At 70.8% G+C, this 112,155-nt stretch carries 104 protein-coding genes, 2 tRNA genes and 1 pseudogene; 48 read left to right on the top strand and 59 right to left on the bottom strand.

What is annotated here, in order from left to right; all coding sequences use genetic code 11:
• Window positions 1-202: 202 nt before the first annotated feature.
• From rho to AB0959_RS36665, 7 genes are all read right to left on the bottom strand, one after another.
• A complete protein-coding gene (gene rho / locus AB0959_RS36695) occupies window positions 203-2,278 on the bottom strand; it encodes a transcription termination factor Rho (RefSeq protein ID WP_366831085.1) in 2,076 nt (691 codons plus the stop codon).
• Between the two features lie 407 nt (window positions 2,279-2,685).
• Window positions 2,686-3,615 (bottom strand): homoserine kinase, encoded by a 930-nt coding sequence (thrB, locus tag AB0959_RS36690; RefSeq protein WP_366831084.1) that lies wholly within the window; start codon window positions 3,613-3,615, stop codon window positions 2,686-2,688.
• 471 nt (window positions 3,616-4,086) lie between these two features.
• Window positions 4,087-5,145 carry a threonine synthase gene (gene thrC, locus AB0959_RS36685; protein ID WP_366831083.1) on the bottom strand — a complete coding sequence of 353 codons (1,059 nt, stop codon included), beginning with the start codon at window positions 5,143-5,145 and terminating at the stop codon, window positions 4,087-4,089.
• Between the two features lie 6 nt (window positions 5,146-5,151).
• Window positions 5,152-6,444: a homoserine dehydrogenase gene (locus AB0959_RS36680; protein WP_366831082.1), complete on the bottom strand. Its 1,293-nt coding sequence runs from the start codon at window positions 6,442-6,444 to the stop codon at window positions 5,152-5,154.
• 296 nt (window positions 6,445-6,740) lie between these two features.
• A complete protein-coding gene (gene lysA / locus AB0959_RS36675) occupies window positions 6,741-8,132 on the bottom strand; it encodes a diaminopimelate decarboxylase (protein WP_366831081.1) in 1,392 nt (463 codons plus the stop codon).
• Window positions 8,133-8,155: 23 nt separating this feature from the next.
• Complete coding sequence (nrtL, locus tag AB0959_RS36670; protein ID WP_366831080.1) at window positions 8,156-9,298, bottom strand: ArgS-related anticodon-binding protein NrtL; 1,143 nt, start codon at window positions 9,296-9,298, stop codon at window positions 8,156-8,158.
• 214 nt (window positions 9,299-9,512) lie between these two features.
• Complete coding sequence (locus tag AB0959_RS36665) at window positions 9,513-10,007, bottom strand: response regulator (RefSeq protein ID WP_366831079.1); 495 nt, start codon at window positions 10,005-10,007, stop codon at window positions 9,513-9,515.
• A gap of 176 nt (window positions 10,008-10,183) precedes the next feature.
• Here AB0959_RS36665 and AB0959_RS36660 point away from each other — a divergent pair.
• From AB0959_RS36660 to AB0959_RS36640, 5 genes are all read left to right on the top strand, one after another.
• A tRNA-Arg gene (locus AB0959_RS36660) sits at window positions 10,184-10,255 on the top strand.
• A 211-nt stretch (window positions 10,256-10,466) separates the two neighbouring features.
• Complete coding sequence (locus tag AB0959_RS36655) at window positions 10,467-11,315, top strand: hypothetical protein (protein WP_366831078.1); 849 nt, start codon at window positions 10,467-10,469, stop codon at window positions 11,313-11,315.
• Between the two features lie 391 nt (window positions 11,316-11,706).
• Window positions 11,707-12,255, top strand: a complete 549-nt coding sequence (locus tag AB0959_RS36650; protein ID WP_366831077.1) for a hypothetical protein — start codon at window positions 11,707-11,709, stop codon at window positions 12,253-12,255.
• A 203-nt stretch (window positions 12,256-12,458) separates the two neighbouring features.
• Window positions 12,459-12,529 (top strand) — tRNA-Gly (locus tag AB0959_RS36645).
• Window positions 12,530-12,535: 6 nt separating this feature from the next.
• Window positions 12,536-12,760, top strand: a complete 225-nt coding sequence (locus AB0959_RS36640) for a hypothetical protein (RefSeq protein ID WP_366831076.1) — start codon at window positions 12,536-12,538, stop codon at window positions 12,758-12,760.
• A gap of 251 nt (window positions 12,761-13,011) precedes the next feature.
• On the opposite strand, the gene AB0959_RS36635 is transcribed toward AB0959_RS36640, so the two are convergent.
• Entirely contained in the window at window positions 13,012-13,668 is a 657-nt protein-coding gene (locus AB0959_RS36635) for a maleylpyruvate isomerase N-terminal domain-containing protein (protein ID WP_366831075.1), read from the bottom strand.
• A 241-nt stretch (window positions 13,669-13,909) separates the two neighbouring features.
• Between AB0959_RS36635 and AB0959_RS36630 the strand changes: the two genes are divergently transcribed.
• A complete protein-coding gene (locus AB0959_RS36630; protein ID WP_366831074.1) occupies window positions 13,910-15,145 on the top strand; it encodes a SpoIIE family protein phosphatase in 1,236 nt (411 codons plus the stop codon).
• A 150-nt stretch (window positions 15,146-15,295) separates the two neighbouring features.
• On the opposite strand, the gene argG is transcribed toward AB0959_RS36630, so the two are convergent.
• Both argG and AB0959_RS36620 read right to left on the bottom strand, forming a co-directional pair.
• Complete coding sequence (gene argG / locus AB0959_RS36625; protein WP_366831073.1) at window positions 15,296-16,741, bottom strand: argininosuccinate synthase; 1,446 nt, start codon at window positions 16,739-16,741, stop codon at window positions 15,296-15,298.
• A 206-nt stretch (window positions 16,742-16,947) separates the two neighbouring features.
• Window positions 16,948-18,735 (bottom strand): FAD-binding dehydrogenase, encoded by a 1,788-nt coding sequence (locus AB0959_RS36620; RefSeq protein ID WP_366831072.1) that lies wholly within the window; start codon window positions 18,733-18,735, stop codon window positions 16,948-16,950.
• 266 nt (window positions 18,736-19,001) lie between these two features.
• On the opposite strand from AB0959_RS36620, the gene AB0959_RS36615 reads away from it, so the two are divergent.
• On the top strand, window positions 19,002-20,195 hold the full coding sequence (locus tag AB0959_RS36615; RefSeq protein WP_366831071.1) for a helix-turn-helix domain-containing protein: 1,194 nt from the start codon (window positions 19,002-19,004) through the stop codon (window positions 20,193-20,195).
• 285 nt (window positions 20,196-20,480) lie between these two features.
• Window positions 20,481-20,891, top strand: coding sequence for a VOC family protein (locus AB0959_RS36610; RefSeq protein WP_366831070.1), 411 nt, complete (start codon window positions 20,481-20,483; stop codon window positions 20,889-20,891).
• Between the two features lie 56 nt (window positions 20,892-20,947).
• On the opposite strand, the gene AB0959_RS36605 is transcribed toward AB0959_RS36610, so the two are convergent.
• Window positions 20,948-21,712 (bottom strand): MBL fold metallo-hydrolase, encoded by a 765-nt coding sequence (locus AB0959_RS36605; protein ID WP_366831069.1) that lies wholly within the window; start codon window positions 21,710-21,712, stop codon window positions 20,948-20,950.
• A gap of 128 nt (window positions 21,713-21,840) precedes the next feature.
• On the opposite strand from AB0959_RS36605, the gene AB0959_RS36600 reads away from it, so the two are divergent.
• From AB0959_RS36600 to AB0959_RS36590, 3 genes are all read left to right on the top strand, one after another.
• Window positions 21,841-22,452, top strand: a complete 612-nt coding sequence (locus AB0959_RS36600; protein WP_366831068.1) for an ABATE domain-containing protein — start codon at window positions 21,841-21,843, stop codon at window positions 22,450-22,452.
• Between the two features lie 454 nt (window positions 22,453-22,906).
• Complete coding sequence (locus tag AB0959_RS36595) at window positions 22,907-23,683, top strand: DUF3152 domain-containing protein (protein WP_366831090.1); 777 nt, start codon at window positions 22,907-22,909, stop codon at window positions 23,681-23,683.
• A gap of 110 nt (window positions 23,684-23,793) precedes the next feature.
• Entirely contained in the window at window positions 23,794-24,408 is a 615-nt protein-coding gene (locus tag AB0959_RS36590; RefSeq protein WP_366831067.1) for a helix-turn-helix domain-containing protein, read from the top strand.
• 149 nt (window positions 24,409-24,557) lie between these two features.
• Here the strand turns inward: AB0959_RS36590 and AB0959_RS36585 are convergent, their stop codons facing one another.
• The 5 genes and pseudogenes from AB0959_RS36585 to AB0959_RS36565 all read right to left on the bottom strand — a co-directional run.
• Window positions 24,558-25,166, bottom strand: coding sequence for a sigma-70 family RNA polymerase sigma factor (locus tag AB0959_RS36585; protein ID WP_366831066.1), 609 nt, complete (start codon window positions 25,164-25,166; stop codon window positions 24,558-24,560).
• 250 nt (window positions 25,167-25,416) lie between these two features.
• Entirely contained in the window at window positions 25,417-26,187 is a 771-nt protein-coding gene (locus AB0959_RS36580; RefSeq protein ID WP_366831065.1) for a hypothetical protein, read from the bottom strand.
• Window positions 26,188-26,393: 206 nt separating this feature from the next.
• Complete coding sequence (locus AB0959_RS36575) at window positions 26,394-27,158, bottom strand: YcnI family protein (RefSeq protein WP_366831064.1); 765 nt, start codon at window positions 27,156-27,158, stop codon at window positions 26,394-26,396.
• 37 nt (window positions 27,159-27,195) lie between these two features.
• Complete coding sequence (locus AB0959_RS36570; protein ID WP_366831063.1) at window positions 27,196-27,912, bottom strand: hypothetical protein; 717 nt, start codon at window positions 27,910-27,912, stop codon at window positions 27,196-27,198.
• A gap of 67 nt (window positions 27,913-27,979) precedes the next feature.
• Window positions 27,980-28,270: pseudogene (locus tag AB0959_RS36565) on the bottom strand (DUF6010 family protein); the annotation flags it as partial.
• A gap of 168 nt (window positions 28,271-28,438) precedes the next feature.
• Here AB0959_RS36565 and AB0959_RS36560 point away from each other — a divergent pair.
• The gene (locus AB0959_RS36560) at window positions 28,439-29,419 is read left to right on the top strand and encodes an alpha/beta hydrolase (protein ID WP_366831062.1); all 981 of its coding nucleotides are present in this window, start codon (window positions 28,439-28,441) and stop codon (window positions 29,417-29,419) included.
• Window positions 29,420-29,428: 9 nt separating this feature from the next.
• On the opposite strand, the gene AB0959_RS36555 is transcribed toward AB0959_RS36560, so the two are convergent.
• The 3 genes from AB0959_RS36555 to AB0959_RS36545 all read right to left on the bottom strand — a co-directional run bounded on the left by AB0959_RS36555 (window position 29,429) and on the right by AB0959_RS36545 (window position 32,036).
• A complete protein-coding gene (locus tag AB0959_RS36555) occupies window positions 29,429-30,391 on the bottom strand; it encodes an SDR family NAD(P)-dependent oxidoreductase (RefSeq protein ID WP_366831061.1) in 963 nt (320 codons plus the stop codon).
• Window positions 30,392-30,869: 478 nt separating this feature from the next.
• Complete coding sequence (locus AB0959_RS36550) at window positions 30,870-31,403, bottom strand: MarR family transcriptional regulator (RefSeq protein WP_366831060.1); 534 nt, start codon at window positions 31,401-31,403, stop codon at window positions 30,870-30,872.
• A gap of 117 nt (window positions 31,404-31,520) precedes the next feature.
• Window positions 31,521-32,036, bottom strand: a complete 516-nt coding sequence (locus AB0959_RS36545) for a YceI family protein (RefSeq protein ID WP_366831059.1) — start codon at window positions 32,034-32,036, stop codon at window positions 31,521-31,523.
• Window positions 32,037-32,154: 118 nt separating this feature from the next.
• On the opposite strand from AB0959_RS36545, the gene AB0959_RS36540 reads away from it, so the two are divergent.
• A complete protein-coding gene (locus AB0959_RS36540; protein ID WP_366831058.1) occupies window positions 32,155-32,655 on the top strand; it encodes a MarR family winged helix-turn-helix transcriptional regulator in 501 nt (166 codons plus the stop codon).
• Window positions 32,656-32,764: 109 nt separating this feature from the next.
• Here AB0959_RS36540 and AB0959_RS36535 read toward each other — a convergent pair whose 3' ends face one another.
• Together AB0959_RS36535 and AB0959_RS36530 are read right to left on the bottom strand one after the other, a co-directional pair.
• Complete coding sequence (locus tag AB0959_RS36535; RefSeq protein WP_366831057.1) at window positions 32,765-33,559, bottom strand: maleylpyruvate isomerase family mycothiol-dependent enzyme; 795 nt, start codon at window positions 33,557-33,559, stop codon at window positions 32,765-32,767.
• 205 nt (window positions 33,560-33,764) lie between these two features.
• Window positions 33,765-34,646: a class III extradiol ring-cleavage dioxygenase gene (locus AB0959_RS36530; protein ID WP_366831056.1), complete on the bottom strand. Its 882-nt coding sequence runs from the start codon at window positions 34,644-34,646 to the stop codon at window positions 33,765-33,767.
• Window positions 34,647-34,872: 226 nt separating this feature from the next.
• On the opposite strand from AB0959_RS36530, the gene AB0959_RS36525 reads away from it, so the two are divergent.
• From AB0959_RS36525 to AB0959_RS36510, 4 genes are all read left to right on the top strand, one after another.
• Entirely contained in the window at window positions 34,873-36,639 is a 1,767-nt protein-coding gene (locus AB0959_RS36525; protein ID WP_366831055.1) for a beta-ketoacyl-[acyl-carrier-protein] synthase family protein, read from the top strand.
• Window positions 36,640-36,836: 197 nt separating this feature from the next.
• Complete coding sequence (locus AB0959_RS36520) at window positions 36,837-37,430, top strand: TetR/AcrR family transcriptional regulator (RefSeq protein ID WP_366831054.1); 594 nt, start codon at window positions 36,837-36,839, stop codon at window positions 37,428-37,430.
• 83 nt (window positions 37,431-37,513) lie between these two features.
• Window positions 37,514-38,203, top strand: coding sequence for a type 1 glutamine amidotransferase domain-containing protein (locus AB0959_RS36515; protein ID WP_366831053.1), 690 nt, complete (start codon window positions 37,514-37,516; stop codon window positions 38,201-38,203).
• Complete coding sequence (locus AB0959_RS36510) at window positions 38,200-38,505, top strand: DUF1330 domain-containing protein (RefSeq protein ID WP_366831052.1); 306 nt, start codon at window positions 38,200-38,202, stop codon at window positions 38,503-38,505. Before AB0959_RS36515 ends, AB0959_RS36510 begins: the two co-directional genes overlap by 4 nt.
• Window positions 38,506-38,770: 265 nt before the next feature.
• Here AB0959_RS36510 and AB0959_RS36505 read toward each other — a convergent pair whose 3' ends face one another.
• Window positions 38,771-39,787, bottom strand: coding sequence for a Ku protein (locus AB0959_RS36505; protein WP_366831051.1), 1,017 nt, complete (start codon window positions 39,785-39,787; stop codon window positions 38,771-38,773).
• Window positions 39,788-39,896: 109 nt separating this feature from the next.
• Between AB0959_RS36505 and ligD the strand changes: the two genes are divergently transcribed.
• A complete protein-coding gene (gene ligD / locus AB0959_RS36500) occupies window positions 39,897-40,778 on the top strand; it encodes a non-homologous end-joining DNA ligase (protein ID WP_366831050.1) in 882 nt (293 codons plus the stop codon).
• 297 nt (window positions 40,779-41,075) lie between these two features.
• Here the strand turns inward: ligD and AB0959_RS36495 are convergent, their stop codons facing one another.
• Entirely contained in the window at window positions 41,076-41,879 is an 804-nt protein-coding gene (locus AB0959_RS36495) for a nuclease-related domain-containing protein (protein ID WP_366831049.1), read from the bottom strand.
• A gap of 87 nt (window positions 41,880-41,966) precedes the next feature.
• Between AB0959_RS36495 and AB0959_RS36490 the strand changes: the two genes are divergently transcribed.
• The 11 genes from AB0959_RS36490 to AB0959_RS36440 all read left to right on the top strand — a co-directional run bounded on the left by AB0959_RS36490 (window position 41,967) and on the right by AB0959_RS36440 (window position 51,971).
• A complete protein-coding gene (locus AB0959_RS36490) occupies window positions 41,967-42,485 on the top strand; it encodes a dual specificity protein phosphatase (protein WP_366831048.1) in 519 nt (172 codons plus the stop codon).
• A 99-nt stretch (window positions 42,486-42,584) separates the two neighbouring features.
• A complete protein-coding gene (locus AB0959_RS36485; protein ID WP_366831047.1) occupies window positions 42,585-43,145 on the top strand; it encodes an RNA polymerase sigma factor in 561 nt (186 codons plus the stop codon).
• Window positions 43,142-43,960: a zf-HC2 domain-containing protein gene (locus AB0959_RS36480; RefSeq protein ID WP_366831046.1), complete on the top strand. Its 819-nt coding sequence runs from the start codon at window positions 43,142-43,144 to the stop codon at window positions 43,958-43,960. The genes AB0959_RS36485 and AB0959_RS36480 overlap by 4 nt, the downstream gene beginning before the upstream one ends.
• A 20-nt stretch (window positions 43,961-43,980) precedes the next feature.
• The gene (locus tag AB0959_RS36475; protein ID WP_366831089.1) at window positions 43,981-44,787 is read left to right on the top strand and encodes an ABC transporter ATP-binding protein; all 807 of its coding nucleotides are present in this window, start codon (window positions 43,981-43,983) and stop codon (window positions 44,785-44,787) included.
• Complete coding sequence (locus tag AB0959_RS36470; protein ID WP_366831045.1) at window positions 44,784-46,181, top strand: hypothetical protein; 1,398 nt, start codon at window positions 44,784-44,786, stop codon at window positions 46,179-46,181. Before AB0959_RS36475 ends, AB0959_RS36470 begins: the two co-directional genes overlap by 4 nt.
• Window positions 46,178-46,768, top strand: a complete 591-nt coding sequence (locus AB0959_RS36465; protein ID WP_366831044.1) for a hypothetical protein — start codon at window positions 46,178-46,180, stop codon at window positions 46,766-46,768. Before AB0959_RS36470 ends, AB0959_RS36465 begins: the two co-directional genes overlap by 4 nt.
• A 189-nt stretch (window positions 46,769-46,957) precedes the next feature.
• Complete coding sequence (locus AB0959_RS36460; RefSeq protein WP_366831043.1) at window positions 46,958-47,320, top strand: SH3 domain-containing protein; 363 nt, start codon at window positions 46,958-46,960, stop codon at window positions 47,318-47,320.
• A gap of 90 nt (window positions 47,321-47,410) precedes the next feature.
• Complete coding sequence (locus AB0959_RS36455; protein WP_366831042.1) at window positions 47,411-48,778, top strand: FtsW/RodA/SpoVE family cell cycle protein; 1,368 nt, start codon at window positions 47,411-47,413, stop codon at window positions 48,776-48,778.
• A gap of 28 nt (window positions 48,779-48,806) precedes the next feature.
• Window positions 48,807-50,285 (top strand): penicillin-binding transpeptidase domain-containing protein, encoded by a 1,479-nt coding sequence (locus AB0959_RS36450; protein ID WP_366831041.1) that lies wholly within the window; start codon window positions 48,807-48,809, stop codon window positions 50,283-50,285.
• Between the two features lie 93 nt (window positions 50,286-50,378).
• Window positions 50,379-50,912, top strand: coding sequence for a DUF3291 domain-containing protein (locus AB0959_RS36445; RefSeq protein WP_366831040.1), 534 nt, complete (start codon window positions 50,379-50,381; stop codon window positions 50,910-50,912).
• Window positions 50,913-51,041: 129 nt separating this feature from the next.
• Window positions 51,042-51,971, top strand: coding sequence for a diiron oxygenase (locus tag AB0959_RS36440; RefSeq protein ID WP_366831039.1), 930 nt, complete (start codon window positions 51,042-51,044; stop codon window positions 51,969-51,971).
• Here AB0959_RS36440 and AB0959_RS36435 read toward each other — a convergent pair.
• A complete protein-coding gene (locus AB0959_RS36435; protein ID WP_366831038.1) occupies window positions 51,960-54,803 on the bottom strand; it encodes a BTAD domain-containing putative transcriptional regulator in 2,844 nt (947 codons plus the stop codon). The genes AB0959_RS36440 and AB0959_RS36435 overlap by 12 nt on opposite strands.
• Before the next feature lie 212 nt (window positions 54,804-55,015).
• On the opposite strand from AB0959_RS36435, the gene AB0959_RS36430 reads away from it, so the two are divergent.
• The 3 genes from AB0959_RS36430 to AB0959_RS36420 all read left to right on the top strand — a co-directional run bounded on the left by AB0959_RS36430 (window position 55,016) and on the right by AB0959_RS36420 (window position 57,354).
• On the top strand, window positions 55,016-55,741 hold the full coding sequence (locus tag AB0959_RS36430; protein ID WP_366831037.1) for a TetR/AcrR family transcriptional regulator: 726 nt from the start codon (window positions 55,016-55,018) through the stop codon (window positions 55,739-55,741).
• A gap of 10 nt (window positions 55,742-55,751) precedes the next feature.
• On the top strand, window positions 55,752-56,063 hold the full coding sequence (locus AB0959_RS36425; protein WP_366831036.1) for a hypothetical protein: 312 nt from the start codon (window positions 55,752-55,754) through the stop codon (window positions 56,061-56,063).
• A 103-nt stretch (window positions 56,064-56,166) separates the two neighbouring features.
• Window positions 56,167-57,354 carry an NlpC/P60 family protein gene (locus tag AB0959_RS36420; protein ID WP_366831035.1) on the top strand — a complete coding sequence of 396 codons (1,188 nt, stop codon included), beginning with the start codon at window positions 56,167-56,169 and terminating at the stop codon, window positions 57,352-57,354.
• On the opposite strand, the gene AB0959_RS36415 is transcribed toward AB0959_RS36420, so the two are convergent.
• The 5 genes from AB0959_RS36415 to AB0959_RS36395 all read right to left on the bottom strand — a co-directional run bounded on the left by AB0959_RS36415 (window position 57,300) and on the right by AB0959_RS36395 (window position 63,152).
• A complete protein-coding gene (locus tag AB0959_RS36415) occupies window positions 57,300-58,580 on the bottom strand; it encodes a styrene monooxygenase/indole monooxygenase family protein (RefSeq protein ID WP_366831034.1) in 1,281 nt (426 codons plus the stop codon). The genes AB0959_RS36420 and AB0959_RS36415 overlap by 55 nt on opposite strands.
• A 28-nt stretch (window positions 58,581-58,608) precedes the next feature.
• Window positions 58,609-59,184, bottom strand: coding sequence for an ATP/GTP-binding protein (locus AB0959_RS36410; protein WP_366831088.1), 576 nt, complete (start codon window positions 59,182-59,184; stop codon window positions 58,609-58,611).
• Window positions 59,185-59,299: 115 nt separating this feature from the next.
• Entirely contained in the window at window positions 59,300-59,704 is a 405-nt protein-coding gene (locus AB0959_RS36405) for a DUF742 domain-containing protein (protein WP_366831033.1), read from the bottom strand.
• Window positions 59,701-60,204 (bottom strand): roadblock/LC7 domain-containing protein, encoded by a 504-nt coding sequence (locus AB0959_RS36400; RefSeq protein WP_366831032.1) that lies wholly within the window; start codon window positions 60,202-60,204, stop codon window positions 59,701-59,703. The genes AB0959_RS36405 and AB0959_RS36400 overlap by 4 nt, the downstream gene beginning before the upstream one ends.
• A complete protein-coding gene (locus AB0959_RS36395) occupies window positions 60,201-63,152 on the bottom strand; it encodes a nitrate- and nitrite sensing domain-containing protein (RefSeq protein WP_366831031.1) in 2,952 nt (983 codons plus the stop codon). The genes AB0959_RS36400 and AB0959_RS36395 overlap by 4 nt, the downstream gene beginning before the upstream one ends.
• Window positions 63,153-63,508: 356 nt before the next feature.
• Here AB0959_RS36395 and AB0959_RS36390 point away from each other — a divergent pair, with 356 nt between their 5' ends.
• Window positions 63,509-64,294 carry a protein phosphatase 2C domain-containing protein gene (locus AB0959_RS36390; protein ID WP_366831030.1) on the top strand — a complete coding sequence of 262 codons (786 nt, stop codon included), beginning with the start codon at window positions 63,509-63,511 and terminating at the stop codon, window positions 64,292-64,294.
• Window positions 64,295-64,327: 33 nt separating this feature from the next.
• On the opposite strand, the gene AB0959_RS36385 is transcribed toward AB0959_RS36390, so the two are convergent.
• The 3 genes from AB0959_RS36385 to AB0959_RS36375 form a co-directional block, all read right to left on the bottom strand.
• On the bottom strand, window positions 64,328-64,819 hold the full coding sequence (locus tag AB0959_RS36385) for a MarR family transcriptional regulator (RefSeq protein WP_366831029.1): 492 nt from the start codon (window positions 64,817-64,819) through the stop codon (window positions 64,328-64,330).
• Window positions 64,820-65,307: 488 nt separating this feature from the next.
• Entirely contained in the window at window positions 65,308-66,264 is a 957-nt protein-coding gene (gene meaB, locus AB0959_RS36380) for a methylmalonyl Co-A mutase-associated GTPase MeaB (protein ID WP_366831028.1), read from the bottom strand.
• An 82-nt stretch (window positions 66,265-66,346) separates the two neighbouring features.
• On the bottom strand, window positions 66,347-67,549 hold the full coding sequence (locus tag AB0959_RS36375) for an acetyl-CoA C-acetyltransferase (RefSeq protein ID WP_366831027.1): 1,203 nt from the start codon (window positions 67,547-67,549) through the stop codon (window positions 66,347-66,349).
• Between the two features lie 148 nt (window positions 67,550-67,697).
• On the opposite strand from AB0959_RS36375, the gene mce reads away from it, so the two are divergent.
• The 7 genes from mce to AB0959_RS36340 all read left to right on the top strand — a co-directional run bounded on the left by mce (window position 67,698) and on the right by AB0959_RS36340 (window position 77,755).
• The gene (gene mce / locus AB0959_RS36370) at window positions 67,698-68,138 is read left to right on the top strand and encodes a methylmalonyl-CoA epimerase (RefSeq protein ID WP_366831026.1); all 441 of its coding nucleotides are present in this window, start codon (window positions 67,698-67,700) and stop codon (window positions 68,136-68,138) included.
• A 406-nt stretch (window positions 68,139-68,544) separates the two neighbouring features.
• A complete protein-coding gene (gene scy, locus AB0959_RS36365; RefSeq protein WP_366831025.1) occupies window positions 68,545-72,393 on the top strand; it encodes a polarized growth protein Scy in 3,849 nt (1,282 codons plus the stop codon).
• A gap of 192 nt (window positions 72,394-72,585) precedes the next feature.
• The gene (locus AB0959_RS36360; protein WP_366831024.1) at window positions 72,586-73,521 is read left to right on the top strand and encodes a cellulose-binding protein; all 936 of its coding nucleotides are present in this window, start codon (window positions 72,586-72,588) and stop codon (window positions 73,519-73,521) included.
• 95 nt (window positions 73,522-73,616) lie between these two features.
• The gene (locus tag AB0959_RS36355; protein ID WP_366831023.1) at window positions 73,617-74,603 is read left to right on the top strand and encodes an ATP-binding cassette domain-containing protein; all 987 of its coding nucleotides are present in this window, start codon (window positions 73,617-73,619) and stop codon (window positions 74,601-74,603) included.
• Between the two features lie 2 nt (window positions 74,604-74,605).
• Complete coding sequence (locus tag AB0959_RS36350) at window positions 74,606-75,376, top strand: ABC transporter permease (RefSeq protein ID WP_366831022.1); 771 nt, start codon at window positions 74,606-74,608, stop codon at window positions 75,374-75,376.
• A 328-nt stretch (window positions 75,377-75,704) separates the two neighbouring features.
• A complete protein-coding gene (locus tag AB0959_RS36345) occupies window positions 75,705-76,919 on the top strand; it encodes an ABC transporter ATP-binding protein (RefSeq protein WP_366831021.1) in 1,215 nt (404 codons plus the stop codon).
• Complete coding sequence (locus AB0959_RS36340) at window positions 76,916-77,755, top strand: ABC transporter permease (protein ID WP_366831020.1); 840 nt, start codon at window positions 76,916-76,918, stop codon at window positions 77,753-77,755. Before AB0959_RS36345 ends, AB0959_RS36340 begins: the two co-directional genes overlap by 4 nt.
• Before the next feature lie 27 nt (window positions 77,756-77,782).
• Here the strand turns inward: AB0959_RS36340 and AB0959_RS36335 are convergent, their stop codons facing one another.
• Entirely contained in the window at window positions 77,783-78,115 is a 333-nt protein-coding gene (locus AB0959_RS36335) for an ATP/GTP-binding protein (protein WP_366831019.1), read from the bottom strand.
• 224 nt (window positions 78,116-78,339) lie between these two features.
• Here AB0959_RS36335 and AB0959_RS36330 point away from each other — a divergent pair, with 224 nt between their 5' ends.
• The gene (locus AB0959_RS36330) at window positions 78,340-79,368 is read left to right on the top strand and encodes an LLM class flavin-dependent oxidoreductase (RefSeq protein WP_366831018.1); all 1,029 of its coding nucleotides are present in this window, start codon (window positions 78,340-78,342) and stop codon (window positions 79,366-79,368) included.
• 99 nt (window positions 79,369-79,467) lie between these two features.
• Here the strand turns inward: AB0959_RS36330 and AB0959_RS36325 are convergent, their stop codons facing one another.
• Window positions 79,468-79,860 carry an SCO5389 family protein gene (locus AB0959_RS36325; protein ID WP_366831017.1) on the bottom strand — a complete coding sequence of 131 codons (393 nt, stop codon included), beginning with the start codon at window positions 79,858-79,860 and terminating at the stop codon, window positions 79,468-79,470.
• A 324-nt stretch (window positions 79,861-80,184) separates the two neighbouring features.
• Between AB0959_RS36325 and nucS the strand changes: the two genes are divergently transcribed.
• Window positions 80,185-80,856: an endonuclease NucS gene (nucS, locus tag AB0959_RS36320; protein WP_366831016.1), complete on the top strand. Its 672-nt coding sequence runs from the start codon at window positions 80,185-80,187 to the stop codon at window positions 80,854-80,856.
• Window positions 80,857-80,911: 55 nt separating this feature from the next.
• Here nucS and AB0959_RS36315 read toward each other — a convergent pair whose 3' ends face one another.
• From AB0959_RS36315 to AB0959_RS36300, 4 genes are all read right to left on the bottom strand, one after another.
• Complete coding sequence (locus AB0959_RS36315) at window positions 80,912-83,443, bottom strand: ATP-binding protein (RefSeq protein ID WP_366831015.1); 2,532 nt, start codon at window positions 83,441-83,443, stop codon at window positions 80,912-80,914.
• Between the two features lie 342 nt (window positions 83,444-83,785).
• On the bottom strand, window positions 83,786-84,109 hold the full coding sequence (locus AB0959_RS36310) for an STAS domain-containing protein (RefSeq protein ID WP_366831014.1): 324 nt from the start codon (window positions 84,107-84,109) through the stop codon (window positions 83,786-83,788).
• A 159-nt stretch (window positions 84,110-84,268) separates the two neighbouring features.
• Window positions 84,269-85,117 (bottom strand): 3-hydroxyacyl-CoA dehydrogenase family protein, encoded by an 849-nt coding sequence (locus AB0959_RS36305; protein WP_366831013.1) that lies wholly within the window; start codon window positions 85,115-85,117, stop codon window positions 84,269-84,271.
• 139 nt (window positions 85,118-85,256) lie between these two features.
• Complete coding sequence (locus AB0959_RS36300) at window positions 85,257-85,898, bottom strand: TetR/AcrR family transcriptional regulator (protein ID WP_366831012.1); 642 nt, start codon at window positions 85,896-85,898, stop codon at window positions 85,257-85,259.
• Window positions 85,899-85,987: 89 nt separating this feature from the next.
• On the opposite strand from AB0959_RS36300, the gene AB0959_RS36295 reads away from it, so the two are divergent.
• The 3 genes from AB0959_RS36295 to AB0959_RS36285 are packed head-to-tail and all read left to right on the top strand — an operon-like array spanning window position 85,988 to window position 88,132.
• Window positions 85,988-86,770: an ATP-binding cassette domain-containing protein gene (locus AB0959_RS36295; protein WP_366831011.1), complete on the top strand. Its 783-nt coding sequence runs from the start codon at window positions 85,988-85,990 to the stop codon at window positions 86,768-86,770.
• A 25-nt stretch (window positions 86,771-86,795) separates the two neighbouring features.
• Window positions 86,796-87,545 carry an ABC transporter permease gene (locus AB0959_RS36290; protein WP_366831010.1) on the top strand — a complete coding sequence of 250 codons (750 nt, stop codon included), beginning with the start codon at window positions 86,796-86,798 and terminating at the stop codon, window positions 87,543-87,545.
• Window positions 87,546-87,559: 14 nt separating this feature from the next.
• Window positions 87,560-88,132, top strand: a complete 573-nt coding sequence (locus tag AB0959_RS36285; RefSeq protein ID WP_366831009.1) for a cob(I)yrinic acid a,c-diamide adenosyltransferase — start codon at window positions 87,560-87,562, stop codon at window positions 88,130-88,132.
• 5 nt (window positions 88,133-88,137) lie between these two features.
• On the opposite strand, the gene AB0959_RS36280 is transcribed toward AB0959_RS36285, so the two are convergent.
• Together AB0959_RS36280 and AB0959_RS36275 are read right to left on the bottom strand one after the other, a co-directional pair.
• On the bottom strand, window positions 88,138-88,341 hold the full coding sequence (locus AB0959_RS36280; protein WP_366831008.1) for a DUF5708 family protein: 204 nt from the start codon (window positions 88,339-88,341) through the stop codon (window positions 88,138-88,140).
• Window positions 88,338-88,952, bottom strand: a complete 615-nt coding sequence (locus AB0959_RS36275) for a hypothetical protein (protein WP_366831007.1) — start codon at window positions 88,950-88,952, stop codon at window positions 88,338-88,340. The genes AB0959_RS36280 and AB0959_RS36275 overlap by 4 nt, the downstream gene beginning before the upstream one ends.
• 152 nt (window positions 88,953-89,104) lie before the next feature.
• On the opposite strand from AB0959_RS36275, the gene AB0959_RS36270 reads away from it, so the two are divergent.
• The 3 genes from AB0959_RS36270 to AB0959_RS36260 all read left to right on the top strand — a co-directional run bounded on the left by AB0959_RS36270 (window position 89,105) and on the right by AB0959_RS36260 (window position 92,910).
• Complete coding sequence (locus AB0959_RS36270; RefSeq protein ID WP_366831006.1) at window positions 89,105-90,283, top strand: histidine kinase; 1,179 nt, start codon at window positions 89,105-89,107, stop codon at window positions 90,281-90,283.
• A gap of 19 nt (window positions 90,284-90,302) precedes the next feature.
• On the top strand, window positions 90,303-90,944 hold the full coding sequence (locus AB0959_RS36265) for a response regulator transcription factor (RefSeq protein ID WP_366831005.1): 642 nt from the start codon (window positions 90,303-90,305) through the stop codon (window positions 90,942-90,944).
• 139 nt (window positions 90,945-91,083) lie between these two features.
• Window positions 91,084-92,910 carry a glycoside hydrolase family 18 chitinase gene (locus AB0959_RS36260; RefSeq protein ID WP_366831004.1) on the top strand — a complete coding sequence of 609 codons (1,827 nt, stop codon included), beginning with the start codon at window positions 91,084-91,086 and terminating at the stop codon, window positions 92,908-92,910.
• 97 nt (window positions 92,911-93,007) lie between these two features.
• On the opposite strand, the gene AB0959_RS36255 is transcribed toward AB0959_RS36260, so the two are convergent.
• The 19 genes from AB0959_RS36255 to AB0959_RS36165 all read right to left on the bottom strand — a co-directional run bounded on the left by AB0959_RS36255 (window position 93,008) and on the right by AB0959_RS36165 (window position 111,954).
• Window positions 93,008-93,463 (bottom strand): DUF2550 domain-containing protein, encoded by a 456-nt coding sequence (locus AB0959_RS36255; protein WP_366831003.1) that lies wholly within the window; start codon window positions 93,461-93,463, stop codon window positions 93,008-93,010.
• Window positions 93,464-93,597: 134 nt separating this feature from the next.
• Window positions 93,598-93,972 carry a F0F1 ATP synthase subunit epsilon gene (locus AB0959_RS36250; RefSeq protein ID WP_366831002.1) on the bottom strand — a complete coding sequence of 125 codons (375 nt, stop codon included), beginning with the start codon at window positions 93,970-93,972 and terminating at the stop codon, window positions 93,598-93,600.
• Between the two features lie 216 nt (window positions 93,973-94,188).
• Complete coding sequence (atpD, locus tag AB0959_RS36245) at window positions 94,189-95,625, bottom strand: F0F1 ATP synthase subunit beta (protein WP_366831001.1); 1,437 nt, start codon at window positions 95,623-95,625, stop codon at window positions 94,189-94,191.
• On the bottom strand, window positions 95,625-96,542 hold the full coding sequence (locus AB0959_RS36240; RefSeq protein ID WP_366831000.1) for a F0F1 ATP synthase subunit gamma: 918 nt from the start codon (window positions 96,540-96,542) through the stop codon (window positions 95,625-95,627). Before AB0959_RS36240 ends, atpD begins: the two co-directional genes overlap by 1 nt.
• A 21-nt stretch (window positions 96,543-96,563) precedes the next feature.
• A complete protein-coding gene (gene atpA / locus AB0959_RS36235) occupies window positions 96,564-98,153 on the bottom strand; it encodes a F0F1 ATP synthase subunit alpha (protein WP_366830999.1) in 1,590 nt (529 codons plus the stop codon).
• A gap of 130 nt (window positions 98,154-98,283) precedes the next feature.
• Window positions 98,284-99,099: a F0F1 ATP synthase subunit delta gene (locus AB0959_RS36230; protein WP_366830998.1), complete on the bottom strand. Its 816-nt coding sequence runs from the start codon at window positions 99,097-99,099 to the stop codon at window positions 98,284-98,286.
• Window positions 99,096-99,644 carry a F0F1 ATP synthase subunit B gene (locus AB0959_RS36225; RefSeq protein WP_366830997.1) on the bottom strand — a complete coding sequence of 183 codons (549 nt, stop codon included), beginning with the start codon at window positions 99,642-99,644 and terminating at the stop codon, window positions 99,096-99,098. The genes AB0959_RS36230 and AB0959_RS36225 overlap by 4 nt, the downstream gene beginning before the upstream one ends.
• Window positions 99,645-99,686: 42 nt before the next feature.
• On the bottom strand, window positions 99,687-99,923 hold the full coding sequence (locus AB0959_RS36220) for a F0F1 ATP synthase subunit C (protein WP_351098992.1): 237 nt from the start codon (window positions 99,921-99,923) through the stop codon (window positions 99,687-99,689).
• 72 nt (window positions 99,924-99,995) lie between these two features.
• Complete coding sequence (gene atpB, locus AB0959_RS36215) at window positions 99,996-100,766, bottom strand: F0F1 ATP synthase subunit A (RefSeq protein WP_366831087.1); 771 nt, start codon at window positions 100,764-100,766, stop codon at window positions 99,996-99,998.
• A gap of 273 nt (window positions 100,767-101,039) precedes the next feature.
• A complete protein-coding gene (locus AB0959_RS36210; RefSeq protein WP_366830996.1) occupies window positions 101,040-101,477 on the bottom strand; it encodes a hypothetical protein in 438 nt (145 codons plus the stop codon).
• 300 nt (window positions 101,478-101,777) lie between these two features.
• Window positions 101,778-103,148: an MraY family glycosyltransferase gene (locus AB0959_RS36205; RefSeq protein WP_366830995.1), complete on the bottom strand. Its 1,371-nt coding sequence runs from the start codon at window positions 103,146-103,148 to the stop codon at window positions 101,778-101,780.
• 186 nt (window positions 103,149-103,334) lie between these two features.
• Window positions 103,335-104,573, bottom strand: a complete 1,239-nt coding sequence (gene glyA / locus AB0959_RS36200) for a serine hydroxymethyltransferase (protein WP_366830994.1) — start codon at window positions 104,571-104,573, stop codon at window positions 103,335-103,337.
• Between the two features lie 235 nt (window positions 104,574-104,808).
• Entirely contained in the window at window positions 104,809-105,480 is a 672-nt protein-coding gene (locus AB0959_RS36195) for a protein-tyrosine-phosphatase (protein WP_366830993.1), read from the bottom strand.
• On the bottom strand, window positions 105,477-106,124 hold the full coding sequence (locus AB0959_RS36190) for an L-threonylcarbamoyladenylate synthase (protein WP_366830992.1): 648 nt from the start codon (window positions 106,122-106,124) through the stop codon (window positions 105,477-105,479). Before AB0959_RS36190 ends, AB0959_RS36195 begins: the two co-directional genes overlap by 4 nt.
• A 50-nt stretch (window positions 106,125-106,174) precedes the next feature.
• Entirely contained in the window at window positions 106,175-107,020 is an 846-nt protein-coding gene (prmC, locus tag AB0959_RS36185; protein ID WP_366830991.1) for a peptide chain release factor N(5)-glutamine methyltransferase, read from the bottom strand.
• A gap of 31 nt (window positions 107,021-107,051) precedes the next feature.
• Entirely contained in the window at window positions 107,052-108,125 is a 1,074-nt protein-coding gene (gene prfA, locus AB0959_RS36180; protein ID WP_366830990.1) for a peptide chain release factor 1, read from the bottom strand.
• Window positions 108,126-108,292: 167 nt separating this feature from the next.
• Window positions 108,293-108,514, bottom strand: a complete 222-nt coding sequence (gene rpmE, locus AB0959_RS36175; protein ID WP_366830989.1) for a 50S ribosomal protein L31 — start codon at window positions 108,512-108,514, stop codon at window positions 108,293-108,295.
• A gap of 305 nt (window positions 108,515-108,819) precedes the next feature.
• Window positions 108,820-109,962, bottom strand: coding sequence for an LCP family protein (locus AB0959_RS36170; protein WP_366830988.1), 1,143 nt, complete (start codon window positions 109,960-109,962; stop codon window positions 108,820-108,822).
• Between the two features lie 210 nt (window positions 109,963-110,172).
• Window positions 110,173-111,954 (bottom strand): trypsin-like serine protease, encoded by a 1,782-nt coding sequence (locus AB0959_RS36165; RefSeq protein WP_366831086.1) that lies wholly within the window; start codon window positions 111,952-111,954, stop codon window positions 110,173-110,175.
• Between the last annotated feature and the right edge of the window lie 201 nt (window positions 111,955-112,155).

The raw sequence follows: 112,155 nt of genomic DNA, 5'->3' as shown, positions 1-112,155 counted from the left end.
TTTTCTACCCCCTCCCCAAAACCCCCGGGGGGCCCCCCCTGGGGCGGGGGGCCCCCCCAGTGCTTTTAAGGGGCGCGGGGCTGTGTCAGATATGCGGCTCCTCCCCCACTCTCGGCTTCGCTCGAGCGGGGGGACCCCCATCGTGGGCGCGATCAACCACGACGAACCCGCAGCCGACAACCAACCGCGAGCTCAACGGCGACTAGTCACCGTTACCAGGCATAGGCGTCGTCTTCTGAATCTGAAGCAGGAACTCCGCGTTCGACTTCGTCTGCTTCATCTTGTCGAGCAGCAGCTCGATCGCCTGCTGCTGGTCGAGCGCGTGCAGCACCCTCCGCAGCTTCCAGACGATCGCGAGCTCCTCGTTGCCGAGCAGGATCTCTTCCTTACGCGTACCGGACGCGTCGACGTCCACCGCCGGGAAGATGCGCTTGTCGGCGAGCTTCCGGTCGAGCTTGAGCTCGGCGTTACCCGTGCCCTTGAACTCCTCGAAGATCACCTCGTCCATGCGGGACCCGGTGTCCACCAGGGCGGTGGCGAGGATGGTGAGCGAGCCACCGTCCTCGATGTTCCGCGCGGCACCGAAGAAGCGCTTCGGCGGGTACAGCGCGGTGGAGTCCACACCACCGGACAGGATGCGGCCGGAGGCGGGCGCGGCCAGGTTGTACGCACGGCCCAGACGGGTGATGGAGTCGAGCAGCACCACCACGTCGTGCCCGAGCTCCACGAGCCGCTTGGCGCGCTCGATGGCGAGCTCGGCGACCGTGGTGTGGTCCTCGGCCGGGCGGTCGAAGGTCGAGGAGATGACCTCGCCCTTGACCGACCGCTGCATGTCGGTGACCTCTTCCGGACGCTCGTCGACGAGGACGACCATCAGGTGGCACTCGGGGTTGTTGTGCGTGATGGCGTTGGCGATCGCCTGCATGATCATGGTCTTGCCGGTCTTCGGCGGGGCCACGATCAGACCGCGCTGGCCCTTACCGATCGGCGCGACGAGGTCGATGATGCGGGTGGTCAGCACGCCCGGGTCCGTCTCCAGGCGGAGGCGGTCCTGCGGGTACAGCGGCGTCAGCTTGTTGAACTCCGGGCGGCCACGGCCGTGTTCGGGGGCCATGCCGTTGACGGAGTCCAGACGGACCAGCGCGTTGAACTTCTCGCGGCGCTCGCCCTCCTTCGGCTGACGGACCGCGCCGGTGACGTGGTCGCCCTTGCGCAGGCCGTTCTTGCGGACCTGGGCGAGGGAGACGTAGACGTCGTTCGGGCCCGGCAGGTAGCCCGAGGTGCGGATGAAGGCGTAGTTGTCGAGGATGTCCAGGATGCCCGCGACGGGGATCAGGACGTCGTCATCGGTGAGCTGCGGCTCGGCGGCGATGTCGTCGCGGCCGCGGCGGCCACGGCGGTCGCGGTAACGCCCGCGACGGCCACGACGGCCACCGTCGAAGTCGTCGTCGTCCTGCTGCTGCTGACGGTCCTGGCGGTCCTGACGGCCGCCACCCTGCTGACCCTGCTGGCCCTGCTGGCCCTGCTGGCCCTGCTGGCCCTGCTGCTGGCCACGCTGCTGCTGGCCGCCCTGCTGGTCGTCGCCCTTGCCACGGCCACGGTCCCGGTCCCCCCGGTCCCGGCCGCGCTCGCGGCGGTCACGGCGGCCCTGACGGCCCTCGCCGCCCTGGTCACCGGCGTCGGAGCGGGCCTCGCCCTGCGGCTGGGCCTGCGCCGGGGCCGGGGTCTCGGCCTTGGGCTCGCTCTTGGCCTCGGCGGTGACCGTCTCGGGGCTGCCGGCCTCGGCGGTGGCCCGACGGCGGCGGCCCCCGGTGGGCGCGTCCTCGCTCGACGGCTGCGGCTGGCCGGGAATCTCGATCTGCTGCTGGGCCACGGCCTTCTCGGCGGGCGCCTCGGCCTTCGCGGCGGCCTTCTTGTCCGCCTTCTTCTCGGCGGGAGCCTCGGCCTTCGCGGCGGGGGCGTCCTCACCCGTGCGCGCCTTCGAGGTGGCGCGGCGCTTCGGCTTGGTCTCGGCGGTGGCGTCGGCCTTCGCCGGGGCACCCCCGGCCGCCTGCGCCTCCTTGATGACCTCGATCAGCTGGCTCTTGCGCATACGCGCGGTGCCCCTGATACCGAGGCCGGATGCGACCTGCTGCAGCTCGGCCAGCACCATGCCCTCGAGGCCGGTACCGCGGCGCCGCCGGGAGCCGGCACCGCTGGCAGGCGCGGAGGCGTCCGTGGCGGGCGCGGCAGCGGTCTCCTCGACACGTGCGCCCATCAGATCGGTGGTGTCGCTCACGAAGGGTCCTTCCCTGGAGCGGACGTCGGCCTGTCTGGCTCGGCGACCGTTTGTGCTGTCCGGCTTCGGTCCTTGTTGTGTGGACCGTGCCGGGGCGGTGGTCCGCCAAAGGCGGCGGAGGTGATTTCTGTGATTCGGCGCTTCCCCGAGCCGTGGCACTGAGTGTCTGTGTCACGCGGCTCGGTCACGCCGATTCCGGAGCGTGCTCGACAGATCGCTCAGCGCCTGCGTACGACGTACTGCGTGACGTACGAGACACGGTGCGATTTGGGAGGCTCCCGGAAGAAAGGTTGTCCCGGACGGGGACACGAAGCACCTCGCCATGGTGGGGTCGGGTGCAGACTTGAGGTTAACACTACCGGATCCAACAAACATTCCCCCTCTCGAAATCCGGCAACCGCGCGCCTTTAATCAACACCGGAGGTGGCGAGCGGCAGCACGCTCGCCCCCTGGGCGTCGAGTTCCAGCCGGTTGGCGGCCCAGCCCGCGCCGGCCAGATGAGCCACCTTGTCGGCGCTGTCGCCGTCGACCAGCGCGAGGACCGTGGGTCCGGCGCCGGAGATCACCGCGGGGACTCCGTCGGCCCGCAGTCGCTCCACCAGGGCGGCGCTGTCCGGCATGGCCGGGGCGCGGTACTCCTGGTGCAGCCGGTCCTCGGTGGCGGGCAGCAGCAGCTCGGGGCGCCTGGTCAGAGCCTCGACGAGCAGCGCGGCACGGCCCGCGTTGACGGCGGCGTCGACGTGCGGGACGGTGCGCGGGAGCAGTCCGCGGGCCGTCTCCGTCAGTACCGGCTTCCCCGGTACGAAAACCACCGGAACGATGGAATCGGCGGGCTCCATCCTGATGGCCCGCGCGGCTCCGCCCTCCATCCAGGAGAGCGTGAAGCCGCCCAGCAGACACGCCGCGACATTGTCGGGGTGGCCCTCGATCTCGGTGGCCAGTTCGAGCAGCGCGGTGTCGTCGAGCCGGGAGTCGCCGCCTATGGTCACGGCGCGCGCGGCGACGATGCCGGCGCAGATGGCGGCGGAGGAGGAGCCCAGGCCGCGGCCGTGCGGGATGCGGTTGGCGCAGACGATTTCGAGGCCGCGGGGCTGTCCCCCGAGCAGGTCGAAGGCGGTACGAAGGGATCGGACGAGAAGGTGACTCTCATCACGCGGGAGTGTCTCGCCACCCTCACCCGCGATGTCGATGTGCAAGCCGGAGTCGGCCACCCGGACGACCACGTCGTCGTAGAGACCCAGCGACAGGCCGAGGGCGTCGAAGCCCGGACCGAGGTTGGCGCTGGTGGCGGGGACGCGCACCCGGACGGCGGCGGCGCGGAACGCTGGACCGGCCATCGCTCGATGACTCTCCTTGAGCTGCGAGATTGTCGAATGACGTTCGATTGACATTCGATGCGTACGAAGACCCCTCAGGCCGCTGCCGACGGGATCCGGGGATCACTGTCGACGACGCGACACCGCGGCATATGCGGCGGGCGGGTTCGGTACAGCCTATCGAAGGAAGGTTCTGTGGCGACATAGGGCGCACAGGAGGCGCACGATGCGTGTCGTAAGCCCCCCGTGCCCCCCGTGTCGGGTGCCATGCGGGGTTATCCCCCAGGCGGGCCCTCCTTACGCCGGAACGCGGTGCCCCGCACGCCTTTGCGCGGCGCATGGGCGCGGTGCGCGGTGGTGCGGGAGGGTGAGGTGGCGCCCCGTAAGGGGCGCGGGGCTGTGCCGATATGCGGCTCCGCCGCGGGGCGCGACCAGCCCCCACCGACCCGCAGGTTCATCACTTCCGTACTGTCCCGGCTCCCAGCGGAGCGCTCAGGCAAGGCCGAGTCGCTCGGCCGCCGTGGCCGCGTCCACCGGGACGGTGACCGGCTGGGGGGCGCCGGCGACGGCCCAGTCGGGGTCCTTGAGGCCGTTGCCGGTGACCGTGCACACGATGGTCTGCCCGGGGTCGACCTTGCCCTGCTCGGCGGCCTTCAGCAGACCGGCCACGGACGCGGCGGAGGCGGGCTCGACGAAGACACCCTCCTGCGCGGCCAACAGCCGGTAGGCGCGCAGGATCTCACGGTCCGTCACCTCGTCGATGAAACCGCCCGACTCGTCCCTCGCCGCCAGCGCGTACTGCCAGGACGCGGGGTTGCCGATACGGATCGCGGTGGCGATGGTCGACGGGTCCTTCACGACCTCGCCGCGCACGATCGGGGCGGAGCCGGAGGCCTGGAAACCCCACATCCGGGGAGTCCGCGCCGCGATCCCGTCGGCCGCGTACTCCTTGTAGCCCTTCCAATAGGCCGTGATGTTGCCCGCGTTGCCCACCGGCAGGACGTGGATGTCGGGGGCGTTGCCCAGCATGTCCACGATCTCGAAGGAGGCCGTCTTCTGGCCCTCGATACGTACCGGGTTGACCGAATTGACCAGCGCGACGGGGTAGTTGTCGGACAGCTCACGCGCGAGGGTGAGGCAGTCGTCGAAGTTGCCGTCGACCTGGAGGATCTTCGCGCCGTGCACGAGGGCCTGGCCCATCTTGCCGAGCGCGATCTTGCCCTGCGGCACGAGCACGGCGGACACCATCTGGGCCCGTACGGCGTACGCGGCGGCGGAGGCGGAGGTGTTGCCGGTCGACGCGCAGATGACGGCCTTCGCACCCTCCTCCTTGGCCCGGGTGATGGCCATCGTCATCCCGCGGTCCTTGAAGGAACCGGTCGGGTTCGCGCCCTCCACCTTGAGGTGAACGTCACAGCCCGTGCGCTCGGAGAGCAGCTGCGCGGGCACGAGGGGCGTACCGCCCTCGCGGAGCGTCACGACCTGCGTGGTGTCCGAGACCGGCAGCCTGTCCCGGTACTCCTCGATGATTCCGCGCCACTGGTGGGTCATTGCTCGTTACTCTCCTTCAACCCGCATGATGCTGGCGACACCCCGCACGGTGTCGAGGTTGCGCAGCGCCTCGACGGTCCCGCCCAGGGCGGCGTCGGACGCTCGGTGGGTGACGACGACGAGAGAGGCCTCGCCGTCCTTGCCCTGCTGGCGAACCGTATCGATCGACACGCCGTGCTCAGCGAAAACGGTGGCGACCTGGGCGAGAACACCCGGTTTGTCGGCGACGTCGAGGCTGATGTGGTAGCGCGTGACGACCTCACCCATGCCCGAGACGGGCAGGGCCGCGTACGCGGACTCACCGGGCCCGGTCGCCCCGTTCAGCCGGTTGCGGCAGACGGCGACCAGGTCACCCAGGACCGCGGAGGCCGTCGGGGCACCGCCCGCGCCCGGCCCGTAGAACATCAGCTGCCCGGAGGCGTCCGACTCGACGAACACGGCGTTGTACGCGCCGCGCACGGAGGCGAGCGGGTGGGTCAGCGGAATCATGGCCGGGTGGACGCGCGCGGTCACGGAGGCACCGTCCTCGGCCCGCTCACAGATGGCGAGCAGCTTGATGGTGCAGCCCATCTCCTTGGCGGAGGCGAAGTCGGAGGCGGTGACCTCGGTCATGCCCTCGCGGTACACGTCGTCGAGCCGTACCCGCGTGTGGAAGGCGATCCCGGCGAGGATGGCGGCCTTGGCGGCGGCGTCGAACCCCTCGACGTCGGCGGTGGGATCGGCCTCGGCGTACCCGAGCGCGGTGGCCTCGTCGAGGGCCTCCTGGTAGCCCGCCCCCGTGCTGTCCATCTTGTCGAGGATGAAGTTCGTCGTCCCGTTGACGATCCCGAGCACCCGGTTGACCTTGTCGCCGGCGAGCGACTCGCGCAGCGGGCGGATCAGCGGGATGGCACCGGCGACGGCGGCCTCGTAGTAGAGGTCCGCGTCGTGGTCCTCGGCGGCGGCGTGCAGGGCGGCGCCGTCCTGGGCGAGCAGCGCCTTGTTGGCGGACACGACGGAGGCGCCGTACTCGAAGGCGGTGGTGATGAGGGAGCGCGCGGGCTCGATCCCTCCGATGACCTCGACGACGACGTCGATGTCCCCGCGTTTGACGAGGGCGGTGGCGTCGGTGGTGACGAGTTCGGCGGGGATGCCCTCGCGCACCCTGGAGGGCCGCCGTACGGCCACGCCCGCGAGCTCGACCGGGGCACCGATCCGGGCGGCGAGGTCGTCGGCGTGCGTCGTCATGATGCGCGCCACCTCTGAGCCGACAACCCCACAGCCCAGCAGCGCCACCTTCAGCGGACGCGTACGCATCATCCGACCTCGTTTCCTCACATACCGAATACGGTGGGACCAGTCTCACTCACCGGACGGGAGTTTCTGCCCTCCGTCCGGATCGTGAGATATCTATTTCACCTTCTTGACCGGGGAAGACAGGAGATCTTCCGCCGACGTGTGTGGGGCGTTCAGGCTTTGCTCAGGCTTTCATACCGGCATTCATGTGGGAGTTCATATGGACGTTCATAGTGGCGCTCGTATGGGCGCTAACGCGGCCGGGGTGCACCCCGGGCCCCGGGGTGCACCCGGGGGCGGTGCCGGGATACGGCCTGGGCTCAGCCGACGTCGAGGCGCAGGAGGTCCTCTTCCGTCTCACGGCGGACGATCACCCGGGCCTCGCCCTCGTTGACGGCGACGACGGGCGGGCGGAGCGCGTGGTTGTAGTTGCTGGCCATGGAGCGGCAGTACGCGCCCGTGGCGGGCACGGCGACGAGGTCACCGGGTGCCAGGTCGGCGGGCAGGAACGCGTCCTTCACGATGATGTCCCCGCTCTCGCAGTGCTTGCCGACGACGCGGGCGAGCATGGGCTCGGCGTCGCTGGCCCGGGAGACCAGGGCGACGCTGTACTCGGCGTCGTACAGCGCGGTCCGGATGTTGTCGGACATGCCGCCGTCGACGGAGACGTACGTGCGGAGCCCGTCGAGCGGCTTGATGGTGCCGACCTCGTAGAGGGTGAAGGCGGTCGGCCCGACGATCGCGCGCCCGGGCTCGACGGAGATGCGGGGGGTACGCAGGCGGGCTCCCTCGCACTCACGGTTGACGATCTCGGTGAGCGCCTTGGCGATCTCGTGCGGCTCGCGGGGATCGTCGTCACTCGTGTACGCGATACCGAGCCCGCCACCGAGGTCGATCTCGGGAAGCTCGACGCCGTGCTCGTCACGGACGTCCTTCAGCAGCCCGACAACCCGGTGGGCGGCGACCTCGAAGCCCGACGTGTCGAAGATCTGGGACCCGATGTGGCTGTGGATGCCGATGAGTTCGAGCCCGTCGAGCTGCAGGGCACGCCGTACGGCCTCGGCGGCCTGCCCGCCGGCCAGCGGGATCCCGAACTTCTGGTCCTCGTGGGCGGTGGCGATGAACTCGTGCGTGTGCGCCTCCACTCCGACGGTGACGCGGATCTGCACCCGCTGCCGCTTCCCGAGCTCCTGGGCGATGTGCGCGACCCGCACGATCTCCTGGAAGGAGTCGAGCACGATCCGCCCGACGCCGGCCTCGATGGCCGTACGGATCTCGGCCGTGGACTTGTTGTTGCCGTGGAAGGCGATGCGGTCGGCGGGCATGCCGGCGGAGAGGGCGGTGGTGAGCTCACCGCCGGAGCACACGTCCAGGTTGAGCCCTTCCTCGTGCAGCCAGCGCACGATGGCGCGCGAGAGGAAGGCCTTTCCCGCGTAGAAGACATCGGCGTCGTGCCCGAAGGCGGTGCGCCAGGCGCGCGCCCGGGCCCGGAAGTCGGCCTCGTCGACGAAGTAGGCGGGCGTGCCGAACTCCTCGGCCAGCGCCTTCACATCGACCCCGCCCACCGTGACGACGCCGTCGGCGCCGCGGCTGACGGTCTGGGCCCACACCTTGGGGTCGAGTGTGTTGAGGTCGGCGGGCGGGGCGGAGTAGTGGCCCTCGGGGAGGACGTCGGCGTGACGGGGCCCTGCGGGGTGTGCGGAACGACTCATGTTCTTGGCTGGCTCTCTATCGGCTAGAGGTGTTCGGGTGCGTCGATGCCGAGCAGGGACAGGCCACCGGCCAGCACCGTCCCGGCGGCTTCGGCGAGGGCCAGCCGGGCACGGTGGGCGGCCGAGGGTTTCTCCTCGCCGCGCGGGAGCACCGTGTGCTGAAAGACGAGCAGGGCGTCGGCGACGGTGACGAGGTGCCGGGCCAGGCGGTCGGGGGCGCGGTGCGTGGCGGCGTGGGTGAGGGCGTGGGGGTATTCGGCGAGGGCGGTGACGAGGGGGGTGGTGGCGTCGGAGGTCTCCGGCCGGGTGGCGGACGGACTGTCCTGTGGCGCGTCGTGCGGCGCGTCGTGCTGAACACCTCGCCGAACATCTCGTACGTCACCGGGGGTGCTGGTGAAGCCGAGGGCGGCGGCGTTGCGCTGGAGGGCCCGGACGCGGCTGTGGGCGTAACGGACCCGGAAGAGCGGGTTGCTCGCGCGCTGCACGAGGAGGTCGGCGGTGACTCGAGGCCGGTCGTGGGCGGCGGGGTACAGCAGCGCCCAGCGAGCGGCGTCGGGCCCGAGCGGTGCGGGGTCCTCCGGTGCCGGTACGGGCCTGAGGTTCACGGGTTCGGCGTGCTCGACCTCGACGCGGCCGCCCTGACTGGCGATGATCCGCACGAGGGCGTCGGCGACGACTTCGGCGCGGATGTCGTACGGGATGCGGAGCTCGACGACTTCTCCGCAGAGGTCGTCGGTGTGGCCGTAGGGGACCGGTGGGGTTGCCGGTGAGGCGTCCTGCGGGGCTCCGTGCGGGGCTTGCTGCGGGGCTCCGTGCGGGGCTTGCTGCTGGACTCCCTGGTGAGGCCGGCCCTGGATGCTGCGGACCAGCGCCGTGGTGGCGGCACCGTCGAGATGGATGTTGAGGAAACCGGGCCCGGTGATCTCGACGTCGGCGACGCCCTCCGTGCGGCTGATGTGGGGACGCAGGATTTCGGCCACCTGCCGCGGCGGCCGACCGGCGGGCCGGGCCAACTGCAACGCGATGTTCGTCGCGTAGTCCCCCCGCCCACCGGGCCCCGGCGGCGTCACCACGGCCCGTTCCGGCACCGCCACGCTCAGCTCCCCCTCATCCACAGCACGACGCACCGCGCGCAGCACGGTACGGGAGAGCTCGACGGGGGTCACGGGACAAGCGTATGGGAGGAGGGGGGTGGGTAGGCGAGCTGGTTTGGCGGAGGGTCCGGGATGTGGACGGGAGGGGGTGAAGGGAAGCGCGACCGAGGGGCGCCACCAAACCACCGGACCGCACCGAAGCACCGGACCGCACCACAGCACCGGATCTGACTGGATCGGACCGCGCCGCCCGACCGCCGGACGGCACCGGATCCCACCGAACTACCTACTCGGCTCGCGGCCCACCGACGGATGTGGTCGTGCCGGTGCCCGTGCCACCACCGAGGCGGAACCGGGAGTCGCCCTCGCACCCTCCACCGACCTCCTCCACCTGCTGACCGCGCGCGCCCCGCTCGATCAACTCCTTGACGAGTCCCACGAGTTCAACGGGCTCGAACGGCTTGGCGAGAAAGGCGTCGACACCGACCTCGAGCCCGGTCTCGACCTCGTACTGGCTGCAAGCACTGACGATGGCGATGGGCAGATTCCGGGTGCGGGGGTCGTTGCGGAGCCCGGCGGCGGTACGAAGACCGTCGAGCCGGGGCATGACGACGTCGAGGGTGATCACATCCGGCCGAACCTGGTGCACCACATCCAGACACTCGGCACCATCGGCCGCGGTCACCACCTCGAGCCCCTCGAGCTCCAGATTGACCCTGATCAGCTGCCGGATGACCTTGTTGTCGTCCACAACAAGCACCCGGCCGGACGCGCCTGGCACAACTCGAGAGTAGGTCGACACCCACCGCCGCGTCCGGGTTTTCCCCACTTCCACCCCGTCCGTGCGCCCTCCCCCAGGTCAGCCCCACCCTCACTCCCCCGGAAACCCGTTCATGACCTTCCCTTCGAAGCTGGTAGGGTTCTACCCGTCGCCGCGCATACCGCGCCACCGACACCGCCCCCGTAGCTCAGGGGATAGAGCAACGGCCTCCGGAGCCGTGTGCGCAGGTTCGAATCCTGCCGGGGGCACTTCGCCTCAACCAGCACGATGATGTGGTTGACCGGCGCAGATGCCTAACTCAAAGAGCGGGCCCCAGTCTCACTGGGTCCCGTTCTTTCTCGTTGTTGCGCACTGCTCGCGTGTGGCGTGTGGCATGTGGCGTGTGGGGACACGACCGCGCCTTGCGCAGCTGGGCCTCACAGTCGGGCTGCGTCTCTGGGTTGCGGCACCATGACGGGCATGGATCTTCAGGGGATAGGTGCGATCTCCGCAGCCGTAGTGGCGCTGATGTCGATACCCACCACAGTGCTCGTAGGCCGATGGCAGATGAAAGCCGCGTTGGGCGCGGCAGAGGCCACCAATAAGACGGGCTTGGCTCAAGCCGAATCTACCTACCGTGCAGCACTGGACGCTGTCCACGCCGAGACACACGCCGCTCATAGGCAGTGGCGTCATGGCATCCAGCGGGAGGCTTACGCTTCCTTTCTACTTGCAGCGCACCGAGTAGTGGAGGTGGGCGAGCGATTTGTCGCGGACAACGCGGAAGAACTTCCGCCGGAGAGCATCGGAGCCGGGAAGAAGGCTGTTGACGATGCTCTCGCGGCGCTCAGGGCGGCTCAAACAATCATCGAACTGGAGGGTCCCGACGACGTAGCTGCGCCTGCCGCAGGGATGACCAATGCTGCTAAGTCGATGGCGATGTACCTAGGTGAGCAGGCCACCTTCGAGAGAGCGCTGGGAAAGCTCCACAGAATGCTGGATGATCAGCAACCGCTCGTGACTGCCTCCGCTGAAAGGCTCATACAGGCGCTTTCTCATCTGCGCCGTCTCCGCTCGGCGGCCCCTCTCGATTCCGCCGACCTGGACGAACACGAGACTCGAGAGACCCGAGCCGCCGAGCGATCCTGCCGTGAGGCCGAGAGCGCCTTGCCGCCCAACGCCCTCGACTCCCAAGAGTTCGAGGCACTCATAGAGGGGCACTCGCCCCGTCCCCCAATGCTAAGCAGCAGGTACTTCGATGCTGCTGGTAAATTCGATGACGACGAAGTGATTTTCGTCCGAGCCGCGAAATTGGAACTGCACAACTGAGCTCCCTATGGCAGCTCTGCAACGGCAGATACAACCATTCAGCGGAGTGCGCGAATCGACGCAGCACAACCTCCTAGACCGAGGTAGCAGTAGCCATATGGCGAGCCGAGGCATCCGTATCTGATCCAGATGCGAAGCATCCGCGCACCACAAGCGCACCAGATCGAGCGGGGAACAGGGGGGAATCACGGTGAAAGCAGCCGGGCGGGATGAGGCCGCGTTGCGGTCAGACGCCCGGTCAACAGCCGAACCGATCCCAAATGATCGCAGCTTCCCAAGCTGATGGCCTTCACGCTGCCGGCCACAGGTCCGCCGGGCACGGCATCTCGGCAGTTGCACCCACCGTGTCATCTCACGCGTGTCCAGTCACCTCTGAGGGCACAATGCCGCCATGGGCGCAGGGGAGATCGCTTTTGTGGGGGCGGTGGCGGGCATCGTGGCGTCAATCGTCGGCGCTGGCGGAGCGGTGGTGGCCGCTCGATTGACCGGTAGGTACCAGTCACGAAGCCAGCATGCCCACTGGCGACGCCAAGTGCGCCGCGACGCTTATGCCGCCTTCCTCGACTCCATTGCCCGGTTCAACGAGTGGAGACGTTCCTACCGCGAGCGGACCTTGCTCGGCGAGGCCATGCCCGAGGGATCAGCTGACAGACTCCGCGAGCTCATCCGGAGCATCGAAAGAGCACTGTTCATCGTTGAGTTGGAAGGGCCCCCAGAAGTGGCGGCGCGAGCCGACACCGTCATGCGCTCGATCGCTGACTGGCAAGCCTCTGTCATTGTCTCTGAGCTCCGTGCTGCACGAGGCGCCCCGCCGCGGGACGATGTCCCAAGTAGCGCCGCCATGCACCACCAGGTCAATCAGTCTGTGGCGAGCTTCAAGGCCGAGGCTCGTGCCGCCCTGGATGCTCCCGACACGGCTGACCGCGCATCCAGGATTTGAAGGCTCTGCTTTTCGGAGATCTTCTGAGTCGCGTGGCGGCCAGCCATCAGGGAGGCGCAGCAAGGCACCGACAACCCGATCAGCCAGCGCACCATCGTGGCTGGCTGCCGTGGGCCGAGGTTCGTGCCAGATGCAGGGGTCAGTCACGGTCAAAGATGGTGCACTTTGGATAAGTTGCAAGCGCCTGACCAGGTAGCGAGGCACGAGGCCAGCGGCACAGCCCTCCAGCCGCTCTCCCAAAGGGGGTGTCGCAGGTTCGAATCCTGCCCACCCAGCGCACATGACCGCCACCGGCACCCCGGCCCCGGCCCCGGCCCCGGCCCCGGCAATCCACACGATCGCCTACACTCTCGACGTCCTGGTACCGATCGTCGACCTCGGACAGCAGAAGGCATGGATGCCCAGCGGCAACGCCCTGTACTGCTCTTGGCTGCTCTCCGGCACTGGCTGGATACTGACCACGGCCCTGGCGGCAGGACTCAGCGGGGTACTCAAACGGAACTAACGACACCCCGGAGCAGGGCTGGAGACTTCATCAGCCTCCCTGCCCGTAGTTCGCATCGAGGGGTGTCAGGCAACCACGCCCCGCGGACCATCTATGGACGGGCTATCGCCCATCCAGCGGTCAAAGGTCTGTGACCTGCTCATACGTCTGGGACAGAAGCGGCCTCCTGAGCCGTGCCAGGAGGACGATCTCGGCCTCGATCCAAGGGGGCCCAGGGCCTGGCCCTCGTCGGACAGGTCCATGACGGCAGCTCAGCCGAGGATCAGCGGGAGTTTCGCGGTCAGGTCGCCCAGGGCGGTCCTCTCCGCCTCGGTCGGTGTGCGGCGGCCGGTGCCGATCAGTAGGGCTTCCTTGTCGGGGAGCGATCGTGGGAACGCCGTGCCTGCGAGCTTTTCCAGCATGTCGCGGGAGCGGGCGAGGGTCTCCGGGGGTGGGTCCGCCGTGTCCGGGAGGTGGGCGGTCAGGTCCAGGTGGTGCAGGGTCCATTCCATGACGTACGCGGAGAGGTAGTCGGCCACGGTGATCACCTCGTCGCGCGTGCCGACCCGGAGGTTCGGGTCGGCGAGTGCGGCGGCGCGGCCGGCGGCGGAGCCGACGTCGTCCAGGTGGAACTTGAGCAGCCAGGGCTCCTCGTACGCGGCCGCCAGCCGCACGGTCAGCGCGTCGAGCGGGTCGTCGCCGGTCGGCGGGGTGTCGGTGACGTCCCAGTAGGTCAGGGCGTCGCGTGTCGGTTCCTTGTCGGTGGGGGTGACGAGGGTGATCAGGACGTCCTGGGCGTCGATGATCAGGTGGCACACCAGGTCCCGTACGAGCCAGCCGGTGCAGCCGGAGGGGCGGGTGAAGTCCTCGTCCGGGAGTTCGGCGACCGCCGTGCGTAACGCCGTCCAGGCGTGTGAGAAGAGGTCCACGTCCGCAAGCTAGCAATCGTGTGATCGCCGCGGCGACCGATTTCGCCGGCGCCACGGACGGGGCACGGGGCACGGGGCACGGGGCGTCCTTGCGTGGGGACCTGACCGTCGGCCGGTCCTCTCGTACCCCGGCTGGTGCGGTGGGCGGGCCGCGTGGCGTGTTCGCTCCTATCGTGGAACAGCACAGTCATGCTCGGCCGTGGAACAGCACGGTGATGCTCGGCGCGGAGGCAGGCGGGTCATGAGCCAACCGCAGATCGACTATGCGGCGGTCTTCCGGGGCCTGCCCGGCATGGTCGCGCTGCTCACCCCTGACCTGGTCTACGCCGACGCCAACGACGACTTCGTGCGGCTGGCCGGGCGCACCCGGGAGCAGTTGCTGGGCCACTACATCTTCGACGTCTTCCCCGAGAACCCCAACGAACCCGCCGCGGCCGGCATGCGCGAGACCGAGGCCTCGATGCTGCGCGTGGCGGCCACCGGCGAGCGCGACACGATGGCGCTGCTCCGCTACGACATCGAGGATCCCGCTCGGCCCGGCCATTGGGACGAGCACTACTGGAGCCCGGTCAACGCGCCCGTCCGCGGCCCCGACGGGCGGGTGGAGCTGATCGTGCACCGGGTGGAGGAGGTCACCGAGCTCATCCGCGCGTTCGGCCGGCGGGGCGGCGACCGGCAGGCGCGCGTGCTGGAGGCCGAGCTGTACACGCGGGCCCGGGAACTGCAGGAGGTCAACGAACGGCTGCGCAGGGCGCACGCCCACGAGCGCGAGGTCGCCCTCGCCCTACAGGCGGCGATGCTGCCGCCGCCTGGCGCGACCGGGCCGGTGGCGCACGGGGCGGCCGTGCGCTACCGGCCCGCCGTCGATTCCCTGAACGTGTGCGGCGACTGGTACGACCTGGTCGACCTGCCTGGTGAGAGCCTCGCGGTCGCCGTCGGTGACGTGGTCGGCAACGGGCTGGCGGCCGCCGGCGCCATGGGGCAGCTGCGCAGTGCGCTGAGTGCGGCCTGCCGCGTCGCCGCGGGTCCGGCCCAGGCCCTGGACGCGCTCGGCCTGTACGCCCGCTCCGTCGACGGCGCCGAGTCGACGACGGCGGCGACGACGTTCGTCGACTGGGACGAGCAGTCGATCACCTACAGTTGCGCCGGTCACCCTCCGCCCGCCCTGCTCCGGCCCGACGGCTCCGTGGTCTTCCTCGACCAGGCCACCGACCCGCCTCTCGGCGCCCGGCCCGAACACGTCCCTCGCCCCCAGGCCCGTACGTCCTTCACCGAGGGCTCCACCCTGGTCCTGTACACGGACGGACTGATCGAGCGCCGCACCGAGGACATCGACAAGGGGCTGGACCGCCTCGCCGACTCTCTCGCCCGTCACCGGCGTTCCGATCCCGAGGTCCTGGCCGATGCTCTCCTGGCCGATCTCCTGCCGCCCACCGGCACCACGGACGACACCGCCCTCATCGTCCTCCGGCTGTGAAGACCAGAGGTCCAGAGGGTTGGAGGGTCAGAGGTCCAGAGGGTCAGAGGTCCAGGGGGTCGGGAAACGGGAAGGACCGGCTCGGTGCCTTATGGCGTCGAGCCGGTCCTTCGCCGTGGTGCCGTGGTGTGTCGCCGCCGGGCGGGGCCGTCAGTCCGTGCCGGACTCCATCGCGGCGCGGTCCAGCAGCGCGTCCTCCTCGGAGACCTCGCCGCGGGAGGCGATGGCCTCGGCGCCGCCCTCCGGGAGGGTGCCGATCAGGCCGGTCGCGGCCGCCTGGGCGGCACCGATGGCGGGGCTGCCGGTGCCGATCAGGCCGAGGCCGGCGTACTGCTCCAGCTTGGCGCGCGAGTCGGCGATGTCGAGGTTGCGCATGGTGAGCTGGCCGATCCGGTCCACCGGGCCGAACGCGGAGTCCTCGGTGCGCTCCATGGACAGCTTGTCCGGGTGGTAGCTGAACGCCGGGCCCGTGGTGTCGAGGAGCGAGTAGTCCTCGCCGCGCCGCAGCCGCAGCGTGACCTCGCCGGTGACGGCCGAGCCGACCCAGCGCTGCAGCGACTCGCGGATCATCAGCGCCTGCGGGTCCAGCCAGCGGCCCTCGTACATCAGCCGGCCGAGGCGCCGTCCCTCGTTGTGGTACTGGGCGAGGGTGTCCTCGTTGTGGATCGCGTTGACCAGGCGCTCGTACGCCGCGTGCAGCAGGGCCATGCCGGGGGCCTCGTAGATGCCGCGGCTCTTGGCCTCGATGATCCGGTTCTCGATCTGGTCCGACATGCCGAGGCCGTGGCGGCCGCCGATGGCGTTGGCCTCCATGACCAGGTCGACGGGGGACTCGAACTCCTTGCCGTTGATCGTCACCGGGCGGCCCTGGTCGAAGCCGACCGTCACGTCCTCGGTGAGGATCTCGACCTCGGGGTCCCAGAACCGCACGCCCATGATGGGCTCGACGGTCTCGACACCGGTGTCCAGGTGCTCCAGGGTCTTGGCCTCGTGGGTGGCGCCCCAGATGTTGGCGTCGGTGGAGTACGCCTTCTCCGTGCTGTCGCGGTAGGGCAGCTTGTGGGCGAGCAGCCACTCCGACATTTCCTTGCGGCCGCCGAGCTCGGTCACGAAGTTCGCGTCGAGCCAGGGCTTGTAGATCCTGAGGTGCGGGTTGGCGAGCAGGCCGTAGCGGTAGAACCGCTCGATGTCGTTGCCCTTGAAGGTCGAGCCGTCGCCCCAGATCTGGACGTTGTCCTCCAGCATCGCCCGGACCAGGAGCGTGCCGGTGACGGCACGGCCGAGGGGGGTCGTGTTGAAGTACGCGCGTCCGCCCGAGCGGATGTGGAACGCCCCGCAGGTGAGCGCGGCCAGGCCCTCCTCGACGAGCGCGGCGCGGCAGTCGACCAGCCGCGCGATCTCGGCACCGTAGGTCTGCGCACGGCCGGGCACCGAGGCGATGTCGGGCTCGTCGTACTGGCCGATGTCGGCGGTGTAGGTGCACGGGACGGCACCCTTGTCCCGCATCCACGCGACCGCGACGGAGGTGTCGAGGCCGCCCGAGAAGGCGATGCCGACGCGCTCGCCGGCGGGGAGGGAGGTGAGGACCTTGGACATGGGAAGAGTATGCATGCTTTCGCATGATCATGCAAAGCCCTCAGGTCACCTTCCCTGCGTTCGGCGTTCAGGTCGCCGTCGCCCCGGCGTTCAGGACTCCGGCCGCCTGGGCTTTCGGGTCGCCACCGCCTTGGCTTTCAGGTCGCCACCACCTGGGCTTGCAGGTCGCCACCACGTTGGTTTTCAGGTCGTCGTTGTTTCGGCTTTCAGGTCGCCGTCGCCTCCGCTGCCGCCCGTCCCGCCTGGCGGCCGGAGAACAGGCAGCCGCCGAGGAAGGTGCCCTCCAGGGAGCGGTATCCGTGGACGCCGCCTCCGCCGAAGCCCGCGACCTCGCCGGCCGCGTACAGGCCGGGGATCACCTTGCCGGCGTCGTTCAGGACGCGGCCCGAGAGGTCGGTCTGGAGGCCGCCGAGGGTCTTGCGGGTGAGGATGTTGAGGCGTACGGCGATGAGCGGCCCCGCGCTCGAGTCCATGATCTTGTGGGCCGAGGCCGTGCGGCTGAGCGTGTCGCCGGGGTAGGCGAGGGCGTTGCGGATGCCCATGACCTGGACGTCCTTGGTGTAGGGGTTGTCGATCTCCCGGTCGCGGGCGTCGATCTGACGTTTGAGGTCGTCCAGCTTGATCAGGTTGTCGCCGGTCAGCTTGTTCATGCCCCTGACGAGTTCCGAGAGGGTCGTCCCGACCACGAAGTCCACGCCGTTCTTCTTGAACTTCTCGATCGGCTCGGGGGTCTGCCAGATACGAGAGAGCAGTTGCCAGACGTTCTTGTTGGTGAGGTCCGGGTTCTGCTCGGAGCCGGAGAGCGCGAACTCCTTGGCCATGATCTTCTGGGTGGTGACGAACCACGAGTAGTCGTAGCCGGTGTCGGTGATCGACTTGAGGGTGTGGAGGGTGTCGTAACCGGGGATGTCGGGCGTGCCGAAGCGCTTGCCGGTCGCGTCGAACCACATGGACGACGGGCCGGGCAGGATGCGGATGCCATGGCCGGGCCAGATCGGGTCGTAGTTCCTGAGTCCCTCGGTGTAGTGCCACATGCGGTCCGGGTTGACGATCCGCCCGCCCGCCTTCTCGGTGATCGCCAGCATGCGGCCGTCCACGTGTGCCGGGACCCCGGTGATCATGGACTTGGGCGGGGTGCCGAGGCGGGCGGGCCAGTTCTGCCGTACGAGGTCGTGGTTGGCGCCGATGCCCCCGGAGGTGACGATCACGACCGGTGCGCGAAGTTCGAACTCGCCGACGACCGTACGGGAACTGGGCTTGCCGCGCTGGGCGTTGCTCGGTTCCAGGATCGCGCCGCGTACGCCGGTGACGGCGCCGCCCGTCGTGACGATGTCGTCCACGCGGTGCCGGAACTTGAAGGTCACCTTCCCGTCCTCGACGGCGGCCCGCACCTTCTTCTCGAACGGCTCGACGACCGCCGGGCCGGTGCCCCAGGTGACGTGGAAGCGGGGCACCGAGTTGCCGTGGCCGTCCGCGAGGCCGCCGCCGCGCTCGGCCCAGCCGACGATCGGGAACCACTGCATCCCGAGGCCCGCGAGCCAGTCGTGCTTCTCCTCCGAGGCGAAGTCGACATACGCCTCGGCCCACTTGCGGGCCCAGTGGTCCTGGCCCGACGGGTCGTCGATACCGCGGTCGAAGCCGGCCGTGCCCAACCAGTCCTGCCAGGCCAGGTCCTTGGAGTCCTTGATGCCCATCAGCCGCTGTTCGGGGGAGTCGACGAAGAACAGGCCGCCGAAGGACCAGAACGCCTGACCGCCGAGGCTCGCCTCCGGTTCCTGGTCGAGCAGCAGCACCTTGCGTCCCGCCGCGGCCAGTTCGGCCGTGGCGACGAGTCCGGCGAGCCCGCCGCCGACGACGATCGCGTCGGCGTCCTGCGACTCGGCCGCGAACGCCGGTACGGTCTGTGACGCGAGGGCGGCTCCGGCGAGCACGCCGCCCGCCGCGGTCAGGGCGCCGCGGCGGCTGATCAGGGCAGGCGATGCTGCGTTCTCCATGGGCTGCCTTCCGGGAGAGGTGCGCAGGGTGCGGACAACTGGGCTGCGGGACAACCGGGTTGAGGCACAAGCAGGTCGAGGAACAACCGGGTTGCGGGACAAACGGGTTGCGGGCAAGGGGAGGGTGTCGTTCCGACCGCCACCCTGTTACCGTCGGTAGCCGCCAAGGAAAGCAGGCCGCCGCGACGGTGCGGTAGTTGCCGGGCGTCAACGCGGGGATCTTTCGTTGTGGCCCGGCGACATTGCCCGGAGCGGGGAAGGGGCTCATGACGGTCGTTCACGAACGCGAGCCGGTCGCCGGGATCCTGCGGGCCATGGCCGCCGACAGGGACGTGTGCGGCGAACTGGTCGACGCGGCGAGAACCCACTCCCCCGAGGTGGCCCGGCTCACCGAGGCGGAGACCCACTCGCATGCCGCCGCCCTGATCCGCGCGGCCGGCACCTGGTTCGCCACCTTCGGCCGGGTCGAGGAACAGGACTTCGCCGCCGCCCTGCTGCTCGGTGCCGACCGGGCGGGCCAGGGCGTCCCGATGACCGCGGTGGTGCGCGGTGTCCAGGCGGCGCTCACCCGCGCGGTGGAGATCACCCTGGACCGCTGCCGGTCTGCCGGAGTGCCCGACAGCACGCTGCTGACCGTGGTCCTCCGTCTGAAGGAGTACGGCGACGCGGTCGAACGCCACGTCATCAACGGATACCGCGCCGCCGAGCGGGGCAGAACACCGCACGGCGTGAGCGAGAACCGGACGAGGCTGCTGCGGCAACTGCTGGTCGGCGGTGTCGTCCCGTCCGCCGAGGAACTGGCCAGGGCCGGGCTGCGCCCGGACGGCACGCACCACTGTCTGGTCTCGGACGTCGGCGACCCCGCCCGCTCACGCCTCCTCGCGCGCCGGCTGTCGGCACGCCGCGGGGTGTCCGGGCTGGTGGAGGGGCGTCTGGTGGCGCTGTGCCCCCGGATCCCCAGGGGCGAGGAGATCGGCGAGAGCGCCCTCGTCGTCGCCTCGCCCGCAGCTCCGCTCGACGGGCTGCGCCCGCTGTACCGGCTCTGTGTACGGGCCGTCGGTATCGGTGGGCGACAGGAACGGCGGGGCCTGTACGAGCTCACCGACTTCGCCGCCGAGATCGCCCTGGCGGACCAGCCACTGCTCGGCTCCCTGCTGGGCGAGCGGCTGCTGGACGGCCTGGACCGGTCCGACGGGTTCCACCGCCAACTCGCGCTCACCGCCCGGGTGTTCCTCGACAACGGCCGTCGGCTGGATCAGACCGCGGCGGCCCTGTTCACGCACCCGAACACCGTCCGCTACCGGCTCGGCCGGCTCCAGCAGCTCACGGGCGAGTCACTGGCCGACCCCTCCCCGGAGTACCGCTCCGGACCGCTGAGCACGCTGCACTGGTGGTGGGCCCTGACCACGTGGCTTCGCGCGGACGCGGACTCCCTCTCGGGGCGCCAGGAGTCCTCGTGACCTGGGTGTCGGGTGGCGTGAGTCGCGGATGGCGTGAGTCGTGCATGGCGTGAGTCGTGCATGGCGTGAGTCGTGCATGGCGTGAGTCGTGCATGGCGTGAGTCGCGGATGGCGTGAGTCGCGGATGGTGTGGCTCCGGTGACGGGTGTGCCGTGGCTCCGGGGGCGGGCGGGCCTTGCCGTGGCTCCGGTGAATGGGCCCTGCCGTGACTTCGGTGAACGGGCCGTTGTCAGTGGTCGGCGCTAGCCTCGGAAATCCGAGGTTTACCCCGTACAGGAGGTATTCATGGCCACGCGACTCAACCCGTATCTCAGCTTCGCGGGAGACGCCCGCCAGGCGCTGGAGTTCTACAAGGAGGTCTTCGGCGGCGACCTGGCGCTGAACACGTACGGCCAGTTCGGCCAGGCGGACACCCCGGACGCCGACAAGATCATGCACGGCATGCTGGAGACCCCGAGCGGCCTCACCCTGATGGGTGCCGACACCCCGACCGGAGACCACAACCCGGGCAACAACTTCTCGATCAGCCTCAGCGGCGACGACGACGCCGAGCTGCGCGGGTACTGGGAGAAGCTGTCCGCCGGCGGCTCCGTGGCCGTCCCGCTGGACAAGCAGATGTGGGGTGACGTCTTCGGCATGTGCACGGACCGCTTCGGCATTCCGTGGATGGTCAACATCACCCAGTCGTCCGGCTGACCGCCGTCGCTTTCACCCTGCCGGCGGCCGGATTCCTTACCGAACGAGTGGGCGTATCAGGCCTGCAGGATGTGCGAGAGTCCGGCCGTCTCGAACGCTTTGACGACGTCGTCCCGGCCCTCCAGGAAGTGCTCCCAGCTGTCCATGTGCGCGGCGACCACGCGCCGGGCGCCGAGTATCCTCGCCGCCTCGACCGCCATCGCACTGTTGATCGTGATCAGTTCACCACCGACCCTGGGCGACCTGACCGCTCCGATGAACAGCACCGCGGTGTCCACCGGGCCGAAGCGGTCGGCCGTCCGCTGAACGGCGTCCAGGGAGGCGTTGTCACCGCTGACGTAGACGGTCGGCAGGTCGTCGGCACTCAGAACGAAGCCCGCGACATCGCCCATGACCCGCTGTGCGAGGCCGTCGGGGCCGTGCAGTGCCGGTACGGCGGTGACGGTGACGCTGCCACCGTCGGGGCGGTGCAGCGTGGCGGACTCCCAGTCCGCGAGCCCTCGGGCGTTGCCGCCCAGCCGTCCGGCACCACTGGGGGTCGTGAAGGTGACGGGGACCGACGACAACAGCTCCCTGCCGGAGTGGTCGAGGTTGTCAGCGTGCTGGTCGTGCGAGAGCAGGACGGCGTCGACGGGCCCCAGGTCGGCGGGACCCACCAGGGCGGGAGCGGTCTTGACCAGGGAGAAGTCCTCGGTGATCGGGTACTCGCCGGGCTCGTCGAAGGTGGGGTCCGTCAGCAGACGCAACCCTCCGTACTCCAGGAGCACGGTCGGGCCGCCCAGCAGGCGGGCGGGGATCTGCTCGTGGGCGGCAGTCGTCACGAAGGCTCACACCTCTCACGGATGGAGATCTCACGGACAGAGATCTCACGGATGGAGTCTCACGGATAGCGAGTTGCTCATCCGTGAGGGACGGTAGTCGCTTCTCACGGATGGGTGCAAGCCATACCATGAGAGTCATGCAGGAGAGCACGATCGACGACCCGACTCCGCCACCGGCGCCCGGAGCCGAGCGGCACCCCGCCCTCGACTTCGCCAACAGCGCGATCGCCCTGCCCGGCGGCCAGTTCATCGACCTCCTCGGCACGCCCGCCGCCACGAACCAGTGGCTCTTCCAGCGCGGGCTCGCACCGGCCGACGCGGGACTGCGGGACATGTGCGCATCCCAACTGCGTTCACTGCGCGAGCAGATCCGCGCCCTGCTCGCCTCCCACGTCGACGGCCACCCCGCTCCCGCCGACGCCCTGAACGCCCTCAACAGCGCGATGACCAAGGCCCCCGCCGCGGCCCTGTTGCACTGGGACCCCACCCGCGGCCTCCACCGCGCCGCTTCCCATCCGGTCACCCAGATCCTCGATCACGCCCTGGCCGCGCTGGCCACGGACGCGGCCGACCTCCTCACCGGCCCCGACGCCGAGCGTCTCACCGCCTGCCCCTCGGCCCCCTGCACCCGCTACCTCCTGCGCCACGGCCGCCGCCACTGGTGCTCGACCCGCTGCGGTGACCGCGCCCGAGCCGCCCGTGCGTACGCCCGCCGCACGCGAGGGCAGCAGCCCGGCTGACTCCGCCTCCCGGCCGAGCAACTCCTCCCGCCCGACCGTCCGACAGGACCGCTCCCCCACCCCGCCACACCGGCCATCCGGCAGGGCCGCCTCCCCTCCACACCAGCCCTCCGACAGGGCCGCCTCCTCTCCACACCAGCCCTCCGACAGGGCCGCCTCCCCGCCATACCTCCCGGCAGGGCAGCCACCTGTGAGAAGCCGCACACGGCCGTCGCCCGCGCCGCTCCCAGGAAGCGCCACGCCCGCACTGATCTTCCGTTATCGTTTCGTGATCAGTTCAGCCACATCCGATCACACGCTCATCACACTCTGAAAGAACATGACCGCGCATAAAGCCAAACCTTCCAACTCCCGTCGCCGTCGGAGCGGTCGGGCGCAAGCCACCGGGCGACGAGGTCAACGAGGGATTCGAGGCGGCCGAGGCAAGGGGCCCTGGCTGGGAGGCCTGGCGGTGGTGGCCGTTCTCGGGGCCGCCGGATTCGCCGCCGTGGGGTGGACGTCGGGAGACAAGGGAGAGTTACCGGACGAGGCCGCGTCCACCACGCGGGCCAGGCCCACGTCCGCCCCGTCCCGGACCACGCCGAGCCCCACTGCTCCCAAGAGCCCCTCGGGCACGCCGAGTTCCGCCGCAAAGCCCGGCACGTCGGCCCCCTCCCGCATCGACATCCCCTCCAGCGGGCCGGGAACGTACACCTCGGCCTCCGGCGGAAGTGCCAAGGTGGGCAAGGGCAGAACCCTGCGCTACCGGGTCGACGTCGAGGACGGCATAGAGCTGTCCACCGAGGACGTCGCCGAGGAGGTGGAACGCATCCTGGCCGACCCACGCGGCTGGACGACGGACGGCCGGTCGGCGTTCCAGCGGGTCTCCGGTGGCGCCACCGACTTCGTCGTCCGGGTCGCGACACCCGGCACCGTCGACGCCGTCTGCGGGAAGTCCGGGCTGGACACCGGCGGTGAGTACAACTGCAGCGCCGGAGACGACGTCATGGTCAACCTCAAGCGCTGGCAGTTGGCAACACCCGTGTACGCGAAGGACGTCACGGCCTATCGCGCGCTCATCATCAACCACGAGCTCGGTCACTACCTCGGCCACGGCCATACCGGGTGCCCCGGCAAGGGCAAACCGGCGCCCGCGATGATGCAGCAGATCAAGGGCATGAACGGCTGCGTTCCCAACGTCTGGCCGTACGACGAGAAGGGGCAGTTCATCACCGGGCCCGCCGTTTCCTGAGCGGAGCCCACCAGGGGCGCTCCACGCGCCACTTGCCCCTCAGCTCGCCCTTTGCCGCTCAGGCGGGTCGCGCCTGCCGGGTTCTGTCCGTGGGCGGCTGCGGGTCCGGCGTGGCTGATCGCGCAGTTCCCCGCGCCCCTCAAGACCTCACTCCTCGGGCCGAGATCGCCGACGCCGCCCGCAGACTCTTCGTCGGCCAGGGGTGGGCGAGGACGACCGTACGCGCCGTGGCACAGGAGGCGGGCGTCTCCGTGCCCACGGTCTACGCCGCGTACGGCAACAAGACGGGGCTGGCCCGGGCTCTGGCCGACGCCGCCGACCTGACGGCCGACGCGTCCCGCATGCTCGCCGAGTTGGAGGCCCCGACGACGGACCCCCGGCGACAGCTCGCGGCCATGGCCGGCTACGACCGCCGCCTGTTCGAGCGCGCGGGTGACATCATCACGCTGATCCGCGAAGCGGGCCGTACCGAGCCGGAGTTGGCGTCGGCCTACCGCGACGGCCGCGAGCGGGGGGACGAGACCCGGGTACGGGTGTTCTCCTCCTGGCCGGCGGGCGTCCTCCGGGAGGGCCTGGACGTACCATCCGCTGTCGACGTGTACGCCGCCCTCTGCAACATCGACGTCTACGCCACGCTCACCACGGAACGCGGCTGGTCGCCCGAGCGGGTTGAGGGGTGGTGGAGCGGGGCGCTGGCCCGCGAGCTCCTGGGGTCTGGGGCCTGAGGTGTGGGGCCTGAGGTGTGGGGCGTGGGGCCTGGGGGCCTGAGGCCTGGAGGCCCTGGGGCCTGAGTCGGCCCGTCCGCGCGGGGCCGGCCCTGGTGGCAGCCGCCCGGCGCGGGGGCGGGCGGCGGCCACCGTACGGCTACGGCTCGTCAGGCGGCGGCCGCGGCCTCCAGCCGCGGCTCTTCCGCCTCGTACAGCGACTCGATCAGTGAGCAGCGCGCTCGGGCCACGCGGGAGCGGACCGTGCCCACCGGGCAGCCGCTGACGCGCGCCGCCTCCACGTAGGGAAGGCCCAGCAACTGGGTCAGCACGAACGCCTCACGGCGGTCGTCGGGCAGCGCGGCCAGCAGTTCGGCGAGGGCGATCCCGTCGTCGAAGCCGGGCAGGCCGCGCGGCTGGACGCGTTCGGCCGCCGACTGCCAGTCGTCGGTGTCCGACAGTCGGGGCCGGGCGGCGGCGTAACGGATGCTGTCGATCACGGCGCGCCGGGCGATGGAGAGCAGCCAACTGCGCGCCGAGGAGCGGCCTTCGAAGCGGTGCAGGCTGCCCAGAGCCCGCAGGAAGGTGTCCTGGGTCAGGTCGTCGGCCGTCTGCGGGTCGGCGCCGAGGTAGGTGACGTAGCGGACGACGTCCCGGTGCAGCGCGCGGACGAACTTCTCCACGGCGTCGGCGTCGCCGCCGCGCGCGGCGAGCGCCCAGGCGGTTATCGACTCGTCGTGGGACGCGGGCAGGGGGGTCGGCAGGGCAGGAGTGAACACCTGGTGTCCTTCTCGGGAGTCCTGGAACCGGAGCGGCGCACGGGGCGCGGCGGTTCCGGTGGTCGATGACGTACGGCCGCACGGGCGTGCGCGACCGATGCCCGAGGCGAGGAGCGGAGAGTCGGCGAACATGAGAAGCGACACGCGACTTGCGCCATGCGACGTGCTACATGCGACGTGCTACATGCGACGTGCGTGAAGCGAGGAGTCGGCGACGCCTCCGGGTCCGGCCCCGGGGAACCAGCTGTCGTCAGAGGACAGCGGTCCCGGCGGGCGGACCCCGAGAAGTGATGGCATGGACGAGGAGGAGCTGCCGCAGCAGGCGGTCCGAGCCGCCGGTACGGGCGCGGGCGCGGACGCGTGGTCGGTGCGGCGGCGTCGGCAGCCGGAGCAGCAGACGCAGGGGGGCGGCGAGCCATCCGGCGAGTACCCGCAGGATGCGGAAGGCGGCGCGCTCGCCGTGGGCGAGCCACACTCCGCCCAGCAGAGCGGCGACCAGGTGGGCCACGAGCATGGCCGTCGAGGACATGCCGCCCATGGCATGCCCCGCGTGGCCCGTCACGTCCATGCCGCTCATCGAGGCCATCGACCCCGACGCGTCCATGAGGGACGAGCCCGCAGACGACATGCCGGCGCCGCCGTGGCCCGCGGAATGCGCGGTTGTGGCCGCGCCGTCGGCCCCGTCATCGGCCCCCGGCGGTGAGCACAGCACGTAACGCACCCACCGCTCGGCGAGGGACGTCCCGCCGGCCGGTTCCGGCCGCTCGACCGCCTGGGCGAGCGAGAACAGCGCGTGGAGGACCACCTGGGTGACGACCGCGACGGAACCGACGGCGAGAAGTCCGCGTTCACGGTGGGCGAGGCACCACACCGTCCCGCCCGTCGCCAGGGCCCCGGCGAACAGCGCCCACCAGGGCACCTCGACACCGGACGTCATCACGTGCCCCTGCACGGCGAACAGCACGCAGACGGCCGCGAACATCGCAGCCCTCAGCGCGCGAGAACACCGTCCAGCAGTCATGGCGGCTCATCCTTGCACCCGCGTCTCGGCTGTCACAGTCAGGTACGGAAATCCACAGGGTACGGCGCTCAATCCCACAGGCGTGATCCGTACCACAGCAACGTGCCGGAAACCGGGGGAGGTTGGGGCCGCCGAGGCACAGCACTGGGTGCGCCCGCGCGGAGCGGGACAGGTGCCCAGCATGCGTCCCAGGGCGGCCCGAACCGTCAGGACCGAGCCCCGCCCGATCGGCCGCGGACGATCGCGAACACCGCTGCGGCGAGGCCCAGAACGCCCACGACCAGCCCCGCGACACCGATGCCACGAGCGGTCGAGTCGCCCGCGTCCGAGGCGGACGACGTGCTCTTCGCGGACGACGTGCTCTTCGCGGACGACGTGCTCTTGGCGGATGACGGCGAAGCGGCGGCGTCACCGTCCGACGCGGCGCCCTTGGCGGTCAGCTTCAGGGCCGGCGCCGGGTCCTCCGGCTCCTCCCCGCCGGACTGCGCCTCCTCGATCCAGCGGACGATCTTTCCGTCGGAGTAGGTCTGGAGCGCCTTGAAGGTCAACTGGTCGGTGCTGTCGGGCAGTTGACCAAAGGCGACGTCGAAGTCCTCGTACTGCCCGGCCCGGATCGTCCCTCCGGTCCAGGTGATCTCGGAGACGGCCTCGGTGATGGTGCCGTCGTCGGTCTTCACGGGGGTCTTGAGCTTGGTGGTGGTCACCTTGGGGGTCCAGCCGTCCTGCGGCCTGACGAGCACGCCGAGGACGGGGTGGTCGGTGGGCAGGAACACCTGCACCTTCGTGGTGTCGGCGGTGTCCTCCTCGTTGGGGACCCGGAAGGCCAGGACGCCGTCCGTGGCGCCCTTCGCGTAGCTCTCGGGATGGACGGTGACGTGCGCGGAGGCCGCGCCCGCCGCGGTGAGGACGGCGGCGGCGGTCAGGGCGGTGACGGCTCCGGCGCGGCGCAGGGTGGTGCGTGTCGAGGACATGGGTGGTCGATCTCCGTACGGGGAAGGGCGTGCATGGTCAGGTCGCGTACGTGATCGACGCGGGCGGACCCCGCCGGTGGACGGCGTACCGCAGCAGCACCTGCCGCGGCACCCTCGCCCCGCCGGCAGCTCCTCGTGCGAAGCGCGGTGCGCCCGGTACGGCCCGTGCCCCTCCCCGCACCCGCCACCAGGCGACGAGCCCCGGCACGAAGGCGACCGCCCGGCGCAGCAGCGACCACAGCGCCGCCTCGCCGCGCCGCAGCCACCACGTCAGCACGACGGCCGCCGTGGCGTGGGCGGCGGTGGGGTGGGAGGTCAGGACGTGAAGAGGGACGTGAAGAGGGACGTGAGGAGGGAGAGGAGGGAGAGGAGGGACGTGAGGGTGGGCGGCCATGCGCATGCCCATCACCGTCATGCCGCCGTGCATCACCGTCGTGCCGCCGCGCATCACCGTCATGGCGCCGTGCATCACCGTCATGGCGTGCGGCGCGTGCGGCCCGTGCGGGCTGACGGCGCCGAAGGCGAGGTGCAGCCCGCCCTGTGCGGTGAGCGTCCCGCCCCCGATGCCGAGCAGCGACCGCTCGCGGCCGGCCAGTCGCCAACCGATCGCGAAGACCGGCACGACGGCGGCGACCTGCGCCCACACCGGCGGCGCCGCCCCCGTGGCCAGCGCGTGTCCCCCGGTGGCGAGCAGCACGCACAGCACGGCGAACACCGCCGCGCGCAGGCTCCGTACCGCCGGGGACGCCTTCATGCCGCAGATACTCGCACGCGTCACAGCGGTGATCGCACGGGGCTCCGCCCGCACCTGCCTACGGCCGTCATCCGCGCGATCCATCCCTGCCGTGTCCCGCTCCCTGTACCGAGGCGCACTCCGTCGGAGCGCTGTGTGCAGGTGGTCGCCCCGACCGACGGCCAGGTTCCCGGGCTCCGAGCATTTCGCGCGGTGTCCGGCCTCCCGCCAGGCACCACAGGGCGATGACGGGGTCGCAGATCGCGCAGCCCAGCGACGAGTCGTGGACGAAGGGGATGATCGGGTTGCCCTTGGTGTGGTGCACGACGTCCCATGCCGTGTGCCGCAGCCAGCCGACGCCGATGAAGGTCCACGATTCAGAGCGTCGGGGGTGACGGGTGACGGGTGACGGGTTTTGCCGGCATGGCAAAGCGGGTCGCCATGCCCGTGGCGTTCCGTACATGATCGGAAGTCGTCCCGGCGCGGTCCGGCCGCCGCCGGGACCGCACCGAACGCACCGAACGCACCAAGTGATTGGGGAGCATTCATGTCGCAGCACGCCCTGGACGTCACGCACCGGCTGGTCCCGTCGCCCGCGGGCCGGATCCACCTGGTGGAGCAGGGCACGGGCCCGCTGGTGCTGCTCGTGCACGGCTTCCCGGAGTCCTGGTACTCCTGGCGCCACCAACTGCCCGCCCTGGCCGACGCCGGGTACCGCGCGGTCGCCATCGACGTCCGGGGCTACGGCCGCTCCTCCAGGCCCGGCGCGATCGACGCGTACCGGATGCTGGAGCTCGTGGCGGACAACGTGGCCGTGGTGGAGGCCCTGGGGGAACGGTCCGCGGTGGTCGTCGGCCACGACTGGGGCGCGCCCATCGCCGCCAACTCCGCCCTGACCAGGCCGGACGTCTTCCGCGCGGTGGGGCTGCTCAGCGTTCCCTACTCGCCGCGCGGCGGGCCGAGGCCCACGGAGGTGTTCGGCGCGATGGCCGGCGCCGACGAGGAGTTCTACATCTCCTACTTCCAGGAACCCGGCCGCGCCGAGGGCGAGATGGAGCCCGACGTGCGCGGCTGGCTCGCGGGTTTCTACGCCGCCCTGTCCGCGGAGGGCATGGCCGCGCCCGTGGCGTCCGGCCCGTTCGCCGTCAGCCGGGGCGGGACGCTGCGCGAGCGGTTCCCCTCCGGGGTGCCCGCCTGGCTCGGTGAGGACGATCTCGACGTGTACGCCGCGGAGTTCGAGCGGACCGGCATGAGCGCGGCGCTGGCCCGCTACCGGAACGTGGACCGCGACTGGGAGGACCTCGCCGAGTTCGACGGCGCCCCCATCGGCCAGCCTTCCCTGTTCGTCGGCGGGAGCCTGGACGGTCCCACCCTCTGGCTGGCCGACGCGATCAAGGCGTACCCGGACACGCTGCCCGGCCTGGTCTCCTCCCACATCCTCGACGGCTGCGGCCACTGGATCCAGCAGGAGCGCCCCGCCGAGACGAACAAGCTCCTGACGGAGTGGCTCGCCGCCCTGCCCGCCTGACGCCGGTGGTCAGAAGCTCGGCTCGACGCCGGTCAGTTCACGACTGGCCGCCCACAGGCGTGCCGCGACGGCCCGGTCGGCCAGGCGGTCGGGGACGGGTTCCCGCCGGGGAACGCCTCGCAGGCCGAACACCCGTGGACCCCACAACTGCCCGCCGGCCACGGACGGATCGAGGACGGCGCGGACGGCGGGCCACGCGCCGGCTTCCTTGCCCTGGACGAGGAGGCCGGCAGGCAGGCCGCGCAGCCGTTCGCCGGCCGTGCGCTCGTGCACGGCCGGGCGCTCGGGGGTCAGGGAGTCGAGCGCGCCTCCGGGGTGCGTCACGACGCTCAGCACGGTGCTCCCGGCGGCGCGCAGTCGGCGGTCGAGTTCGAAACCGGCCAGCATCTGGGCGAGTTTGGAGCGCGCGTAAGCACGCTTGGGCTGGTAGTCCCGGGTGCCGTGGAGGTCGTCGAGGTCCAGCCGCTCGGACTTGGCCACGAAGCTTCCGGTGGTGACGACCCGGCCTGCCGGGGCTGCCGCGAGCAGCGGAGCCAGCCGGGCGGTCAGCGCGAAGTGCCCGAGGTGGTTGATGCCGAACATCCACTCGTGACCGTCCGCGGTCTCCCGCCGCCGCGGTTCGTCGAGCAGGACACCGGCGTTGAGGACGACCGCGTCGAGGCGGTCCGCCTCCAGGGCGTCCGCGCACGTCCTGAGCGAGGACAGGTCGGCCAGGTCCAGCCGCAGGTGGCGCAGGTGTGCGTCGGGGAAGCGGGAGCGGATGGAGGCCATGGCCGCGCCCGCCCTGGCGGCGTCGCGACAGCCGAGCACGACGGTGGCGCCGGTGCCGGCGAGCTGCTCGGCGACGAAGTACCCGATGCCCGCGTTGCCGCCGGTGACGAGGACGGTCCTGCCCTCGGCACGCGGAGGCCGGTGCACGTCCCACGGCCGTGGCTGGACGGACTGGGCTGAGGACGACGCCGAGGACGACATGACACGCTCCTGCGCTCTGGATGATCCGGTGGGTGGGCGGCGGATGGTGGGCGGCGGGCGACCGTACGGTCACGGCCCGCTCCGGCCCCACGTCCAAGATCCCGTCAGCCCCCGACAGATCGCCGACAGATCACAGCCCCCACCGACAGACGGCCGACACGGCCATCCCTCACCCACAGCAGCGAACCACCGGAAGCCCGCCAGACGCGCCCCTGAAGGGGCGCGAGAAACTGCGCAACCAGCCACCCCAACCCGCAGCACCCAACTACGCCACCCCGGCAAAGACGCCCCTCAGGGGCGCGGGGAACTGCGCGACCAGCCACGACCAACCCGCACGAACCACCAGAAGCCCGCCAAGCACGCCCCTCAGGGGCGCGAGGAACTGCGCGACCAGCCACATCCCACCCGCAGCAGCCAACCACCCCAACCCGACACCCCCGCAACCCCGCAACCCCGCCCAACCCAGCGGAGCGCCCCGTCACACCCCGTGCCCCGCCTCCCCGTCCCCCCACTCCAACGCATCCGCCTCGGTCTCCCCCGGCACGAGACCGGAGAACTCCCCACCCGCTTCGTTGAAGGCAGCGAGCGCCCCGACCAGGGCGCCCCGCTGGTCCGGGGAGAGGCGCTCGACGATCGCCTCGACCTCGGTACGGCGCCGGGCCATGACCTCGGCGACGGTGCGCCGCCCCTCCTCGGTGAGCCGCAGCAGGGTCTCGCGGCGGTTGCCGGGGTTGGTCTGCCGGTCGGCGAGCCCGGCCGCGATGAGCCGGTCCACCATGCGCATCGCGGTCGACGGCGCCACCTGGAGGTGCTCGGCCAGCGTGACGAGCTTGGTGGCGCCCCCCATGGAGAGCACGACCAGCATCCGGAACTGGGGAAGCGTCACCCGCTCCTCCACCGCGGACAGTGACCGGGCGGAGATCGCCACCAGCAACCGCGACGCGGTCAGCACGGCCCGCGTCACCGCCTCGACATCATCCACGCCCCGCGCGGGGCCCCCAGACTCCGGCATGCGTCCTTTCTACCTCGCGAACACCCCGCACACCTCGCACACCGTCACATGATCGAACGGCTTTGCTGTTCCCTGACCATGACCGTGCGGATGACCGTGCGGAGCGGCGCACTCCGCTCAGGACGCCGCCCGGGCGAAGCGAAGTGACGCCGTGACGGAGGTACGGCCACGCATCATGCCCATCTGGTTCCAGCCCATGCCGAAGTGCTCCCGGTCCACGGTGAACTCCGCCGTCAGCGTGACCGCGTCGGCGCTCGCCTCGGCGAGGCGCGCGGTGAAGGACTGCGGACGGCTGATGCCGCGCACGGTCAGCTGACCGGCGATCTGGACGGCCCCGTCCGCCCCGGGCGTCGCACTGCGCACGACGAAGGTGAGCTCGGGGTGCCGGTCGGCGTCGAAGAAGTCGGCGGACCGCAGGTGCGTGTCGCGCTTGGTGTGCTTGGTGTCCAGGGAGGCGGCGGTCAACGTGATCGAGCCGGTGGCGGACCCGTCGGGACCCACCTCGCCCTCACCCGTGACGCCGGTGAAGGTGCCCTTCACGGTGACCAGTCCCCACATCGTCTTGTGCTGGAGACCGACGGTGGAACGGGCGGGGTCGAGCTGCCAGGTCCCGGTTTCGACTGCTACGGACATGAGGTCCTCCTGAAGGGGGCGGGGCGCATGTGAAACGACGACTCTTCAGTCGTCCAAATTTGGATAACCTCAGGCTAGCCGATGCTCCAAATTTGGACAACAGGTAGACTGGGACATCATGGCCGACTCCCTCACCCCCGCCGACCTGCCCGGACACGACGCGGCAGGAGAGTCCCCCCTGCTGCCGCCCGAACTGCGGGCCTGGATGGGACTGCTGGCCGCGGCGGGCGCGATCGAGCAGCAACTGCGATCCCTGGTGAAGGAGACGCTGGGCGTCTCCCACGACGAGTTCCTGGTGCTGTGCCTGCTCGCCGACGGACCCGCCCACGGCCTGCGCATGACACAGATCGCCGAGCGCCTCGGCCGCCCCAAGACGCGGCTCACCTACCAGGTCGCCTGTCTCCAGCACGCCGGTCTGATCACCCGCAACACCGCGTGCGGCGACCGGCGCGGCATCCAGGTGGCGCTCACCGACAAGGCGCGCCGGCTCCTGCGTGAGGCCTCCGGCTCACTGGCCGAGGCCGTCACCCGCGCGATCGCGGGCCTGGAGGGGCAGCACGACTGCACGGTGATGCGCGCCCTGCTGCCCTGGCAGGAGAACCCCGAGAACGACACGTAGCCCCCCGGGACAGCGAGATCCCAGGAGGCCCACGTCAGCGGATCAGCGGATCAGCGGATCAGCGGATCAGCGGAACGGGCCTCGCCACCAAGCAGGCCCGGACTGTCTTTCAGAAGCCAGGGAAGACCCGGCGCAGATCGTCCAGCGTCAGGGCGTCCCCGGTGAGGGTCACGCCCTGTGGCGTGTACGCGGACGCGTGGCGGCCGGTCGTGAGGCGCAGCCACCACTCGGCGGGTGCGCTGAGGACCGCGTCGGGGTCGGCCGGTTCGTCGCCGAGCGCGACCGCCTCGCCGATGTCGAGACCGAAGGACCGCTCGGGCTCGGTGGTCCGTATCGCGAGGCGGGCCGGGCGGCCGTCCAGGGCGTCGGCCTTGCCGAGGAAGTGGATGAGCATGCCGGCCTGGTCGAGCAACGGCCCGGTCGCGGCGGACGCCAGGACGGCCGCCGGATCGAAGGCGACCTCGACGTCCCAGGTGTGGAAGGTGAACTCGCTGAGCCGCAGGCCCGCCGCCGTGGCCACGTCCACGGGCACCGGCAGGAAGCCGAGGTCGATCCGCAGATCCTCGCGCGCGCGAGCGTCGAGGCCTTCGTAGCGGGCGACCAGCGCCTCGTTGGCGGGCACGAAGCCCTCGGCCCGCTCGTCGGGGGACATCGCGTCCCAGCGCGCCCACACCGACTTGTTGAAGTCCCCGCCCCTGGGCCCGGTGCCGTCCAGGGCACCTTCGAGGCCGGCCAGGGCGATCTCCGCACCGCTGCCGAGGTGGCTGAGCACCTGCGACACGTCCCACTCCGCCGCCCCGGACCCCCGGGTGAGGTCGGCGGCGGCCAGGCCGCGCACCAGCGAGGCGAGGTGGTCGTGTCCGCCGCGCAGGGCGGCGATGATCCGGTCGGCACGTTCACTCATGAGCGTCTCCACATTCCACAGTCGGCAGTCGGCAGTCGGCAGTCGGCAGTCGGCAGCCACGGCACTCGGCATCCGGCACCCGGCACCCGGCACCCGGCACCCGGCACCCGGCACCCGGCATTCGGTTTCCAGCGGACACGGCAGCCCCGTGCCCCGGTCGTACTCTGCCTCGTACGCGCGCAACCGGCCTCGCCCGCACGGGATTTCACACCACCGTCTGGAACGACCGCTTCGAGAAGCCCATCACGTAGCCGTCGACGGCCGTCGTGACCGGCTCGTCCGCCCGGGAGGCGGCGCCCAGCGTGACGAACAGGGGGATGTAGTGGTCGGCGGTCGGATGGGCGTACGGCATACCGGGCGCCCGCGTCCTGAACGCGGCGAGTTCATCGACGTCACCGCGGGCCAGCGCGTCGGCGGCCCACGCGTCGAAGTCCGAGGACCAGCCGGGCACGTCGCCCTGCAGCATCTCGCGGGTGATGAACGGCAGCCCGTGCGTCATGAACCCCGACCCCACGACCAGCACGCCCTCCTCGCGCAACGGGGCCAGCCGCGCGCCGAGTTCGAGCAGCCGGGCCGGATCCTGGGTGGGCATGCTCAGCTGCAGCACCGGGATGTCGGCCGACGGGTACATCGCCATCAGCGGCACCCATGCCCCGTGGTCGAGCCCGCGGGAACGGTGCCGGTGCAGCGGTTCGCCGTCCGGCATCGTCCCGGCCACCCGGTGGGCCAGCGCGGTGGCGTCCGGGGTGTCGTACCGCATCTCGTAGTAGCGGGGGTGGAAGCCGCCGAAGTCGTGCACCAGCGGGGTGTGCGCCTCGGGGGCCGAGACGCACATCGGCGCCGCCTCCCAGTGCGCGGACACGATCAGGATGCTCTTCGGCCTGGGCAGGGACTGCGCCCACGTGAACAGCTGCCGCAGCCACGGGCCGTCGTCGAAGAGCGGGGGCGCGCCGTGGCTGACGAACAGAGCGGGCAGCGGGCCGTCCTCCGGACGCCACGCGCGTTGGGTTCGGGCCCGCGGCAGCGCGTCGACCAGGAAACGGTCGTACGCCCCGCCGGGCGTCCGCGGTTCGAGGATGGATTCCATGCCTGATCCCGCTCCCATCGGCTTGACCCTTCAACCAAAGCCCCAGCATGAACCTAAGCCAGCCTAACTTGAACAGTCAACCAATCTCCCCCGCCCCGGAAGTGGCCGGAAACGCGCGACGCCGTGACGCCCCGCACACCCACAGAGGTGAAAGCTTGAACGGGGAACCAATAAAACATCAGGGCAACGTGGCCGACCCGCGGGAGTCGCCGGAATGGGGCACGAGATGAGACGTACGCCGCACACCGTCACCGTCGCCGAACTCGTCCCCGGAGACCTGCTCGCGCTCTCCGCGCGGGACGTCGGCACGGACCGCTGGTACGTCGTGATGCACACCCTCCCGGTGCGCCCCGACGCGATCCGGGTGACGCTGCGGCCACCGCTGGGCGGCACCGACCGCGACGAGGTACTCGACCGGACCCGGACCGTGACCGTCGGCGGCCACCGCGTCGACACGGCCGGGGTCCCTCTCCTCACCTCCGCCAATCTGCGCGCCGTGGAGTTACGGGAGGGGGACCGCGTCGGCTTCCTGCGGACGGTCGATCCGGACGCGGCCGAGGAGACGTACGTACGGCGCCGGGGCCGCTGGCACCACGACGCACCGGGCGACCACGCGCACGACCACCCCGAACAGCCGTTGTCGGACGCGGAGTTACGGACGCGGGCAGCCGAGGCCGTCGACCACGTCGTACGGCACCACCCGCGCCCCGGCCGGCCGGCGACGAGCGCGACCGGCGGACCACGACGGGTCGTGGTCACCGGGCTGGGCGCCGTGACCCCACTCGGTGCCGGCGTGGACGACCTGTGGGCGGGGCTGCTCGAAGGGCGGTGCGGGATACGGGAGCTCGACGGGGAGGAGTTCGCCGGCCTGCCCGTACGCATCGCGGGGACCGTGCCCGTGGATCCGGTCGCGCTGCTGCCGCGGCCGCAGGCCAGGCGGATGAACCGGGCCGCACAGTTCGCGGTGCTGGCCGCGCGGGAGGCGTGGGAGGACGCCGGGTTCGACCCCGCGGGCACCACCGGGAGCGGGCTGGACCCCGAGCGGGTCGGTGTCTCGGCCGGGGCCATCCTCGGAGACGCCTCGGTGCTGGTGGATGGTGACAGGCGGCTGCGGGAGAAGGGGCCCCGTGGGGTGTCCCCGCTGACCACCCCCATGACCGTGCCCTCGCAGGCCGCGTCCCAGGTGTCGCTCGCGCTGCGGATCACCGGCGAGGCCCGCACGGTGACCAGCGCGTGCGCCTCCGGCACCGAGGCCATCGGGCAGGCCGTCGACCGCATACGGTACGGGCGGATCGACGTGGCGCTCGCCGGCGGGGCCGAGGCCGTCGTCACCCCCGCGATCATGGCGTCCTTCGCGGCCATGCGGGCGCTGTCGACCCGCGGCATCGGGGACGGCGACAGTCCCTCGCGTCCCTTCGCCGAGGACCGCGACGGGTTCGTGAACGGGGAGGGCGCCGGCTTCCTGTTACTGGAGGCCGAGGAGCACGCACGGGCGCGTGGCGCGCGGATCTACTGCGAGGCCGCGGGCTGGGGGCTCTCCGCCGACGCCCACCACATGGCGGCGCCCGATCCGTCCGGCACCGGGGTCGCGCTCGCGCTGCGGCGCGCGCTGGCCGACGCGGGGGCCGGGGCGGCGGATGTCGCGCACGTCAACGCCCACGCCACGGCCACCGCCGACGGTGACCTCGCCGAGGCGACCGCGCTGACGACCGTACTGGGGGGCCGCCGGGTGCCGGTCACCGCGCTGAAGGGGCACCTCGGGCATCTTCAGGGCGCGGCGGGCGGGGTCGAGGCCGTCGCCACGGTCCTCACCCTCCATCACGGGCTCATCCCGCCCACGATCGGCTGCGCCGTGCAGGACCCCGAGATCGGGCTGGACGTGGTGACCGAGGCCCCGCGGGCGCTGCCCGCGTGGGGGGATGTGGCGTTGAGCAACTCGTTCGGGTTCGGGGGACACAATGCGGTGGTCGCGCTGCGGAGGGTGTGGGGGTGAGGGCGCGGTCGTTCCGGGGGCCGTCGTGTCGCCGCAGGTTCGTTTGTGGCTGGTCGCGCCCACGCGATGGAGCCACTGGTGTAGGGGCGATATTTGGAACGTGCGGTATTCCGCCGTTCGAGGACGCCAAAGTAACGGGGCAACCGGTCAGCCTGGACTTCTAGACGACTGGTCTACTCGGATGCTACGATCCTTCCATGCCAGCCGCCACGCGCACCACAGACACCCGTCGGATCATCCTCGATACCGCCCAACGGATCATGGCCCGCAAGGGTTACTCGGCTGTCGGCATCAATGAGGTGCTCGCGGAGGCCGGCGTACCGAAAGGGTCCTTCTATCACTACTTCGTCTCGAAGGACGCCTTCGGCGAAGCGATCCTGAAGAGCTACTTCGCGGACTACCTCACGGACATGGACGGCGTTCTCACCCACTCCGGCCAGTCGTCGGCCGAGCGACTGATGGCCTACTGGCAGCAGTGGCGGGAGACGCAGAGTATCGAGGACTGCCAGGGCAAGTGCCTGGCCGTGAAACTCGGCGCCGAGGTCGCGGACCTGTCCGAGTCGATGCGCCTGGCCCTGAAGGACGGCACGAGCGCCATCGTTGACCGCATCGAGCAGACGATCATCAGCGGCCTGGAGGACGGCTCTCTCTCGGTCGACGGTGAGGCCCGCGACGTCGCACAGGCCCTGTACGACATGTGGCTCGGCGCCAGCGTCATGGCCAAGATCCACCGTAGTCCGGCCCCGCTCGACACCGTCACAGCGGTAACCCGCGGGCTTCTGCACCTGTAGAAGGCCCGCACCCCCTGCCCGACCCGGTCATGGGGATCCAGTTTCACCACTAATAGTAGACTGGTCTACTCAAGGAGTGTGTCATGAAGGTTCTGATCGTTCTCACCTCGCACGACGAGCTGGGGGACACCGGCCACAAGACCGGGTTCTGGCTGGAGGAGCTGGCGGCTCCGTACTACCGCTTCAAGGAGGCCGGCTGGGAGATCACCCTCGCCTCACCCAAGGGCGGACAGCCGCCGCTGGACCCCAAGAGCAACGAACCCGGATTCCAGACCGACGACACCCGGCGCTTCGAGACCGACCCGGAGGCGACCAAGGCACTGGCGAACACCGCGCGCCTGGACGCGGTCGCGGCCGGCGGCTTCGACGCGGTCTTCTACCCCGGCGGGCACGGACCGCTGTGGGACCTGGCCGAGGACACCGTCTCAGCGCGGCTGATCGAAACCACCCTCCGCTCCGGCAGGCCGGTGGGACTGGTGTGCCACGCCCCCGGCGTCCTGCGGCACGCCGTCAACGAGGACGGCACCCCGCTGGTGGCGGGAAAGAAGGTCACCGGATTCGCCAACTCCGAGGAGGAGGCCGTCCAGCTCACCGACGTCGTCCCCTTCCTGGTCGAGGACGAACTCACCAAGCTCGGCGGCGTCTACTCCAAGACCGGCGACTGGCAGCCCTATGTCCTCCAGGACGGTCTGCTGATCACCGGGCAGAACCCGGCGTCCTCGGCTCCCGCGGCCGACGCCCTGATCGAGCTGGTCACCAAGGGCGGCGTGTGAGCGCCTACGTGGTCATGCTCCGTGAGCGCGTGACCGACCCGGCCGAGCTGGCCCTCTACGCCGGCTCGGCCCGGGCTGCCCGGGAAGGCCACGAGGTGACACCCCTCGTCGGATACGGGGAGATCGAAACACTGGAGGGTGCGCCGTTCGACGGTGTGCTGATCCATCGCTTCCCGAGCGTTGCGGACGCGCGGGCATGGTACGAGAGCCCGGCCTACCAGGCAGCGCTGCCCCACCGCCGGGCCGGTGCGGACTACCGCGTGTGCATCGTCGAAGGAGTCGACGCGCCCCACGGCCGCTGAGACGACAAGGTGTCCGTCTGCACCGCCCTCCGGCGCGGACGGACACCGTCCGGGCCGCAGGCTCCGCACCGGTCAGCGGCGACCGGATCCCCTACGCGAACTCGCCGCCGAAATGGCCGGCCACGACGCAGTCGTCCTCCCCGTCGGCGGCCACGGCACCGGCGGACCGGACGACACTCATCGACGGCCGTGGCCCGCAGAAGGCCGCGGACGCAGTCCAGCTCGAACCCGCGCCCCTTGAAGCCGGCCGGGTGGGGCGGGCCGGTCAGGCCGAGGTGCGCTTGCTTGGTGTTGCCTTCTTCGCCGCCGTCTTCTTCGTCGCGGTCTTCTTCGCCGTCGTCTTCTTCGTCCCCGCCGTCGACTTGGCTGCCGTCTTCTTCGCCGCCGTCTTCTTGGCCGCCGTCGACTTCTTGCCGGCCGTCTCCTTGGGGGCGGTGCGGGACGGCTTGCGGGAAGGGGGCTTGCCCTTGAGCGGTGTGACGTCGGCGACGTCCTCGCCGCGGGACTCCTTGGCGGCGCGGACGCTGTTCTCCAGGGCGGACATGAGGTCGAGGACCTTGCCGCCGCGCGCCGGGGCGGGCGCGGCGGGGGGCGCCTCGCCGGAGGCCTTCGCGGCGATGAGTTCCTCGACGGCCTCGCGATAGTCGTCGTGGAGGTCGTCGAGGTCGACCTCGCCGAGGGTGTTCATGAGGGCGTCGGCGAGGTCGAGTTCCTTCTCCTGGACGGTGACGTTCGTGTCCGGGGCGACCTCGTCGGTCGCGCGGATCTCGTCGGGCCACAGCAGGCCGTGCATGGCGATGACGTCGTCGACGACACGGAGCATGCCGAGCCGCTCCCGCCCCCGCAGGGCGAACTTGCAGATGGCGACCTTCTGGCTGCGTCTGAGGGCCTCTCTGAGCAACGCGTACGGCTTGGCGGCCGGCACGCCGTTCGCGGAGAGGTAGTACGCCGCGTCCATCTGGAGAGGGTCGATGCGGTCGGCCGGGACGAACGCCTCGATCTCGATCGTCTTGGCGGTGGGGATCGGCAACGAGGCCAGGTCGTCGTCGGTGATGGGGATGATCGAGCCGTCCGCGGCCTCGTACCCCTTGCTGATCTCGTCCTGCGTCAGCTCGCGGTCCTCCAGCTCACAGACCTTGCGGTAGCGCACACGGCCACCGTCCTCCAGATGGATCTGGCGGAAGGAGATCGCGTGGCTCTCGGTGGCGTTCACCAGCTTGATCGGGATGCTGACCAGGCCGAAGGAGATGGCCCCGTTCCAAATGGATCGCACGGTCATCACGCTAACCCCGGCCGGCTGGGGGCGCCTGCCGAGAGCACGCGGGTGAGGTCGTCGGTATGACCGGGGCGCACGGGCGGGATTTGTCGCATGTGCGTGGGATTCTCGTTGTATGACGCCGATCACGGAGGTGGAGGGCCGGAGGGTGGCCCTCTCCAACCTGGAGAAGGTCCTGTATCCCGCGACCGGCTTCACCAAGGCCGAGGTGCTGCACTACTGCGCGACGACGGCGGAACCGCTGCTGGCGCACCTCCGGGACCGGCCGGTGTCGTTCCTGCGCTACCCGGACGGACCGGAGGGCGAGCTCTTCTTCACCAAGAACGTGCCGCCGGGCACGCCCGACTGGGTCACGACCGCCGAGGTGCCTCGTTCGGAGGGGCCGGCCCGGATGGTGCTGGTGCAGGACCTGGCGAGTCTGATGTGGGCGGCGAACCTGGTGACCGAGTTCCACACGCCCCAGTGGCTCATCGGTGCGCCGGGCGAGGCGGACCGCCTGGTCTTCGACCTCGATCCCGGCCCGCCCGCGACGATCGTCGAATGCTGCCGGGTCGCCCTGTGGCTGCGGGAGCGGCTCGCGGCGGACGGGATCGAGGCGTACGCGAAGACGTCCGGGTCGAAGGGGCTGCACCTGCTGGCGGCGGTGCGGCCGACTCCGTCGGGGCGGGTGACGGAGTACGCCAAGGAGCTGGCCGTGGAGGCGGAGAAGGCGTTGCCGCGGCTTGTCGTGCACCGGATGACGCGGAGTCTTCGGCCGCGGAAGGTGTTCGTGGACTGGAGTCAGAACGCCGCCCGGAAGACGACGGCGACGCCGTACACGTTGCGGGCGCGTCCTGAGCCGACCGTGTCGGCGCCGGTGACGTGGGAAGAGGTCGCGGGCTGTACGGATGCGGGGCAGCTGGTGCTCCGTGCGGGGGATCTCGGGGCTCGGCTTCAGGCGTACGGGGATCTTCTGGCGCCGTTGCTGGATCCGGAGGGGGCGGGGTCACTGCCGTGAGGGGGTGGGGGGGGGTGCGGTGCGGGTGCGGGTTCGATGCGGGTGCGGGTTCGATGCGGGTGCGGGCCGGGTTTTCCTCGCCCCCGCCGCCCCTACCCGTCCCATCCCCAGGGGCTCCGCCCCTTCGACCCCGCACGGGGCTCCGCCCCGGACCCCGCTCCTCAAACGCCGGAGGGGCTGGATGGTGCGGGGAGCTGCCCGGTTTTCAGAGGCGCGGGGAACTGGCGGCCAGCCCCTACCCACCCGCAGACAACCAACCCACCCCAACCACCACTCACCCGGTGGGCCCGTCGCGTCTCACACCCTCGACCACGTGTGCCGGTCCCGCGCCATCGCGTGGAGCGCCTCCACGTCCGCCGGCTTGAGGATGCCTCCCGAGCGGGCGAGCACGGTGAGATCCGTGTCCCGCAGGACGCGGACCTCCCGCAGGGACGCGCCCACGTCGACACCGGACGCGCCGACGGGAACCAGCACCGGCCGCACCTCCGCCGTGAGCGCGTGCGAGGCCCGGGCCGCGTCCGCGCGCACCTGCCGGACCAGGGGCCGGGGCTCGCGACGGCCCACGGTGACCATGGGGTCGGCGACGAGCACACGCTGCTTACGGGCGTACAGGGCGCGGACGCAGAACAGACCGCCCGGCCCGATCACGAGGTGGTGGATGCGGTCGCCGCCCGGCAGCGGGATCGAGTGCAGGGTGTGCCAGCCCGCGCCGTCCAGCCGGTCCAGCGCCTCACCGACCGTCTGCTCGGCGGTCAGGGCCCGGCGCCGCGGGTCGGGGCGCAGCCGGCGCGGCGGGCCCGGATCGCGGTCGAGGGCGATCAGGAGCGCCTCGCCGGGGCGGTTCGGGGCCAGGTCGTCGTCCGGCGGCAGGGCGAGCCGGGCGAGCTCCGCGGGGGTCGGCACGGGGGGTGGGCCCACCGCGACCGGGCCGGTCAGGAAGGGGCCGAGCGCGTCGAGCACGTCCTCCCGCCGGTCCTCGCTGAGCAGGTTGATCCGGCCCGCCTCCCTGTCGTACCAGGCGACGTTACGTCCGTCCGTGAGACAGACGTAGAGCCGCTCCCGTCCGTGCCGTCCGCTCGGTATGACACGCAGTTCGCTCATGCGCCTTCACCCCCGACCATGGGAACAGGCGGGGTGCTCAAGGTGCAAGAACCCGGTTACCGTGGGGATGACTTGGGGGAGGTGCTGTTGCGGACCCGCGGAACGCAGCCCGACGTACCGGCCCCGGACAGCCCGTGGAGCGAGATCGTGCCCGGCCTGTGGATGGGCGGTCACGAGTTCGCCGGGCGCTCCGGAGAGCGGGAGTTCGCCGTGGTGCACGACGAGTTCGACCTGGTCCTGACGCTGCTGCGGCTGCCGGGGCACGGGCCGGACGAGGGCGTCGAGCACCACGTGTGGCCCATCCCGGACGGGCCGCTCGACGGGACCCAGCTCGCGGGCGTGATGCGGCTGGCGCAGACCGTCTCCGAGGCGCTGGAGGAGCGGCGCAGGGTGCTCGTGCGCTGTTACCACGGGTACAACCGCTCCGGGCTCGTGGTGGCCCAGTCCCTGATCCGTGAGGGCCGCTCCCCCGACGACGCGATCCGCCTCGTCCGCTCCCGCCGCTCACGGTGGGCCCTGCACAACGAGCTGTTCGTGGAGTACCTGCGCACGGGCCTGGCCACGGCACGCCTCCTGGAGGAGCTCGCGGAGGACGCGGCCGAGTAGCGGACCAGCGGACCGCCGCACCCTCACCTCTCAGAACCATGCGTGACGGGGATCACACAAGAGGGAAAACCTGCCGTCCGCGTCGCGCGTCTAGCCGGTGTGAGATCAGCAAAGGCAGCGCTGCACGAGCTCGACGAGGAGCGCCTCGTCCGGCTGGTGGCCAGAGGCGACCGCGCCGCGTTCGAGGAGCTGTACCGGCGTACGGCGCCGTGGATGGCGGTGCGGCTGCGCCGCCGCTGTGCGGACGAGCAGATCGTCGCCGAGGTCATGCAGGAGACGTATCTGGCGGTGTGGCGTGCGGCGGGTGCGTTCATCGGGACCGCGGCCGGGGGCAGCGCCGTCGGCTGGCTGTGGACGATCGCGGCGCGCCGGCTCGTCGACGCGTTCCGGCGCAGGGCCCACCACGCGGAGCCGCCGCCCGCGGCCGCTCCGCGGCCCGTGGCGCCCGCCGCCGAGGAGGAGGCGCTCGCGGCGACCGTCGGCGGTGAGGTCGGGGACGCGCTGCGGCGCCTCGCGCCGGAGCTCAGACAGGTGCTGCAGGCCATGGTGCTCGACGGGCTGTCCGTCCGGGAGACCTCGGTTCTGCTGGGACTGCCCGAGGGCACGGTCAAGACCCGTGCCCGCCGGGCCCGGATCGAGATGCGGAAGGCGCTGGCATGAGTGGGGAACACGCGTCGATTCGGATCATCGACGGTTACGCGCGCGGCGACGCGGACCTCGCCGCCGACGAGGTGTGGGCCCTGGAGGCCCATCTGGAGTCGTGCCGGGTGTGCCGTGACCGGCTGTCTGCGGCCGTCACGGCCGAGGCGCCCGTCGTTGACGTGCTGGTCGGCACCGTGTGGTCCGGCCTCGAACCCCAGGTCGCCGGCACCGCCCCGATGCCGCGTCGGCGGCGCTGGTCGGCGCGGCTGTCGAGATGGCTGACGCCCACGATGGTGCCGTGGCTGGCCATGGTCGTCGGCGTGACGCTGCTCGCGCTGCTGCTCGACCTGGCCTACACCGGCTCCGGCGAGGTGCCGCTGGTGCTGCTGCTCGCCCCGGTCCTGCCCGTGCTCGGCGTCGCGGCGTCGTGGTCACGGGGGCTGGACCCGGCGTACGAGCTGACGGCGTCCGTGCCGAGGGCGGGACTGTACCTGGTGCTGCGGCGTACGGCGTCCGTGCTCGCCGTGGTCGTCCCCGCGCTGCTGGTGGGCGGGTGGGTGACGGGGGTGACGGCCGCGCAATGGCTGCTGCCCTGTCTGGCCTTCACCTCGACGACCCTGGCGCTCGGCGGTGTCATCGGCGTGACCCGCGCCGCCGTCTCGCTGGTGGCCGTGTGGGCCGCCGTGGTCGTGACGCCGACCCTGGCGGCCCGTCGTACGACCTTCGTCCTGCAGACGGACGGCCTGCCCGTGTGGGCGCTGATCCTCGCGCTCGGCATCGGTGTCGTGATCGCCCGCAGGGGCGCGTACTCCGTGCTGGGAGCCCATCGTTGACCGGAGGAAAGGAAGCAATGATGCCCGCGGTGAGCGCGGCCGACCTCGCACCGACGACCTACGCCTGGGAGATCCGGGCCACTGGGCTGAAGGTCAGGGCCGGCAGGAAACGGATGGCCGTCGACGGGCTCGACCTGTCGCTGGGCACCGGCGTACACGGTCTCCTCGGCCCCAACGGGGCGGGCAAGACCACCCTCATCCGGGCGCTGGCCACCGTACTGCGCCCCGCCGAGGGCACCCTGGAGCTGCTCGGCGAGTCCGCGGGCGGCATGGGCGAGCACCGTGCGCTGCGCCGCCGGATCGGCTATCTGCCGCAGGAGTTCGGCTACTACAAGCGCTTCACGGTGCGCGAGTTCGTCGAGTACATGGCGTGGCTGAAGGAGGTGCCCAAGGCGGACATCCCCGCGGCGGTGCAGCACGCCGTGGAGCGGGTCGGCCTGGCCGACCGTGCCGACTCGAGGATGAAGACCTTGTCCGGCGGCATGGTGCGTCGGGTGGGCATCGCCCAGGCCATCGTCAACGACCCGTCGATCCTGCTGCTGGACGAACCCACGGTCGGCCTGGACCCGGCTCAGCGGCTGCGGTTCCGCGAGCTGCTGCAGGAGCTGGGCAAGGACACCTGCGTGGTCGTCTCGACCCACCTCGTGGAGGACGTCGCCGCGGCCTGCACGGACGTGGTGCTCTTCGCCGAGGGCCGGCTGGTCTTCCAGGGCACTCCGGACGAACTGGCCGCGGCGGGCGGCCCCGAGCACGTCGGCGACAGCCCCCTCGAACGCGGCTACTCGGCGCTGCTGCAGCGCCCCGAGCAGGGAAGGGGCACCTGGTGAACACGCGTGTCCTGCGCATCGAGCTGAAGCGTTCCGTCGCACCCTGGGCCGGCGCCGTGGTCCTCACGAGCGCGCTGGCGTTCCTGTACCTGGTGAATGCCGGGTGGTGGACGGGCACCGCGGCGTGGACGGCCCAGTGGACGCCCCTGGCCCTGTGGACCCGTGGGCTGCTGTTCTATCTGTGGCCGATGGCCGTGGGGTTCGGCGCGCTGCAGGGTCTGCGCGACCACCGCTCGAAGATGTCCGAGCTGCTGACGACCACACCGCGTCCCGCCTGGCACCGCGCCGCCACGCTGGCGGGGACGACGGCGACCACCCTGGCCTCGGCCTTCGCGCTCCTCGTCCTCGTGGGCGGGGTCCAGGTGCTCGCCCACACCGAGTACACGCACCTCGGGTGGCTGCCGATCTCGCTGGTGGGGGCGCTCTCTCTCGTCGCCGGGGCCGTGCTGGGCATGGGGGTCGGGCGGGCCCTGCCGTCCGCGCTCACTCCGCCCGCGCTGGCCATCGCCGCCTTCGCTTTTACGGCTCTCATGCAGATGTCGTTGGGCCGGACGCAGACGGACACGGCGATGGGGGTCGCGACCACGGAGCCGAACCGCCTCTCGCTGCTGTCACCAGCGGTCGAAGAGGCGCGCGACGCGCTCGTCACGCTCTCCGCCCCCGTGCACCTGGGGCAGACGATCTGGCTGCTCGGCATGGCCGCGACCGGCTTCGCGCTGCTGGTCGCCGTGACTCCGCGCACCCGGCTGCTCGCCCTGGCCCCCGTCCTGGCGGGCGCGGCGATCGCCCTGCTGGTCCTCCCCTCCGACCCGCGCCGGATGTATGTCGTCGACGAGGCCGCCGCGGAGCCGGTGTGCGACGGCCCGGTGTGCGTGACCAGGACGCAGGAAGGGCGGCTCACCGACCTCGCGGGTCCCGGCAAGGAGGCGCTGCGCCTGCTGCACGGCGCCCTCGGCGGCCAGGCGCCGGTGTCGGTCCGGGAGAACGCCGCCGTACAGCCGGAGGGCTCCATGCCGCGGTGGTCCCGCAAGACCGTGCTCCTCGACTTCGACGACGACCTCGTCGCCGCCGCGAAGGGCGAGAAGCTGACCTGGGCCCTGATCGCCAAGGGCATGGTGCCCGGGTGCTCCCCCGTCGGCTGGAGCGGCACGGGGGCGGAGGACGTCGCGCAGTCCGTCGCGGCGGCCTGGGTCCTCGGGGACTTCCGGTCACTGCCCAGCGCGCAGTCTCCGAACATACGCCGCGAGATCGACACCCAGGCCCGCGCGGAGTGGAAGAAGTTCAGGGCGCTGCCGCGGGACAAGCAGCTCGCGCGGATCAACGCGATGCGCACCGCCGCGTTCTCCTGCAAGGGAGACGCGCTGGACGCGCTGACCGGCGGTGCGTCCCGGTGAGATGGCTGACGCTGTACGCGCGCTCGCGCCAGGTCCCGGCGTCACTCGCCGCGGTGGTGATCAGCGCGGTGGCGGTGTGGGCACTCGCCGGGGACGGCAGCGGGGGGCCCGGTGATCCGCGGCTGCCCGCGCTCGTCCTCGCCGCGGGAGCGATGGCGGTCTCGATCGGGCTCAGCGGGCAGGACCTCGCGCTGGACCGGACGGCCGCGATCCGCTGGGCGCCCCGCAGAGCGGCGCACGTGCTGCTCGCCGGCGCGGTCGTCGCCGCGGTGCTGCTGGCGGTGCGGGCGATGGAGAAGGACCTGGCCACCGCCGCGTTCATCGTCCGGGACAGCGCGGGCCTGATGGGGCTGGTGGCCCTGGGCGCGGCGTTCTCGGGCGGCCAGTACGCGTGGGTGCTGCCGTTCGCCTGGCTCTCGTACTCGTTCTTCGCGCCTGCCCCGACGAGTACGGCTATGGAGGTCGCGTCCTGGATGGTGCTGCCACCGGACGCGGCGACGGGCGCCTGGACGGCCGTGGTCCTCGCGGTTGTCGGCACGACGGTGTACGCCGTCGCGGGGCCTAGGTGGTTCGCCTCCGGCGGTTGAGCGGGTGAGAGCTCGGGGGTTCGGGTTGTCTGCCGGGTGCGGGTGTGTTGTGGCTGATCGCGCAGTTCCCCGCGCCCCTAAAAGCACGGGAGCGCGCCCTCTCTGATGGCCCAGCAGGACGGGCGCACCCCACACCCCCCTCCTAATGTGGCGATTAGTCAGCTTCGCCCAGCTTTACGGAGGATCCCCATGCCCCTGCGGTCCACCCTCATGCGCATCGGCATACTCACCGCCGGAGGCGCTCTCGTCGCGTTCGCCGCCACCGGTCCCGTGGCCGCCGGTGACCGGAGTCGCGACGACGACACCACATCGAGCGTCACCAGGGGCCGGGTCACCGCTGTCGGCGGTCTGCGTCTGCACGACGCCCCGACCCGCGACAGCAGAGTCGTCCGCGTCGCCCCCTTCGGCGAGATCGTCAGCATCTTCTGCAAGACACCGGGCGAGACCGTGGACGGCAACCCCCTGTGGTACCTGCTCGCCGACGGCACGTGGGCCTGGGGCGCTGCCCGCTTCATCGACAACATCGACAGGGCGCCCGGCTGGTGCCAGTGACATCGAACACGGGGTCGTCTAGTGCGCCATAATGGCCCGACTGTCACGACATAACGGGACATCACCCCTATCGCTTGCTACGTTCCGGACATGACCAAGGCCGGAACGATCCTGGCGGCGGACCCGTCCCCTCCGGCGGTACGCCTCCCCCGGCGCCGTGGCGTGGAACTCGCCCTCATCGTCGTCGCCGTCCTGCTCTCCGTGTACGGCTACTGCGCTGTCGGTCTCGCGCGCACCGGCACCGTCCCGCCCGGCGCCGCCCGTTACGGCGCCGGGCTCGGCGTGCTCGCGCTGCTCGCGCACTGCGCGGTGCGGCTCCGGGCGCCGTACGCCGATCCCCTGCTGCTGCCCATCGCCGTCCTGCTCAACGGGCTGGGCCTGGTGCTGATCTACCGCCTCGACCTGGAGACCCCGCGCGACCAGGCCGCCCCGGCGCAGCTCAACTGGTCGACGCTGGGTGTCGCGCTGTTCATCATGGCCGTGGTGTGGCTGCGGGACCACAGGGTGCTGAGGCGCTACGCGTACGTGTCCGTCGCCGGGGCGCTGGGCCTGCTGGCGCTGCCGATCCTCTTCCCCGCGGTGAACGGCGCCCGCATCTGGATCCGGGTCGCCGGATTCTCCCTCCAGCCGGGCGAGTTCGCGAAGGTGCTGCTGGCCGTCTTCTTCGCCAGCTATCTGGCGGCGAACAGGAACGCGCTCGCGTACGCCGGCCGCCGCGTCTGGCGGTTCCACCGGCTCCAGTTGCCCACCGGGCGCATCCTCGGCCCGATCGTCGCCATCTGGCTGGTCAGCGTGGGCGTCCTGGTCCTGGAGCGGGACCTGGGGACCTCGCTGCTGTTCTTCGGGCTGTTCGTGATCCTGCTGTACGTCGCCACCGGCCGCACCGGCTGGATCGCGGTGGGGCTGATGCTGGCGGTCGCGGGCGCCGTCGCGGTGGGCCGGCTGGAGCCGCACGTGCACTCAAGGGTCGAGGACTGGCTGCATCCCTTCGCGTCGATCGAGGCGGGCCGGGGGCCCAACCAGATGGCCCAGTCCCTCTTCGCGTTCGCCGCGGGCGGCGTGCTCGGCACCGGCCTCGGTCTCGGCCACTCGATCCTGATCGGCTTCGCGGCCAAGTCGGACTTCATCCTGGCGACGGCGGGCGAGGAACTCGGTCTCGCGGGCCTGACGGCGATCTTCCTGCTGTACGGGCTGCTGGTGGAGCGCGGGTACCGGGCGGGCCTCGCCCTGCGGGACCCCTTCGGCCGGCTCCTGGCGATCGGTCTCGCCTCGATCATCGCCCTGCAGGTGTTCGTCATCGCGGGCGGGGTGACCGGCCTGATCCCGCTGACCGGTATGGCGATGCCGTTCCTCGCGCAGGGCGGCTCCTCGGTCATCACCAACTGGATCATCGTGGCGCTGCTGATCCGGATCAGCGACTCGGCGCGCAGCCAGTACGACGGGACCCGGGCACCGTGAGGGCTCAGGGCCCACGGGAGGTCCGCTCATGACGAAGTACATCCACCGGGCCGCCGTCCTGTCCGCGCTCCTCCTCGTCGCCCTCCTGGTGAACGCCGCCCGCGTGCAGGTCTTCGAGGCGGGCACGTACGACGGCAACCCCGCCAACCGCCGGGGGGCCATCGCCCGCTGGAGCCAGCCGCGCGGGGACATCGTCGTCGGCGGCCGCGCGGTCACCGGCTCGCGCGACACCGGCGAGCAGCTCCGCCACGAGCGGACGTACCGCGACGGCCCGCTGTACGCGCACATCACGGGCTTCGCCTCGCAGTTGTACGGTTCGACGCTCCTGGAGCACACCGAGGACGCCGTACTGGCGGGCACCGACCCGATGATGTCGCTGCTGCCGGCCTGGAACGACGTGACACGGTCCCGCCCCCCGGGCGGCAGGGTCGTCACCACCATCGACCCGGCGGCGCAGCGGGCGGCCTTCACCGGGCTGAGGAACCGCCGGGGTGCGGTCGCGGCGCTCGAACCGGCCACCGGGCGCGTCCTGGCGCTGGTGTCCACACCGTCGTACGACCCCGGGAAGCTGTCCGGGAACGGCCCGGACGCGGCCATGGCGTGGGCGCGGCTGAACGGGGACCCGGCCAGGCCGATGCTCAACCGGGCGATCCGGCAGACCTATCCGCCGGGTTCGACGTTCAAGGTGGTGACGGCCGCGGCGGCGCTGGACTCGGGCACCATCAGGGACCTGGACGCGAGGACCGGATCCCCGGACCCGTTCACCCTGCCCGGCACACGGACCTCCCTGTCGAACGCGGCCGACGGCTGCGAGAACGCCTCCCTGCGCTACGCCTTCGAGTGGTCGTGCAACACGGTCTTCGCCAAGCTGGGCGCGGACGTGGGGCTGAGCCGGATGACGAGCACGGCGGGGAACTTCGGCTTCAACGACACCGGGCTGCGGATCCCGTTCGGGGTCGCGCCGAGCACCTTCGACACCACGATGGACCGGGCCCAGCTCGCGCTGTCCTCCATCGGGCAGTACAACACCCGGGCCACCCCGCTGCAGATGGCCATGGTCACGGCGGCCGTCGCGAACGGCGGCTCGGTCATGACGCCCCATCTCGTGGACCGGACGACCACGAGCATCGGCGCCACGCTCAAGGCGAGGAGCCCTCGGACGCGACGTCTGGCGATGACCCCGGCGACGGCCGCGGAGCTGCGCGAGCTGATGACCGACGTGGTGAGGAAGGGCACCGGCGCCAACGCCGCGATCCCCGGCGCCACGGTCGGCGGCAAGACCGGCACCGCCCAGCACGGCGTCGGCAACTCCGGCACCCCGTACGCCTGGTTCATCTCCTGGGCCCACGCCGACGAGGCGCTGGAACCGGCCGTCGCGGTCGCCGTCGTCGTCGAGGACGCCAATGCCGTGCGCGACGACATCAGCGGCGGGGGTGACGCCGCCCCGATCGCCCGCGCGGTGATGAAGGCCGTGCTGAAGAGCGCGGCCGCGGACCGGCGACGGTGACGGTTGCGGTGACGGGTCGTGAGAGACGGGCCCCGCTCACGTCATGAGACGGGGGCTGGGCGACGGCCCGCGCCCGACCTATCGTTCGGTTCCATGACGACACCCGCCCCGTTCGAACTCGCCCAGGTCAACATCGCCCGCCTCAAGGCCCCGCTGGACTCCCCGCAGTTGAAGGACTTCGTGGACGCCCTCGACCCCGTGAACGCCGTGGCCGACACCTCGGACGGCTTCGTCTGGCGACTGCAGGACGAGTCCGGCGACGCCACGGACATCCCCGTCCTCGGCGACGCGTGGCTGATCATCAACATGTCGGTGTGGCGGGACACCAACGCACTGACCGCGTTCATGTACCAGGGACAGCACCGGGAGTTGCTCGCGCGGCGCCGGGAGTGGTTCGAGCGGGTGCGGGAGGCGATGACCACACTCTGGTGGGTGCCGGCCGGACACCGGCCGACCGTCGCGGAGGCGGAGGAGCGGCTGCTGCACCTGCGGGCGCACGGGCCGACTCCGTACGCGTTCACCCTGCGCACCTCGTTCCCCCCGCAGGGGGCGTTCCCGGTCACGGGAGCGGGCGAGGGGGAGCAAGAGGCCCAGCTGCCCGAGGACCTGGGGTGCCCGGTCCAGTGACTCCCGGTCGCGCGCGACGCAGTAGACGGTTTGTCAACAAGAGCCGCCCAGGGGATTGACGGGCTTGCTGACAAGCGGTCTCATAACCCGTGACCGGCGGTAACACTGGTGTGAGGCGAGGCGGCGACGATGACGACGGTGACCGAGGCCGAGGTGCTGCGTGACGCGCTCGGCCTGATCAAGGACCGGGAACAGGTGGCCGAGCGGCTCCTCGCCTCCTCCGCCAGGCACTCCTTCGACCCGGACACGGAACTGGACTGGGACGCGCCCTACGAGGACGGCAAGTGGTTCTGGCCGCCGGAGCTGGTGTCGCTGTACGGCACGCCGATGTGGCGGCGGATGGGCGAGGAGCAGCGGATCCTGCTGTCACGGCACGAGGCGGCGGCGCTCGCCTCGCTCGGGATCTGGTTCGAGATCATCCTGATGCAGCTGCTGGTGCGGCACATCTACGACAAGGCGGCGACGAGCGCGCACGTCCGCTACGCGCTGACCGAGATCGAGGACGAGTGCCGGCACTCGAAGATGTTCGCCCGCCTGATCGCCCAGGGCGGCACGCCCTGGTATCCGGTGAGCCGTGCCCACCAGCACCTGGGCCGCCTCTTCAAGACGATCTCGACCACACCGGGCTCCTTCACGGCCACCCTGCTGGGCGAGGAGGTGCTGGACTGGATGCAGCGCCTGACGTTCCCCGACGAACGGGTCCAGCCCCTGATCCGTGGCGTGACCCGCATCCACGTGGTGGAGGAGGCCCGCCACGTCCGGTACGCCCGCGAGGAACTCCGCCGCCAGATGCTCACGGCCCCACGTTGGTCGCAGGAGTTCACCCGCGTCACGTCGGGCGAGTTCGCCCGCGTCTTCTCGGTGGCCTTCGTGAACCCCGAGGTCTACACGAACGTGGGCCTCGACCAACGCGAGGCCCTGGCCCAGGTCAGGTCCAGCCCCCACCGCCGTGAGGTCATGCGGACGGGGGCGAAGCGGCTGACGGACTTCCTGGACGACATCGGGGTGCTGCGGGGGGTGGGCCGGCGGTTGTGGAGGTCGTCGGGGCTACTGGCGTGAGGGGGCGTTCGGACCGAGCGCGTCGAGCCGTTCCTCGGTGTCCCGGGCCTTCTCGGTGCGCTGCTGGGAGCGGAACAGGTCGAGGGCCTGTTGCCAGTTCTCGCGGGCGTCGGTGGACCGGCCCAGGGCCTGGTGGATCACTCCGAGGCTGAGCAGGGAGTCCGCGACCTGTGCGGTGTTGCCCGTCTCGCGGCACAGGCGGAGCGCCTGCCGGTAGTGGTCCAGCGCCTCGGTGTACCGACCGGTGTTCCGGGCGACATAGCCCAGGCTGTCGAGAGCGGAGGCCTCGCCCGCGGGGTAACCGATCTCGCGGAACATGGCGAGGGCCCGCGTGCAGTGCCGGCGGGCCGGTTCGTGCTGGCCGAGGATCGCGTGGTACCAGCCCACGGCGTTGACCGCGTTGGCCTCCCACACCGGGTTGTCGAGTGTCCGGTAGCGGCCGAGGGCGCGCTCGGCATGGTCCAGAGCCTGCCGGTGGTCGCCCTGCCGGGCCCGGACCCGGGCGATGCTGCGGTGGGCGTGGGCCTGGCCCGCGGTGTCGTCGGCCTGCTCGAACAGGGCGAGAGCCGACCGCAGATGGTCCAGGCCCAGGGTGTTCTCGCCCAGCTCGGCGCGGGTCCGGCCCAGGAGCCAGTGGGCGGTGGCCCGGGCCTCGGGGTCACCCAGCCGGTCGGCGGCGGTGAGCCCGTTCCGCCAGGACGTGAGCCCGTCCCGGACGTGGCCCCGGTGCCGCTGGAAGCCGTCGAGTGTCCAGGCCAGTTGCCATGCCTGGCGGTCCCGGCCCTGCTCCAGGGCGAGCTCCTGGACGGCGAGCAGGGACGGGTGCTCCGCGTCGAACCACGCCAGTGCCGCCGCTTTCTCCATCGGCAGCGGGCCGGCGCCGGGGGCCGGCGGGTCCAGCCGGATCGGCTGACGGTGCGGGAACAGGAGCCGGTCGGCGGTGGCGGCGGTGTGGAGGTGGAAGTCGACCAGCCGGCGCAGTGCCATGTCGCTGAGGTCGCGGGGCAGGGTGCGGCCTCGTTCGGTGGCGTAGAGGCGGACCAGGTCGTGCATGCGGTAGCGGCCGGGGGTGTGCTGCTGGAGGAGATGGGCCTCCTCCAGCGCTCGCAGCAGCACGCGCGCGCGAGGGACCGGGAGCCCGGTGAGGCCTGCCGCGACGGGCAGACCGATGTCCGGCCCCGGTGCCAGGCCCAGCAGGGCGAAGACCTGTGCGGTCCGGTCGTCCAGGGCCCGGTAGGACGTCTCGAAGACCGCACGCAGATCCGTGGTGAGGTCTCCGGCGGTCAGGGCGTCGAGCCGGTGGGTGGCGTCGTCGATCTCCTCGGCCAGCACGGAGAGGGGGAAGTCGGGTCGTGCGGCGGCTCGGGCGACGACGATGCCCAGGGCCAGGGGCAGTCCCGCGCAGTGTCGGAGCAGGGCGTCCACCGCGTCCGGTTCGGCGATGGTCCGGTCGTGGCCCAGGGCGCGTGTGAGGACCTGGCGGGCCTCGTCGTCCGCGAGTGTGCCGAGAGCCAGGCAGCGGGAGCCGTGGGTGGCGGTCAGGGCGCCGAGGTGGCTGCGGCTGGTGACGACGACCATGCAGGTGGCGCTGCCGGGCAGCAGGGGGCGGACCTGGTCGGCGTCGCGGGCGTTGTCCAGCACGACGAGCATGCGCCGGTCGGCGACCAGGGACCGGTACAGCCCCAGTTGGGCCTCCTGATCGGCCGGTATCTCCTGGGGGTCGGTGCCGAGGGCGTCGAGGAAGCCGCGTACGACCGCCGAGGCGGACAGCGGGGCGGTGATCGGGTCGAAGCCGTGCAGGTTCGCGTACAGCTGGCCGTCGGGGAACCGGTCGAGGTGCTCGTGGGCCCAGTGCAGGGCCAGCCAGGTCTTGCCGATGCCTCCCACACCACCGATGGCGGAGATCACGAGCACTCTGTCCGCTTCGACTGCTCTCTTCAACAGGCTGTCCAGGGAGGCGAGTTCGTCGTCCCGTCCGACGAAGGCCGCGGGAGGAGGCGGTAACTGCCGCGGGACCGGCCTGGAGGAGCCGCGCGCGGCCGGCGCCACGGCGGCCTCCGCGGGAGCGGTGCCGTGGGCGGGGTCGAGGGCGGGGTCGAGGGCGGGGTCGGAGGTGAGGATCTGCCGATGGAGCCGCCGCGGCGCCGGGCCGGGATCGGTGCCCAGCTCCTCGGCCAGCCGGCGCCGGAGGCGGTCGTAGTGGTCGAGCGCCTCGGCCTGCCGTCCGCACCGGTACAGCGCCAGCATCAGCTGCCCGGCCACCCGCTCGTCCAGCGGAAGGGCCTCCGCCCGCGCGGCGCACTCGGCCACCACCCGGGTGTGCTGCCCCAGCGCCAGCCGCACCTCGGTCAGGTCCAGGCGGGCGGCCAGCCGTTCGCCGTCGAGCAGGTCCCGCTGGGCGTTGAACCACGGGGTGTCCGCCCCGGTGAACGCCTCGCCCCGCCACAGTGCGAGTGCCTCCTCCCACAGCACCAGGGCACGCTCGCCACCGTCCTCCGCGCGGGCCCGGCGCACCGTCTCACGGAACCGGAACACGTCCACCGCCTCCGGCGCCACCGCCAGCCGGTACCCGCCCTGCTCCCGGACCGGGCCCACCCCGGTCCCGGCCAGCGCCTGCCGTAATCGGGACACATACCCGTACAGCGCCTCCCGGCCACGGCGCGGCACCCGCTCGCCCCAGACCCGGTCCGTCAGCACGTCCGCGGGCACCACCCGGCCGGCGTCCACGGCCAGGGCCGCCAGCACCAACCGCTGCCGCGCGTGCCCCACGTCGACCGGAGCCCCGTCCCTCCACACCTGGATCGCGCCCAACGCCCCTAACACAACCGTCACGTGACCCCCCGGAGTGCTCACACCACCCCTAGGGATGTTTCTGGTGCCGACCTGCCACTCCAAGCCCGATTCAAGACTTTCCGAGGGTTTCCCCGTGACGGCGACGACACGGTGGGACACACGCGACCCGGCCCACCGATCCGTCGGACGGGCCGGGCCCGCGCCCCCCGCACCCACGAGACCGCGACCGCCACACCGTTACGCTGCCGGTCATGACCCCCCAGGCCCCCACCCCCGCCTACCGACGGCTCAGCGTCGAACAGCGGCGCAGCCAGCTGCTGGCGGCGGCCCTCGAACTGTTCGCCCACCGGGCCCCCGAGGAGGTCTCCCTCGACGAGGTGGCGGAGACGGCCGGCGTGTCACGGCCGCTGGTCTACCGCTACTTCCCCGGCGGCAAGCAGCAGTTGTACGAGGCCGCCCTCCGCTCGGCGGCCGAGGAGCTGGAGCGGTGCTTCGACGAGCCCGCCGAGGGCCCCCTCACCCAGCGGCTGTCCCACGCCCTCGACCGTTACCTCGCCTTCGTCGACGAGCACGACGCCGGGTTCAGCGCGCTGCTGCAGGGCGGCAGCGTCGTGGAGACCTCCCGGACCACCGCCATCGTGGACCGCGTACGGCGCACCGCCGCCGAACACGTCCTGGACCACCTGCGGGTGACGGACCCCGGCCCCCGGCTCCGCATGACCGTACGGATGTGGATCTGCTCCGTCGAGGCCGCGTCGCTGATCTGGCTGGACGAGGGCAAGGACCCGTCGCCGGACGAGCTGCGGGACTGGCTGGTGGAGCAGTTCGTGGCGTGTCTGTTGACCACCGCGGGACGCGATCCGCAGACGGCCGGCGTGGTGCGTGCCGCGCTCGCGACGGAGCGTGCCGAGGGGGCCGTCGGCGGGCTGGCACGGCGGGTGCTGCCCCTTGTCGGGGACGCCGGGCATCTGTGGTGACACTGGTGCCGTGAAGAGCGAAGCCACTCCCTTCGTGGGCGGCCCCCTGGACGGGCGTGTCCTGCCCGTGCTGCTGGGCATCACCGGACATCCGCCGAAGACGTACCGGGTCCCGGTCCCGGACGCCGCCGGCGGGCCCCCGACCGTGCTGGTCTACCGCCGCGTACCCAGACCGAACGCCGGACGGCTCGCCCTCGGCCACAAGTGGCAGTACGAGTTCGACCCCGAGGGAGGCGACGACGGCCCCCGGTGGCCGTGGTCCAGGCCCCGCCAGAAGCCAGGCGCCGCGCCGGGCGCGCGGGGCGAGGCCACGGACGAGTGACCTGGTTGGGCCGATGCGACCTCTCGGCATGCGGCCCCACCGCACGCACCTCAACCTGCCGGTGCGCGGGTGGACGGTCCACCCCCGCTCGGGAGGTGATGACGTGTCAGGAAGGCTGCTGCGCCTGGTCTGTACGGCGGCGGTCGCGGCCGGCGTGGCCCTCGGGCCCGCCCCGTCGGTCGCCGCGCCCGACCCGGTGGAACCACCCGTCACCGACAACCGCTCCACCGGCCACCGCTCCGTCGCCACACTTCTCACGGATCTCCAGCGCCTCTACCGCGAGGCCGAGAAGGCCACCGAGACCTACAACGCCACCGAGGAGAAGCTGAAGCGGCAGCGGGCCCTGGTGGAGCGGATCGAATGGCGGCTGGCCCGGGCCCGGCTCTCCCTGCAGGACAGCCGGGGCAACGTCGGCCGGCTGGCGCGGCAGCAGTACCAGAGCCGTACCGACATCTCCCCGTACGTACGGCTGTTGCTGGCCCGGGATCCGCAGCGGGCCCTGGAGCAGGGCCATGTGATCCGGCAGGTGGCGCTTGACCGGGCTCGGACGGTTGAGCGGCTGGTGCGGAACGAGGAGCGGGCCGACCTCCTGGCCCGGAAGGCGCGCAGGGCCCTCGACGTGCGGCTCTCCCTGGCCGAGCGGCGGAAGAAGAAGCGGGACGACGTCCGCGAGCGCCTGAAGGCGGTCGAGGAACTGCTCGCCTCCCTCACGGACGCACAGCTCGGCGCCCTCACCTCGTTGGAGCGGAAGAAGGAGGCCGGGGCCCAGCGGGAGTTCGTGGCGTCCGGGGCGCTGAGCAGCGTACGGCCGCCGACCGAGGAGGGTGCGCGGGCGCTGCGGTTCGCGGTCGAGCAGATCGGCAAGCCGTACCAGTGGGGGGCCGAGGGGCCGAAGGCGTACGACTGCTCGGGGCTCACCTCGCAGGCCTGGGCACACGCCGGGGTGCCGATCCCCCGGACCAGTCAGGAGCAGTGGGCGAAGCTGGAGCGGGTGCCCATGGAGCGGCTGCGGCCCGGGGACCTCGTCGTGTACTTCCCGGAGGCCACGCACGTCGCCCTCTACCTGGGCAACGGCATGGTCGTGCAGGCGCCCCGGCCCGGGGCGCGGGTCAAGGTGTCGCCCATCGCCGCGAACCCGGTTCTGGGGGCCGTGCGGCCCGACCCCCTCGGCGAGCCCCTGGCGCGCTACACGCCGCCTAAGCTCCCCAAGGGTGCGCTGGACGGAACCGACACGGGTTACGCGTCGGGGGTGGCGCCGGAGACGGAGGCTCCGGTGACGGAAGCCAGATAGGCCTCGGTCTTGGCGGGGTCGTAGAAGAAGTCATCGAAGTCGGCCGGGTCGTTGAAGCCGTTGGCGAAACGGTTCGCCACCGGGGGCAGCGAGCCGGCCGCGCCGATCAGGTTGAGGACGTGCTCCGGGGGCGGGCCGAGCATGGCGTTCGTCCACTTGGTGACGTGCTGGGCGGTGGCCCAGTAGCGGTCGAAGGCCGACCGCATCCAGGCCTCGTCGAACTCCTTCTCGCCGTGCTCCAGGATCGCGCCCAGGTAGGCGGCGGCGCACTTCGACGCCGAGTTCGAGCCCTGGCCGGTGATCGGGTCGTTCGCCACGACGACGTCGGCGACGCCGAGGGCCAGACCACCGCCGGGGAGGTGGGCGACGGGGTTGCGCACGGTGGGGGCGTAGCGGCCGCTCAGCACGCCGCCCGCGTCGGTCAGTTCGACCTTGCCGGCCCGCGCGTGCTCCCAGGGCACGAACTTCTCCATGAGATCCAGGGTCAGGGAGAGGTGCTCGCCCGGGTCCTTGACACCGTTGAAGACGTCGAGCGGGCCGCCGGGTATGCCCTCCCAGAACAGGATGTCGGCGCGGCCGGAGGTCGTGAGGGTGGGCATGACGAAGAGTTCGCCGACGCCGGGGACGAGGTTGCAGCGGACCGCGTCGTAGTCCGGGTGCTCCGGGCGCGGGCCCAGACCGTGCACGTACGCGACGGCGAGGGCGCGCTGCGGCTCGGTGAAGGGCGAGCGGGAGGCGTCGCGGCCGAACATCGACACCAGCTCGCCCTTGCCGGCCGAGACGAGGACGAGGTCGTAGAGGCGGGAGAAGTAGTCGAGGTCGGAGACGGCGGCACCGTGGATGACGAGCTGGCCGCCGCGCTGGGCGAAGGTGTCCATCCAGCCGGCCATCTTCACCCGCTGGTCCACGGACTGGGCGTACCCGTCGAGCCGGCCCACCCAGTCGATCGCGCGCTGCGTCGGGCCCGGGTCGTGCGAGCCGGGCGCCGCGACCGAGACGCCGAGCCCCTCGATCCTCGGGGCCTGGGACTCCCAGAAGTTCAGCCCCAGATCGCGTTCGTGCTGCAGTGCCGTGTGGAACATGCACTGCGTCGACATGACCCGGCCGGTGCGGATCTCGTCCGCCGTCCGGTTGGACATCAGGGTGACCTCGTACCCGTGCGACTGGAGTCCGAGGGCGAGCTGGAGTCCGGACTGGCCGGCTCCGACGACGAGTATCTTCCGCATACGGGGGCTTGTCTCCTGGTCGTGCTGCTTACTCGGGCAGGGCGGTTATCGCGTGGGCGCACAGCGCCAGCAGGGTCTCGGTCACGGACCTCCGCTTCCGGGCGTCCATGACCATGACGGGTACGTGGTCGGGGACGGTGAGGGCCTCACGCACGTCGTCGGGGTCGAACCGCTCGCTGCCCTCGAAGTGGTTGACCGCGACGACGTACGGCAGTCCGTAGCTCTCGAAGTAGTCGAGGGCCGCGAAGCAGTCCGACAGGCGGCGGGTGTCGGCGAGGACCACCGCGCCGATCGCGCCGCGCACCAGGTCGTCCCACATGAACCAGAACCGCTGCTGGCCCGGTGTGCCGAACAGGTAGAGCACCAGGTCGTCGTCGAGCGTGATGCGGCCGTAGTCCATGGCCACCGTGGTGGTCATCTTGCCCGGGGTGGCCGTCAGGTCGTCGGTGTCCTCGCTGGCCTCGGTCATCAGCGCCTCCGTCTGGAGGGGCCTGATCTCCGAGACGGCGCCGACGAGCGTGGTCTTGCCGACGCCGAAGCCGCCCGCCACCACGATCTTCGTCGCGATCGGGGCGCGGGTGACGTCCTTCTGCCAGGGTTTCAGCTCTTCGTCGGACTCGGCGGCCGGGGCGAGTCTCTGGGGGACGACGCGGGGGGAGACAGGATCTTGCGTGAGATCCCGGGCGGCGGGATCTCGGGTGACGCCCGGGGAGGAGACGTCAGAGGCGACGGAGTCCACTCAGCACCCTTTCCAGCAGAGCGCGGTCCGGCTGTACCGGTCCCTGCTCCGTTCCGTACACACGGATCTTTCCCTGGTCCGCGAGATCGCTGAGGAGGACGCGGACCACGCCGAGCGGCATTCTCAGCAGCGCGGCGATCTCCGCCACCGTCCGCATGCGGCGGCAGAGTTCGACGATGGCCCGCAGTTCGGGCATCACCTTGGTGTTGAGTGAACCATTCGTCAGTTCCCGCCGCTCATCGGGGGCTTCGATGGCGGCGACGAACGTCTCCACGAGCAGGACGTGACCGAAGCGGGTGCGCCCGCCGGTGAGGGAGTACGGGCGGACCCGGGCGGGTTTGCGGTCCCCGCCGCGGACCGGGAGCTTCCTCCGCGAGCCGCTCATCGCCTGCTCCCGGCAGTCTCCGTCTCCAGTGACTTGCGTAGCTCACTGCGGAGTTCGGGGGTCAGGACGTGTCCGGCGCGGCCCACGAAGAGCGCCATGTGGTACGCGACCACGCTCATGTCGCAGTCCGGGGAGCCGTGCACGCCGAGCAGTGAGCCGTCGCTGATCGACATGACGAAGAGGCTGCCCTCGTCCATCGCGACCATCGTCTGCCTTACCCCGCCGAAGTCCATCAGCTTGGCGGCGCCGATGGTGAGGCTGCCGATGCCGGAGACGATGGTGGCCAGGTCGGCGGCGGATCCCCTGGGGCCGGTGGGTTTTCCCGTGCCCGCCTGCCGTGCCTGGGCGTTCCTCCCGGGGTCGGAGGAGAGCAGGAGCAGGCCGTCGGAGGAGACCACCGCGACCGACAGCAGGCCCGGCACCTCCTCGACGAGGTTGGTCAGCAGCCAGTGCAGGTTGCGGGCTTCGTTGCTCAGTCCGAAGGTACTGGGCGCGGTCAACTGCTTGCCTCCTCGGATGTGCCCCCCGATGTGTCCACTGAGTCGTGCTCGTGGTGCTCGTCGTGCCGTCGCGCCGCGGGCGTCCGTGTCTGCCGCGTGTCCCCGCTCCGCTCGGCGATCTCCGCCGCGACGTCGCGGTGGCCCTCCCTGGCTCCCTGGTGGAAGCCGCCGAGCCGGCGGCGCAGCTCCTCGGCGTTCACGCCCCCGACACGCGGCCTGGGGGCCGCCGTGGGTGCGGTGATCCTGGGCGTGCGCTTGGGGAGGCCCTTGTCGGTGAGCCTCGGAGCCTCGCTCTGCCCGGTCCCCTCGGCGTCCGGATCCTGGTCCGGGTGCGCCGCTCCCCCCTCGTCGGCGGCGCGCTCGTGCAGGTCGGGCCCGATGGTGTACGGGTCGGCGGCGGGCGCGGAGTCCAGGTTCGGGCCCGGGTCCGGGTCCAGATCCGGATTCGGGTCCGGATGCCGGTCGTCGGGCAGGATCGGGGCGAACAGCTCCATCGTGGTCTCGGAGACCGACTCGGCGGGTACGGTCCCGGGGATCGTGTCGGGCACCGGTTCCTGCACCGGTTCAGCCTCGGCCTCGACGGGATCGTCCGGTCGTACGGCGCCGTCGTACTCGGTGTGCGCCTGCTCGCGGTGCGCCTGCTCGCCGTGCGCCTCGCGCTCCCTCAGCGCCCGCTCGGCCGCTTCGATCAGCGGGTCGCCGTCACCGCTGTCGCCGTCCGACTCGCGGACGGCGCCGGTCGAGCGGCCGCGCAGGACGTTGGAGTTGGCCTCGGCGTCGGCTCCCGGCAGGGACGTGGCCGCGTCGGTCGACACCGGTCCGGACGCGGGGACCGCGCTGGCGGGCGTGGTGGCCAGCAGGGGCTTCGGGACGACCACGACGGCCGCGATACCGCCCTGCTGCTGCTCGCGCAGCCGGACGCGGACGCCGTGCCGGTGGGCGAGGCGGGCCACGACGTACAGGCCGAGCCCGAGTCCCTCGCCGCCCTCCTGGTCGTACGGCTGCTCGGGGTCGAAGTGCTTGAGGCGGGCGTTGAGCCGCTCCAGCCGGTCGGCGGGGATGCCGAGGCCGTCGTCCTGCACGGAGAGCATGACCTCGCCGTTCTCCAGCAGCCAGCCGGAGATCTCGATCGGCTGCTCGGGCGGCGTGGCCGAGGTCGCGTTCTCCAGGAGTTCCGCGACCAGGTGGCTGAGGTCGTCGGCGGCGAACCCGGCGATGTGCGTGTGCGGCGGCAGGGCGGCGATACGGACGCGGTCGTAGCGCTCGATCTCGCTGACGGCGGCCCGGACGACGTCGACGAGCGGGACCGGGCTCGCGTGCTGCTGGCCGTGCTCGGCGCCGGCGAGGACGAGGAGGTTCTCGCTGTGGCGGCGCATGACGGTGGCGAAGTGGTCGAGCTTGAAGAGAGTGGCGAGCCGCTCGGGGTCCTGCTCGCGCTCCTCCATGCCCTCGATGACGGCGAGCTGGCGCTCGACGAGGCCGAGGGTGCGCAGGGAGAGGTTGACGAAGGTGCCGTGGATGCTGTGCCGGATCCGCTCCAGGTGGGCGGTGGCGTCGGCGAGTTCGGCGCGCAGCCGGTCGCGTTCGTCGGCCATGGTCTGGCGCTGGCCGATGAGGTGCTTGCGGTCGCCCTCCAGGGGCGTGAGCCGCTCGTGGAGGGCGAGGGCGTGCGTGTGGAGCGCGTTGACGGAGCGCACGACCTGGGCGAACTCGTCGTTGCGTCCGGTGTACCTGACCGGTTCCTCGGTCGCCGGATCGGCGGCGACGCGTGCCGAGCCGATGCGCAGTGCGGCCAGCGGCTGGGTGAGCGTGCGGGCCATGGCGGTGGCGATGCCGATGGCGACGAGGAGGAGGGCGCCGAGGACGGCGATACGGATCTCCAGCGCGGTGACGTCGTCGTCTCGGAGCTGGGCGAGGTCCTTGGTGCGCCGGTCGTTGAGGGAGGCCTCGACGCCGCGCATCAGCTCCACGCGGGCGGACAGCGCGGCGTCCAGCTTCGTGGTGCCGGTGTTCAGCTCGGAGTCGGAGAGCGTCGGCTGGTCGGTCAGCTTGTCGAGGTAGGTGTCGGCGGAGGTGACCTCGGGGCCGGTGACCGTGGAGTCGTAGGAGGAGCGGGCCTTCGCCGGAGCCGTCTCGCGGAAGTCGTCGAGGGCCGCGGCGGAGCGGACGCGGGCCTGCTGGGCGGCGGCGGTGAGCTCGTCGCGCTGCTTCCGGTCGGCGGCCGAGGTGCTGGTCTCCGTGGTCGGCAGACCGGTCACGGGGTCGGTGACGGTCTGCGTGCTCTTCGGCACGCTCAGCGCGGCGAGGAGCAGTCCGCGGGCGGCGGCGGACTGCTGGACGGCGGTGTCGAGCTCGGCGAGCGCGTGGGAGCCGTCGCCGGCGCGGGGCGGGAGTTTCTCGGCCAGGTCCTCGGCGATGGCGTGCAGCTCGGTGATGGTGGCGGAGTAGGCCTCGTACGCTTCGAGAGCACTGCTCTTGCCCGTGAGCGCCGTTCGCCGGACGGTGGCGATCTCGTTCAGTTCCCGGCCGAGTCCCGCGGGCGCGTCGGCCTTGAGTTCGTCCACCTGCCGGTCGACGCGGGCGCTGCGCTCCTCGCTGGGGGCCTTGGACTTGGGGCGCCCGGCGGCGACGTACGCGGCGACCTCGTCGCGCTCGTCGGCCAGCGCGTGGGCGAGGGTGAGCGCCTGCTGGGTCTGCTCGGCGAGCGTCACCAGGTTCTGTGTGTCGTTCAGCTGGCTGGAGGCGGCGAGGACCGAGGGGGCCCCGGCGCCGGCGATGGCGGCCGCGACGACGGCGACGGCGCCGATGAGCCGGTTGCGGACGTGCGCGGGGCGTCCGGTGCCGACGGTGGGCTGGTCGCCCGCCTGCCCGCCCGGGTTCGGGGCGGCCTTGGGGGCCGTCTGCTTGCCTGTGCGCCGAGGCCGCATTTTCTGCACCGGTGCTCGCATTCCTGACTCGTTTACCCATGGGCCCGGGTGACGTTCCGTCAACCTGTGCGTCTTCCCGGTACGGCTCCCGACCCTCCCAGTGCCGGTGGACGGTGATCTCGCATCATCAGACCCACCACCCGAAGGAGTGAACCCCGGACCGGAGTTGGCGGGCAAGTTTCTCTGGCGCGCGTGGCGCGCCCGCGCGGCGGGCCCATTGGACGTGGGCGGCGGCCTTTGGCAATATTCGCCACCGCGCTTCACCGGACCCGATCATTCCACGCCAAACCCGACGCCTGACCCGGCAGGCCGCACCCCTCCCGCGACCAATGCCGACCTCTCGTGGCCGTTGTGAAGGGCTCATGCAGACTGGCCGAATGCGTACGGAACTCGTATCGGAGCCCGGTGACCCGGACCGCGCCAACGAGGACTTCGCCGCGGTCGCGCTTCCCGCTTCGGGACAGGGCGGCGCGCTGGTCGTCCTCGACGGCGTGACGCCGCCGCGGGGTGAATACGGCTGTCGACATTCGGTCGCCTGGTTCTCCTCCCGCCTCGGTGGCGCCCTGACCGAACTGTCCCTTTCAGAACGGGATTTGACGCTGCCCGAAGCTCTCGCACAGGCCATCTCTCGTACCGCCGCGTCCCATGCCCAAACCTGTGACCTTTCTCACCCGCGCACCCCACAGGCCACAGTGGTCCTCGCCCGCTGGTCCGCGGAGACCGTCGAGTACCTGGTGCTGTCGGACTCGGCGCTCCTGGTCGCGGCCCCGGACGGCACGGTGACGACGATCCTCGACGACCGTCTGTCCCGCGTCCCGCGAGCCACTCTCACCTCGGCCGCGCTCACCGACGCGACCCTGCGCAACCAGGAGGGCGGCTTCTTCACCGCCGCGGCCGACCCGTCGGTCGCCTCCCGCGCCGTGACCGGGACGCTCCCCCGCTCCTCGGTCCACGCCCTGGCCGCCCTGACGGACGGCGCCACCCGTTGGGTGGAGAAGTTCCACGAGGGCGACTGGACCGACCTCCTCACCGTCGTACGGAAGGAGGGGGCGGGGGCACTGGTGGAGCGGGTACGGGCTCTGGAGACGGCCGACACCGACAGGACCCACCTGGGGCGCAGCAAGCGGCACGACGACGCGACGGTGGTGTACGCGGAGTTGTGACCCGGCCATCCAGTCCTTGGGGCGGGCCCGGCGTCAGCCCTCGCTGGTCTCGTTCAGCTGGTGGAGGAGGCGGGCGAGTTCGGCGACCTCCTGGCGGTCCCAGCCCGTCATCTGGCGTACGTACCGCTCGCGCCGCGCGTCGCGCACCCGGCGGAACCGGGACCGGCCCTCGTCCGTGAGGTGGACGAGCCAGGCGCGGCCGTCCGCGGGGTCGGGTTCACGGGCGACGAGACCGAGGTGCTCCAGGGCGCGGAGCTGGCGGGACATCGTGGCCTTGCCGACGCCGATGTAGGCGGCGAGGTCCGTGGCCCGCAGCCCGCCCGTCTCGTCCAGGCGGGCCAGCAGCCCGTACGCCGCGGACTCCAGGTCGGGGTGGACCGCGCGGGCCATCTCGCCGGACTTGGCGCGGGCCCGCCGCAGGAACACCGTCAGCTCCCGCTCCAGCTCCAGGAAGGCGTGGTCCATGCCTGCCTGGGGCGCGCCGGATCCCGTCCGATGCCCCTCACCGTTACCGCCCTCGTGCACGTCAGCGCTCCTGATCCCGTTCCGCGTGGCTGAAGGTTCTGAAGGTTTTGAAGCTTTCAGCCAAAGGCCGCCATTGCCGCAGCCGCGTAAGTATTTCGCAGCGGCGGATCAATGGTGGCCTCCGACCTTGCATCCCACGGGGGGTTCTCCGGGGGCGGCTTCCTTCCCGGGGGCTTCTTCCGCCCCCGCCGCCCCTACCCGTCCCCTCCCCGGGGCTCCGCCCCGGACCCCGCTCCTCAAACTCCCCCAGCTACCGCTGGGAGGTGCCCCCAAGGGGCTGGAATGGGCGCGGGCTGCGCTGAATTGTCCGGGCAGGGCTGCGGCTTTTAGGGGCGCGGGGAACTGCGCGACCAGCCCCCACCCACCCGCACCCAACAAACCCACCCCAGACACCCCCACCCCTGGGGGTCTGGGGGCGCAGCCCCCAGGTAGAGGATGGGACGGGTAGGGGCGGCGGGGGCGAGAAAACCCGTGCCGCCCTCCCCCGCTCACCCCTCCGTCAACCCCGCCACCAGCTCGTCCGCCGCCCGGTAGGGATCCAGTTCCCCCGCCACGATCCGCTCCGCCAACACGCCCAGGTGACGATCACCGTGCAGATCCCCGATCCGTTCCCGCAGGGCCGTCACCGCGATGGTCTCGACCTCGCGGGAGGCGCGGGACAGCCGACGCTCCGCCAGCACGCCCCGCTCCTCCATCCAGGCCCGGTGCTTCTCCAGCGCCTCGACGACCTCGTCGACGCCCTCGCCCCGCGCAGCGACCGTCTTCACGATCGGCGGCCGCCAGTCGCCGGGGCCACGCGACTCACCGAGCCCGAGCATGTGGTTCAGCTCCCGGGCCGTCGCGTCGGCACCGTCGCGGTCGGCCTTGTTGACCACGTACACGTCACCGATCTCCAGGATCCCGGCCTTCGCCGCCTGGATGCCGTCGCCCATCCCCGGAGCCAGGAGCACGACCGAGGTGTCCGCCTGAGAGGCGATCTCCACCTCCGACTGACCCACGCCGACGGTCTCGACGAGGATCACGTCGCAGCCCGCCGCGTCCAGGACACGGATCGCCTGCGGGGCCGCCCAGGCGAGACCCCCCAGATGACCGCGCGTGGCCATGGAACGGATGTACACACCCGGATCCGACGCGTGCTCGGACATGCGCACGCGGTCGCCCAGCAGCGCGCCGCCCGAGAACGGCGACGACGGGTCCACGGCCAGTACCCCGACCCGCTTGCCCTGCTTCCGGTACGCCGTCACCATCGCGGACGTCGACGTCGACTTGCCGACGCCCGGAGAGCCGGTCAGGCCCACCACGTACGCCCCGCCCGTCAGGGGCGCCAGCGCCTCCATGACCTCACGGAGCTGTGGGGACGCCCCCTCCACCAGGGAGATCAGCCGGGCCACGGCCCGCGGCCGGCCTTCCCTGGCCTGGGCGACCAGTGTGGCGACGTCCTGCATCACAGCTCCGTTCAGCGACAGTCCAGAGGAGTCCGGACAGAATCCGGATGGGCGTACAGCGGACCAAGGGTGTACCGGGGACTCAGGACTTCGGTACCCGCACGATCAGCGCGTCACCCTGCCCACCGCCACCGCACAGCGCGGCCGCGCCCACGCCGCCGCCCCGCCGCTTCAGCTCCAGCGCCAGGTGGAGGACCAGCCGGGCGCCGGACATGCCGATGGGGTGGCCGAGGGCGATCGCGCCACCGTTGACGTTCACCCTTTCGGTGGACACTCCGAGGTCCTTCATCGACTGGACGGCGACCGCCGCGAAGGCCTCGTTGATCTCGATCAGGTCGAGGTCCGCGACCTCAAGGCCCTCCTTCTTCAGCGCGTGGTCGATCGCGTTCGACGGCTGGGACTGCAGGGAGTTGTCCGGGCCCGCCACGTTGCCGTGGGCGCCGATCTCCGCGATCCAGTCCAGGCCGAGCTCCTCCGCCTTGGCCCTGCTCATCACGACCACGGCCGCCGCACCGTCCGAGATCTGCGAGGCGGAACCCGCCGTAATGGTCCCGTCCTTCGCGAACGCCGGGCGCAGCTTGCCCAGCGACTCCGCCGTCGTCTCGCCGCGGATGCCCTCGTCCTGGCTGAAAACGACCGGTTCACCCTTGCGCTGCGGGATCTCGACGGGCGCGATCTCCGCCTCGAAGAGGCCGTTCTTCTGCGCGGCCGCCGCACGCTGGTGCGAGAGGGCCGCGATCTCGTCCTGCTCGGCCCGGCCGATGCCCAGCTTCGTGTTGTGCCTCTCCGTCGACTCGCCCATGGCGACGTTCTCGAAGGAGTCGGTCAGACCGTCGTACGCCATCGCGTCGAGCATCTGGACCGCGCCGTACTTGTAGCCCTCGCGGGACTTCGGGAGCAGGTGGGGGGCGTTCGTCATGGACTCCTGGCCACCCGCGACGACCACGTCGAACTCACCCGCACGGATCAACTGGTCGGCGAGAGCGATGGCGTCCAGGCCCGACAGACAGACCTTGTTGATGGTGAGCGCCGGGACGTTCATCGGGATGCCGGCCTTGACCGCCGCCTGGCGCGCCGGGATCTGCCCCGCCCCGGCCTGCAGCACCTGGCCCATGATCACGTACTGCACCTGGTCGCCACCGATCCCCGCACGGTCGAGGGCGGCCTTGATAGCGAAGCCGCCGAGGTCGGCTCCGGAGAAGGACTTCAGCGAACCCAGCAGTCGTCCCATGGGCGTACGTGCGCCCGCGACGATCACCGAGGTGTTGCCGTTCGTTCCAGACATGAGGTGCGATCCCCTTCCAGCTGGTACAGCCGAGGAGTGAACGAGGGTTTACTTCGAATGTACTGAGCGGTAGGCCACCCCGTCATCCGGCGAAGAGTGTGATCGCGCGCACGTTGCGTAACCACCTGAGGAGCGGTGCACTGACACCATGCTGACGCGAATCGACCACATCGGGATCGCCTGTTTCGACCTCGACGCGACTGTCGAGTTCTACCGGGCCACGTACGGCTTCGAGGTGTACCACTCCGAGGTCAACGAGGAGCAGGGCGTGCGGGAGGCCATGCTCAAGATCAACAGCACGGACGACGGCGGCGCCTCCTACCTGCAGCTTCTGGAGCCGACCAGGGACGACTCCGCCGTCGGGAAGTGGCTGGCCAAGAACGGTGAAGGGGTCCATCACATCGCCTTCGGTACGGCGGATGTGGACGGGGACGCCGCCGAGATCCGCGGCAAGGGGGTACGCGTCCTGTACGACGAGCCGCGGCGCGGTTCCATGGGGTCACGGATCACGTTCCTGCACCCCAAGGATTGTCACGGTGTACTGACAGAACTGGTCACTTCGGCGCCGGTTGAGTCACCTGAGCACTGACCTCCGTACATAGGGGCCGGTAGGGTTGGGGTCGGTCGTCCCCTCGCGAGGGGACGGCCGGGGTCCTGCCGCCTTCCGACGACGGGACCCAGGGCGCTTCTGACGGATGGCCGTGGGAGAAGGAGCGGCGTTCGGTGCGTGCTCTCGGCGTGCCGGGCGGAAGTCCTCGTAGCGGAGCTACCAGGGCTTGTGTCCGGTGCGGCGAGATTGCGTGCCGGGCGTCGTGACGCCACGGAGATCCGTCAGAAGCGCCCAAGGGCCGGGGTCCAGGTTTCGGGGGACGAGGGTTAGGGCGGCAGCCCGCGCTCCGCCGTTGATCTGACACCATTCCCCGGGGGCCCCGTTCGACGGTTGGGCGGAGCTCGTTTGGAGAAATTTGCGACCAGGGGACGGATGGGACCGCGCAGTGCGGGGCTACGAACGCCAGGAGCGAGAGCCGGCGGCTGACGTCGACCACCTCTCTCGGTTCGAGGCCGAGATGGAGCGGCTGAAGACCGAGCGGGAAAAGGCGATCCAGCACGCCGAGGACCTCGGCTACCAGGTCGAGGTGCTGCGCGCCAAGCTGCACGAGGCGCGCCGCACCATCATGTCCCGGCCCGCGTTCGACGGATCGGACATCGGCTACCAGGCCGAGCAGATGCTCCGCCAGGCCCAGGTGCAGGCCGACCAGCTGCGCGCCGAGGCCGAGCGCGAGCTGAGCCAGGCCCGGGCGCAGACCCAGCGCATCCTCCAGGAGCACGCCGAGCAGGCCGCCCGTCTCCAGGCCGAGCTGCACGCCGAGGCCGTCTCGCGCCGCCAGCAGCTCGACCAGGAGCTCTCCGAGCGCCGCCAGACCGTCGAGTCGCACGTCAACGAGAACGTGTCCTGGGCGGAACAGCTGCGCGCCCGCTCCGAGCAGCAGGCCCGCCGTCTGCTGGACGAGTCGCGTGCCGAGGCCGACCAGGCGCTGGCCGCGGCCCGTACCGAGGCCGAGCGGGTCGCGAGCGAGGCCCGTCAGCGGCTCCAGGACGAGGCCGAGTCGGCCCGCTCCGAGGCCGACCAGATCCTGCGCCGGGCCCGCGCGGAGGCCGAGCGGCTGCTGAACGCCGCCTCCACCCAGGCCCAGGAGGCCACCGAGCACGCCGAGCAGCTGCGCTCCTCCACCGCCACCGAGTCGGACAGCGCCCGCCGCCAGGCCACCGAGCTGAGCCGGGCCGCCGAGCAGCGCATGGCGGAGGCCGAGACGGCGCTGCAGAAGGCCCGCACCGAGGCCGACAAGGTGGTCACCGAGGCCAAGGAGGCCGCGACCAAGGCCCTGGCGAGCGCCGAGTCGACGAACGAGCAGCGCACGCGGACGGCGAAGGAGCAGGTCGCCCGGCTGGTCGAGGAGGCCACGAAGGAGGCCGAGGCCACCAAGGCGTCCGCCGAGGAAGTCGTCGCGGACGCCCGTTCCGAGGCCGAGAAGATCGTCGCCGAGGCGTCCGAGAAGGCCCGCAGCATCACGGCGGAGGAGTCCGCCTCCCAGCTCGCCAAGACGGCGAAGACGGCCGAGGACGTCCTCAACAAGGCGTCGGAGGACGCCAAGAGCACCATCAAGGCCGCCGCCGAGGAGGCCGAGCGCATCCGCGGCGAGGCCGACGCCGAGGCGGACCGGCTGCGCTCCGAGGCGCACGACCTCGCCGAGCAGCTCAAGGGCGCGGCGAAGGACGACACCGAGGAGTACCGCGCCAAGACGGTCGAGCTGCAGGAGGAGGCGCGCCGGCTGCGCGGCGAGGCCGAGCAGCTGCGGGCCGACGGGGTCGCCGAGGGCGAGCGCATCCGCTCCGAGGCCCGCCGCGAGGCCGTCCAGCAGATCGAGGAGGCGGCCAAGACCGCCGAGGAGCTGCTCGCCAAGGCGAAGGCCGACGCGGACGAGCTCCGCCAGTCGGCCACGACGGAGAGCGAGAAGGTCCGTACGGAGGCCATCGAGCGCGCCTCGACGCTGCGCCGCCAGGCCGAGGAGACCCTGGACCGGACCCGCAAGGAGGCGGAGCGGCAGCGCGACGAGGCCGTCGAGCTGTCCGAGACCATCAAGGCCGAGGCCGAGCGGGCCGCCCGCGACCTGCGCGAGGAGACCGAGCGCGCGATCGAGGCCCGCGAGGGGGAGGCCGCCGAGGAGCTCAACCGGCTGCACTCGGACGCCGAGCAGCGGCTCGCGTCGGCGGAGCAGGCGCTCAGCGACGCCCGCGCGGAGGCCGAGCGGATCCGCCGCGAGGCCGCCGAGGAGACCGACCGGCTGCGTTCCGAGGCCGCCGAGCGGATTCGTACGCTCCAGGCGCAGGCCGAGGCCGAGGCCGAGCGGCTGCGCACCGAGGCCGCCTCGGACGCGTCGGCGTCCCGGGCCGAGGGCGAGGCCATCGCCGTACGGCTGCGGTCGGAGGCCGCGTCCGAGGCGGAGCGGCTGAAGTCGGAGGCGCAGGACACCGCGGACCGGGTCCGGGCCGAGGCGCAGGCCGCGGCCGAGCGGCTGGCGACCGAGAGCGCCGAGACGCTGGCCGCCGCCCAGGAGGAGGCCGCCCGGCGCCGCCGCGAGGCCGACGAACTCCTCGGCTCCGCCCGGCAGGAGGCGGACCAGGAGCGCGAGCGGGCCCGCGAGCAGAGCGAGGAGCTGCTGGCCTCGGCGCGCAAGCGCGTGGAGGAGGCCGAGGCCGAGGCGCTGCGCCTGGTCGAGGAGGCGGACCGGCGCGCGGGCGAGATGGTGTCGGCGGCCGAGCAGCACGCCCAGCAGGTGCGCGACTCCGTGTCCGGGCTGCACGAGCAGGCCCAGGAGGACATCGCCGGCCTGCGCAACGCCGCGGAGCACGCGGCGGACCGTACGCGGCGCGAGGCCGAGGAGGAGTCGGACCGGGTCCGCTCCGACGCGTACGCCGAGCGCGAGCGGGCCAGCGAGGACGCGGCCCGGGTGCGGCGCGAGGCGGCGTCGGAGTCGGAGGCCGCCAAGTCGCTGGCGGAGCGCACGGTTTCGGAGGCGATCGCGGAGGCCGAGCGGCTGCGCGCCGAGGCCGCCGAGCACGCCCAGCGCGTACGCACCGAGGCGTCGGACGCCATCGCGAACGCCGAGCAGGACGCCTCGCGCGCCCGGGCCGAGGCCCGCGAGGACGCGAACCGGATCCGTTCGGACGCGGCCACCCAGGCGGACACGCTCATCACCGAGGTGACGGCCGAGGCGGAGCGGCTCACCAGCGAGACGGCCGCGGAGGTCGAGCGGCGCCGCGCGGAGTCCGTGGCGAAGGCCGACAAGCTCATCTCGGACGCGACCGGCGAGGCCGAGCGGCTGCGCGCCGAGGCGGCCGAGACCGTGGGCTCCGCTCAGCAGCACGCCGAGCGGGTCCGCGCCGAGTCCGAGCGCGTCAGGGCGGAGGCGGAGGCCGAGGCCGAGCGGCTGACCACGGCCGCGCGCGAGGAGGCCGACCGGACGCTGGACGAGGTCCGCAGGGACGCCAACAAGCGGCGTTCCGAGGCGGCCGAGCAGGTCGACAAGCTCATCACGGAGACCGCCGCCGAGGCCGACAAGCTCATCTCGGAGGCGCAGACGAGCGCGCACAAGACCACCGCGGACGCCGAGGCGCAGGCCGACAGCATGGTGGGCGCGGCGCGCACGGAGGCCGACCGCCTGGTCTCGGAGGCGACCGTGGAGGGCAACTCCCTGGTGGAGCGGGCCCGTACGGACGCGGACGAGCTGCTGGTCGGCGCGCGCCGGGACGCCACCGCGATAAGGGAGCGGGCGGAGGAGCTGCGCGACCGCATCACGGGCGAGATCGAGGCGCTGCACGAGCGGGCCCGCCGTGAGTCGGCCGAGACGATGAAGGCCGCGGGCGACCGGTGCGACGCGCTCATCAGGGCCGCCGAGGAGCAGTTGGCGAAGGCACAGACGAAGGCGAAGGACCTGGTCTCGGAGGCCAACTCCGAGGCGGGCAAGGTGCGGATCGCCGCCGTCCGGAAGGCCGAGGGTCTCCTGAAGGAGGCCGAGCAGAAGAAGAACACGCTCGTCCGGGAGGCCGAGGAGCTCAAGGCCGAGGCGATCCGCGAGGCGCGGGCCACGGTCGAGGAGGGCAAGCGGGAGCTGGAGGTCCTGGTGCGGCGCCGCGAGGACATCAATGCCGAGATCTCCCGTGTCCAGGACGTCCTGGAAGCGTTGGAGTCTTTTGAGGCCCCGTCGAGTGGCAAGGACGGCGGCGTCAAGGCCGGCGCCGCGGCGGGCGCACCCAGATCGGGTGGCAAGGCGTCAGACGGCTAGCCAGAAGCGCCGATCCGTGCTGAGCGGAGCGTGTCGGAGCCCTCTACACAAAGTTTCTGACAAGTAACTGCTGGTTCGCCACTCGAAAGAGGTCTCATTCTCCATATCAAACGTGCATCCGCTCGATGACACGCCGCTTCGCCCCCTAGGATTCCCTCTATCACCTCACCGGTCTCATTCGACAGGAACCCCATGAGCGACACTTCCCCCTACGGCTTCGAGCTTGTGCGGCGTGGGTACGACCGCGCGCAGGTGGACGAACGCATCTCGAAGCTCGTCTCCGACCGCGACAGCGCTCTGGCTCGTATCACTGCTCTGGAAAAGCGCATCGAGGAGCTTCACCTCGAAACGCAGAACGCCCAGGCACAGGTGACCGACGCCGAGCCGTCGTACGCCGGTCTGGGCGCGCGAGTCGAGAAGATCCTCCGCCTCGCCGAGGAAGAGGCGAAGGACCTGCGCGAGGAGGCCCGCCGCGCCGCCGAGCAGCACCGCGAGCTCGCCGAGTCGGCGGCCCAGCAGGTGCGCAACGACGCAGAATCGTTCGCTGCGGAGCGCAAGGCCAAGGCCGAGGACGAGGGCGTCCGGATCGTCGAGAAGGCCAAGAGCGACGCCTCCCAGCTGCGGTCCGAGGCGACGAAGGACGCGCAGTCCAAGCGCGAGGAGGCGGACGCCCTCTTCGAGGAGACCCGCGCCAAGGCCGCTCAGGCCGCCGCCGACTTCGAGACGAACCTCGCCAAGCGCCGCGAGCAGTCCGAGCGCGACCTGGCCTCCCGCCAGGCCAAGGCCGAGAAGCGCCTCGCCGAGATCGAGCACCGCGCCGAGCAGCTCCGTCTGGAGGCGGAGAAGCTGCGCACGGACGCCGAGCGCCGCGCCCGCCAGACGGTGGAGACGGCCCAGCGCCAGGCCGAGGACATCGTGGCCGACGCCAACGCCAAGGCCGACCGGATCCGTTCGGAATCCGAGCGCGAGCTGGCCGCCCTCACCAACCGCCGCGACAGCATCAACGCCCAGCTGACGAACGTCCGCGAGATGCTCGCGACGCTCACGGGCGCCGCGGTGGCCGCCGCCGGTTCGCCGGCCGAGGACGAGCCGATCTCCCGTGGGGTTCCGGCGCAGCAGACCCGGTAACGCCTGAGCGGTTCCGCAGGCGGTTCCGCGTCGAGTGTTCGAAGCCCTCTGCCACTCCGGTGGCAGAGGGCTTTGTCCCGTTTTAGCGTGGCCGCATGATCGAGCTCGAGGCACTGACCAAGCGCTACGGCGAGAAGGTCGCGGTCAACAACCTCACCTTCACCGTCAGACCCGGCATGGTGACCGGGTTCCTCGGGCCGAACGGGGCCGGCAAGTCGACGACGATGCGGATGGTGCTCGGCCTCGACCGGCCCACCCTGGGTGACGTCCGTATCGACGGCAAGCACTACGACCAGCTCAGGGATCCGCTGAGGTACATCGGCGCGCTCCTCGACGCCAAGGCCGTGCACGGCGGCCGCAGTGCCTACCACCACCTCCTGTGCCTCGCGCAGAGCAACGGCATCCCGAAGAGCCGCGTGGCCGAGGTCCTCGACGCCGTCGGCCTCACGGGAGTGGCCCGCAAGAAGGCCAAGGGATTCTCGTACGGCATGGGGCAGCGGCTCGGCATCGCGGGAGCCCTCCTCGGCGATCCACGGATCCTGATGTTCGACGAGCCGGCCAACGGGCTCGACCCCGAGGGCATCCACTGGATCCGCACCCTGATGAAATCCCTCGCCGCCCAGGGACGTACGGTCTTCGTCTCCTCCCATCTGATGAGCGAGATGGCGCTGACCGCCGACCACCTCGTCGTCATCGGCCAGGGCCGGCTGCTCGCCGACACCTCCATGGCGGACTTCATCCAGCGCAACTCCCGGTCGTACGTCCGGATCCGTACGCCGCAGCGCGAGCGGTTGCTGGACGTGCTGTACGGGGCGGGGATCACGGCGGTCGAGGCGGAGGGCGGCGCGCTGGAGGTGGACGACGGCAAGCCCGAGCAGATCGGTGAGCTGGCCTCGCAGTACCAGGTCGTGCTGCACGAGCTGAGCCCGCAGCAGGCCTCGCTGGAGGAGGCGTTCATGCGGCTGACGGCGGAGTCGGTGGAGTATCACGCGCACTCGGGTGCCGTGCCGGTCACGAACGAGTCGATGCCGGTCCCCGCGCGCCAGGCGTGGGGCCGCGACTGGCAGAAGAGGGGGGCCTGAGCATGGCGGCGGTACAGGTGGTCCGTTCCGAGTGGACCAAGATCCGTTCGGTGGCGTCCACCGTGTGGACGCTCGCCATCGCCGCGGTCGTGACGATCGCCCTCGGCATGCTGATCTCGGCGCTGGTCAACCGCGACTGGGCGAACATGCCCCGGGAGGACAAGGTCGCCTTCGATCCGACGTACGTGAGCTTCGCGGGGATGAGCCTCGGCCAGCTCTCGATGATCGTCTTCGGTGTGCTGGTGGTGTCGAACGAGTACAGCACCGGCATGATCCGTACGTCGCTGGCCGCGGTACCGCAGCGCGGCACGTTCCTCTTCAGCAAGATCGCCGTGGCGACCGCGCTCGCCTTCGTCGTCGGCCTCGCGATCAGCTTCGTCACCTTCTTCCTCGGGCAGACGATGCTCGGTGAGCACCGCACCTCGCTCGGTGAGCCCGGGGTCCTGCGCGCGGTCATCGGGGGCGGGCTCTACATGGCACTCATCGCCGTGTTCTCCATGGGCGTGGCGGCGATGCTGCGCAGCCCGATGCTGGCGCTGGGCGTCCTGATGCCGTTCTTCTTCCTCGTGTCGAACATCCTCGGCAACGTCTCGGCGACCAAGAAGGTCGCGCGCTACCTGCCCGACCAGGCCGGCAGCAAGATCATGCAGGTCGTCCCACCGGTGGACGACGCCACGCCGTACGGTCCGTGGGGCGGCCTCGGGATCATGGTGCTGTGGGTGCTCGTGGCGTTGCTGGGCGGGTACGGGCTGCTGCGGCGCCGCGACGCGTAGCCGCTGCGCTGGACTTGGGCGGGTGAGCGTCTGCCGGGTTCTGTCGGTGGTCTGGTGCGCGTTGTGGGTGGCTGGTCGCGCAGTTCCCCGCGCCCCTTAAAAGCACGGGCTCGCCCGGAGGTCTTCAAGGGGCGCGGGGCTGTATTGGATTTGCGGCTCCGCCGCGTGGGCGCGATCAACCACGACGGACCCGCAGCCGCCCAGAAACCGAACCCGGCAGACGCTCACCGCGCCACCCCCGGAGGGAACCGTCAGCGGCTCGATATGCTCCTAACTCTTACGGGGGGCGTGTGCCCCGACGTCCTGACCTTGCTGGTGGGTGCGGAGCATGATCGAGGCAGTCGGCCTGACGAAGCGCTATGGCGACAAGACAGCCGTGTACAACCTTTCCTTCCAGGTGCGGCCGGGTTCCGTCACCGGCTTCCTCGGGCCGAACGGCTCGGGCAAGTCGACGACCATGCGGATGATCCTCGGCCTGGACAACCCCACCGCGGGGCAGGTGACGATCGGCGGCTATTCCTACCGGAAGCTGCCGAACGCCCCCCGCCAGGTGGGCGCCCTGCTGGACGCCAAGGCCGTGCACGGCGGACGCAGTGCCCGCAGTCACCTGCTGTGCCTGGCGCAACTGTCCGGCATTCCGGCGCGCCGCGTGGACGAGGTGCTGGGCGTCGTCGGTCTGCAGGACGTGGCCAAAAAGCGTTCCAAGGGGTTCTCGCTGGGCATGGGACAGCGGCTCGGTATCGCCGCCGCGCTGCTCGGTGACCCCCAGGTGCTGCTCTTCGACGAGCCGGTCAACGGGCTCGACCCCGAGGGCATCCTGTGGGTGCGGAACCTGATGAAGGCCCTGGCGGCGGAGGGGCGGACCGTGTTCGTCTCCTCGCACCTGATGAGCGAGATGGCTCTCACCGCCGATCACCTGATCGTGATCGGGCGCGGGCAGCTGCTCGCCGACATGAGCGTCAAGGACTTCATCTCGCACAACTCGGCCGACTTCGCACGGGTCCGCACCCCCGACACCGAGCCGCAGCAGCGGGAGAAGCTGACGGCCGCGCTGACCGAGGCGGGCGGCCAGGTGCTGCCCGAGGCGGACGGCGCGCTGCGCGTGACCGGTCTGCCGCTGCCGCGCATCAGCGATCTCGCGCACGGCGCCGACGTACGCCTGTGGGAACTGTCCCCGCACCAGGCCTCGCTGGAGGAGGCGTACATGCGGATGACGCAGGGGGCAGTGGACTACCGGTCCACCATCGACCAGAAAGAGGGGCTGATGCAGCAGCTGCCGCCCGGTGCGCAGCCGCCGATGCCGGTGCCGGGGCAGGGCCAGCCGGGGTGGTACGCCCCGCCGCCGCCCCAGCAGGGCGGGCAGCCCTTCGCGATGCCTCCGGGGATGCCGCAGGGACAGCCGCCCGCGGGGCCGTACGGCGCCCCGTCCGCGCCCGGTGCGCCGGCGCAGGGTCAGCCCAACCCGTACGCCGCACAGGCCCCCGTGGCGCCCGCGCAGCCCCCTGCCGCTCCCGCCCCCACCAAGCCCGAGGACAACCGATGAGCACGCCCCAGCCTCCCGTGAGCCAGCAGCCCGCGCCCAACTGGCAGGCGGCGCCCGGCGGTTCGTACACCTCGCCCATCCCGGTCACGCCCACCCACCTCGGGCACGCCCTCGCCTCCGAGTGGACGAAGATCAAGTCCGTGCGCTCCACGATGTGGACGCTGGGCGTCTTCCTGCTGCTCGTCGTCGGCATCGGCTTCCTCGTCGCGACGCAGACGCAGGACGAGAGCTTCGCGGACGTCCCGTACACCATCCCGGCCTTCTTCGGCCTGATCCTGGGTCAGATCTGCCTGATCACGCTGGGCGTGCTGGTGATCTCGTCGGAGTACGGCACGGGCATGATCCGTACGACGTTCACGGCCTCGCCGCAGCGGCACCGGGTGCTCACCGCCAAGCTGATGATCTTCTTCGCGGTGGCGTACGTCGTGTCGGCCTTCGCCATCGGGCTGGTCGGCCTGTTCACGCAGAGCCTGCACGACGACGGGTCGGGCAACAGCTGGGTGGGCACGGTCTTCAAGGGCGCGCTGTACGTCTCGCTGCTCGGTGTCCTGGCGCTCGCGGTGGGCTCGATGCTGCGGCACTCCGCGGGTGCCATCACCGCGATGCTCGGCCTCGTGCTGGTGCCCGCGATCCTGCCCGCGTTCCTGATGATCTCGGAGAGCATGCGCAAGATCGGCGAGAAGATGGCGGAGTACAGCGCCCCCAACTCCCTGGCCAAGATCTTCGCTCTGGACAACGAGAGCGGTGGGGGCAACGCCCAGCTCGGCCTCCTCGCGGGTCTGACGGTGGCCGCGATCGTGGGCGCGTTCGTGCTGCTGGAGCGGCGGGACGTGTGACCGCGGTGACCGGCCGGTGAGCCGGCCCTAGAAACGTGGCGCGTTACGGGACCGCTGCACCCTCGTGGTGCGGCGGTCCTTCGCGTTCCAGCAGGCCTTGTGCCAGTGCCGGCGGTCGTCGACACCGGAGTGCTCGGGCCAGGCCACCACGTGCGGGACCCCGGAGGAGATCATCTGGTCGCAGCCCGGGCAGCGGTACGTCTTGCCCTCGGCACTCGCCCCGGCCACGTGGCGCACGCTCCACTGCTCGCCCTGCCAGCTCTCCGTGGACTGCCAGCCGCCGTAACGGCCGTTCCGGTCCTCTTCGGCGCTCCGGCCGGACGTGCCGGCATCCTTGGGTCGGTTGCGACGCGGGGACACAGAACACCTCACGGGGCTATACAAGGGGGGACGGGTCGCATCCAGCCTACGCGCGCCGACCACGGGTACGCGTACTCCACGAACCGTCGCAGAACCCCCTCCGCCAGACGCATTCTGCAGACAATCGGCAAATCTCGCCGCCAGGCCGTGTCCTCGGCACGTGTCAGGAGGTTATGCCGGGTGGGGGAGCTCCGGGTCGGAGCGCCGAGAAAGCAGGAAATGCCATGCACGTTGGAACTTTTGTACTGGCGGCCCAGTTCCCGGGGCAGGGCCAGGGGGAGGCGCTCCACCGCGCCGTACGGACGGCGGAGGTGGCCGAGGAGGCAGGCCTCGACGCGGTCTGGCTGGCCGAACACCACTTCGTTCCGTACGGGACCTGTCCGTCGGCGGTCACCCTCGCCGCCCTGCTGCTGGGGCGCACGCGGCGCATCCGCGTGGGCACGGCGGTCAGCGTGCTCCCCACCGTCCACCCGGTCGCCCTCGGCGAGCAGGCCGCGCTGCTGCACGTGACGTCCGGCGGCCGCTTCTCGCTGGGGGTGGGACGCGGCGGGCCCTGGGTGGACCTGGAGGTCTTCGGGACGGGGATCGAGGCGTACGAGAAGGGGTTCCCGGAATCACTCGATCTGCTGGTGCGCTGGCTGCGCCACCCCTCGGTGGCGGCGTCGGGGGAACGATTCGCCTTCCGTGAGGTCCCGGTCGTCCCGAGGCCCTCGGAGGTGCTGAGCGGCGCACCGGGCCCGGAGGTCGTCGTCGCCTGCACGTCCCCGTCGAGCGTCCGGCTCGCCGCCGAGCGCGGACTGCCGATGCTCCTCGGGATGCACGTCGGGGACGAGGAGAAGGCCGACATGGTCGCACTGTGGCGCAATTACGCGCGCGCGGCGGGCCGTTCGGCGGACGAGATCGCCGTCGCCGGCCATGTGTCGGCCGGTGTCTGCCAGATCGCGGACCGGCGGACGGACGCGGTCGAGGCACTCACGAAGGCCATGCCGGGCTGGCTGAAGCACGGACTGGACGCCCATGTGACGGTGGACGGCCGCGCCCGTTCGATGCGCGACCCCCTGGCGTACACCGAACTGCTCTGCGGGCTGCACCCGGTGGGCCCGCCGCGCCTGTGCGTGGACCGGCTGGCGGCGACCTCGGAGCGGACGGGCATCTCGCGCTTCGCCCTGCTCGTCGAGGGCACGGGCGATCTGGCGGCCACCGAGGAGAACGTCCGCAGGCTCGGCGCCGAGGTGCTCCCCCACCTCGACTGAGAGCCACGCCACGACCATGCGCTGCGGGAAGCCTGCCGCCCCGGTACAGATAGATGCACCTCCCGCGTACGGAGCGGCAAGCAGTGCGGCATGGCCGCCTCAGCAGTCCCGGAACTCCGGGGACTGGTTGAGCAGCTGGTTGCGCACCGAGGTGAAGCGAGCCAGCGTGTCGTCCACTGACGGGTCCAGCGGGAACACGGCCACCCGGTGGCAGTTCTGGAAGGCCAGCCGCACACCGAAGTGTCGCTGCAGCGCGCCGCGTATCGCGTCACTCGCGAGCGCACGCAGCAGCTGGCCACGTGCCTGCTCGTCCGGCGGGGGCGTCTGGTTGTCGGCGAAGTCACCGCCGTCGACCTTCAGCTGGGCCACCAGGGAGCTGACCATCTCCCACGCGTAGGGCAGGGAGGTCCGGACGCAGTCGACGAAGGCGGCTTCGTCGACCTCGCCTCGCTCGGCCTGTTCGAGTAGGGCCGGTGAGACGTCGAGCGACATGGGTTCTCCTCTCGCACCCCCGCGGAGGCGGGGGTTGACGGACAGGGTGGGGGTTCGCGATATCGAACACGCTGCGTACACGCACCGCGACCTCCCGTTTATACGGTAAGCAGCGGACGGTGACCGCACCAGGAGAATGCGGATACGGGACACTCCCACTAGGAACACAATCAGCCATTGCCGCACACGAGTTGCCTCCGGCACATGCCCACCGGTGGCGCACGCCCGGAGCGGGCGGCGCACTTCGAGGCCGGGGGCGCTCAGGAGGGGTGGTGAGGTGGTCGAATCGCGTGCGGTGGCGGGTGTCGAGTAGCGTTTGCGACCATGCGTCTCGTCATTGCCCGCTGCTCCGTGGACTACGCAGGGCGGCTCACGGCCCATCTCCCCTCAGCCCCCCGCCTGATCCTCGTGAAGGCGGACGGCAGCGTCTCGATCCACGCGGACGACCGGGCCTACAAACCGCTCAACTGGATGTCTCCGCCCTGCACCCTGAAGGAGGGTTCCGGGGACGACGAGGGCGTCTGGACCGTCATCAACAAGGCGGGCGAGAAGCTCATCATCACGATGGAGGAGGTCCTCCACGACTCCTCGCACGAGCTGGGCGTGGACCCGGGCCTGATCAAGGACGGCGTGGAAGCACACCTCCAGGAACTGCTCGCCGACCGCATCGAGACCCTGGGCGAGGGCTACACGCTCATCCGCCGCGAGTACATGACCGCCATCGGTCCCGTCGACATCCTGTGCCGGGACGCCGACGGGCAGACCGTGGCCGTGGAGATCAAGCGCCGGGGCGAGATCGACGGCGTGGAGCAGCTCACGCGCTACCTGGAGCTGTTGAACCGCGACCCGCACCTCGCGCCCGTACGCGGCATCTTCGCGGCCCAGGAGATCAAGCCCCAGGCCCGCGTGCTGGCCACCGACCGCGGCATCGGCTGCACGGTCCTGGACTACGACGCGCTGCGCGGTATCGAGGACGACAAGCTGCGGTTGTTCTGAGCGGTGACACACGGAGGGCCGGGTCCGATGACGGACCCGGCCCTCGTGTCGTTCTTCAGATCACCGGCGAGCCGGGGACGCGGCTGTCCGGGGCGCCCGCCGAGGTGGTGGTCTCCGTGGGCTCGCTGGGCGCGGGGCCGCTGGCCGAGTTGCTCGTCTGCGGCGGGGTCGGGTCCTCCGAGCTGGGCGACTCGGACGGCGTCTGCGAGGGCGTCTGGGACGGTGTCTGCGAGGGCGGCGTCTGGGACGGCGTGTGCGACGGGGTCCTGGTCGGTGTCCTCGTGGGCGACTTGGACGGCGACTTCGTCGGCGTGCCCGGCTTGTCCGTGCCGCTCGGGTTGTCCGAAGGCGAGCGGCTCGGCGTCGGTGTCGGGTCGTCCGCCGTTCCGTACGTCCCGTCGGGGCCCGGGTCGGTGGGCGCGGGCAGGTCGCCCGGGGCGTCGCCCGAGCCCTTCTTCGCGCGGTCCGCGTCCAGGCCGCCGTCGTCGACGCCGGCGCTGGCCGACGGGTTGACGCCGACCTTCTCGGACGGGGGGTCGTCGTTGTTGCCGGAGGTCGCGCCCAGGGTCACCACCGTGCCGAGCACGGCCGCGAGCAGCGCTCCCGCGCCGGCCGCGACCACGTTGCGCCGGGCACCGCCGACCAGGCGGCCCCTGACGCCGGCCTTGTGGGCGGGGCCGGTCCCCGCCTGGTGCGTGACCAGGGTCGAGGTTTCGCCCGACGTCCGGGGCGGGCCGAACCCGGAGCCGGAGCCGGACCCGGCACCAGTCCCGGCGCCGAAGCCGGACGGTACGCCACCGGGTGGCGACGCCGACTCCTCGTGCCGGGCGTCCGGCACCTCCTCCCCCGCCGCCGTGCGCCCGCCGGGCGGGGTCGCCCCGGACCGGTCGGCGACCAGCGCCAGCGCGCGCCGGCCCGCGACCGTGCCGCGCTTGTCGGCGAGGGCACCGCGCAGCCCGATGGAGGCCTCCAGCTCGGCACGGGCCCGGTCGAGTTGTCCGGAGCAGAGCGCGAGGATGCCCAACTCATGGTGGAAGTACGCCTGATCGCCGACCTCACCGGCGAGCCGGGCCGCCTCGGCGCCGGAGCGCAGCGCCCGTTCCCAGGCGCCCCACTGCAGCCCCGCGGCGAACGCGGGTGCGGCCTGCCGGGCCAGCTGGACGGCGACGCTCTCCTCGTCCTCGCCGGGCGGGGTCGTCAGGGGTACGACGGCGGTCAGCGCGGCGAGCACGGCGTCCGCCTCGGCCGACACCCGCTCGGGGGTGACCGAGGGGTGGCCGGACCACCAGGAGTAGTGCCGGGCGGCGCTGACGGCCTTCTCGTCGGCGTCGTCCGCGTACCCGGCGGCCTCCAGCTGGGTCTGCACCCCGGCCGCGAGCCGGTAGCGCGCGCCGACCGGGGTCACCAGGGCGCAGCCCACCAGTTCGGCGAGGGCGGCGTCCGCGTGGGTGTCCCCCACCAGCGCGGGCAGATGGGCCTGGTGCGGCACCTCGCCGCCGAGCGCGACGGCGAACCGCAGCGTGTCGCGCGCCGACTCGCTCAGCCGGGACGCGAGCAGCGCGGCGGGCGCGGCACCCTCGGCGAGGGACGGCAGCGGTACGTCGTGGCCGTCGCCGGCGTCGAAGGGGGCGTCCACGGGCGCGTCGTGGAAGATCCCGAACTCGTCGAAGGCGTCCGTGTCGCCGCGCATCCGGTCCCGCTGCCTGAGCAGCGCCCCGGCCTGCACGAACCGCAGTGGCAGACCCTCGGACTCGAACCAGAGGTCGCCCGCCCAGTTCGACTCGTCCTCGGTGAGGACGCGCCCGACCCCGCGCTCCAGCAGCTCCAGGCCGCCGGCGCGGTCGAGGCCGCCGAGGAACATCTCTTCGACGGGTGAGTCGGCGGACGGCGCGGGGACATCGGGCGTGGCGGCGAACAGGAAGGCGCACTCGGGGGTCGCGTCGAGCAGTTCGTCGAGCGCGTTGCCACCGAACTCCATGTCGTCGAGGACGACGACCGCGCCGATCTCCCGGACGAGGTCCAGCAGCTCGTCGTGGCCGGGCCGGTGCAGCGGTGTGCTGTGGACGGTGGCGCACAGGTCGTGGAGCAGCTCGCCTGCCGTGCGCCGGTAGCCGGAGAGGCGTACGACACCGTCCGGTGCGAGGTCCGCGCAGTCCTCGGCGACGAGGTCGAGGAGCGCGGTGCGGCCCGAGCCGGAGGAACCGGTGAGGCGGACGGAGCGGCCGCGTGCGAGGAGCCGTACGAGCCGTTCCCGCTCGTCGTGGCGCTCCAGGAGCGGCCGCCGGGGTTGCGCGGGTCCTGGCGGGACGGGCGGGCGGGTGGCGCGGTCGGTCTCCGCCCGCTCGGCGGCCGGGTGCTTCTCGGGCCGACCGGGGCGCTCCTGCGGCGGGCAGTTCTCTATCTCGCTGCCGTCGACGGGATTGACGGTGAGCAGAAAGTCGCCCGAGACGAGTTGGACGGTGCGGGCGAGTGCCGGAGCGGGCTGGCCGAAATCGGCCGTCAGGGAGTCACGTGGCGGACGCGACCGTGGCGCCTGTCCTGTGTCGTCATGACCGTGCTCTTCGGGTCCCCGGTTCATCGGGTCCATTGGTCCTAGCCCCCCAAAAGCGTCGTGTGCCGGGTCCTGTCTCCGGACGTGCCGCACACCGCGCTGTCGCTTCTGGTCCGGTGCCCGTCGAGGGTTTTTCAGGGCGGCGGGCAGCCGAACCCTAAACCTTTGCACAGTATCCACGGAATGCCAGGGTCCCGTGCTGTCCGAGACATCACAGTCCCGTGAGGATCGTGCGGGTGGTGCGTTTCGCCCAAGACGGCCGGGTGTCCCCCGTCCACCGCGTCACACGTGAACCCGTACGCGCATTCCCGCACGTCCGTTCACTTCCGGGCCGTCCTGATCGGTGGAGTACCGATTCGCCCCGGCCGTGGTCCGGTGTCACACGCGGGGCAGCGACTCCACTCCGATACCGCCCTCGATGGCCAGGATCCGGTGCAACCGGGTGGCCACCAGCAGGCGTTGCATTTGCGGAGGCACTTCGCGCAGCACCAGCCGCCGCCCGCACCTCCCCGCCCGTCGGTGGACCCCCATGATCACCCCGAGTCCGGTGGCGTCCCACGAGTCCAGCTCTGACAGGTCGAGCACCAGGTCGCCGACTCCGTCGTCGACGGCCGTGTGCAGGACCGTACGGGCGTCCGCCGCGCTGCGGACGTCGAGGCGGCCCCCGACGACCAGCTCGACGTGGTCGCCCCTGATGTACATATGCGCTCCCCGAGAGTGCGTCTTCGTACGCCGGTCGTTATCTGGTGATGCAACTTCTGACGGTTCGGGAACCCCAGAGGTTGCCGTCTGTAAGCGAACCGATACCGAATTCACCTCAACGGGTGATACCCGTGAGGCTCATGCGGTTCCCGCAGAGCGTCAGTGCGTGTAAAAGCCCTGCCCGCTCTTTCGGCCGATGTCACCCGCGTCAACCATCCGGCGCATCAGCTCCGGCGGGGCGAACTTCTCGTCCTGGGACTCGGTGTAGATGTTGCTGGTCGCGTGCAGCAGGATGTCGACGCCGGTGAGGTCGGCCGTGGCGAGCGGCCCCATGGCGTGACCGAAGCCCAACTTGCAGGCGAGGTCGATGTCCTCGGCGGTTGCCACGCCCGACTCGTACAGCTTCGCGGCCTCGACGACGAGGGCCGAGATGAGCCGGGTGGTGACGAAACCGGCCACGTCGCGGTTGACGACGATGCAGGTCTTGCCGACGGACTCGGCGAACTCCCGCGCGGTGGCGAGGGTCTCGTCGCTGGTCTTGTAGCCGCGGACGAGTTCGCAGAGCCGCATCATCGGCACCGGCGAGAAGAAGTGCGTACCGACGACCCGTTCGGGGCGCCCGGTCACGGCCGCGATCTTGGTGATGGGGATCGCGGAGGTGTTGGAGGCGAGCACGGCCTCGTCGCGCACGAGCTTGTCGAGCGCGCGGAAGATCTCGTGCTTGACCTCCAGCTTCTCGAAGACGGCCTCGACGACGACGTCGGCGTCGCCGACGGCGTCGAGGTCGGTGGTCGCGGTGATGCGGCCCAGGGCGGCCTCGGCGTCGGCGGCGTCCAACTTGCCCTTGCCCACGAACTTCTCGTACGACGCCTTGATGCCGTCGGTGCCACGGGTGAGCGCCTCGTCGGTCACGTCACGCAGGACGACGTCCCAGCCCGCCTGGGCGGAGACCTGGGCGATGCCGGACCCCATGAGACCGGCTCCGATGACGGCGAGCTTCCGTGTCACTGTGCGACTCCCCTGCTGACCCTGGCTGACACGCTTTTTATGTATGCCTCTCGGGCGGACCCTAGCGCCCGTGAAGGGCTGTGTGACCGGTAAGTAACGCGCGTCACGTCTCAACTGACGGACATCACACCGGCACGGGTCACTCGGCCCCTCGTACGGCGTAGTTGAGCACCTTCTCGCTCAACAGCCCCTCTATGTCATCCAGCAGCACGAGCACCTCCCGGGACACTTCGTCCGGATTGCGCCCGGCGATCATCTCGCGCGCGATGACGCCCATCACGGTCTGGTGGACCCAGTTGATCTGGCCGGCCATGAGGGTGGGCATGGGGTCGTCGGCGGGGACGCCCGTCTCCTCACGCAGCGCGCTCTCCAGGTGGTCGTGGACCTCCTGCTGGATGCTCCACAGCCGGGAGCGCAGGGTGGGTGCCTCGTGGACGACCTTCATGAAGCGGTCGTAGCCCTCGATGAGGCCGACGCGCGGGGAGACCGCCTCCACCTCGTCGTGCAGTTCCCGCAGGACGGCGGCCACGGCCGACTCCCCGACGTCCCGGCCGCGCACCCAGCGCGCGAGCCGGTCGACGACCCCCCGGCTGCGGTCGAGGAAGAGGTCCTCCTTGGTGGGGAAGTAGTTGTACACGGTGTTCGTCGAGACATCGGCCGCGTCCGCCACCTCCGCGATCGTCACGGTCACGAAGCCGTGCTCGACGAACAGCGCGGTGGCGATGTCCGAGATCCGCTGCTTCGTCTCGCGCTTCTTGCGCTCCCTGAGCCCCTCCGCCATGGCCTCATCCTAGGTGGGTCCAAGATCCTTGGCTTCACTGAAATTTTGGTGTCGTTGCAAAATTTCAGTGACTCTGTTTTTCTGTGAGCATGGCAATCATCAGTGCGGCCGGACTGGCCCGCACCTTCCAGACGAAGCGCGGCCCCGTGGAGGCCGTGCGCGGCATCGACCTCACCGTGCGGCCGGGCGAGATCCTCGGCTTCCTCGGCCCGAACGGCGCGGGCAAGACGACGACCCTTCGCATGCTCACGACCCTGCTCGCCCCCACCGGCGGCGCCGCCACCGTCGCGGGCCACGACCTGGCCACCGACCCGGCCGGAGTGCGCCGGGCGTGCGGTTACGTGGCCCAGTCCGGCGGCGTCGACCCGAACGTGACCGTGCGGGAGGAGCTGGTCACCCAGGGACGGCTCTACTGGCTGACGAGGGATCAGGCAGCCGAGCGCGCGGCGGAGTTGGCCGCCGACCTCGGCCTCACCGATCTGCTCGACCGCAAGTGCGCCGCGCTCTCCGGCGGTCAGCGCCGCCGCCTCGACATCGCGCTGGCCCTCACCCACCGCCCGCAGGTCCTCTTCCTCGACGAGCCGACGACCGGACTCGACCCGGGCAGCCGCGCCGACCTGTGGGACCTCGTCCGCCGCCTGCGCGACGAGCACGGCACCACGGTCTTCCTGACGACCCACTACCTGGACGAGGCCGACGCCCTCTCCGACCGGCTGGTGATCGTCGACCAGGGCGTGGTCGTCGCCGAGGGCACCCCGGGCGCGCTCAAGCTCCAGTACGGCGGCTCGATCGACGCCACGCTCCAGGACACGTTCCTCGCGATCACCGGACGCGGCCCGGCACCGGCCGACTCCACCCCCGTAGCCGTATAGAGACCCATAACCGGACAGGAACCCGATGCTTCTCCACGACACCGCGCTGGTCTTCGGCCGCTACCTCCGCCAGACCCTGCGCTCGCGCTTCGCGATGCTCTTCGGCGTGCTGATGCCGCTGCTGTACCTGCTGTTCTTCGGTCCGCTGCTCACGGACCTGCCGCTGAGCTCCCAGGGCAGTTCCTGGCAGGTCCTCGTTCCCGGGCTGCTGCTCCAACTCGGCTTGTTCGGCGCCTCGTTCGCGGGCTTCACGATCATCATCGAAAAGGGGCAGGGAGTCGTCGAGCGGATGCGGGTCACGCCCGTGAGCCGGCTGGCCCTGCTCATCGGCCGCGTGCTGCGCGACGCCGCGGTCTTCGTCTTCCAGGGGGTGCTGCTGGTCCTCGCCGCCGTGGCGATGGGGCTGCGGGCTCCCCTCGCGGGTGTGCTGATCGGCTTCGCCTTCGTGGCGCTCCTGACGATCTCGCTGGCGTCCCTGTCGTACGCGCTGGCCATGAAGGTCGCCACACCCCAGGAGTTCGGCCCGACGATCAACGCGCTCACCATGCCGTCCATGCTCCTGTCCGGCCTGATGCTGCCGATGACGCTCGGACCCGGCTGGCTGGACGTGCTCTCGCACCTCATGCCGTTCCGCTATCTGGTGGACGCGATGCGCGACGCGTACGTGGGCGAGTACGCGACGGCGTCCATGCTGTACGGGGTGCTGGTCGCCCTGGGGCTCGCGGCGCTGGCCGTGACGGTGGGCACACGGGTGTTCCGGACGGCCGGGGCGTAATTAGGCTGGTCACCATGGTCAATCTGACGCGCATCTACACGAGGACCGGCGACCAGGGCACCACGAACCTCGGCGACATGAGCCGGGTGCCCAAGACCGACCTCCGCATCGCCGCCTACGCCGACGCCAACGAGGCGAACGCGGCGATCGGCACGGCGATCGCCCTCGGCACCCTGGACGAGGAGGTCGTCACGGTCCTCACCCGCGTCCAGAACGACCTCTTCGACGTCGGGGCCGACCTGTCCACGCCCGTCGCCGAGAACCCCGAGTTCCCGCCCCTGCGTGTCGAGCAGTTCTACGTCGACAAGCTGGAGGCGGACTGCGACCGGTTCAACGGGCAGTTGGAGAAGCTCCGCTCCTTCATCCTCCCCGGCGGCACCCCCGGGGCGGCCCTGCTGCACCAGGCGTGCACGGTCGTACGACGCGCCGAGCGCTCCACGTGGGCGGCGCTGGAGGTGCACGGGGACGTCATGAACCCGTTGACCGCCACCTACCTCAACCGTCTGTCGGACCTGCTGTTCATCCTGGCCAGGACGGCGAACAAGGAGGTCGGGGACGTGCTGTGGGTGCCGGGCGGGGAGCGCTGAGGCGCTCACCGGGAGCGGCTCCCGGCCGACGTGCGCGTCACCTGGTACAGGCCCGTCGCGGTCTGCACGCCCCCGACGCACATCATCACCACGCCGACCTTCGTGAGAGTGACGACCGGGACCTCCACGTCCTCGGTGAACAGCCACAGCACCAGGCCCACGAGCAAGGTGCCGACGCCCTCCAGCAGGTTCTTCCGCGCCTTGCTCATCGGCGGGCACCTTCCTCGGCTTCTTTGTCCGACGTGATCAGGTCGGGGTTCTCGGTGTTCTCGGGCTTCCCCGGCCCGCCCGGGTCCTTCCTCGGCCAGATGGTGTACGACAGGGCGATGAGGCCGTAGATACCGACCGTGCGCACCGCCACCCACTGGAAGGCGCGCAGCGAGCTGACGTCGCCGGAGTCGCCGACATACCAGACGGCGAGCTGGAGCAGCACCAGCGCCACCGCGCCCGCGACGACCGCCCGTAGCCAGAGCTTGGCCTCGTGGCGGGCGCGGGCGCGGCCGTAGCGGGGCGGCTTTCGCGGGGGCGGGCCGCCGCCCAGGCGGTGCGCCGCGTGGCCGTCGAGCCAGCGGATCGTGTAGTGGCCGAACGCCACCGTGTAGCCGATGTAGAGCGCCGCCACACCGTGCTCCCAGCCGGGTTCGGCGCCGTTCTTCAGGTCGATCGCCGTCGCGACGAACAGGACCAGTTCCAGCACGGGCTCGCCCAGCAACAGCACGACGCTCGTACGGCGCCACTTCAGCAGATAGCGGACGGCGAGGCCCAGGGCCAGCAGCACCCAGAAGCCCACCTCGCAGGCGATGATCAGCGCGACGATCACGGTTCGCTCCCTCCAGTCACCTTTCAAGGCTCCCGTCGGGACCGGCCGCTTTCGTCGTCGTCGGTGACGAACCCGCGGTACATCGAAAGATGCAGTCCACGACCCGTCCCGGGCATTACGCGGCGGGCGTCCGCGCCGTGTTGGATGGAGTCATGGCCGTACGACTCCCCCGACCGCACAGCGACGACGTGCGCATCGCTGTGGGCGGGTTACTCGGCGGGCTGCTGCTGTGGGGCCTCGGCCTCTTCCCCCGCCCGCCGGGGGACGACGGGCTCGTCCTCTGGTCCCCGGAGTGGGCCGCGCTGGTGCCGCTCACCGTGACGGCCGCCTGCGAGCTGCTGCGCCGGACCCTGCCGCGCACGGGGATGCTGATCGGCGTCCTCATGCTGACCCTCGACACCGTCACGCGGGGCAACGTGATCACGGTCGTGCTGTTCACCGACCTCGTGTACGCGGCCGTCCTGTACGGCACCCCGGCCTCCGCCCGGCGTATCCCCTGGATTTCCGGGCTGCTCACGGTGCTCGGCGCGGTGGTACCCCTCGCGGTCTGGCAGAAGCCGGAGGCCATCCTGATCGGCGTGGCCGTCGGCGTGGTGGCACTCGCGCCCGCCACCACCGGCTGGTTGGTCCGCAACCACCGCGACGCCGCCGAGACCGCCCGCCTGCGTGCCGAACAGACCGCGCTGCTCGCCGAGATGGACCGTGCCCAGGCCGTGGGTGCCGAGCGGGCCCGGATGGCCCGCGAGCTGCACGACATGGTCGCCAACCACCTCTCCGCGATCGCGATCCACTCCACGGCCGCCCTCACCCTCGACGACCCGAAGACCTCCCGGGACGCCCTCACCGTCATCCGCGAGAACAGCGTCGAGGGGCTGTCCGAGATGCGGCGGCTGATCGGCATCCTGCGCGACAGCAGCGGAGATCTGGAACCGGTCGCGGCCCCGACGCTCGACGGGCTCGACGCCCTGGTCGAGGGCGCCCGCACCAACGGCCTCGACGTCACCCTCGACGCCGGCCACGGCACGCTGCCGACTCCGGTCGAGCTCGCCGCCTACCGCATCGTCCAGGAGTCCCTCACCAACGCCCTCAAGCACGCGTCCCCCGGCCGCGTGACCGTGGCCCTCGCCCAGCAGGACGGCTCGCTCACCGTGCGCGTGACCAGCCCGTTCGGTGACCGCGGCGGACCCCGCGCCCCCGGATCGGGCGCCGGCCTGGTCGGCATGCAGGAGCGGACCGCGCTGCTGGACGGCACCTTCGAGGCGGGTCCCGAGGACTCCCCCGACGGCAAGATCTGGGCCGTGCGCGCCACTCTCCCCGTGATGACGAACTGAACCCAAGGAGACACCTCGAATGATCCGCGTGCTCGTCGCCGAGGACCAGTCCGCCGTACGTGCCGGGCTCGTCCTCATTCTGCGCAGCGCGCCCGACGTCGAGGTGGTCGGCGAGGCCGCCGACGGCGAGCAGGCGGTGGCGCTGGCCCGTGAACTCCGGCCGGATCTCGTGTTGATGGACGTGCAGATGCCGCGCCTCGACGGGGTGTCCGCGACCCGGCAGGTCGTCGCGGAGGGGCTGGCCGACGTACTCGTGCTGACCACCTTCGACCTCGACGAGTACGTGTTCGGGGCGCTGCGGGCCGGTGCGTCCGGGTTCCTGCTCAAGAACACGGACGCGAAGGACCTGATCACGGCCGTCCGGACGGTCGCGGGTGGGGACGGGCTCATCGCGCCGGCGGTGACCCGCCGCCTGATCGCCGAGTTCGCCGCCAAGCCCGTACGGGAGCCCACGGCCGATCCGTCCGTCCTGGATTCCCTCACCCGCCGCGAACGCGAGGTCCTCTCCTGCATCGGGGAGGGGCTGTCGAACGCCGAGATCGCGATGCGGCTGGAGATGGCGGAGGCCACCGTGAAGACCCATGTCAGCCGTCTCCTCGGGAAGCTGGAGCTGCGCAGCCGGGTCCAAGCGGCCGTGCTGGCACAAGAGTTGGGCGTGTAGCCCGGACGGGCCCGCATGACGGACGCACTGGTCCAGACCTCTTGACCGCTGGTCCAGACCTTTCTATTCTCGCCACACCGCGCCACGTCATGCTCATGCTCATGCTCAACCCCACCCCACACCCCACAAGGAGGCGCGCATGCGCTTCAGGCACAGAGCCGCGGCCGGCTTCGCCACCCTGCTGCTCCCCCTCGCGGGCCTGGTCGGCCTCGCCGGCCCCGCCCACGCGGCAACCGAGACCACCGCCACCTACACCAAGACCCAGGACTGGGGCACCGGCTTCGAAGGCAAGTGGACCGTCAAGAACACCGGCACCTCCACGGTCAGTTCCTGGACCGTCGAGTGGGACTTCCCCTCGGGCACGTCCGTGACCTCGGCCTGGGACGCCGACGTCACCTCCTCCGGCACCCACTGGACCGCCAAGAACAAGTCCTGGAACGGCACCCTCGCCCCAGGCGCCTCCGTCTCCTTCGGGTTCAACGGGAGCGGCTCAGGCTCCCCGGCCAACTGCAAGCTGAACGGCGGCAGTTGCGACGGCGGCGGCACCGTCCCCGGTGACGCGGCGCCCTCCGCGCCCGGCACCCCCACCGCCTCCGACGCCACCAACACCTCGGTGAAGCTGTCCTGGCCGGCCGCCACCGACGACAAGGGCGTCAAGAACTACGACGTCCTGCGCGGCGGCACCAAGGTCGCGACCGTCACGACGACCTCGTACACGGACACCGGCCTGACCGCCGGCACCGACTACTCGTACACCGTGCAGGCCCGCGACACCGCCGATCAGACCGGCCCGGTGAGCGGCGCCGTCTCCGTACGGACCACCGGCGGCGGCAACACCGACCCCTCCCCCGGCTCCAAGGTCAACCTCGGCTACTTCACCGAGTGGGGCGTCTACGGCCGCAACTACCACGTGAAGAACCTGGTGACCTCGGGCTCCGCCTCGAAGATCACGCACATCAACTACGCCTTCGGCAACGTCAAGAACGGCCAGTGCGCCGTCGACGACACCTACGCCGCCTATGACAAGGCCTACACCGCCGACCAGTCCGTCAGCGGCACCGCCGACACCTGGGATCAGCCGCTGCGCGGCAACTTCAACCAGCTGCGCCAGCTCAAGGCCAAGTACCCGAACATCAAGGTGCTGTACTCGTTCGGCGGCTGGACCTACTCGGGCGGCTTCGGCCAGGCCGCGCAGAACCCGACAGCGTTCGCCAAGTCCTGCAAGGCCGTCGTCGAGGACCCGCGCTGGGCCGACGTCTTCGACGGCATCGACATCGACTGGGAGTACCCGAACGCCTGCGGTCTGAGCTGTGACACCTCCGGTGCCGCCGCCTTCAAGAACGTCATGCAGGCCCTGCGCACCGAGTTCGGCTCGAACTACCTGGTCACCGCCGCGATCACCGGTGACGGCTCCTCCGGCGGCAAGATCGACGCGGCCGACTACGGCGGCGCGTCGAGCTACGTCAACTGGTACAACGTGATGACGTACGACTACTTCGGCGCCTGGGCGAACACGGGCCCGACCGCCCCGCACTCACCGCTCACCTCGTACTCCGGCATCCCCACCGCCGGCTTCAACTCCGCCGACGCGATCGCCAAGCTGAAGTCGAAGGGAGTCCCCTCGGCCAAGCTGCTGCTCGGCATCGGCTTCTACGGCCGCGGCTGGACCGGCGTCACCCAGTCCGCGCCCGGCGGCACGGCGACCGGCGCGGCCACGGGCACGTACGAGGCGGGCATCGAGGACTACAAGGTGCTCAAGAACTCCTGCCCGGTCACCGGCACCGTCGCGGGCACGGCGTACGCCCACTGCGGGAGCAACTGGTGGAGCTACGACACCCCGTCGACCATCGCCGGAAAGATGACCTGGGCCAAGAACCAGGGCCTGGGCGGGGCGTTCTTCTGGGAGTTCAGCGGAGACACCAGCAACGGAGAGCTGGTGAGCGCCATCAACAATGGCCTGAAGTAGTGACCGCGGAAATCACGCGACGTTGACGCGAATCACGCAACGTTGACGCTCCCCCAGACTTCGTCCGGGGGGACCCCCACCCGGAGAGTGAATGTGGCTACGCCACATTCACTCTCTGTCCGGGCGGGGCTGCCTCAAGCCACGCGAGGAAACCGGTCAGCGCGTCCTCGCTCATCGCCAGCTCGAGCCTGGCCCCCCGGTGGAGGCAGGCGAGGATCACGGCGTCGGACAGCAGGGCGAGTTCCTCCTCGCCTTCCGGAGTGCGGCGCCCGGCCACCTCGATCGCCGAGCGCTCCAGAATGCGGCGCGGGCGCGGGGAGTACGAGAAGACACGGAACCACTCGATGCGGTCGCCGTTGTAGCGGGCGATGCCGTAGCCCCAGCCCTTGCCGTTCTCCTCGCCCTTCTCGGGTTTCTCCGGAGTGTTCCACCGCAGGCTGCAGTCGAAGGTGCCGCCCGAGCGCTGGATCAGCCGTCGTCTCACACCGAAGACGAAAAGACCCACCACCACGAGCGCGACCACCAGCCCGCACACAGTCAGAGCGAGGACCATCGGCACCGACCTCCTCGTCTCCTAGGTAACGGAACGGAAAAAACTCCCACATTCGCCTCAGCCGCGACTCGGTCCGGATTGGTTCTCTCCGGACCCAGCCGCGGCTGAGGTACAGCATCACATGGCGGGCTTGGTCAGCGCGCCGCCACCGCACGCAGTCGGACGTCCGCGCGACGCTCGGCGTGGGCGTCGCCCTCCGCCTTCGCACGCTCGAGCTCCCGCTCCGCGCGCTGGACGTCGATCTCGTCCGACAGCTCGGCGATCTCGGCCAGCAGCGACAGCTTGTTGTCCGCGTACGAGATGAAACCGCCGTGCACCGCGGCGACGACCGTTCCACCATCACTCGTACGGATGGTCACCGGGCCCGACTCCAGCACACCGAGCAGCGGCTGGTGACCGGGCATGACGCCGATGTCGCCGGACGTGGTGCGCGCGACGACCAGGGTGGCCTCGCCGGACCAGACCTCTCGGTCGGCCGCGACCATCGCGACGTGCAGCTCAGCAGCCAAGGTGGCTCCTCGGGTCACCACCCGGCGGTTCTGCCGGGTGTTGGGTAACAAGTCTAGTGGGGCTCCGAGTACCAAGTGTCTCGGGGCCCGCCGCGGCCTCTCGGCCGGGGGTCCGGGGGTTGTCCCCCGGGAGATGCAGCGTGGGAGTGGAGAGAGGGGCGGGACGCACCCCTTGCGAGGTGCTCACCCGCCCCTCTCACACAGTCGAGCTCGGGGTCAGGAGACGCCCAGCTCCTTCGCGTTCTTCTTCAGGTCCTCGATACCACCGCACATGAAGAACGCCTGCTCCGGGAAGTGGTCGTACTCACCGTCGATGATCGCGTTGAACGCGGCGATCGACTCCTCCAGCGGCACGTCCGACCCGTCGACGCCGGTGAACTGCTTGGCGACGTGGGTGTTCTGGGACAGGAAGCGCTCCACGCGACGGGCACGGTGGACGACGAGCTTGTCTTCCTCGCCGAGCTCGTCGATACCGAGGATCGCGATGATGTCCTGCAGGTCCTTGTACTTCTGCAGGATGTTCTTCACGCGCATCGCGGCGTTGTAGTGGTCCGCCGCGATGTACCGCGGGTCGAGGATGCGGGACGTCGAGTCCAGCGGGTCCACGGCCGGGTAGATGCCCTTCTCGGAGATCGGACGGGAGAGAACCGTCGTCGCGTCGAGGTGGGCGAAGGTGGTGGCCGGGGCCGGGTCGGTCAGGTCGTCCGCGGGGACGTAGATCGCCTGCATCGAGGTGATCGAGTGACCACGGGTCGAGGTGATGCGCTCCTGGAGGAGACCCATCTCGTCGGCCAGGTTCGGCTGGTAGCCCACCGCGGAGGGCATACGGCCGAGCAGGGTCGACACCTCGGAACCGGCCTGCGTGAAGCGGAAGATGTTGTCGATGAAGAACAGCACGTCCTGCTTCTGCACATCGCGGAAGTACTCCGCCATGGTCAGACCGGCGAGCGCCACGCGCAGACGGGTGCCCGGGGGCTCGTCCATCTGACCGAAGACCAGCGCGGTCTTGTCGATGACGCCGGACTCGCTCATCTCGTCGATGAGGTCGTTGCCCTCACGGGTGCGCTCACCGACACCGGCGAACACCGACACACCGTCGTGGTTGTTGGCGACGCGGTAGATCATCTCCTGGATGAGCACCGTCTTGCCGACGCCGGCGCCGCCGAACAGACCGATCTTGCCGCCCTTGACGTACGGGGTCAGCAGGTCGATGACCTTGACGCCGGTCTCGAACATCTCGGTCTTCGACTCGAGCTCGTCGAAGTTCGGGGCCTTGCGGTGGATCGGCCAGCGCTCGCCGTCGTACGTCTCGTCGACGTTGAGCACCTCACCGAGGGTGTTGAACACCTTGCCCTTGGTGAAGTCGCCGACCGGCACGGAGATGGAGTTGCCGGTGTTCACGACCGTGGCCTGGCGGACCAGACCGTCGGTGGGCTGCATGGAGATCGTGCGGACCAGGCCGTCACCCAGGTGCTGGGCGACCTCCAGGGTCAGCGTCTTCTTGGCACCGTCCTGCGCCGGGTCGTTCACCTCGACGTGGAGGGCGTTGTAGATGTCGGGCATCGCGTCGACGGGGAACTCCACGTCGACGACCGGGCCGATGACCCGGGCGACGCGGCCCGTAGCCGTGGCCGTCTCAACAGTGGTGGTCATTAGCGGTCACTCCCCGCGGTCGCGTCGGCCAGGGCTGCGGAGCCTCCGACGATCTCGCTGATTTCCTGGGTGATTTCGGCCTGGCGGGCCGCGTTGGCAAGACGGGAGAGCGTGTTGATCAGCTCGCCCGCGTTGTCAGTGGCCGACTTCATCGCACGGCGGGTGGCGGCGTGCTTGGAAGCGGCCGACTGGAGCAGTGCGTTGTAGATGCGGCTCTCGACGTAGCGCGGCAGCAGGGCGTCGAGGACGTCCTCCGCCGACGGCTCGAAGTCGTACAGCGGCAGGATCTCGCCCTTGGTGGGCGACTCCTCGGCGACCTCTTCGAGGCTGAGCGGAAGCAGTCGGGCATCGACCGCGTTCTGCGTCATCATCGAGACGAACTCGGTGTAGACGATGTGGAGTTCGTCCACGCCGCCGTCCGCCGTCTCCTGCTCGATGGCCTCGATCAGGGGCGCCGCGACCTTCTTGGCGTCCGCGTAGCTGGGCTCGTCGGTGAAGCCGATCCACTGTTCCGCGATCTTGCGCTCACGGAAGTTGTAGTGGGCCACACCGCGCCGGCCGACGATGTACACGTCGACCTGCTTGCCCTCGGCCTCCAGGCGCGCCGTCAGCTGCTCCGCCGCCTTGATGGCATTGGAGTTGAACGCGCCGGCGAGACCGCGGTCGCTCGTCAGGAGCAGCACCGCGGACCGGGTGACCGTCTCGGCCTGGGTGGTCAGCGGGTGCTTGGTGTTCGAACCGGTGCCGACCGCCGTGACCGCGCGGGTCAGTTCCTGCGCGTACGGCGTGGAGGCCGCCACCTTGCGCTGCGCCTTGACGACGCGCGAGGCGGCGATCATCTCCATCGCCTTGGTGATCTTCTTGGTCGCGGTGACGGATCGGATGCGACGCTTGTAGACCCGGAGCTGGGCTCCCATGAGTCAGGTCCCTTCCTTACGTCACTTGGCGGAGGCCGGGGCGTCCTCGCCGAGAAGCTTGCCGTCCGAGGTCTCGAACTGCTTCTTGAACTCGACGATGGCGTCGGCGACAGCGGTGAGGGTGTCGTCCGACATCTTGCCGCCCTCCTTGATGGAGGTCATGAGGCCCTGCTCCTTGCGGTGCAGGAACTCGAGGAGCTCCTTCTCGAAGCGGCGGATGTCGGCGACCGGCACCTCGTCCATCTTGCCGGTGGTGCCGGCCCACACGGAGACGACCTGGTCCTCGGTGGCCATCGGCTCGTACTGGTTCTGCTTCAGCAGCTCGACCATGCGCTGACCGCGCTCCAGCTGCGACTTCGACGCGGCGTCCAGGTCGGAACCGAAGGCGGCGAACGCCTCCAGCTCACGGAACTGGGCGAGGTCCACGCGCAGACGCCCGGAGACCTGCTTCATCGCCTTGTGCTGGGCGGAACCACCGACTCGGGAGACGGAGATACCGACGTTCAGCGCGGGACGCTGACCGGCGTTGAACAGGTCCGACTCCAGGAAGCACTGGCCGTCGGTGATGGAGATGACGTTGGTCGGGATGAACGCCGAGACGTCGTTGGCCTTGGTCTCGACGATCGGCAGACCCGTCATCGAGCCCTTGCCCATGTCGTCGGAGAGCTTCGCGCAGCGCTCCAGCAGCCGGGAGTGCAGGTAGAAGACGTCACCCGGGTAGGCCTCGCGGCCCGGCGGGCGGCGCAGCAGCAGGGACACGGCGCGGTAGGCGTCGGCCTGCTTCGAGAGGTCGTCGAAGATGATGAGGACGTGCTTGCCCTCGTACATCCACTGCTGGCCGATGGCCGAACCGGTGTACGGCGCCAGGTACTTGAAGCCGGCCGGGTCGGACGCCGGGGCGGCGACGATGGTCGTGTACTCCAGCGCGCCGGCCTCTTCGAGGGCACCACGCACGGAGGCGATGGTCGAGCCCTTCTGGCCGATGGCGACGTAGACGCAGCGGACCTGCTTGTTCACGTCACCGGAGCGCCAGTTGTCGCGCTGGTTGATGATCGTGTCGACGGCCAGGGCGGTCTTGCCGGTCTGGCGGTCGCCGATGATCAGCTGACGCTGGCCACGGCCGATCGGGGTCATCGCGTCGACGGCCTTGTAGCCGGTCTCCATCGGCTCGTGCACCGACTTGCGCTGCATGACCGTGGGGGCCTGCAGCTCCAGGGCGCGGCGGCCGGTGGTCTCGATCTCGCCGAGGCCGTCGATGGCCTGGCCGAGCGGGTCGACGACACGGCCGAGGTAGCCGTCACCGACGGGCACGGACAGGACCTCGCCGGTACGGGTGACCGGCTGACCCTCCTCGATGCCGCTGAACTCACCGAGGACGATGGCGCCGATCTCGCGCTCTTCCAGGTTCAGCGCGAGGCCGAGGGTGCCGTCCTCGAACTTCAGCAGTTCGTTGGCCATGGCCGAGGGAAGGCCCTCGACCTTCGCGATGCCGTCGCCGGCAAGGGTGACCGTACCGACCTCCTCGCGCGAGGCCGCGTCCGGCTTGTACGACTGGACGAAGTTCTCCAGCGCGTCCCGGATCTCCTCCGGCCGGATCGTGAGCTCCGCCATCTGGGTTCCCTGCTCTCCTTGTTGGGCCCGAAGTTTCACTTTGGGGGTCTGGGGGCGACCCCCAGGATTCTTCTGCACGGCCCAACCAGGGCCGTAAGGACGACTTGCGTGTTCAGTTGCCGCGGTGCCGCTAGCTCGCCATGCGGCGGCCGGCGTCCTCGAGTCGGTCCGCGATCGAGCCGTTGATGACCTCGTCGCCGACCTGCACCCGGATCCCGCCGACGACCTCGGGGTCGACGTCGATGTTGAGGTGCATCCGACGGCCGTAGAGCTTCGCGAGGGCGGCGCCCAGGCGCTGCTTCTGCCGGTCGCTCAACGGAACCGCCGAGGTGACGGTGGCCACCAGCCGGTCCCGACGCTCGGCGGCGAGCTCGGACAGGGACTCGAGTCCCGCCTCCAGGCTACGTCCACGCGGCGCGGTCACAAGGCGCGTCACCAGACGCTCGGTCGCCACGTTGGCGCGGCCGCCGAGCAGGCTGCTCAGCAGCTCGCTCTTGGCCGGGACGCTCGCGGCACGGTCGGTCAGGGCGGACCGCAGCTCGGTGTTCGAGGAGACGATCCGGCCGAACCGGAACAGCTCGTCCTCGACGTCGTCGAGCGCGCCCGCCTTCTGGGCCGCGGTGAGGTCGGCCGTGTCGGCCAGCCCCTCCAGCGCGTCCACCAGGTCGCGCGACTGCGACCAGCGGGAGCGCACCATGCCGGCCACCAGGTCGGCGGTGGTGCCGCCGACCTGACCTCCGAAGATGCGTCCGGCCAGTTCGGCCTTGGCGTCAGCGGCCTGCGCCGGGTCGGTGAGGACCCGACGCAAGCTGACCTCGCGGTCGAGCAGCGCGGTGACGGCGGCCAGCTCGCCGGCGAGCTGCGCCGCGTCCACGGACGTGGAGTCCGTCAGCGCGTCGAGACGCTCACGTGCGGCTGCCAGGGCCTCGCGGCTCGCTCCGTTCATCGCGCGGCCTCGGCCTTCTCCTCGAGCTCGTCGAGGAAGCGGTCGATCACGCGGCTCTGCCGGGCGTGGTCCTCGAGGGACTCGCCGACGAGCTTGCCGGCCAGGTCGGTGGCGAGCTTGCCGACGTCCTGACGCAGCGAGGACGCGGCGGCCTTGCGGTCGGCCTCGATCTGGGAGTGGCCCGCGGCGATGATCTCCTCACGCTGCCGCTGACCCTCCGCCCGCATCTCGGCGATGAGCGTGGCACCCTGCTCCTGCGCCTCCTGGCGCAGACGCGCGGCCTCGTGCCGGGCCTCGGCGAGCTGAGCCTTGTACTGCTCGAGCACGCTCTGGGCCTCGACCTTCATGGCGTCGGCCTCTTCGATACCGCCTTCGATCGCCGCGCGGCGCTCGTCCAGAACCTTGTTGATGTTCGGGAGCAGCTTCTTCCAGAAGAAGAAGAACACGATGGCGAAGGCGATGGTGCCGACGAGCAGCTCGGGGCCCGGAGGCAGGAGCGGGTTCTGCTCCTCCTCGGCCGCCAGCTGTACCAGGTTGGCGATCACATCAGTGCCTTTCGTCGAATACGTGTCGGGGTAAGGGGTGTCTTACTGACCGAACACGAACGGCATAACGATGCCGATGAGGGCGAGCGCCTCACAGAACGCGAAGCCGAGGATCTGGTTGGCACGGATCAGACCAGCGGCCTCGGGCTGACGGGCCAGGGCCTGGGTGCCGTTACCGAAGATGATGCCGACGCCGACGCCGGGGCCGATAGCCGAGAGGCCGTAGCCGATGGAGCCGAGCGAACCGGAGACGGCGGCGAGGGTCTCAGTGGCAGCCATGCTGATTCTTCCTTCTCTTTACGGACCGGTGGGAGTTGGCCACCGGACGATCAGGGGTGGGTGGGGCGGGGCTCAGTGGTGCTCGGCGAGAGCACCCTGGATGTACGTGCAGGAGAGGAGCACGAAGACGTACGCCTGGACAGCCTGCACGAAAAGCTCGAAGCCGATCATGACGATGGTCATCACGAAGGAGACACCGGCGGCCGGGATCATCCAGCTGTTCAGCAGGTACCAGGACGCGACGGTGAACATCACCAGCATCAGGTGACCGGCGAACATGTTGGCGAAGAGTCGCACGGCGTGGGTGAAGGGCCGGACCAGCAGGTTCGAGAAGAACTCGATGACCATGACCAGCGGGAGGACCCCGCCGAGTTCCTTGTCGTAGCCGGTGACGTTCTTGAAGAAGCCGACGAAACCGTGCCGCTTGAAGGTCAGCGAGACCCAGGTGATGTAGACGATGACGGCCAGGACCGCGGGGAAGGCGATGACCGACGACACCGGGAACTGGGCCAGCGGGATCACGGACCAGATGTTCATGATCCAGATGAAGAAGAACAGCGAGACCATCAGGGGGACGTACTTCTCGCCCTCCTTCTTGCCGAGGGTCTCGTAGACGATGCCGCGGCGTACGAAGTCGTAGCCGGCCTCGCCGACCATCTGCAGCTTGCCCGGCACCACCTTCGCCTTGCCGAAGGCGAGGGTGAAGAAGGTGACGACCAGGAGGGTGGTGATGATCGCGAGCAGCATCACCTTGTTGAACTCGAACCCGCCGATCGTGGCCATCGGCTTGAAGAGGAACGAGTGCAGGCCCGGCGCCGGGAAGCCACAGCCGTTGTCGGACATGATCCGACAGTTCCACTCGAAGGCGAGCTGGGTCTGGTCAGCACTCACCGCGGGCTCCTTCGGCATGACGCATGGGTACGGCAACCTCGTTGTCTCGGCGCGGCGCGCAGCCGCGGGTCGGCACCGGACTGGTGTTTCGGATGTGGGGGCGGCTGGGGGGCATCAAGCCTCGCGATTGAGCAGGCGTCAGCTCAGATGCCCGCGCCCGCGATGCCGCAGTTGGCACCGGACGATAGCAGGAGATCTCGCATCCCTTTATTCCGCCCCTACCCCTCACGACGAGGACCCCGTCTTCTCGGGCTTCTCGCTCTTCTCCGAGGCCGGATCCACGTAGAAGATCTTGGCCTTCATGTGCGCACGGGCCTGGGCGGCCATCCACACGACGGTCGCGACGACGAGCGAGACCGCGAACGCCTTGGGGTTGAAGAGGGAGGTGTCCTTGAAGAGGGCCACGAAGATCAGGAGCAGCAGGAGCTGGGCGACGTAGAGCATCAGGCCCATCGCCTGGAAGAGCTGCGGGAGCGTTTTTGCCGTCCACTGGAGCACGTACAGGCCGATCCCCATGAACAGGATGGCGAGCAGGGCGCCGACGGCCGCGCCGATCGCGCCCTTGCCTCCGGCCACCGCGCCACTGACAGCGACCGCGAGCACACCGGCAGCCGCTGTGGGTACAGCGGTCTGCAGAAGATTCCGGGCGTCATTGGACGGCATGGCGGCAACTCCGCTCAGTAAACGGGGGCAGGGTGTCGTCATGGACGAGCGTAGTCCCGGGGCGAGAGGGAGAATTCCCCGCCGTCGGACCGTCGCATTGCGGCCCTTCGGCTCTATCCCGGGTTCTCGTGAACCGTATCACAAACTATTTGATGAGGTCTTTACCTGGTTGGTGTGCCAGCTGTCACACATGAGGGTGAACCTGCACTTCTGCGCAAAAACCGCACCCTTTTGTCTGGTATAAGCCTGGTTTGCGTCTTGAACAGCGAGTCAAGAGTTAGTCAGATTCTTACCTTCGGGTCAGCGCGAGGTTTCAGCCTTGCGCCCGTCCAGGAGACGCGAACGGGCGCCGAGCGCGGTAGCGCCGTTGACGCGTGAGGCTCCCGCGGCCACCGGGGTGCGAGAGCCGGCGGGCTCCTCCACGTCGGAGTCCACGTCCGTGTCCGTCGTCCCGTACGCGGCGCTCGACGCGGCCGGGGCGACCGCGACGGCCTCGTGAGCGCGCCGGCGGCGGTACCGCGGGGGCACGAAGGCCTCGGCCCAGCGCGGGGCGCGCGGCGTGAAGCGGGGCAGCAGGAGCAGCACAAGACCGACGAAGCTGAGCGCGACGACGCCGAGGACGATCCACATCGAGGCCGAGTTCACCGAGTACGCCAGCGCGCCGAAGGCGATCAGCGCGGACCAGAAGTACATGATCAGCACGGCCCGGCTGTGCGAGTGGCCGATCTCCAGCAGGCGGTGGTGCAGGTGGCCGCGGTCGGCGGCGAACGGGGACTGGCCGCGCCAGGTGCGGCGCACGATCGCCAGCACCAGGTCGGCGGCGGGGATCGCGATGATCGTCAGCGGCAGCAGCAGCGGGATGTAGACGGGAACGGTCTGGTGGACCGTGTTGCGCTCGGAACCCGAGAACAGGTTCATGGCGTCCGGGTCGATCTGGCCGGTGACGGAGATGGCGCCCGCGGCCAGGACGAGCCCGATGAGCATCGAGCCGGAGTCACCCATGAAGATCCGCGCCGGGTGCATGTTGTGCGGCAGGAAGCCCAGGCACATGCCCATGAGGATGGCCGCGAAGAGGGTGGCGGGGGCGGCGGCCTCGATGCCGTAGCTGTACCAGATGCGGTACGCGTACATGAAGAACGCGCACGCCGCGATGCACACCATGCCCGAGGCGAGACCGTCGAGGCCGTCCACGAAGTTGACCGCGTTGATGGTGATGACGACGAGGGCCACGGTGAGCAGGGTGCCCTGCCACTGGGTCAGCGCCACGTTGCCGACGCCGGGGATGGGCAGCCACAGGATCGTCAGACCCTGCATGACCATGACGCCCGCGGCGATCATCTGACCGCCCAGCTTGATCAGCGCGTCGATCTCGAACTTGTCGTCCAGGACACCGATGAGCCAGATCAGCGCGGCGCCGGAGAGCAGGGCGCGCGGTTCGTTCGAGTTGGCGAAGACCTCGCTGAGGTTGGTCAGGTGGTCGGCGACCAGCAGGCCCGCGCACAGCCCGAAGAACATGGCGATGCCGCCGAGGCGGGGCGTGGGTTCACGGTGGACGTCGCGCGCACGGATCTCCGGCATGGCACCCGCCACGATCGCGAACTTCCGTACCGGCCCTGTCAGCAGGTACGTCACCGCGGCCGTGATGCAGAGTGTCAGCAGGTATTCACGCACAGGCTTCCCCACAGGTCTCGCTGGCCATCTCAGCCCCACACCCTAGCGATGAGCGCATATGGTTGGGGACTTCCGGGTAGCGACGATGGTTGCACGTGTGGCTGTGTACGGTGATGCGCCTACCCCACCTCGGCCGGTATACGGCGGGGATCTTCCGGGGCATACCGTTCCGCTTCCGGCATTCCGTCACCGCGGGTAGGGCGGAAATCTCCCGGTCAGCTCCCGTACTTCTTCACGCGCCCGCCTGCCGTCGACGTCCTCGCGCAGCACCTCCGCGAACAGGACGGCGATCCGGGCCATCTCCGCCTCGCCCATGCCCTGTGTGGTCAGTGCCGCCGTGCCGAGCCGCAGCCCGCGGGCGTCGCCGTGCGGCAGGGCGCAGGTGTCGAGGACCATACCGGCCGCGGCCAGCCGCCCGCGCGCGGTGTGTCCGTCGAGGCCGAGCGGCGCGGGATCGGCGACCACCATGTGGGTGTCGGTACCGCCGGTGGTGACGACGAGCCCCTCGCCGGCCAGCACGTGGGCGAGCACCCTGGCGTTGGCGACCACCTGATGGGCGTACGCCGCGAAAGCCGGTGTTGCCGCCTCGCCGAACGCGACGGCCTTGGCGGCGATGGTGTGCATCTGGGCGCCGCCCTGCGTGAACGGGAAGACCGCCCGGTCGACGCGCTCCGCGAGCTCGCTCCCACACAGGATCATGCCGCCGCGCGGGCCGCGCAGCACCTTGTGCGTGGTGGCGCAGACGACGTCGGCGTACGGCACCGGGGAGGGCGCCGCGCCCCCGGCGACGAGCCCCATGGGGTGGGCGGCGTCGGCGATCAGATAGGCCCCGACCTCGTCGGCGATCTCGCGGAAGAAGGCGTAGTCGATGTGGCGCGGATAGGAGATGGACCCGCACACGACGGCCTTGGGGCGGTGGGTAAGGGCCAGGGTGCGCACCTGCTCGTGGTCGACGAGCCCCGACTCGGCCTCGACGCCGTACCCGACGAAGTCGAACCAGCGCCCGGAGAAGTTGGCGGGCGAGCCGTGCGTCAGATGCCCTCCGAAGGGCAGGCCCATGGCGAGCACGGTGTCCCCTGGCCGCAGCAGCGCCGCGTACGCGGCGAGGACGGCCGAGGAGCCCGAGTGCGACTGCACATTGGCGTGCTCTGCGCCGAACAGCGACATCGCCCGCTCGACGGCGATCCGCTCGGCCACGTCGACGATCTCGCACCCGCCGTGGTGTCGCGCCCCCGGATACCCCTCCGCGTACTTGTTGGCGAGCGGCGACCCGAGTGCCGCGAGCACGGCCGGCGAGGTGAAGTTCTCGGCGGCGATGAGCTGCAGCGTCGTCGACTGCCGGGCCAGCTCACCGGTCAGGATCTCGGCGAGTTCCGGGTCCTGCCGGCGCAGGAGGTCCGCTTCGAGCGTGGGTGTGACCGACATGGTGGGCTCCGGGTGTCGGTGGGTTCGCTAGGACCAATGTAGGACCGCGCCCCACGAGGTGCCCGGCGTCGCGTCCAACCGGGCCGCGCCCTGGCGCGCCACAAGCCCTCAGGCCCGCGCGGGCACCCCCGTCAGCGCCGACCTCTCCTCGACGCGCCTCTCGCACTGCTCGGCCCTGGCGGGCCTCCCAGGCTTCGAGCCGCTGCGCCGGACTCCGTCCGTCGGCGCACCGCCCTCAGGCCCGCGCCGGCACCCCGGTCAGCGCCGTCACCACCGGGTCCAGTGCCTGGTGTATCTCGTCCCCCACCGAACGGAAGAACGGCAGCGGCGCCCCGTACGGGTCGTACACCTCGTCCGCCTCCGCCGTCGGAGCCAGAAGCCACCCGCGTAGAGCCGCCGCAGCACGCACCAGCGCCCGCGCACGCGCGACCAGGCCCTCCTCCAGCGGAGGCAGGGTGGCGGGGTCGATCGCTCGGACGAGGCGGGTGAACTCCTTCAGGGTGAAGGTGCGCAGGCCCGCCGAGTGGCCCATGGAGATGACCTGGGCGCGGTGGTCCCGGGTCGCGGTCAGGACCAGGTCGGCCATGATGACGTGCTCGTCCAGCAGCTCCCGGCCGAGGAAGCCGGAGGCGTCCGCGCCGAAGTCCGCGAGGACCGCCTCGGCGTTGGTCTCCATGGGCGCACCCTCGTGACCCCAGGTACCGGCGCTCTCGACGACGAGGCCGCCCCACAGCGGGTCGCCGAGCCGGTCCGCCACGGCATGGCGGGTCAGCCGCTCGGTGATCGGCGAGCGGCACACGTTGCCGGTGCTGACGTGGAGGATGCGGAAGGTGTCACGCGGAAGCCCTGTGAAGGTCCTCGTCTCTTCCCCGTTCCCTATGCCACGCCCCGCGTCAGGGGACGTCAATTCGCCACCTCGAGGTCGGGTACCACCTTGCGCAGCTCGTCGGCCGACAGGGCACCCGCGCGCAGCAGCACCGGCACCTTGCCCGTGACGTCGACGATCGAGGAGGGCACGTTGCCCGGGGTCGGGCCGCCGTCGAGGTAGACGGAGATGGAGTCGCCGAGCATCTCCTGGGCGGCGTCACAGTCCTCCGGCGCCGGATGCCCGGTCAGGTTCGCCGAGGACACCGCCATGGGGCCGACCTCGGTCAGCAGCTCGATCGCGACCGGGTGCAGTGGCATGCGCACGGCGACCGTGCCACGGGTGTCCCCGAGGTCCCACTGGAGCGACGGCTGGTGCTTGGTGACGAGCGTGAGCGCGCCGGGCCAGAAGGCGTCGACGAGCTCCCAGGCCATCTCGGAGAAGTCCGTGACGAGGCCGTGCAGCGTGTTCGGGGAGCCGATGAGGACGGGCGTGGGCATGTTGCGGCCGCGACCCTTGGCCTCCAGCAGATCGGCCACGGCCTCGGAGGAGAACGCGTCGGCGCCCACGCCGTACACGGTGTCGGTCGGGAGGACCACCAGCTCGCCGCGGCGAACCGCGGACCCGGCCTCACGCAGACCCGTCGCGCGGTCGGTCGCGTCGTTGGTGTCGTATCGCCGTGCCATCTAGCGGGCCTCCTCGTACACATACTGCTGGGTGGAAGTCTGTGGCGTGCTCACGGCAGCGCCTTGCGGGCGGTCGCGAAGCGCGGCCGGTTGTTGAGGTCGGGGTGATCGGCCGCGTCGGCCCAGCCCCGCTCCTCGGCGAAGATCCACGGCACCTGGCCGCCCTGCGTGTCCGCGTGCTCGATCACGACGACACCGCCGGGACGCAGGAGCCGGTGTGCGGTGCGCTCGATGCCCCGGATCAGGTCCAGGCCGTCCTCGCCCGAGAAGAGAGCGAGCTGCGGATCGTAGTCCCGCGCCTCGGGAGCGACGTACTCCCATTCCGTCAGCGGGATGTACGGAGGGTTGGAGACGACCAGGTCGACCTGGCCGTCGAGGTCGGGGAAGGCCTCCAGGGCGTTCCCCTGACGCAGGTCGACCCTGGAGCCGTCCATGTTCTTCCGGGTCCACACGAGGGCGTCCTCGGACAGCTCCACGGCGTGCACCCGGGACCGCGGCACCTCCTGGGCGAGCGCGAGCGCGATGGCGCCGGAGCCGGTGCACAGATCGACGATGCACGGCTCGACGACGTCCATGGCCCGTACGGCGTCTATCGCCCAGCCGACCACGGACTCGGTCTCTGGGCGCGGCACGAACACCCCTGGCCCGACCTGGAGTTCCAGGTACCGGAAGAAGGCCCGCCCGGTGATGTGCTGGAGCGGCTCGCGCTGCTCACGGCGCGCGATGACCTCCCAGTAGCGGGCGTCGAAGTCCGAGTCCTTCACGGAGTGCAACTCGCCCCGCTTCACGCCGTGCACGAACGAGGCGAGCTCCTCCGCGTCGTTGCGCGGCGAGGGCACGCCGGCGTCGGCCAGCCGCTGGGTGGCCTGGGCCACCTCTGCGAGCAGCAGGTTCACGCAAGTCCTCCGTCTGGTACTCGTACGTGCCTTACGCGGCTGCCAGCTTCGCGGCGGAGTCCGCGTCCACGCACGCCTGGATCACCGCGTCGAGCTCGCCGTCCAGCACCTGGTCCAGGTTGTACGCCTTGAAGCCGACACGGTGGTCCGAGAGGCGGTTCTCCGGGAAGTTGTACGTGCGGATCTTCTCGGAGCGGTCGACGGTGCGGACCTGGCTGCGGCGGGCGTCGGCTGCCTCCCTCTCCGCCTCCTCCTGCGCCGCCGCGAGCAGCCTGGAGCGCAGGATACGCATCGCCTGCTCCTTGTTCTGCAGCTGGCTCTTCTCGTTCTGGCAGGAGGCGACGACTCCGGTGGGAAGGTGCGTGATGCGCACCGCGGAGTCGGTCGTGTTGACGGACTGCCCGCCGGGCCCTGAGGACCGGTAGACGTCGATCCGAAGGTCGTTCGGGTTGATCTCGACGTCGATCTCCTCGGCCTCGGGCGTGACCAGCACACCGGCCGCGGAGGTGTGGATACGGCCCTGGGACTCGGTCGCGGGCACCCGCTGCACACGGTGCACGCCGCCCTCGTACTTCAGCCGCGCCCACACGCCCTGCCCGGGCTCGGGGCTCTGGCCGCCCTTGGTCTTCACGGCGACCTGGACGTCCTTGTAGCCGCCGAGTTCGGACTCGGTGGCGTCGATGATCTCGGTCTTCCAGCCGACGCGCTCGGCGTACCGCAGGTACATGCGCAGCAGGTCACCGGCGAACAGGGCCGACTCGTCGCCGCCCGCGCCCGCCTTGATCTCGAGGATCACGTCCTTGTCGTCGCTGGGGTCGCGCGGGATGAGCAGGAAGCGCAGCTTCTCCGTCAACTCCTCGCGCAGCTTCTCCAGCTCCTTGACCTCGGCGGCGAAGTCCGGGTCGTCGGCGGCGAGTTCACGCGCGGTCTCGATGTCCTCGCCGTTCGCCTTCCAGAAGCGGTACGTGGCGACGATCGGGCTCAGCTCGGCGTAACGCTTGTTCAGCCTGCGTGCGTTGGCCTGGTCCGCGTGGACCGACGGATCGGCGAGCTTTTTCTCCAGGTCGGCGTGCTCACCGACCAGTTCCTCGACCGCCTCGAACATCTCCGGCTCCCTGAACTGTCCCCACTCCCAATGATGAGCCCGGGGACATGCGTACGACGAATGGGTGGGCTGCTGTTACCGCAAAACGCCGGTCCCGGAACCCCCGGACGGGGGTCACCAAGGACCGGCGCCAGGGCCTGTCCGACGGATCAGGCCCTAGAGGCTCGCTACTTCTTGGCAGCGGCAGCCTTGCCGAAGCGGGCCTCGAAGCGGGCCACGCGGCCACCGGTGTCGAGGATCTTCTGCTTGCCCGTGTAGAACGGGTGGCACTCGGAGCAGACGTCGGCACGGATGGCGCCGCCGGTGATCGTGCTACGGGTGGTGAACGACGCGCCGCAGGTGCAGCTGACCTGGGTCTCGACGTACTCGGGGTGGATGTCGCGCTTCAAGGGGGTCTCCTAGTTTCGGGAGGGCGCCGGGTCGCTGCCGCGGGGTGCGGGAACGTGAACCGGGGCCGACGGTCCAGTCTGCCAGGACTGGTGCCATCCTCCCAAACCGGGGGTTGCGGTTGAGTATTCCCTGGGGGTGGGAGAGGGGTTCGAGGGAGGGGGTGGGGGGTGATCGCCATGGGCGGGTGCGGGTTCGTTGTGGCTGGTCGCGCCCACGATGGGGGTCCCCCCGCTCGAGCGAAGCCGAGAGTGGGGGAGGAGCCGCACATCGACACAGCCCCGCGCCCCTTACGGGGCGCGTGCCCTCAGGACGACTCCACCACGCCCTTCGCCTCGCCCTGGGCCGTGCCCTTCGTGGCTGACTTGGGGATCGGCTTGTCGGCCTTGAGGGCCTTCCAGACGAGGTCGGCCTTGGTCTTGGCCAGCAGGACGCGGTTGGGGTCCGCGGGGTCGTACTGGACGGGCATCGTGACCATGGTCATGTGGGACGCGCTGATGCCCTTGAGGCCGCTCGCGAAGGACGCGAGGTCCGCGACGGAGCCGAGCTGGGAGTCGGTGGTCACCGTCTTGGTGGCCGTGTCGGCGAGGTCGTACAGCTTCTTCGGGCTGGTCAGGATGCCGAGCTCCTTGACCTGGTTGACCAGGGCCTTGATGAACGCCTGCTGGAGCTGGATGCGGCCGAGGTCGGAGCCGTCGCCGACGCCGTGCCGGGTGCGCACGAGGCCGAGGGCCTGCTTGCCGTTCAGGGTGTGCGTGCCGGCCTTCAGGTTCAGGTGGCTGTCGGGGTCCTCGATGTTCTTGGTCGTGGTGATCCCGACCCCGCCGAGCTCGTCGATGAGCTTCTGGAAGCCGGCGAAGTCGACCTCGAGGTAGTGGTCCATGCGGATGCCGGTGATCGACTCGACGGTCTTCACCGCGCAGGCCGCGCCGCCGGTGGAGTACGCGGAGTTGAACATCACGCTCCGGGCGGCGGGGTACGTCCTGCCCTTGCTGTCGGTGCACGCGGGGCGCTCGACGAGGGTGTCGCGGGGGATGGAGACCACGCTGGCCCGCTTGTGGCCCTCGTATATGTGCACGATCATCGCCGTGTCGGAGCGGGCGCTGCCGTCGTCGACGCCGCCGCCCAGCTTCTTGTTGCTGCCGGCGCGGGTGTCGGAGCCGAGGACGAGGATGTCCTGCGAGCCGTTGTCGACGTTCTGGGGCCGGTCGGTGCCGAGGGCCTGGTTGATGTCGACGCTCTTGATGTTGCCGTTGAGCTTGAAGTACAGGTAGCCGAAGCCGGTGCCGCCGAGTACGACGATGCCCGCGGCGGCCCAGGAGGTGACCCGGAGCACCCTGCTGCCCCTGCTCCTGGGCTTGCGGCGGCGGCCCCTGGCGGCGCGGTGGCGCGGGCCCGTGATGCCGGCGCTCCCTGGTGTGGCTGGTTCCGGCGTGCTCTCGGCAGACATGTGCTCCTCTGTCCTCTTGCGGGTCGGTTACCCCCTGCTGTTCAGACGCAGGTCCGGCCGACCGTGGCCAGTAGCGCTCCGGTGGCCACTCCGTACGGTCAGACGGCAGATCGGGAAAAAGGGTTGCACACGGCATTGTGCCCATCGCGTGGACGCGATGGGCACAGTGCGTGATCGGCCGCTCCGGTGAGCGCGGGCTCACCTGCGGTTTCAGCCGAAGAGGTCGTACTGGTCGTAACCGGTGCCTACCGAGATCCTTGTGGCAAAGATCTCGCTGGTGGCCTTTCCGGTGCCCTTGTACAGATAGAGCGTGCCGCCCCTCGTACGGGCCAGGAAGTCGGCCTTGCCGTCGCCGGTCACGTCACCGACCGCGTCGAAGGCGTTGTAGCTGGTCCAGTTGCGGACCTTGATCCGGCTGGAGAACGCGCCGGTGCCGGCCTTGCCGGTGCCCTTGTAGAGGTAGATGTCCGAGGTGCTGCTCTTGCGGACGATCAGGTCGGCCTTGCCGTCGCCGGTGAAGTCGCCGTGGCCGCGGACCGAGTTGTACTGGTTCCAGCCGGAGCCGACCTTGACGCGGGACGAGAAGGAGCCGTTGCCCTTGCCCGGGTAGATCCACAGGTAGCCGCTGGAGTCGACCGACAGCAGGTCGGGCAGGGCGTCTCCGGTGACGTCACCCGGGGCGACGATCCGGGTCCGGCTCTTCCAGTTGTCGAAGATCTGCTTGTTGGCCCAGCTCTGGGTCGAGGGCACGTAGTGCATCCAGAAGACGTCGCCGTCGGAGCTGCGGCGGATCACGAAGTCCTGGTAGCCGTCCCGGTTCAGGTCGGTCTGCAGGACGACGTTGACGCCGGCCCAGGAACCCCACGACTCTCGCGTGGCGAACGAGGTGCCCTTGGAGTCCTTCTCGTAGCCGACGTTGGTGGAGTCCTTGCGCAGGAACAGGTCGGCCTTGCCGTCACCGCTGAGGTCGGTGTCGTCGACGCGCGGGTAGGCCGCGCCGACGTACGTGCTGACCTTGCTGAAGACGCTGTAGGCGCCCTTCTCCACGCAGTCCTCGACGCCCCAGGAGACGACGCCCACGATGCGGTTGTTGACGACGAGCGGACCGCCGGAGTCGCCGTTGCAGGCGGAGGTGGTGCCCTCGTCGCTGCCGCTGGCGGGCTCGCCCGCGCACACCATGTGGCCCTTGATGAACCAGTCGGGGTATTCGCTCGCGCAGGTGGCGTCGGTCTGGATGGGCAGCGTCGCCGTCTTCAGCGTCTGGGAGATGTCGCTGCTGGTGGAGCTGGTGCGGCCCCATCCGTACACCTTGGCGCTGGTGCCCTCCGCGTACGACGCCGTGTCGCCGGACGTCGTCATCCTGATGGGCGTGGCCTTGATGGGGTTGGGCAGCGTGAGGACCGCGATGTCGTTGTCGATCGTGTCCGCGTTGTACGACGGGTGGTCCCACTGGCGCCAGACGCCGGAGACGGTGCCGTTGGTCTCGCCCGCGTCGTCGGGCAGCTGCGAGGTACCGGTGATGACGGCGCCGTACTGCTTCCAGTCATACCCGTCGACGCAGTGCGCGGCGGTGAGGATCTTCGTCGGCGCGATCACGGCACCGCCGCAGAAGAAGCCGAGGTCCTGGCTGTCGTCGTAGTACCAGAGCTGCGCCATCCACGGCGCCGTGGTGATGGTGGTCTCGGAACCACCGATGATCTTCGGGTCGATCGACGAGGCGGAGCCGCTCGACGTGCCCGTACTGGCACTGAGTGACTTCCTCTTCGCCGTCTCTCCGGCGGTGTCGTCACTGGCGACCGCCCCCGCGACGCGCTCGGTGAGCTCGTCGAGCGACGGCGCGCTGGTGCTCGGCTTGGCGGTCGGCGTCGGCAGCGGCGTGGCCGCGTTCGCGGACGACACGAACAGCGCCCCCGCGACAGCCGCCGCGACCGCGGCCGCCCCCACGGGCAGCCCGATCCGTATCCGGCGTCTGTGACGACCACTGCCGGACATACGTGTACTCACTCAAGTCCCCCCTGAGCGTCAAGAGTTGAGATGTCGAAGGTCCGCCGAACATCAGGCGACATTTACCTCGACACAACATGAAGACCGTGATCGTACACCTGTCCCAAAAAGCACTGGGGGCCGCCCTCGTGAGAGGGCGGCCCCCAGAGGTTTTAATGGGCGCGGGGGGTTGTAAGAAATAGGGCACCT

Source organism: Streptomyces sp. NPDC046862, assembly GCF_040704615.1.
In the GTDB taxonomy this organism is placed as follows: Bacteria; Actinomycetota; Actinomycetes; order Streptomycetales; family Streptomycetaceae; genus Streptomyces.
This window is presented reverse-complemented; position numbering and strand designations above follow the sequence as displayed.

What these genes read in the sequence shown, in the direction of transcription:
- AB0959_RS36630 (WP_366831074.1), top strand. Translation starts at nt 13,910, where the DNA reads ATGAGCCAACCGCAGATCGACTATGCGGCGGTCTTCCGGGGCCTGCCC.
- thrB (WP_366831084.1), bottom strand. Translation starts at nt 3,615, where the DNA reads ATGGCCGGTCCAGCGTTCCGCGCCGCCGCCGTCCGGGTGCGCGTCCCC.
- AB0959_RS36640 (WP_366831076.1), top strand. Translation starts at nt 12,536, where the DNA reads ATGACCGCCACCGGCACCCCGGCCCCGGCCCCGGCCCCGGCCCCGGCA.
- ligD (WP_366831050.1), top strand. Translation starts at nt 39,897, where the DNA reads ATGACGCCGATCACGGAGGTGGAGGGCCGGAGGGTGGCCCTCTCCAAC.
- AB0959_RS36535 (WP_366831057.1), bottom strand. Translation starts at nt 33,559, where the DNA reads ATGAGTGAACGTGCCGACCGGATCATCGCCGCCCTGCGCGGCGGACAC.
- AB0959_RS36265 (WP_366831005.1), top strand. Translation starts at nt 90,303, where the DNA reads ATGATCCGCGTGCTCGTCGCCGAGGACCAGTCCGCCGTACGTGCCGGG.
- AB0959_RS36440 (WP_366831039.1), top strand. Translation starts at nt 51,042, where the DNA reads ATGACGACGGTGACCGAGGCCGAGGTGCTGCGTGACGCGCTCGGCCTG.
- AB0959_RS36560 (WP_366831062.1), top strand. Translation starts at nt 28,439, where the DNA reads ATGTCGCAGCACGCCCTGGACGTCACGCACCGGCTGGTCCCGTCGCCC.
- AB0959_RS36515 (WP_366831053.1), top strand. Translation starts at nt 37,514, where the DNA reads ATGAAGGTTCTGATCGTTCTCACCTCGCACGACGAGCTGGGGGACACC.
- AB0959_RS36240 (WP_366831000.1), bottom strand. Translation starts at nt 96,542, where the DNA reads ATGGGAGCCCAGCTCCGGGTCTACAAGCGTCGCATCCGATCCGTCACC.
- AB0959_RS36600 (WP_366831068.1), top strand. Translation starts at nt 21,841, where the DNA reads ATGAGAGTCATGCAGGAGAGCACGATCGACGACCCGACTCCGCCACCG.
- AB0959_RS36355 (WP_366831023.1), top strand. Translation starts at nt 73,617, where the DNA reads ATGATCGAGCTCGAGGCACTGACCAAGCGCTACGGCGAGAAGGTCGCG.
- AB0959_RS36455 (WP_366831042.1), top strand. Translation starts at nt 47,411, where the DNA reads ATGACCAAGGCCGGAACGATCCTGGCGGCGGACCCGTCCCCTCCGGCG.
- AB0959_RS36230 (WP_366830998.1), bottom strand. Translation starts at nt 99,099, where the DNA reads ATGAACGGAGCGAGCCGCGAGGCCCTGGCAGCCGCACGTGAGCGTCTC.
- AB0959_RS36390 (WP_366831030.1), top strand. Translation starts at nt 63,509, where the DNA reads ATGCGTACGGAACTCGTATCGGAGCCCGGTGACCCGGACCGCGCCAAC.
- AB0959_RS36480 (WP_366831046.1), top strand. Translation starts at nt 43,142, where the DNA reads ATGAGTGGGGAACACGCGTCGATTCGGATCATCGACGGTTACGCGCGC.
- AB0959_RS36375 (WP_366831027.1), bottom strand. Translation starts at nt 67,549, where the DNA reads ATGTCTGGAACGAACGGCAACACCTCGGTGATCGTCGCGGGCGCACGT.
- AB0959_RS36170 (WP_366830988.1), bottom strand. Translation starts at nt 109,962, where the DNA reads ATGTCTGCCGAGAGCACGCCGGAACCAGCCACACCAGGGAGCGCCGGC.
- AB0959_RS36450 (WP_366831041.1), top strand. Translation starts at nt 48,807, where the DNA reads ATGACGAAGTACATCCACCGGGCCGCCGTCCTGTCCGCGCTCCTCCTC.
- AB0959_RS36540 (WP_366831058.1), top strand. Translation starts at nt 32,155, where the DNA reads ATGGCCGACTCCCTCACCCCCGCCGACCTGCCCGGACACGACGCGGCA.
- AB0959_RS36530 (WP_366831056.1), bottom strand. Translation starts at nt 34,646, where the DNA reads ATGGAATCCATCCTCGAACCGCGGACGCCCGGCGGGGCGTACGACCGT.
- AB0959_RS36325 (WP_366831017.1), bottom strand. Translation starts at nt 79,860, where the DNA reads ATGTCGCTCGACGTCTCACCGGCCCTACTCGAACAGGCCGAGCGAGGC.
- AB0959_RS36295 (WP_366831011.1), top strand. Translation starts at nt 85,988, where the DNA reads ATGGCAATCATCAGTGCGGCCGGACTGGCCCGCACCTTCCAGACGAAG.
- glyA (WP_366830994.1), bottom strand. Translation starts at nt 104,573, where the DNA reads ATGTCGGTCACACCCACGCTCGAAGCGGACCTCCTGCGCCGGCAGGAC.
- AB0959_RS36615 (WP_366831071.1), top strand. Translation starts at nt 19,002, where the DNA reads ATGACGGTCGTTCACGAACGCGAGCCGGTCGCCGGGATCCTGCGGGCC.
- atpD (WP_366831001.1), bottom strand. Translation starts at nt 95,625, where the DNA reads ATGACCACCACTGTTGAGACGGCCACGGCTACGGGCCGCGTCGCCCGG.
- atpA (WP_366830999.1), bottom strand. Translation starts at nt 98,153, where the DNA reads ATGGCGGAGCTCACGATCCGGCCGGAGGAGATCCGGGACGCGCTGGAG.
- AB0959_RS36475 (WP_366831089.1), top strand. Translation starts at nt 43,981, where the DNA reads ATGCCCGCGGTGAGCGCGGCCGACCTCGCACCGACGACCTACGCCTGG.
- AB0959_RS36520 (WP_366831054.1), top strand. Translation starts at nt 36,837, where the DNA reads ATGCCAGCCGCCACGCGCACCACAGACACCCGTCGGATCATCCTCGAT.
- AB0959_RS36300 (WP_366831012.1), bottom strand. Translation starts at nt 85,898, where the DNA reads ATGGCGGAGGGGCTCAGGGAGCGCAAGAAGCGCGAGACGAAGCAGCGG.
- AB0959_RS36270 (WP_366831006.1), top strand. Translation starts at nt 89,105, where the DNA reads ATGGCCGTACGACTCCCCCGACCGCACAGCGACGACGTGCGCATCGCT.
- AB0959_RS36290 (WP_366831010.1), top strand. Translation starts at nt 86,796, where the DNA reads ATGCTTCTCCACGACACCGCGCTGGTCTTCGGCCGCTACCTCCGCCAG.
- AB0959_RS36330 (WP_366831018.1), top strand. Translation starts at nt 78,340, where the DNA reads ATGCACGTTGGAACTTTTGTACTGGCGGCCCAGTTCCCGGGGCAGGGC.
- prfA (WP_366830990.1), bottom strand. Translation starts at nt 108,125, where the DNA reads ATGTTCGAGGCGGTCGAGGAACTGGTCGGTGAGCACGCCGACCTGGAG.
- AB0959_RS36280 (WP_366831008.1), bottom strand. Translation starts at nt 88,341, where the DNA reads ATGAGCAAGGCGCGGAAGAACCTGCTGGAGGGCGTCGGCACCTTGCTC.
- mce (WP_366831026.1), top strand. Translation starts at nt 67,698, where the DNA reads ATGCTGACGCGAATCGACCACATCGGGATCGCCTGTTTCGACCTCGAC.
- AB0959_RS36255 (WP_366831003.1), bottom strand. Translation starts at nt 93,463, where the DNA reads ATGGTCCTCGCTCTGACTGTGTGCGGGCTGGTGGTCGCGCTCGTGGTG.
- thrC (WP_366831083.1), bottom strand. Translation starts at nt 5,145, where the DNA reads ATGACCCACCAGTGGCGCGGAATCATCGAGGAGTACCGGGACAGGCTG.
- AB0959_RS36495 (WP_366831049.1), bottom strand. Translation starts at nt 41,879, where the DNA reads ATGAGCGAACTGCGTGTCATACCGAGCGGACGGCACGGACGGGAGCGG.
- AB0959_RS36445 (WP_366831040.1), top strand. Translation starts at nt 50,379, where the DNA reads ATGACGACACCCGCCCCGTTCGAACTCGCCCAGGTCAACATCGCCCGC.
- nucS (WP_366831016.1), top strand. Translation starts at nt 80,185, where the DNA reads ATGCGTCTCGTCATTGCCCGCTGCTCCGTGGACTACGCAGGGCGGCTC.
- AB0959_RS36340 (WP_366831020.1), top strand. Translation starts at nt 76,916, where the DNA reads ATGAGCACGCCCCAGCCTCCCGTGAGCCAGCAGCCCGCGCCCAACTGG.
- AB0959_RS36285 (WP_366831009.1), top strand. Translation starts at nt 87,560, where the DNA reads ATGGTCAATCTGACGCGCATCTACACGAGGACCGGCGACCAGGGCACC.
- AB0959_RS36210 (WP_366830996.1), bottom strand. Translation starts at nt 101,477, where the DNA reads ATGCCGTCCAATGACGCCCGGAATCTTCTGCAGACCGCTGTACCCACA.
- AB0959_RS36620 (WP_366831072.1), bottom strand. Translation starts at nt 18,735, where the DNA reads ATGGAGAACGCAGCATCGCCTGCCCTGATCAGCCGCCGCGGCGCCCTG.
- AB0959_RS36545 (WP_366831059.1), bottom strand. Translation starts at nt 32,036, where the DNA reads ATGTCCGTAGCAGTCGAAACCGGGACCTGGCAGCTCGACCCCGCCCGT.
- AB0959_RS36580 (WP_366831065.1), bottom strand. Translation starts at nt 26,187, where the DNA reads ATGACTGCTGGACGGTGTTCTCGCGCGCTGAGGGCTGCGATGTTCGCG.
- AB0959_RS36165 (WP_366831086.1), bottom strand. Translation starts at nt 111,954, where the DNA reads ATGTCCGGCAGTGGTCGTCACAGACGCCGGATACGGATCGGGCTGCCC.
- AB0959_RS36310 (WP_366831014.1), bottom strand. Translation starts at nt 84,109, where the DNA reads ATGTACATCAGGGGCGACCACGTCGAGCTGGTCGTCGGGGGCCGCCTC.
- argG (WP_366831073.1), bottom strand. Translation starts at nt 16,741, where the DNA reads ATGTCCAAGGTCCTCACCTCCCTCCCCGCCGGCGAGCGCGTCGGCATC.
- AB0959_RS36345 (WP_366831021.1), top strand. Translation starts at nt 75,705, where the DNA reads ATGATCGAGGCAGTCGGCCTGACGAAGCGCTATGGCGACAAGACAGCC.
- AB0959_RS36360 (WP_366831024.1), top strand. Translation starts at nt 72,586, where the DNA reads ATGAGCGACACTTCCCCCTACGGCTTCGAGCTTGTGCGGCGTGGGTAC.
- AB0959_RS36415 (WP_366831034.1), bottom strand. Translation starts at nt 58,580, where the DNA reads ATGCGGAAGATACTCGTCGTCGGAGCCGGCCAGTCCGGACTCCAGCTC.
- AB0959_RS36550 (WP_366831060.1), bottom strand. Translation starts at nt 31,403, where the DNA reads ATGCCGGAGTCTGGGGGCCCCGCGCGGGGCGTGGATGATGTCGAGGCG.
- AB0959_RS36350 (WP_366831022.1), top strand. Translation starts at nt 74,606, where the DNA reads ATGGCGGCGGTACAGGTGGTCCGTTCCGAGTGGACCAAGATCCGTTCG.
- AB0959_RS36680 (WP_366831082.1), bottom strand. Translation starts at nt 6,444, where the DNA reads ATGATGCGTACGCGTCCGCTGAAGGTGGCGCTGCTGGGCTGTGGGGTT.
- AB0959_RS36430 (WP_366831037.1), top strand. Translation starts at nt 55,016, where the DNA reads ATGACCCCCCAGGCCCCCACCCCCGCCTACCGACGGCTCAGCGTCGAA.
- AB0959_RS36260 (WP_366831004.1), top strand. Translation starts at nt 91,084, where the DNA reads ATGCGCTTCAGGCACAGAGCCGCGGCCGGCTTCGCCACCCTGCTGCTC.
- AB0959_RS36575 (WP_366831064.1), bottom strand. Translation starts at nt 27,158, where the DNA reads ATGTCCTCGACACGCACCACCCTGCGCCGCGCCGGAGCCGTCACCGCC.
- AB0959_RS36405 (WP_366831033.1), bottom strand. Translation starts at nt 59,704, where the DNA reads ATGAGCGGCTCGCGGAGGAAGCTCCCGGTCCGCGGCGGGGACCGCAAA.
- AB0959_RS36650 (WP_366831077.1), top strand. Translation starts at nt 11,707, where the DNA reads ATGGGCGCAGGGGAGATCGCTTTTGTGGGGGCGGTGGCGGGCATCGTG.
- AB0959_RS36525 (WP_366831055.1), top strand. Translation starts at nt 34,873, where the DNA reads ATGAGACGTACGCCGCACACCGTCACCGTCGCCGAACTCGTCCCCGGA.
- lysA (WP_366831081.1), bottom strand. Translation starts at nt 8,132, where the DNA reads ATGAGTCGTTCCGCACACCCCGCAGGGCCCCGTCACGCCGACGTCCTC.
- atpB (WP_366831087.1), bottom strand. Translation starts at nt 100,766, where the DNA reads ATGTCCGACAACGGCTGTGGCTTCCCGGCGCCGGGCCTGCACTCGTTC.
- AB0959_RS36460 (WP_366831043.1), top strand. Translation starts at nt 46,958, where the DNA reads ATGCCCCTGCGGTCCACCCTCATGCGCATCGGCATACTCACCGCCGGA.
- meaB (WP_366831028.1), bottom strand. Translation starts at nt 66,264, where the DNA reads ATGCAGGACGTCGCCACACTGGTCGCCCAGGCCAGGGAAGGCCGGCCG.
- AB0959_RS36395 (WP_366831031.1), bottom strand. Translation starts at nt 63,152, where the DNA reads ATGCGAGCACCGGTGCAGAAAATGCGGCCTCGGCGCACAGGCAAGCAG.
- AB0959_RS36190 (WP_366830992.1), bottom strand. Translation starts at nt 106,124, where the DNA reads ATGGCACGGCGATACGACACCAACGACGCGACCGACCGCGCGACGGGT.
- AB0959_RS36220 (WP_351098992.1), bottom strand. Translation starts at nt 99,923, where the DNA reads ATGGCTGCCACTGAGACCCTCGCCGCCGTCTCCGGTTCGCTCGGCTCC.
- AB0959_RS36315 (WP_366831015.1), bottom strand. Translation starts at nt 83,443, where the DNA reads ATGGACCCGATGAACCGGGGACCCGAAGAGCACGGTCATGACGACACA.
- AB0959_RS36570 (WP_366831063.1), bottom strand. Translation starts at nt 27,912, where the DNA reads ATGAAGGCGTCCCCGGCGGTACGGAGCCTGCGCGCGGCGGTGTTCGCC.
- AB0959_RS36610 (WP_366831070.1), top strand. Translation starts at nt 20,481, where the DNA reads ATGGCCACGCGACTCAACCCGTATCTCAGCTTCGCGGGAGACGCCCGC.
- AB0959_RS36655 (WP_366831078.1), top strand. Translation starts at nt 10,467, where the DNA reads ATGGATCTTCAGGGGATAGGTGCGATCTCCGCAGCCGTAGTGGCGCTG.
- AB0959_RS36555 (WP_366831061.1), bottom strand. Translation starts at nt 30,391, where the DNA reads ATGTCGTCCTCGGCGTCGTCCTCAGCCCAGTCCGTCCAGCCACGGCCG.